Source organism: Roseinatronobacter domitianus (assembly GCF_023336755.1).
In the GTDB taxonomy this organism is placed as follows: Bacteria; Pseudomonadota; Alphaproteobacteria; order Rhodobacterales; family Rhodobacteraceae; genus Roseinatronobacter; species Roseinatronobacter domitianus.
Genome location: NZ_JALZWP010000009.1, coordinates 55,146 through 136,863, shown reverse-complemented (window position 1 = coordinate 136,863; position 81,718 = coordinate 55,146). Strand labels below are relative to the sequence as shown.

Here is an 81,718-nt window from a genome sequence, read left to right as displayed (position 1 = left end):
CCACCAGGTCTTGGCCTGTCGCGGGCGTTGCGGTTTGAGGGGGTGAGTTACAGCTACCCCAACACGACCGATCGCGGCTTACGCGATGTCAGTCTGACCATCCGCGCGGGCGAGCGGATCGGGATTGTGGGGTCCACCGGCGCGGGCAAAACGACGCTGGCTGATCTGACGCTGGGCCTGTTGCGGCCGCAAGCGGGCGTGTTGCGCGCCGATGACACTGTCATCACCGACGACAACCTGCGCGCCTGGCAGCAAAGTGTGGGCTATGTCCCGCAGGAAATTTTCCTGACGGATTCCAGTATCGCCAGCAATATCGCCCTTGGTATCGCGCCAGAGAAGGTGGATACCGCACGGGTCGAGGATTGCGCGAAGCGCGCGCAACTGCATGATTTCATTCTGTCAGACCTGCCCGAAGGCTATGCAACCCCCGTAGGCGAACGCGGCGCGCGCTTGTCGGGTGGGCAGCGCCAGCGTCTGGGCATCGCGCGCGCGCTTTATCACGATGCCGACCTGATCGTGTTCGACGAGGCGACCAGCGCGCTCGACAACGCCACCGAGCGCGATGTGATGTCGGCCATCGACGCGTTGCCCGGCGACAAGACCGTGCTGCTCATCGCCCACCGACTGAGCACCGTGCGCGGTTGCGACCGCATCATCGTGCTCGACAAAGGCCGGCTGGTGGGCTTCGCCCGATGGGACGACCTGATGGCTGAAAACGATGTGTTCCAGAATATCGCCAGCGTTCCCCCGGCAACCTGAGCGCATGGGGCGATAGACCCACCCTAGCTACCGCAGAATCACCACCTGCCCATTGACCAACCCGAATGTGGCGTCCATGCGCATGGTCCGGTCCATGGATTGAAACAACGCCCCACCATCGCGCATCACCCGCACCAGTGGCCCCAGTTGTTGGGCGCTCAGGTCGTAGTCCAGCCCGTCAGCAGTCAGGCCATCTGCAATTTCCAGAAACCCCTGTCTGATTTCGGCGCGGAGCGTTGAGGGAGGGTCGTTCCAGACACTGACAATATCCTCGATCAGCGGTGCCATCATTGTCAGGATATGGTCGATATTGCCAGCTTCAAGCGCGCGCAGCGCCGTGAGGGCCATCTCTTGCGCCAGCGCCGGGGACAGTGCCGCAGCCGGTTCCAGCCGTTGCGTGAAATCTGGCCCGAAGCTTTCAAATCGCAGTGCCGCCCGAATTGGGCTTGGCCCGGACAGAGTGAAACGACCATCCGGTTCTTGCAGGATGGAAGCCCCCGTCGCGTCGCGAATTTCAGCGCGTATTCCGATGCCGGTGTCCGGTGCCACGACAGTGCCGGGCGCATGGCGGCTTAAACGAAACATAGCGTCAACATGTTGGCCGGGCTGCGCCGCCATCTCTATTTCAAGGCTGTTGAGGCGCTTCATACGCAGATTCAGGATATCCATCCATTGCAGGTTCGCGCCGCGCGGGCCCTGCAGAATCGGAAGGCCGTTCAGCATGATCTGGCACTGTGCATCCTCTGATGCCATCATGGTAAGATACGCGAAATCATGCATGTCCGACTGTCCTTGCGCCATCACGCCCCAACACTGCTCTTGGCGCGCTTGATAGGGCAGGCAGCGGCGCTGATTGCTGCCTCCAAGTCACCCGATGACAGGGCATCAAAGACGACTTCAAGGTCAATTTTCTGGGTGTCGTCGTTCTGGGTAATACCATTATAGATGACCTGCACTATGCCCTCGATCGTGCGCGGCTTCATCTCCAACGTGGTCCGATTTTCGTATATTTTTTTGGTAATCAGCGTGTAGACGTCATCCGCGTCCACTTTCGATTGTTTTTCGACATACTCATAACGTCCGGTTGGCAAGAAAAACTTGTAGATCTCTTCACGTTCAACAGTGGTTTGATAGAATGAATAATTGAATTGATACCAACGCCTTGTGAAGGCGTCTTCAACTGCCGTCTTAATCTCTGCAAATCCAAGCGCCGGGTCTTCCGGCATTTTGGACGCGCGCAGAAAATCGTGCTTGCCCAGGTTTTTCGGTCCCAGAAGCGGTGTTGTGAAATCTTTGTTGAACACGCGCGCGGTTGTCACAGTGGCATAGAGGTCAACCCCGTCGAAACGGACCTCGGTTGCGATATAGAAATCTTGTCCGCGGTCCATATGCCCTGCGCCCGTCGCTTTCAGAAGATTGCCGCGCACGCCGCCGGTTGCCGAAACAATGTCGCCGGCACTGACATTGATATAGGCGGATACCGTAAAGGTGCCGGTCACTTCGCCGATCTTGTCAGACTGTGCGAATTCGGGACCGTCGCGGTCGATCTCGAACGACAGGCCCGGAATGGTCAGTTTGAAAGCACCGTCTGCCGACAGCATGGCCTGTGCACCTATACCATAGGCCATGATCCCGACACCAATTTTTCCGCCTGCCTTGACCAGCGTAATCTCGCCCGATGTGCTGAGATTATAGAACACATCGTGGCTTTTGGCATGTCCGGCGTCGCGTTCTTGCCAGCCCCAGTCAAGGCTGATCTCGCCATCGAGGAACGAATAGGAGAAATCCCAGCTCCAGCCGATTTCGGGAACGATGTTCCGGATCGTGTCCTTGATGTCCTGAAGGCTCTGCGCAAGACGGAAAACGACCGCGAGCATTTGTAGTGCGGGGAAGTCCTGTCGCCGGGTGTTGCAGGTCAGGGTAAATATGTCACTGCCGAGCCCGGACAGGTTCATGCCGTTTTCGGTCTCTTTCGTGGTGTGTTCTTCATAAGCGACACTTGTTTCGACATAGCCTTGTCCTTCGACATAAGCGATGTTCTTGAGCGCCAAGCCGCTCATTTCAAGCGTCTTGGTGGTTTTCCCGTCGGACTGGCTGGCGGACATAATCGTCTCGTTGCTGCGGCTGCGCCCGTCGGCGCTAAGACTTTCGCTTGTCCGGTCAGTTTCCGTCGCCGAGCGCCCGTCCCGCATGTTCAGCCGGGTCTCTGTTTCTTGGGTTGTCGTGGTCCCACCATCGGCCCGGACGGTTTGCGATATGCGCTCATCCTCGCTGACGCTGTCACCTTTACGATTTGTCCAGCTATCGGATGCCGTCTGCTCCTCGGTTTTGGCCCCGGATTGATCGCGGTAACTGCGGCTCTCTGTGCTGCGGGTTTCCGCCGTTCCGCTCAGGCTATGGGTCTTGATCGTATGCGTGTCAGATGTGCCGCTAGTGCCATCCTTGCCACGCCATTCCCGGTGGATCTTCTGGCTCTCGAAAAGCGGGGGAACCGTGGCCTTGAAGCTCCATTGGTCGGGGTTGTACACCAAGACCGTCGCGGTGAAGCCCGTCGCTCTGAATTCCCAGGTACTGACATCCGCCGCAAAGGTCAGCAAATCCTTGAAGGGCGCGGTCAAGGTTTTTACCGAGGCATAGGGCGCCTTGGGCGGGTGGTAGGTCACATTGTAAGACCATTGCGTTCCACCACCCAGTCTGGCCTTCAGGATACCGTTGCAATACACGTCCATCTCGGTCGGTGGTGTCGGCCCTGTGTATTGTATCTGGACGCCATCGGTCGCGGAAGTCTGCACGATATGCAAGGTCTGGGTCGCTTCGTCCCAGTAGCGTGGACCCCTGCTTTCGCTGTCCCAGACAGTCACGCTTTCCTCTATTTCGGGGTCGGGCGGCGGCGTGTCGTTGCACGGACATGTTGGGTCACCAAATTTCTGCGCCAGCAAGTCTCTTTTTTTGCGAGCGCGTGCATCGCGCTCGGCACGTTCCCTGTAATGCTCGACGATTTTGTCGTTCGGGGCAGATGCGTCAGACATACCAAGGCCCCGTTCCGGGTTTATGGCCAATCTCTATCAGCTTCACCAACATCACGCGGCGGTCTGGGTGAACGGTGTCGGCGGCTAGGGCTTTCCGCAGGTAGTCATATTCCGGTTGGTCCAGAATCGCCGGGCCGAAGCGCCACGCCCGCAGCGCGATGCGGGCAATGTCGCCTTCGCGGCGGATGCCATTGGGCAGGCATAGGCCGAACGCGGCATCAACTGCCTGCTCGGCCTGGTTTGGCGCAGGGGCGAGCAGGCCGAACTGGGGAGCGTTCGTGACCAGCCAGCGGCACAGGCGTATCCTTGCCCCTGTGGCTTGCGTGCGGGATAGTGTGTCCAGGCTTTCCGAAGAGATCACAAGCATCGCACCGCGCCTCCTGTTCAGACCGGTATCACGGACCGGGCAAGCCCGGTTTCGGTCAGGGTGAAATGCCAGGTCCCGTCGGGCAGGGGCAGCCACCAATCGCTGATATCGGTGAACCAGGGGGCCAGTTCTTGTGGTGTCAGGCTGCCCAGATAAGGCGCCATGACACGCGGGTCGAAGAACCGGAACATAACGACATTCCCATCTGGCATACGTGCCAGCAGGTGTTTGCGCAACGCGCGCCAGATCGTGCCCATATGTGGATGCGCGCGCAGCACGCAGCCAAAGGCTCCCGCGCGTCCCTCTGGGCTGGCCAGCAGGGTCAACAAAGGGGAATCAGAGGCAACTTGCACAAGATGGGGGGCCGCTTCGGCAAGATCCGGGTGCAACTCTCCGGCGAATAAAGCCGTCGCCCGACCCGCTTGCAGAACGGCACCATATAGCTGCGGGTCTGCGGCGCAGTCGATTACGCAATAGAGCGCCGTGTCAGTTGCCGCCTGCCGCGCCATGCTCATGAAGAGCACAATTCGCAAAAGGCCGACCCGCTGGCAGAGGCCCGCCGCAGACTACGTGCCTGGCGCGCCGGCGCACGCAGGGTCTTACCGGTCGCCAGCGCCTCTGGGGTGTCGTGCTGTGCGTTGGCATTGCTGCCACGCCCGGTGCCGCCGCGCGCCGCAGCGGAATGACCGCCATCGCCAATCAGCACGGTGGGACAGCCAGATACGATCTTGCCACCATGGGCGGTGGAATCGCCCAGCCGCGCGGCAGGCAGGCCAGAGATCATCACCGTTGCAGAGCCTGACACGATTGGGTCGGGAATGCCGACCGGTGTGCAGAGTGCCATGTCGGAAAGCCGCGCCGCGGGCATCGCGCCGATCAGAACAGTGGGGGCACCGCGCGTGACCGGCCCGCCCACATGCGGTATTGGTGGCGTGCCCGGAATGACCATCGGGCAAACATGCATGTCGCTCAATCGTGCTGCGGGGCGCATTGTTGAAATCCCAGGCTGAAATATGGTCTTACGCTAGCGTGGCTTGGCGTGTCACTCAAGGGGCTTTGCAGGTCTTCTGAAAGAGCCGCTGCAAAGCGGTCAGATATCGTTGCGCCCCTTGAGATAGCCAATGAACCGCGCCGAGACGAGGCCCCGGCTTAGCGCGAGAAAGGCCATCGTGTCGGCATTCGTGATCGCGTCATCCTGCTCTGGCAGGGCTTCGAGTTGACGGCGCAGGCGGGCGGTATCAATCCGGTCTGCCACATCGGGATCGCCCGCCAGCATGTCCAATTCGTCCAGCAACGCCGCGCGGGCCGGGCGTATGCGCGCCGCCCAGTCAGCGGCCTGTTGCCCGCGACGGGTTTCGTTCAGCACCATATCGGGGACTTTCCCGGCCAGCAGACGCTTGGCAAGCCAGCGTTTAACCCCGTCATTCAGGTATTGGCGCGGGGGGATTGCAAAGCAAAACTCCAGAAACGGGCGGTGGCGTGTCGGGTCGCGCATGGGCATGTCATGGACCTGCTCCATGGCGCCCTGAATGTCACCGGCTTCATTCACCGCATTGCCCAGCATCTTTGTGCGGTAGTCCCGCACCGAAGAGATGGGCCGGAAGAACGGATCGAACCCCTGTTCCGCCGCGCGTTTCAGAACGCCGCTTTCATGCGCGTAATCGGCGCGCAAGGGAGACCAGGTTTGCAGCGGGTCTTCGAATGGGCCGTCACGCCACGCCATAAGCGATTTTTGCAGCGCCGGGGGCAGGACCGGCAGGAGCGCTTGGCGAAAGGCCCGTTTGCCCGCCGCCCCGCGTGGCCCGCCCAACCACAATTCGCGCGCCAGTCGCAGCCAGTGGCCGCTACGGAACAGGTCCGGCAGGTAGCCCGTTCCGTCATAGCTGAAGGTCAGATTGCCCATCGCCCCGGTCAGGACCACATCGGCCCCTTCGCGTTGGGCCAACTGGCGGATATCATGCACCCAATGCATGTTGCCCACGTTGCGCGGTGGCGCCATCGCTTTGTCGAACATATCGCGCAGATGATGCGAAAAGTCGCGCCCCGCCCCGTCTACCCAATGTGGGCGCAGTTGCGGATACAGCTCTGCCAGCGCGTTGACATGCGGGCGTTCATCGACCCAGGCGCGGCTGCGCGCCGGGGGACGCCAGCCCGCTTGCGGCACCGACGTGGCCGACAAAAGTGGCGCATCGGGACGGCAGCGCATGGCATAGGCGGCAACAGCCTGCGAATCGTAACCGCCGGACAGGCTGACCAGCGGCGTGTCGAATCCGTCCAGCACCGCATGTGTTGCTTCTGCGAACAAGGCGTCAGCGGCCTCGACATACTCGGCGTCAGAGTTCAGGCGCAGGGGCGCAATCTCATCCAGCCGATACCACGTCTCTTCATCCATCCGGTCGCGCGTAATCCGGGCGCGTGTGCCGCGCGGCAGTCGGGTGACGCCCTTGAACCAGCCGCGCCGCTCGTCGCAATAATTCAGGAACAGCCCATCGGCGAGCTTGTCATCGTCCAACACGCGCGCGACCTCTCCTGTCGCGAAGATCGCATTGGGAGTGCTGGCGACAATGCAACGATCCGCATCTTGCCAGATATGCAGCATGGGCGCGATGATCGGGCTGCGCACAATATGCAGCGCGCCGCCATGTGGCGGGATCAGAATTGCAGCGTATTCACCCAAAACGCGGGTGTCGGCGCGATCCCCCCATGCTGTGCGCGCTGCCGCATAGAGCGCGGCATCCGACGCGGGCGCCGCGCCAAGCTCGGCCCGAAGCGCGGGGCGGTTGGCGATGAAGCCGGTGAACAGAACCGCCGTGCCATCTGCCAAACGGGGCAGGGTGGTTTGGGCGGGTGCCGCCCCGTCGCAGAGCAACGCGCCGTTCACGCTGTGGCAGGCCGGGGTTGTCAGACCAATGCGCAAGGCCGCGGCAAAGGCATGTGCCCGGTCCGGTCCGGGCTTGGGGCTGTCCCAAAGAAGATATGCGCCAATCATCCGCTGCTTGTGTGACAGTCATCCGGGCTTGGCAAGGGGCGCTGTTGCCTCTGCCCCGACCGCGTGGCATAGCATCACGAATAAATTGCCGGAGCGCATGGACATGAAATATCGCCCCGAGGTTGATGGCCTGCGCGCCGTTGCGGTTGTTCCGGTCATCCTGTTTCATGCCGGGATACCCGGCTTCTCCGGCGGGTTCGCGCTTGCATGAATCCAAAAATTAACTATTATTAACGAAGCTTGGCTGCCTTGCAGTCTTTGCGTCAGCCCGTGGGACCTTCAGCCCGTGGGACCTTCAGCCCGTGGGACTAGAATGTCAGTTCTTCAACCTTCAAGATCGACGATTTTCAATCGCTACCCGCATTTGTTCCTTTCGGCGCAGGCGTGGTCTAGGCAGCGAAGGCCGGATGCAAAAGCTAGTCTGAGGATTTTGTCTTTTGGCTGCTCGGATGGTTCGGAAATGGCGTCTTTGAGCTGTTATTTTCCGGACGCCATTATTCATGGTTGCGATATATTTCGAGAAGGATTTGAGGCTAACCCGACGGGTGGGCGCGCAGGGCTGTTTTTTGATAGCACCGAAGATGAAATCAAGCGGCACGGACCATACGACATCATTTTTGCTAATTCTGTCCTCTGCGCGTATCCTCTAAAGGCTCCGATCAATCAAAGCTTGTCATTTGAGACTTTTAACAAATGGGTGAGCGTGTTGTCGGGAGCACTCGAGCCATCTGGGCTTCTTGTGGTCTACAATAGCAGCTACTTCTTTCAAGACGCTGAAGTTTTTGGCCAGTTCAAGCCGATTCGAACGCCGATGACATATTCCTCCGGCTGGGTGCCGAAATGGAGTAGGAAAGAGACACTAGCCATTGATCTGGGGTCTGAAAGCCAGCCAATTTTCGTATCGGACAGAGTTGATTCTGGCAGGCAAATAGATTGTCTGTTTGAAAAGTCGGGCGCCGGCAACCCTGTCTATCTGCCCTATGGCGTGGAAGTTAGCGACCCATATGAGGTGTTGGAAACGACAAAAGTAAGTCGGGCTAACGCGATCTTAACAAGGGAGACCATCAGAACTGAAGATGAAAGATTTTTTCACAAATCTTCTTGGGCGATCAAAACTTGCGACGGTGGTATCCTTGATCTCAACCCTTGGTTTATTCCTGCGTCCAAAGAAGGTCAAAAATATCCTTTCCCTGCGATATTTGATACGCTGCCCCCAAAGCCCAAGCCCGCCTCGGAGAAACGTGAAAAATCTCGGGCTCACCGGCAAAGTTTCCGTGTTCGACTGTTGGACAAATTGCGCGCAACTTAAATTTAAGATGTAGTCATAAATTAACTGTATTGGTTGGTGCGCCGATGTTGTCATAATGGGCGACAGCCATTCCCATGCAATCGCCTTTGAAACCGCAAATATGTTGCGGGCAGGGGGGATCGGCACCTATTTTCTGTCCTATGGCGGATGTCCGACCCTGAGCGGCTTTGTGCGCGCCGACCGCCGGGAGGCGCAGCAATGCAACGCCTATATAGAAAGTATGCTCGCGTATATTCGGGATAAACAGATCCGAACCGTCATCCTTGCCGCGCGTTTTACTCAGCAGCTAGAAGGGACCGGGTTCGACAATGGGGAAGGCGGCATAGAGTATGTGTCGGGTGCTTATGTCGATTTGGCATCCCAGCCTGGTGGCCCTGCTGCGCAGGACGACCCAGCACGCCGAGCCCGCGTGCTGGAGCGCTGGAAGATAGAGCTACTTGCGCTTGCAGAGGAATTCAACGTCATCCTTGTTCATCCAATTCCCGAAGCTGGCTGGAACGTGCCGCGCGCTTTGGTTCACCGGACGCTATACGGTGACAGCATCGCAACCCCGCTCACGACGGACGCGGCGATCGTGCGGGCGCGCGACAAGCTTGTGAACGATCTTTTTGACTCCCTGAAGCATCCGAACCTGTATCAGGTGAAGCCGTATGACATTTTCTGCGACACCAAGGTCGCCGGACGATGTCTGAACGAATGGGAGGGCGATGTGCTCTATTTTGACGATGACCACCTTTCGAATGCGGGAGCGCGCTGGGTGGCCGACGCGATCCGACCTGTCATTCGTGACATCTTCCGCACGAACTGAGCTGGCTGGTCCGGAAAGGTGCTTTCGTGACATCGGCGGTTGTTGTGCTTATTTTTTGTGCACAGTATTGAGTGAGCTTGTGTTGCAGGTGGAACTTCGCTCATTTTGCAACGCAGCACGATTTGTGTTCTGTCAAAGGATACACAACTGTTGATAGTTCTGTTACGGGTGAGGGCACCGATGTGGTTTTCGGGTTCGGCGCAGTGTGGCGCAGCTAAATTTATCAAATAATCTGTTCTGTGAGATAAAAGGTAGGCCTGAATGCATGCCGAGATCTTTAACTTCGCGCTTGGAATGTTCGCGATCTCATTCGCCGTATGCGGGTTGATTGTCCTTGTAAGCCAACTGCGTGCGGACTGGGTCATTCGACCCTCTGACCTGAAAGCCAAGCAAGCCGCCCATCGTCGCCCGACATCGCGGCTTGGGGGCGTCGGAATCATGTGCGGGGCCTTGGCCGCCTTTGTTTTGTCGCTTCCGAAAGAGGTTGAGCCGGGGCTGAAGGTGATCTTCATTTCGGCATTGCCAATTTTCCTTGCCGGTCTTGCAGAGGATATCGGCCTGCGGCTTAGCCCGCGTGTGCGTCTTGGCGCTGCCGCGTTCGCCTCGCTTCTGGCGGCGGCTCTGGTCGGGCACTGGGTAACGCGCAGCGATATTCCGGGGCTGGACATGTTATTGGTCATCCCCGCCATCGGGCTTCTGGCCACTGCGATCTGGGGCGCGGGGGTTTGCCATGCCTTCAACCTGATCGATGGTGTGAATGGTCTGAGTTCGGGGACCGCAGCGCTGTCGGCTCTTGGTCTTGCGGCGATCGCCAACTCCGCCGGAGAGCCGGGGATCGCGCTCGCGGCGCTGCTTCTGGTGCCGGCCATTCTGGGGTTTCTGGTCTTTAACTGGCCCTTCGGTCGCCTGTTCCTGGGCGATGCGGGGGCCTATTCCTTGGGACATCTTCTGGTTTGGCTGGGCATCCTTCTGGTGGCGCGACAGCCCGAAGTGTCAATGCTGGCCATCGTGGGGCTGTTCTTCTGGCCGGTGACCGATACATTCTTCGCTATCTACCGCCGCCGCCGCGCAGGACGGCGCGCCGATCAGCCCGACCGTCTGCATTTCCACCAGTTGGTGATGCGCGGTCTGGAGATAATGCTTGTGGGGCGGGGCCGCCGCCACATCTCGAACCCGCTGGCAAGCGCGCTGCTGTTGCCGATTATCGGTCTTGGCATCCTGGGCCACGTTATGCTCTATGATAACCCGCTGGCCATTGCAGCCCTTTTGGGGGCCCAGGTATCGGGTTTCGTGGTGGCCTATCTGCTGGGAATGCGGCTCGCCAACAATAACCGCAGGACACCCGTGTTCGAACGTGAAGAACCATTAGAACTTGTGGCAGAGGCACCGCGCCGTTGATGCGGGCATTGCTCCCTCTGTTCCCAAGCATCCCGGATACCAGTGGCATTTCCGTTTCCAGATATGCTAGAGCGCCTGCAAACCCGGAGTGACGTGGGTGCAGTGAGCGCCTCGATTCTCCGACCGTGTTCGACCAAATGCAGGCGCTGCAATGACCCTAAGTTACCCCTATGTAAAATCGACCTTCACGCAGCACGAATTGGGGCTGGTGACAGAGTTGATGGAGCGCGAGAATATGACTCTTGGGTTCAGCCATAGTGCGCTGTGCACAGAGGAAATCGCGCGCAGGCTGGGGCTGACGCAACCGCCGCAACGCGTGTTCTTGACCCCGTCTTGCACCAGCGCGCTGGAAGTGGCCGCGCTTTTGTCGGGCGTTGGGCCGGGCGACGAGGTAATCCTGCCCTCCTATACCTTTTCCTCGACCGCGACCGCCTTCGCGCTGCGCGGCGCGACACTGGTGTTTGTCGACAGCCAACCCGGCAGCTTCAATATTGACCCGCAAGCTGTGCGCGACGCGGTCACGCCCGCCACCCGCGTCATCATTGCCATGCATTATTGCGGCGTTTCCTGCGATATGGACAGCCTGTCGGCCATCGCCCGCGACTGTGGCGCCATGCTGATAGAGGACGCCGCGCAAGCTTACGGCGCGACCGCGCAGGGGCAGGCCGTGGGCACGCGCGGCGATGTGGCGACCTTCAGCTTTCACCACACCAAGAACCTGTCCTGCGGGGAAGGCGGCGCGCTGGTCGTCAACAATCCCGACCTGTGCGACCGCGCCGCGATCCTGCTGGAAAAGGGCACCAATCGCAGCCAGTTCTTTCAGGGGCTGGTCGACAAGTATTCCTGGGTCGATCTTGGCACCTCTGGTGTCATTAGCGAAATCGCCGCCGCCGTGCTGCTGGGCCAGTTGCAGCGCGCCGATGAAATCAACGGAGCGCGCATTGCCGGCTGGAACGCCTATCATGCCGCCTTCGCACCGCTGGAGGCGGATGGCGTGATCGCGGCGCGTCCGCATGTGCCTGAAGGCTGCGCGCATAACGGGCATATCTACTTCATCCTGCTGCCCGACCCGGCGCTGCGTCCGGGGGTTATTGCGGAACTGTCGCGCCGGGGGATCAGCGCGCCGTTTCACTATGTGCCCCTGCATGACACGGTGGCGGGCCGCCGCTTCGGGCGTGTGTCGGGCCAGATGGTCGAGGCTAATCGCGCGGGCTCTTGCCTGCTGCGCCTGCCGCTCTGGCCCGGTGTCGCGGATCATGTGCCGGAGATCGTAGCCGAGGTGACTGCGGCAATCGAGATCACAAAGGCCGTTGCATGACCGGAACCGAACAGGCGCTCACCATCCTGTTGTTGAGTCGGGGAAATATTCATAACTCTACCCTGCTCTCGACCTTGGTGAATGAGTATTCCGTCGACCCTAAGAGTTTCGTCGTCGTTTTATTTGGCGGTGACACCAAAGCGCAAAAAGACGACCTGCCCGCAGGGGTTGAGGAAATGTCTTGGAACGACGCCCTGTCTTTGGATGATGCGGCTATTAAGGCGGTCATCCTTCAAAGCCTTTACCCGGCCAATGCGCGTGCGTTGCGCGAGTTTGCAGCACAAACCGCCGTATCTTATGCCAAGGTTGGAATCATCATTACAGATAACGAGGTTGATCTGTGGAAATCACATGTCGACAAGTTCGGATCGCTGGATAAGGGACACACCAAGACGATAACCGACGATATGAAACATGCGCTTGCGAAGATCGACAACTTTTGTTGCACGTATAACCCGTTCGGCCAAACGCTGGAGGAGATACTCGCACGCCCTTTGAATATTTCGGATACGTTCCCGATCCGCAAACTCCTGCCGGAGCCGACGGATTACGCAGTGTTCACAGGTCGCGTCAAAGACGAGATCGACTATCTGGAGCGACTCGCTAACCGGCGGACGATCATGGTTATGTCAAAGCCACTCCCCTATGAGCGCAAGCGGGTATATGTGCGCGACCTGCTTCGGTTCTGCTTATTTGGGCAGTCGCGGTATTCCGTGACCGTGCTATTCTGGGAGCGCCGCAAGCCTTGGAAAACATGGGATAAGGTGGAATATCGGCTAATCATGATCTTCGTGGCATGGCTATCACCAGTGCTGCGCCGCTTCGGGCGGCCAGATATCCGTATCCGGTTTCTGCCCTCACTCTCGCGCCATGAATACATGACCACTCTTTTGCGCTGTTATGCATTGATCGGGCAGCGGCGTAGCGGTGTCGGGGCCATGACCGAAGCTGTGCGTAATGGGGGTCAGCTTGTGTTGGAGCGCGGCTCCTATAACGAACAACTGTTTAGCGAATCTTGGAAAACCCCGATTGTCTATCGAAATAACAACATTTTCCAAGAACTCGTGGATACTGAGAATGATGAGGTAGATTTCGAGCGCGTGATGACAGAGTCTCGTGACAGGTTCTGGTTATTCTATGCGAGCATTTTCACCGTGAAACCATCGGACTGACCTTCAGTGACAAGACGCAAAGCCATATTACTTTGGGGCGCGGGAAGCCAAGCGCGATTGGTTGAGGCCATGTTAAGGGACATGGACGAACTCTCCGAAGATAGTATTGTGTTCGACCCGTTAGGCAGTTCTGATCTGATAACCAATCTTCAGATTATTCGTGATGTCGAGGCGCTAGCAGAGCGTCTTCCAACGCTAGAAGGCTTTGTAGTTTGCATCGGCAATCAGCATGGACTTGCACGCGTTCGAGTTGGTGAATTTCTTTCCGGACGGGGGCTTGTGCCAATTTCCGTTCTATCGCAGCAAGCAATGCTCGATTCAACCCTCCATATTGGTCGAGGATGCGTGGTCATGCCGGGTGTGATCGTGCAAAAATTCTGCACGATAGGGGATTATGCAATTCTAAACACCGGTGCCTGTATTGACCATGAATGTCACCTTGGGGACGGAGTTCATGTCATGGGGCAAGTGGCCTTGGCCGGACGTGTAAGCATAGGGAATTGTGCAACCATCGGGACAAACGCAACCATTCTGCCCGACCTTAGCGTTGGCGCTGGAGCCTATGTCGGGGCGGGCAGCGTTGTCATTCAGGATGTGGCAGAGGCATCTGTTGTTGTCGGCAATCCGGCGCGCTGGCTGCGCCAAACAAGTCAACAATTCGAGGCTTTTACGCTAACGGCACTCGCCACTGCGATTGCGCGGCGCGCCTAGCCTTCGGGCAGTTCGGTAACGCGGTCGGGGAATCAACAGGTTCTGACCGGCGGAGCCTTGTAATCCCCCACTGAAACGGGCTACCCGTCCACAATCCATTTGCCCGCGAGCAGGCACGCCCGCCCATGCATTACCGCCCAGAGATAGACGGCCTGCGCGCCGTTGCCGTTGTTCCGGTCATCCTGTTTCACGCAGGCGTCGGAGCCCTTGCCGGCGGGTTCGTGGGCGTTGACGTTTTCTTTGTCATTTCGGGGTATCTGATTACGTCCATCATCCTGCGCGAACGCGCCGAAGGGCGGTTTTCGATGTGGCGGTTCTGGGAGCGGCGGGCGCGGCGCATTCTGCCTGCGCTGTATGTCGTGATGCTGGCCTGCATTCCGGTGGCCTGGGCTCTGATGCTGCCCGACCAGTATCGCGATTTCGCGCGCTCGCTGGTGGCGGTGGGGCTGTTCGGTTCAAATATTCTGTTCTGGCGCGAATCGGGGTATTTCGCGGCTGCGGCGGAAGAAAAGCCGCTGCTGCACACTTGGTCGCTATCGGTGGAAGAGCAGTTCTATCTGCTCTTTCCGCTGCTGATGGTGCTGCTGTGGCGCTTCGGGCGGCGTGGCGTGGCGGGTATCCTGGCCGTGATTGCGCTGGTTAGCCTTGGCCTCAGCCATTACGCTGCCTACTCAATGCCCAGTGCAAATTTCTACCTGCTGCCAACGCGCGCGTGGGAGTTGCTGGTAGGCGCGCTCTGCGCTCTGTGGCTGGCCGAACGTCCGCGCGTAGGCCATGATGGGCTGGCCGGGCTTGGTTTGGCGGCGATCGTGCTGTCGGTGGTCTGGTTCGATGGCATGACGCCGTTCCCGTCCCTTTGGGCGCTTCTGCCGGTGCTGGGCGCGGCAGGGGTAATTCTGTTCGCGCGGCCCGAGGGTTGGACAGGACGGCTCTTGTCGCAGCGTTGGATGGTGGGGATCGGTTTGGTCAGCTACTCGGCCTATCTGTGGCACCAGCCGCTGATGGCGTTTGCGCGCATCGCCCATCTGTCTGCTCCCCCCTTATGGGTGATGCTGGCACTTGGCGCGCTGTCCTTCCCGCTGGCCTATGTCACATGGCGTTTTGTCGAACAGCCCTTCCGCCGCCGGCGCGGCACCTTCGCACGTCCGGCCCGGCTGGGCGCGGCCTTGGTTCCCACCTTCGCGGTGTTGCTGGCGGTGGGCGTGCATGGACATGTGACAGAGGGGCGGCGCGATATCTGGATGGCGCAAGCCCCGGAGGCGCAAGTGCATATGTATCGCTTGTTAGAAACGGCGCGGGCCGGTGGTGCGGGCTGGCGCCGTGATCCCGCTTTGCCCTGCGTTTTGCAACTGACGCGTCTTGCCGGACAAATGGACCGTTTGCGGGCTTGCCACGAAACGCATGGGCCTGGTTTACTTGTGGCGGGCGACAGCCATGCAAGGATGTTAATGCCTGTCCTGCAAGGGCTGACAAAACGTCCTTTTGTGGTGACGCTGGCACAAGGCGGATGTCAGAGCTTCTCGCGGCGGCCAGAATGCACGCATTCGCAAGAGCTTCGGACTTTGTTACGTGAGGAGCCTGCGCTGTTTTCTGACATAGTTTACCATGTTGTCGGTCAGTCTATGCTGACGGATGGTACAGCGCATGCTGGTACGCCATCCATGTTCGAGCGGATTGGTGCTGAAGACCCGGTGGTGGGGATTGCCGTGAATCAAGACCATATCGATCAGGTGGTTGCGTTTCTGTCGGAATTGTCGATGTTTGATGGGCCTCAGGTTTTATGGGTCGGGCCGGGCTTGGGACATTATTTGCCTATGGCGGGACTATTGCGCGCGGGCTGCGACGCGCTCCACAGCTTGCGCGCCGGTCAGGCCGAGTTGTTTTCTGAACTCGACGAATATGCTGCCCTTCGGGCCCTCGCGCGCGGGGTGCCGTATGTTTCGCTGCAAAAGATGATACAGATAAACCCGTCCCTTGATCTGACATCCTGCGCCGAGTTGTTCTGGATCGACGGTCATCATTGGTCAGTTGCGGGCATGCGACACTTCATGCCCCGTCTGATGCCATTGGCCGCACAATTGAAGGACACATCCGCATGAGTGCATCGCTGCCTGTCCGTCACTTCCTTATCACCCGATTCAATCTGAACTATGCTCAGACCTATGGCGATCTGTTTCGCTATTCGGATGCGTGGATGCGCCACCGGATGGACCTGTTCGAGCGATTTTGTCATCCTTCGGTCTTGCGCCAGACCTCGCAGAATTTCACTTGGCTGGTTTATTTTGATCGGACCCGGACCCAGCCTTATCTGGACAGACTCGCACCGCTCTTCGATGATCCAAGGTTTAACGCAATACACATCAACGATCCCGCAGAGATGCTGGCGGATATCTGTTCGCGGGTGGGGTCCGACATGGCCTTGTTGACGTCGAGGCTGGACAATGACGACATGCTGCATCCTGACTTCGTCGCGAGGATGCAAGCGTGCGCCTCTCAAAAGAAGCGAAACGATGCGCCCATAATCATCGATTTTCCGGAATTGACATGGTGGCGCGAGGGCAGCCCGCGGGCGCAACGGTTTCGTTCTGACGTGGTGTCGCCCTTTGCCTCGGTTCTGGAGGCGCCAAGTGCCGAAGGCTGGGCGGCTGGGCCGCGCACCGTTCTCGCGGGGCGACATGACAAGCTCGAAACACTTTTCGGGAAAGTCGAGAACTTGCCGGAACCCTACAGTATGACAATCCTGCATGGCAACAATGTCTCGAACGGGCAAAGCCGTTTCGGTATGGTGGGGCGGATGCTGCGTGTATGGCGGGACCGCCGCTCGACATTGTCGCGCGCAGAGACGACAAGGGTGCTGGCGGAGTTCGGGCTGGACGGGAAAGGCTGAGGCATGTGCGGGATCGCGGGGCTACTGGGACAAGGGTCCTCTGGCGCGGCGCTTGCGCCCGCGATCCTGCACTCCATGACCGATGCGATCCGCGCGCGCGGACCTGACGCCGAAGGGCATTGGCGTGATGATGCTGCCGCGGTTGCGCTGGGGCATCGCAGGCTTGCGATCATCGACCTGTCAGACGCCGGGGCGCAGCCGATGCAATCAGCCTGCGGGCGCTTTGTGATCGTGTTCAATGGCGAAATCTACAACCATCTGGACCTACGCAAGACGCTGGTGGCAGAGGGGCGTGCCCCAGAGTGGCACGGTCATTCCGATACCGAAACCCTGCTGGGCGCGATTGCCGCTTGGGGGCTGGTGCCCGCATTGCAGCGCGCCTTCGGCATGTTCGCGCTTGCCCTGTGGGACCGCAAGGACCAAACCCTGACCCTTGCCCGTGACCGTATGGGGGAAAAACCGCTCTATTGGGCAGAGTGGAACGGGCATTGGGCCTTTGCCTCGCAGCCTTCGGCGCTCCGAGCTTTGCCGGGGTTTGCGCCCGGTCTGTCGCGGGCTGGCGTGGCCGCTTATCTTGCGCGCGGCTATGTCGATGCGCAGGCCAGCCTGATGCAAGGGCTGATGCGTGTGGCACCCGGCGGCATGGTCAGTTTGCGGGCAGGGCGCGCGCCAGAGCAAGTCACATGGCAGGATTTCGGTGCGCTGGCCGGCGGGGCGGCGTTACAGACCCCGCCCCCCGACAGTGCGTCGGCGCGTCGCGGCTGGCTGGAAGACCTGCTGGCAGAGGTTGTCGCGCAACAGCAGATCAGCGATGTGCCCTTGGGCTGTTTTCTGTCGGGCGGTATCGATTCGTCGCTGGTGGCGGCCTTGATGCAGGCCGGGTCCGGGCAGCAGGTGCAAAGTTTCTCTATTGGGTTTTCCGGCAGCCGCTTCGATGAATCCCCCTATGCCGAGGCGGTAGCACGGCATCTGGGCTGCGCCCACCAGACTTTGCATGTCACCGAGGAAGATGCGCTGGCATTGGTCCCGGAGCTGCCGCGCATCTATGACGAACCCTTCGCGGACAGTTCGCAGATACCCACGACCTTGCTGTGCCGTCAGGCCCGCGCGCATGTTACCGTCGCGCTGACCGGCGACGGTGCCGACGAGGTGTTCGGTGGCTATAATCGGCATGTGCTTGGTCCGGGATTGTGGCGCAACCTGTCGCGCCTGCCGCGCCCGGTGCGCCGCGCGTTGGGCAAGGCTGTCATGTCGGTGGTGGCGCGGGGTGGCGCGTCCAGCGACCGGTTGCAAGCCTTGGCCCGCCGGTTTCGCCTGCCGGTAACACTGGTCGACAAGCTGGCGCGGCTGGGCCGGATGAGCGCAGAGGCTGGCACGCCGGACCAGTTCTATGCCTTTCTGACCCGTGGAATTGCGGACCCTGCGGCGCTGATGGTGCGTGACCCCGGCGCTGTGTTTGAGCCGTCATTGCCGGGACAATTGGCCGATCTGGCGCCGGGCAGTGCGGAATGGCTTATGGCGCGCGACAGTATCGGCTACCTGCCGGACGATATATTGGTAAAGGTTGACCGGGCTGCGATGGCCGTGTCTTTGGAAACGCGCACGCCCTATCTGGACGGGCGCGTGGTGTCGGCGGCATGGGCGCTGGACCAGAGTGACCGGATCGACCGGGCAGGGCGCGCGCGGCGCGGCAAGGTGATCCTGCGCGATATTCTTGCCCGCCATGTCCCGCCCGTCCTGACCGAACGCCCCAAGCAGGGCTTCGCCATTCCGCTGGATGACTGGTTGCGCGGTGGTTTGCGAAGCTGGGCGGAGCGGTTGTTGGCCCGCGATGACCTTATGGCCGAGGCGGGGCTGGACCCGACCGCCTGCCGCAGCCTTTGGTCGCGGCACATCGCCCAGCAGGGTAACGAGGGGCAAGCGCTCTGGGCCGTGCTGATGCTGCTGGCGTGGCTTGGCCATCTGCCTGCAGGAGAGGTCTAGCCCATGCTGCCCTATTGGCTTTTGTTCCTTGTGCCGGCCCTTCTGGCCATTTCCAGCCCGCCGTCGCGCAAAATGCGCCGTGACGGCACGCGGTTTGCGCGGTCCGACCCGATCTGGGTGTTGATGCTGCTGCTGCTGACCATCATGATCGGGTTTCGTTTCCGGGTGGGGGGCGATTGGGGCGCGTATTTCGAATATCTGATTGTTGCCGCAACATCAGACCTGCGCGAATCCCTGCTTCTGGATGACCCCGGCTTTCGGGTTCTCAACCTCTTTTCAATCTGGCTTGGCTTCGGGATCATCGGCGTCAACACGGTTTCGGGGTTGATCTTCAGCGCTGGGCTTTTGGCCTTTTGCCGAAGCCTGCCCAGACCTTGGTTGGCCTTGGCTGTGGCCGTGCCTTACCTGGTGATCGTGGTGGGCATGGGCTACACGCGGCAGGCTGTTGCAATCGGGCTGGTCATGCTTGGGCTTGTCGCCTTGGGACGGCAAAAATGGGTCTGGTTTATTTTATGGGTCCTGCTGGCCGCGACTTTCCACAAAACCGCGGTCATTCTGTTACCCATTGTCGCGCTGACAATGAGCCGCAATCGCTGGCTTATCATCCTGCTCGTCGGTGTGACCGGGGGGGTGGGCTACCAGGTTTTGCTCGGGGACAGCGCCGATACCCTGGTCCGAAACTACATCGACGCTGAATTGCAATCCGGCGGAGCGCTGATCCGGCTGGGTATGAATGCTCTACCGGCGCTTTTGTTCCTTTTTTATCGAAAGAAGATCATGATTGCGCCCTCTGAGTATCGAATATGGCGGCTTTTCGCCTTCATCTCGGTGGGCTTGTTTGTTGCGATGTTCGGCACCTCTGCGTCGACGGCGCTGGACCGGTTGGGTTTGTACATGCTGCCGCTGCAATTGTTCCTGTTCGCGCATCTGCCGGACCTGATGGGGCGTCAAGGGAAACAGAATTCCGGCATCGTCACCATGATCCTAGCCTATTACGCCGCAATCTTGTTCGTTTGGTTCAATTTTGGCTCCTTCTCTTTTGCGTGGGTGCCTTACCGAATGCATCTGGGGGGCTAGAGGGTGACCCGTAGCCTGCATATCGTCGTAACCGTGAATGCGGCGTGGAATTTGGTCAATTTCCGCACAGGGTTGCTGCGCGCGCTGCTTGCGGATGGGCATAGGGTGACAGTTCTGGCGCCGCGTGATGAAAGCGTGGCCAGCTTAGAGGCGTTGGGCTGCGCGTTCATGGACCTGCCGATGAACCGCAAAGGTCTGTCGCCATTGGCCAATTTGCATATCCTGCGCAGGATGGGCGCGGCGCTGGATTGCCTGCGCCCCGATGTGGTCCTAAGTTACACGATCAAGAACAACCTGTTCGGCGCGCTGGCCGCGCGTCGCCGTGGCATCCCGTTCATTCCGAATGTCACCGGGCTGGGAACCGCCTTTCTGTCGGGTGGTGGTCTACAGCGGGTTGCACAGATGATTTATCGCCATGCGTTTCGCGGTTTGCCCGTCATATTCTTCCAGAACCGCGATGATCTGGCGCTTTTCGCCGGGATGGGGCTGGTCCAACTGGATCAGGCGCGCGTTTTGCCCGGATCTGGTATTGATCTGACCCGCTTTGTGCCCGCGCCCCTGCCGCAACACCCGCCACAAGCGCCTGTCTTTCTGATGATCGCGCGGTTGCTGCGTGACAAGGGCGTGGTCGAGTTTGCCGAAGCCGCGGCTGCCGTGCGGCGGCACTATCCGCAAGCTCAGTTCCGTATAGTGGGTCCGTTTGGAGCAGAGAACCGCTCCGCCTTGCCGCCAGAGCAGATTACGCATTGGCAGGAGGCGGGACATATCCAGCATCTTGGTGCCATGCCCGATGTGCGCCCCGCGATTGCCGAGGCTGACTGCGTTGTGCTGCCCTCTTATCGAGAGGGCATGCCGCGGGTTCTGTTGGAAGCTGCGGCGATGGCGCGCCCTGTCATAACAACCGATGTGCCGGGCTGCCGCGATGCGCTGGAAGCGGGAGAAACCGGGTTGCTTTGCAAACTGCGCGATAGCGCAAGCCTCGCGCGTGCCTGCACCGATTTCATCGACCTGACGCCCGAAGCGCGGGCCGCAATGGGGCAGGCCGGACGCGCGCGCGTCGAGCGCCTGTTTGACGAGGCTCATGTGATTGCGGCCTATCGTCAGGCATTGGCCGACGCAGCAGGCTGACCCCAAGGGACCGCCGCGATCAATCGTCCTCTGGCGGGAAAAGTTCCGCAAGGATCGCCGAGAAGCTCTGGTTCAGATAACCGCGCGCACGTGTCATCAACAATGGCACTGGGCTGGATGGCTCGGTTGTGGTGAAATAGCGTTCAAGCGCGCTCATCATGCTGGCAGCTTCCGCACGCGTGGCCACCACCGGCAGGTCACTCTCATCTTCGGTGCTGTCGTTGCGGTCCAGCTCTGACAGGGCGCGCATCCGGTCCATGGTCAGCACAAAGCCCATGTCGCGGCTGAAATCTATTCGCGCAGATTCAAAGCGTTCCGGCACCAGCAGTTCCAGCGCCTCGACCAATGGGCGGCCAACCAGTTCGCGTGCCTGACGCACCAGAAGAAAGCTGGGCGAGGACGGTTCGTGCACGCTGAAATAGGCGTCCAGCGCATCTAACGCACGACGGGCCTGCATGAGCGAGCCAATCGAGCCTGCCGGTGCGGGCGCGGCCTCATGCGGTGTCGGACCGGCCCCTGAATGTGTCGGCATGTCCTGTGGGCTGCCTGCATCATCGGCCGTGTCCTCGACCACGCCCCCGGCAAGGTCCGGTCGGGCTTGCTCCAGCAGCCGCAGCATGTCGCCAACCTGCCCGCGCAGCGGGTCAAGATCGGGCCTGAAGGGCATGTCCTCATCTATCAGGCAGAGATTCTGAATGGTCTGGGCGGCAGTATCCAGACGTTTCAGCAGCGCATGGCTTGCGCTGACCTGCTCGCCATTCTCTGCCGACCGCAGAGCGGCCAGCAGGCTTTCGGCATCGACCGTCTGCCCGTCTTCGGCCATCGCGCGGCGCAGATCCATCGCAACCGCGTATTTGCGCCATGTCAGCGCGCGCAGCCGCCTGTCCTCTGCCATTGGCATAAATTCCAGCGGCATCACGAGTGTCGGCTTGTTTGCCAGCAATTCCAACGTGTTCTGACGCACAACAATCTCTCCGTCCATCTGTGGATGAACGTGTTTGCCATGTGTTTCGAGCAAAATTGCCGTCGCTTCGAACACATCGGTCAGAACCGACAGGTTGCGTGCAAGGGCGCAATACTGCGCCAGCGCGGCCAGCACCCGAAGATCATAGGCGCGCGATAGCAAATTGGCGGCTTTGGTCAGTTCGTCCTGAACCCGGATCGACGCCGGGTCCACAAGCGCCTTACCCTCGGCGTTGAAAAACTTGTCCGGCAAGCGTTCGGACGCATCCAGATCGTAATCATCGAAGGCGGTATCGCCATCCATCAGCAGGTCGGGGCCGCAAGGCGCATCGGCGCTCAGGGGCTGAGTGAAATCGGGAAGGGTCATCGACGGGCCGTCACCGGGGTAGGCCGGGACATTCAGCGCAGCACGGCATGAAGTTCGACACGCCGGTTCGCGGCATCGCGCGGGTCCGCCACGCGCGGCGTCGATTGGCCAAGCCCCACCGCGTCAAGACGCGCCTGCGGTAGACCCTGCTCCAGCAGGAAGTCATGCACGGCACGCGCACGCCGCTCTGACAAATCAAGGTTATAGATTTCGGAGCCGATCGCGTCGGTATGCCCTTCGACCTTGAAAACCGCCTGATCCAGTCGCGGGTCGCGCAACGCGGCGGCGAAAATCTTCAGAGCGTCTTGTGCGGAAGGGTCCAGCACGTCCGAATCGAAATCGAACCCAACCCGCATATCCAGACCCTGCGATGGCTCTGCGCAATCGGCTTTGGTTCCAATACACACGGCCCGTGCCGCGCCCAGATCCACAGAAGCGATCAGCGCCTGCACGATCTGTTCCTGCGAATAGGGTGTCCCTTCGGCCAACACGCCGAAAGGAGCAGAAACGAAGGCCGATAGTAGAACACCGCCTGCCATGGCCTTGAAACGATTGGCATACATAGAACTATCCCTTTATGCGTAGAATGACTTTTTCTCATCATACCAGCCTGCGCGCCATCGGACAAACCTTCTGTCACGCCCGCCATGCGCCGCGCTTTTGTGCAGCACCGGTGCCACAGTCGGCGAGCGGAGGCAGCATCCCCATCAAGTTGCACGAAAAGCTGGCGCAAGACTCGCCTGCGTGACGGTTTCGCGCTAGTATTTCCAACGATTTAATTTCGCATTCAAAGGTCTTTGAAGGATTATGGGTCTTATCGGGAAACTGGCGAACCTGCGGCTGGCCTTTTTGGCTGCGGCTCTGGCGTTTGTCGTGGCAGGCACGAGCGGGGCTGTCGCGCAAACGTCGGCGGACATGCCACGCCGCGTGGCACTTGTTGTCGGAAACTCAAGCTATGATGCGTTGGAAAACCTTCCCAATGCCGGGCGGGACGCTCGTGATATGGCCGACTCTTTGGAAGCGCAGGGGTTCGAAGTTACCTTGCTGTTGAACAGCGCACATACCGTTTTTGACACCACGATCCAGAATTTTGGCGAGCGCGCCGGCGAAAACGCGGAAGTGGTGTTCTACTACTCCGGGCACGGTTTTCAGCTTGGCGGGATCAACTACCTTGCGCCGGTCGATGCGGTTTTGTCCGGTGCCGGGGATATCGCGGCGCAAACGCTGCGTCTGGATACGATCATCTCTCAACTGTCTGCGCCGGGGCGGCAAACCGTCATTCTGCTGGATGCGTGCCGCAATAACCCGCTGCCGCCGAACCTGCGCGAGGACGGGTCGCTGGGGCTGGCGGCACCTGCCACCGGGCGCGATACATTCGTCGCCTTTTCGACCCAGCCCGGCAATCTTAGCTATGACGGGCGCGCAGGCGAAAACAGCCCTTTCACACGCGCGCTGCTCGACAATATCGCGACCGAAGGGCAGTCCATCTCGGAAATGATGATCGAAGTGCGCAACGCCGTCGAAACCGCAACGCTGGGTCGGCAAACCCCTTGGGACCAGTCATCGCTGACGGGCGCGTTCTTTTTCCGGCCTTTCACGCCCGGCCCCGAGGAAATCGCACAGGTGGCAGAAATGGCACCCGCCATGCAGGATTTCTTCCTAAGCACATGGGCACGGCAGGGCGCGCGCATCAGCCGCGATGATTTGCTGGCCATGGCTGCGCCGGAAGACGCAATGCCAGATCCCGCTGACGTGGCATCGCCGGTAGCCGCTTCAACGCCCGATGGGACAGATGCGGCTTCGGCCACTCGGATTGAAGCGCCGCAGTTTGATTTCATTCTGATCGAAGACGACCCGGTAGCAGCCGCCTCAGCGCCGGACGTGGCGCAGCAAAGCCCGGCCCCAGCCGAGAATATGGTTATCGCAGCATTGCCGAACGCAGGTGCAGCCAACCCGGACATGGGGCAAGCGCGGGCCTTGCCGCTGCGGCAACTCTCGGTCGGTGCCGCGCAAGGCGGGCGGGCGCCGTTCATCCCGGATGCGCCAATCGCGCGGCTGGCCGCACTGACCCCTGCTCCGGCCCCTCAGATACCTCTGCGCCGGTTAATTGGCACCGATGCCACCCCCGAAGATGCCCCGGAGGATCTGGCAACAGCTCTTCAGACAGAGCTGCAACGTGTGGGCTGTTACCGCATGAGGATTGACGGCGATTGGGGCGGCGGGTCTGCGAGCGCCTTGCGGGCCTTTCTGAACGAAACTGGCGACAGCGGCGAAGATACGGTCCCCACCGCCGAGATGTGGCGTCTTGTGCGCGCCGCCGAGGGCGAGATTTGTGCCGCCCCGGTGCGCACCAGTGCTCCCGCACCTGCGCCCAGCCCGCGCGTCACCACCCCGCGCCCGGCAGCCCCTGCACCTGCGCCACCACCACCCGCGCCAGCGCCCGCCCCGTCGGGGCGTTCGCTGTCGAATTCGTTCGGCGGCGGTTTCCGGTAGCATGGGGGTGGTGTTGTGAGCGCGGTCGATCCCCGCTTCAAGGAAGCGCGGCGCAGGGCACAGGGGCGCCGTCGTGGTGGAAAATGGCGCTGGATTGGGCTGATGCTGGCCCTGATCCTTGCGCTGGGCGGAGTGGGTGTTTGGCTGCTTTTGCCCAAACTCACGCCCGAGATCGCCTTGGCCCCAGAGCCAGAACCACCTGCACCAGACCTGCTCGAACCGGAAACTTTATCGCGGCCCGCCGATCCGGATATGACAGAGGATGAACCAGAGATAGAGGGCCCCCGCGCCAGTCTGGACCTGCCGGGTGATCCGATACTGCTGGTTCTTGGAAATGCCGTTGCGCCACAAGCGCAGTCTATGCCGCGTCCTGATGGGCTGGACCCCGGTCGCGGTCAGGGTGGGTTGCTATTTGTGCGTGGTCCGCTTTTGCCACCGGGCGAGCGGTTGGCGGTTGCGCTGCCATCCAGCCAAGAGGATTTCGCGATCTTTCAAGGCCAGCGCCAACGCGCCGCGCAAGCGCGGGCGCGACCGCTGTCGGGTCAGGCTTTGCAACGCCCGCCCCGGTCTGTCGCCGAAGCGCGCGCCTGGGTCGCTGCCCAGCAAGAGGCCGACAGCCTGCTTTACGGGTCCAACACACTGGACCTGCGCCCGGCTGACGGGCGTGTGGTCGCGTGGCGTGACATGGTGCTGCGGGTGGGTCATACATCCGACATGGCCGAATTGCTTCGGCTGGAAAACCTGCCGCAACAGCAGGCCGAAGCGGCGGCAGAGGCGGCGCGCAGCCACTTGGGCGGACGCGTCACCGCCGAGGGCAGCTTGCTGGCCCTGCGGCTGCGCGGCACGACGCCAGAGATCGTGCAGATGGCGCTCTACCACGGCGACCGCTATGTGGGTGCGGTGGCACGCTCTGATGCGCCCTCGCGTTTCGGGACAGAGGCTCCGGCGCAGGATGTGTTGCAACCGGCCTCTGACCCGTGGGTTCAGCAAGACCTGCCTGCGCGTCTTGGCGAGGCCGTGGACATGGCCCCACCGATGGTGACCGCCCCGCGCGTGATGGACGCGCTTTATGATGCCGGGTTGCGCCATGGCTTGTCTCCGGGACTGGTGGGACAGATCATCATGTTGCTGTCGCAAACCCACAAGCTGGACATGCAAGCGCGCCCGGTTGACCGCTTCGACCTGTTGCGCACGGCCAGCCCGGCGGCAGATGGACAGGGCACCGGGTCTGCGCTGGATCAGGTGTTGTTCATCGGGGTGCAGGCCGAGGGGCTTGATCTGAAATGCTATGTCTACCGCCCCAGCCCGGACCGCGCCCCGGCCTGCTATGGGCAGCGTCGGGGTGGCAGCATGGCGACGGTTTCAGCCAGCCTGGTTTCGGCACCTGCGGGCGGGGCGCAAACCATAACTGGCAGCGATGCCGTCGAGCAATTGGTGAACCGTATCATCCAGGTCGAATCCGCTGGGCGGGCCGATGCCAAGAACCCTTTGTCTACCGCAACGGGGTTGGGGCAGTTCATCTCTAGCACATGGTTGCGAATGATGCGCACCTATCGCCCTGATCTGACCGCCAGCCTGTCCCGCAGCGAATTGTTGGCGCTGCGCACCGACCCTGAGATTTCGCGCGCAATGGTTCTGAACCTGGCCCGCGAAGGCGAAAGCTACCTGCGTGCACGGGGGCATGATATTACCGCCGGGCGGCTATACCTTGCGCATTTTCTGGGCATGGATGGCGCCCATGTCGCACTGAGCGCCGATCCGTCTGCCGATCTGATGTCGCTGTTCGGGGCTGGCGTTATCAACGCCAACCCGTTCTTGCGCGGGCATGATGCCGCATATGTCGTTGACTGGGCAGAACGCAAGATGCGGGGGCGTTCGGGGCGCGCGGCCACGCGCATCTCCGAACCTGCGGGCCTTGCCGAGTTCCGCAATCTGGTAGATGCCGCTTTGCAAGGGTAGCCAAACTTAACGCCGCCGCGCGCTTTGCGCCATATCTGTCAGGCAGAACAACAACCCCGGCAGCAATGCCAGCACTTGGCCCACGCTGGTGGGGGCTGGTGGGTGTTTGCCTTGTAGCCGGGCATGCCACCAAAATCGCCCGTAATTGGCCAAGGCCCGCAGCTTCAGGGCCGGGCGCAAAGGGCAGTCAAGCGTCACCTGATAGCCGTGGCAGGCCCCCACCGGAGAGGCCATTCGCTTGCGCAGAATATGCGCCGACAGGCCATCGGGCTGGTATTCGGCTTCGACCAGAACATGGTTGGACAGCCAGACACGCCCTGTGCAACCAAGTTGGAACAACAGCGCGGCTTCTGCCAGAAAATCCTCTTCGGGGAATTCAGGAAAGCGCAACCCTTTCGTATCCCGGCGAAAGATCAGGGTGCTGTCGAAGGCGGGTTCCAAATTGGCGCGTTCTGCATAGGTCAGGGCGCGATCGGGTGTCCCAAAGCGGAATTGATGCGCGGCCTTGGGCACGATCAGTGGCAAAATGGCGGCAAAGATATCTTGCTGGTCAATGTCGTCAAGCAGGGTCAGCACCTCTGGCAACGCCTCTTCGCGGCACCAGTCGTCGCTGTCGATCACGGCAATCCAATCGCCCCGCGCCTCGGCAAAGCCGGTGTTCAATGCGCGATGCTTGCCACCATGGGGTTGGCATAGGGTGCGTAGCGCAATCGGGCCGGGCTGCGCGGCCATGCGCGCCAGTTCGGCTTGCGTCTCATCGGCAGAGCCATCATCGACCACAAGCCATTCCACCTGTCCTTGGGTGACAGGTTGGCGCATAAGCGAGCCGTGGAGCCGCCACAACAGGCCCGCGCGATTCCAGCTTGCCGTCAGGATCGTCAGTTGCGGTCGTCCGGTCATTTGCGCCCGGAGCGCAGGGCGCGCAGGTCCAGCAAATGCGCTTGCAATGTCGCGGGGAAGGGCGCGGCCTCGTTGTCGGACTTACCCTGCGCGGCGCGCATCTGGCGGCGGCGCGTGTTCAGAAACCAGACCCACAGCATGGGCGTTGCCGGGGCGGGGGTGTCTTGCCCGTTTTCGCGGTGCCAGCGGTCCAGCATTGTGTGCCGCGGCGCGAAAACGCGTGTCAGGATCAGCCGCAGACTGGAAAACGTGCCGCGCTCTGCCAGATCGGCGGCAAGTCGCAGGTCCGTGCGGTATCTGCCATCCTGAAACAGCAGGGCCGCGGCCATGTCCCGTGGCAAGCCGGGGCCGTCAGATCTAAGCCCCTGCGCGGCGACAAGATCGCTCGGCAGCAGCGACAGTGACAGCGACAGCCCGTCTGCAATGCCCAGATCGCGCGCGCGCTGTTTCAAGACTGGCGCTTGCAGCGCGTGCGCGCGTAGCAGGTGCAACAGGTCGATGACAAAGACCGGCCCGTTATTCAGCTCATGATCGTATAGCCCGTGCATCACCAGATGCAGGCACATGTCTTCGGGCGCAAGACAGGGCAAAGTCTGGCCACCGATCTGCACGCTGGTCGCGCGCTCCCATATCGTAAGCTCGAATTGGGCGAATGCTGTCAGATTCAGGCCAGGGAATGGTTCTGCCAGATGGCCATGCAATTCCACGGACACAACCTGTCGAGGGGACCAGACCGGAGTCGCATGTTTTGCACCCTCGACCGGCGCATGCGCGGGTTTATGCGCCATGCTGTGCAATTCGCCGCCTGCCTGTGCCAGTATCGCCCGTGCGCGCGCAAGATCACTGGGCCGCACCAACAGGTCCAGATCGCGCATTGGGCGCAGGGTTGGGCTTGGATAGGCCTGCGCCGCCAGCACGATCCCTTTCAGAAACAGATGCTCGATGCCCGCATCCTGCAACAGGGTATGAACGCGCATGGCTTCTGCTTGCAATGCAAGTGCGCGCATCTGCCATTTGCGGCGTATCGCGGGTGCAATCGCTTGTGCGGGCGGCAATGCAAGCCCGGCTTTGTGCAACGCTGATTCCAGGTAAGGCAAAACCCGCTGTTGCCGGGCGAGGGTGACAATTTGCTTCCAATGCGCGTCCGAAACTGCTGGACAGGGCTGGGCCAGACGTTCCGACAACAGATCCAGCAAGAATCGTTCCGGTACGAAATCGGCGTGTGTATCAAGCGGCATGGTCACGGCAGAGGATCTTGTCCTGCGGGATGGGGCCCGAAAAGCGTAGCCTGCCTGTGACAGGTGGGGCAAGTCAGGTCAACGCGGAACTCTGACCATGGATGCTGATGATGCATGCACAAACGGCACAGGCTTTGGGAAATCGGGTAAATTCGGCCTAAACTCCGGCTCGTAGCTTGCGATACGGCAGCGTTTTGATGTATCACGGTGCTTGAAACAGGCAAACACTCAAGAGTTGATTCTTGGGGGGCATTTATTGGAGGCAAAATTATGCAGCAGAGTCAGAAGGCTAACCCCGACCTGAAAACATGGGACAAGCCGGCACTGGTCGTGTTCGGTGATTCTTCGACGTTGACGATGGCAATCCCCGGCGCACCAGGAGCTGACACAATCGTTACCGGACCTGCCACAGGTTCCTGATCCTCTCAATTTGGTCATGGTTTTGGTTTTGTATTTGAACATGGAGCGCGCCATGGCAACGCCATTGCGTCTTTTGTTGAAGGAAACGCGGTGCAGATAATGAATGATAATAAGCGTGCTACGCAGCCGAAAGCAGCATGGGAACAGCCCTGCCTTGTTGTATTTGGATCAGCGGCAAAGCTGACGCAGGTTGGTGCTCTTGGCGCCTTATCTGATGGCACCAACGCTATTACTGCTTCGGTCGCTACTGGTAGCTAACTGCCGCTTGCAATGCTAAATCGCTACGGGTCACCTTGTGTGATACGTCAGAAGCGATTCATGCAATATGGTCCGACACGAAGGCTCTCACGACCGTGTAGCCTTCGAAGCCCCGACCACCGGTTACGGCCACCGGTCCTGCAGCCACCCAAGCATGCGCAGCCACTGCCCCATCTTTGCGCCGCAGTCCGAAGCAGACAAGATGCGGAACCCCGACCGCGACCAGCAGCGCACGGGCGCATAGGGCTTGCGGGTAGCAATTGACCGTCCACGGGCTGTAGGTCGCGGCGATGCCAATTGCGGCTTTCACAGATCGCGCACGCTGCTCTTGCCTATGGCTTATCAACGGCAGCACGCTGGAAATGCCGATATCGTACCCATAGGCGCGGTGCAGGTATTTCAGCGGCACCGCAATAATCAGCACACGGAACACGCCCAAGAAAACCCAAGCAGGTACCAACAGCGCCAGCGCAAGGCCAGGCTGGGACCACAGGCTGCGACCTTTGCGGCGCAGCACAGACACCAGGCGATAAACGCGTTCAGCCAACGCTGGTCACAAGCCCATTGGCCTGCATATCGTCCAGAATACCCACAACATCGGCGCGGCAGGTTTCGGGGGCGACATCATATTCCTGCGCCAGTGTCTCGACCAGCGCGGCCAAGCTGACAGGGGTTTCCAGCAATTCCCAGATCCGACCACCGCTGCCGGACAGGCCGAAATAGACGTTCTTTTCCAGGCTCATGATGACGGTCTCGCCATCCATTTCAGCAGAGACAACATTCGTTGCGCGTTGAAAAGCGGGGGAGTTTGTCATCGCGTAAACCTGTTATCTGCGTGTCATGTCAGAGCGTGCATGCTACCCGACAGCAGTTATCCGATGATGATTGCTTTTGCAATCTGCCCGCGTGGCGATGGGTCTGTTATTGCAACTGTTCGCGTGATGGGCCAGAAGGGCGGTATCCTTCATCAAATGTCGTATTTTCATGCCCGCCCACTACCAAGCCTATGGTTTGACCATTTCCTCGGAGATCGAACTGCCGGAATTGCCGCAGGTGTCGACCTTGGCACATCCCGCCGATTTGAGCATTACACGCGATCCCTCTTTGACTGCGGCGCCTACCGGTGAGGACTGGGTGCAACTGTCCCCCTTCGCCTGGACGGCCCCGACGGCGTTCATGCTGCTTGTGCCCGATGTTGCGTGGTTTCTGGTAGAGAATGGCCAGACCATCCGGGTCGCTCCCGTTGGTGATATCGACATGGCATCGGTGCGTGTGTTCCTGCTGGGGTCTGCTATCGGGGCGTTGCTGTTTCAGCGTGGCTACCTTGTGCTGCACGGAAATGCGGTCGATATGGGCGATGCCTGTATGTTATGCCTTGGCGTTTCGGGGGCTGGAAAATCCACGCTGGCAGCGGCCTTTGCTGCGCGTGGTTATAGCGTTCTGGCCGATGACGTGGTCGCCATCAACAACGTGGGGCAGGCGCTGCCCGGTATTCCTCGGATCAAGATATGGCGCGATGCGGCGGAACGCTTATGCGTGGACACCGGATCGCTGGACCGCATTCGGCCGCAGATGGAAAAGTTCAACCTGCCTTTGCCGCAAACGCTGGTCAGCACGCCGCGCCCGGTAAAATGGGTGTTCCTGCTGGGCAAGCATGAGAAGCCAGGGTTTGAGTTGACCCATCTGAATGGTATCGGGCGCTTTGGGCCGCTTATGGCGAATACCTATCGCCGCCGCTTCATGGAGGGGATGCGCCTGAACGCCGATCATCTGGCGCAATGCGGGCGCTTTGCAGGACTTGTCCAGATGGCGCAGGTCAGGCGTCCTGAAACCGGGTTCGACATTGATGGACTGGTCGACCTGCTGCTTGAAGACATGTCAAAAGTTCCCTCGGCATGACCAAGCGGGGGCTGTCCTGGTTGGCCTCTTACCCGAAGTCCGGCAACACATGGTTTCGGGTCGTGCTAAGCGCCTATCTGGGTTCGGATGAAACAGAGCTGGACCTGAACGCCTTGCAAACCGGCATGATTGGCAGCAGCCGCCTGTGGGTGGATGATGTGGCAGGGTTCGACACAGCCGACCTCACCGCACCCGAAATCGAGCGTCTGCGCCCCCATGCCTACCGCTGGAGCGCCTTGCATGATGGGGTCGCGGGCTATCACAAAATTCACGACGCCTATCTGTATAACGATGCGGGGGAGCCGATTGTTGACCCGGTTGCCACGTTAGGAGCGGTGTATCTGCTGCGTAATCCTCTGGATGTGGCCCCGTCTTTCGCGGCGCATCTTGCTGTGGATATCGAGCGTGCAATCACGCTTATGGCCAACCCGGATGCAAGCCTGTCCCGCGATGGCAAAGGGCTGAATATGCAACTGGTGCAACGTCTTGGAACGTGGTCTTCGCATGTTGAAAGCTGGGTGAACGCGGCAGAGATTTCCTGCCATGTGCTACGCTACGAGGATATGCATGCAACGCCACAGCAGAGCTTTGCCGCCGCTTTTGCCGCCTTGGGTCTGACCGTTGACCACGCGAAACTGGCACGCGCGATATCCATGGCCGAATTCGACAAACTTGCCCATTTAGAGCAGTCTGCCGGCTTTCGGGAGCGGCCGTCAAAAGCGAAAAAGTTTTTCCGCAGCGGGAAGGTGGGCGGGTGGCGCCACTCGCTGACCCCGGATCAGGTTGCGCGCATCATTGCCGAACATGGCGTGGTTATGCAGCGCATGGGCTACCTGGATGCACAGGGCCAACCAATTTAACCTGCAAGCCAAGTGATTGACACCGCCTGCTTCAACAAAAAAGCGGCCCCGTGATGGGACCGCATTATTGCAGAGCGCTGCGCGCCCTCTTTTAGCTCAAGCCTAGCGAAACTCGCCCGCGCTCCACCGGTCCAGCAGGCGTTTGCCCGATTGCGGCTCTGACGGTTGCTGCGCACTGGCAGTAGCAGACTGCGCAGTCGTGTAGCTTAGCGGAAGGCTTGGCGTCACCGCCATGACCGGATCTCTAGGCACGGCGCGCGGCTCTGGCCTGATGGCCGTGTCTTCAACTGCCGTGAAGGCTGGCATCGTCAATTCAACCTCGGCCAGCGCGGTCGGCGTTGTGGTCACCACGGGTGCCGTCACTTTGGCAGCCGAAAGTTGATCTTGGGTTTCTCCCACAAAGGCCGAGACCTTTGCCAAGTCGGTTTCGGGCGCAGTAATCATGGTGGAAGCTGGTGTCGTGACAATTGCCGATTTCACGACCGGCCATGCCATAGCGGCAGTGCCCATAGCTACCAGCCCAAGCGCCCCAACCGTCACCCCAAGCGCATAGTTGAATGACCCGTGTTCAGAACCGGCGCGGCGAATGCCCTGCTGTCCAATCTTTTGCATCAGATATGATCCCATCAAAGTCTGGCCGAAATGTTGCGCCGAAATTCAGGATTCGGGCGCTGCGTTCAAGACGTGTTAGCGCGTAATCTAGCACAACATGTGCAAGTTGCATAGCAGATCATCAAAGACAGTCTTTGGCGGATTGGAAACAACGCCGCTGACGAAAAGCCGCGGCGCAATGGTCAACCTTGTAGTCCGAACGCCATCAGGGCCACACCGGGGCGCAGGCCAATGCGCTGCATGGCGTTGCTCAGCGCCGAAAACAGGGGGCCGGCCGCCTGTGGGCCATCCAGCCCTCGCAGCAGGTCAATCCGTTCGGGAACGGACACGGCCATCAGCAATTGCCATGTCTGCACCTCGCCACCTTGCAACGTCATGGGAATTGCGAAACGGCCGTTGGCGTCCAGGAACCGGTCCAAAATCTGCACCCGTCCGGCATTGTCCACTAGCAGAAGGTGCAGCGCGCCTTGATCCGCGCTGCGCCCGGCCATGCGTCCCGAAAGCTGGCTTCCGCTGGCAATAACGCGCGAGTCGAGTTCGAAATACAGCCCGGTCGCAGGATAATCGGGTGTTGCGCGCACGAAATCGAGCGTATTGCATTGGCCTTCGGAGATCGGACGCAGCACCATCGCCGGGATCAAGCCGGTCTCGTCCTCTAGCCCGGCGCGAAAAGCATCGAGCCCGGTTGCGGCTGGGCCAAACACCTCGAACCGAAGCAGTCCATCGGCACCAAGCGCGGGCAGGGCCGCGAAACAGTCGATATCTGGCAAACTGCGCAGATAGGACAGAACCTGCGCGTAAAGGTCCTGGTCGGTGGCTTGGGCGTTTTCCGGGGCGGGGGCTTGCAGCCCGCCGCCGGGTGGGTCGGGAAGGCGCGGTGCCGCCCGACGGTCGCCCAAGGTGCGTTCGGGGCGCGCGCGCAGGGCCAGAAGCAAGCTGTCCTCGCGCGTGGCGCGTGGCGCGGTGGCTTGTGGCGCAGGCAGGGTAGACGGGCCCGACGGCCCGGTGCTTGCCGCCGAAACCTGGGCTGTAGGCGCAATCGCGCGCGGGCTTTGCGGGGCAGGGGAAAGGGCGCGGGCGGTGCTCTCTGGCGCAGTAACGGCGGCGTCTTGCGACGAGGCGCGCTCGGGCGGGGCCGATGGCGCGAGTGGACGTGCGGCGCTTTGTGCCGCCGCTACCGGGGCTGCTTGCGTAGGGGACAGGGCGCGTGGGGTCATTGGCCTCATTGGCTGCACAACGGATTCCGCCGGGTTGGGCATCGCTGGGCTGATCGGCGCAACGCGCGTCGCCGTGGTGGGCGCTGGTTGTTCCAACGCCGGATTGCTTGGTTGCACCTGCCTTGGCGTGACCGATTGCAGGGTTTCGGCAGCTTGCGCCGGTGGCGTGCTCGGTTCAGGTGTGAGGGCGGCAAGCGATGCTGCGCGCGCCGTTTCGGTCCCGGTAATAGAGCCGCTTTCGGGCTGCAATCGCGCGGCGTCGGTGGTTCCGGCCTGCCGTTGCTCTGGGGCCAAAGAACCAAGCCGGGGCGCGGTTTGTGGCCCGCCACCGGCCACAAGCGGGATGGATTGCACCACAATGTCAGTCTGTGACCCAGGAGGGGCGGCAGGTGGGGTATAGGCGATGGCCAAAACCCCGGTTGCCGCCAACAGAACATGTAAAGAGACCGAAAGGCCTGTTGCCAAGCCCCAGCCCATGGCACCCGGCGCAAGCGGTGGTGCGGCAAATGGTGCCGCGGCGGTCATTCTGTGCCCCTGCCGCCCGGATCGGACCGGACTGTCACAAGCTTTACCTGCGCGCCGGCTCCCCCAAGCTCGGCGCTAAGCGCAAGCACCGAACGCGCGTCATGATCGCGGGCGACCAACAGATGAACAACCTGCGGCCCATCACCCTGCCGGATAGCCGCGACAAGCGCGGCGCGCGCCACGATTTGTCCGTCCAGAACCAGCCCGTCACCAGAGGTCAGCCGCAACAGGGGGCGTGGCAGCGCCTCTATTGGCAGATCGCGCACTTCGGGCAGGCGCAGATCCCGTTCTGCGGGGTCGGCAGGCGCCCCCACCACGATAAAGAACAGCACCAGCAACAGCACGATATTGACCATTGCCAATGAGAAATCGGGCTTGCGGGTCTCGTGGCGGGGCAGGGCAAGGCGTTGCATCTTATGTGCCGACCAGTTGAACGCGTGCGATGCCAGAGTCCTGCACGTTCTCTATCAGCAGCGCCAGATCACGGGCCTCTGCGGTGCGGGTGACGAAAACAACAAGGTCCGACACCGCGTCACGGCGCAGCGCGGCGACCGCCTCTGGCAAGGCTGATAGCGGAATCCGCACTTGGCCTGCGCGGATTTCACCGCGCTCAAGATGCCAGATTACCTGAGCCTCGGCCGGAGGCGCGGGGCTTTGGGGGGGTGTCGGCGTGTCGCGCAGGGTCTGCCCAGCCGAAGGTCCCGCCGCACTCAGCGGCAAAAGCGCGTAGGGGGCAAGCGACGATGTCAGCATGAAGAACAAGAGCAGTTGAAACATGACATCGGCCAAGGGGGTCAAAGCAAAGCCGCGCCGCCGCGCGGCGGGCACTGGCAGCCGAAGTGGGGCAATGTCTGTCAGCGCCTCGGCCATGCCGATGACCTCCTTAACCGCCCGGTCCGGATTGCGGTGCGGGACTGCCAAGCGCGCCACGCGGGTCCGCCCCGGTAAAGGCCGAACCGCGCCACGGTGCCGTGGCCTTCTGCGTGGCGATGCGCGCTTTCTGCGTCAGGATAATATGCCCGATCGCTTGCTCCAGCAGATGCCGCTCGCGGGCAATGCGCCCATCCAGCCAAAGCGACGCAAGATAGAACAGCACCGCAATGGCAAGGCCCACGGCCGTGGTCAGCAAAGCTGTCCAGATCCCACCGGCAAGCTGCGCCGGGTCTGCCGCGCCCGAACTGGCGGCAAGTTTTCCAAACGCTTCGATCATGCCGACCACGGTGCCAAGCAGCCCCAGCATGGGCGCGGCCTGCACCACGCCTTCAAGTGTGCGCATGTTTCGGCCCAATTGCTCCAGCCCATCACTGGCCTGTTGCATGGCTCCGGCTTGTGTCGGCTCGACGGCATTCGGCGCGGTGGTCAGGCTTGCCAGCGCGCCGCGCACCACTTGCGCCCGCAGGCCGCGTGCCCGGTCTAGCGACTGGGCTGCCTCTGCGCTGTTGCCCTGCTGCCACGACGCCAGCGCAGTTTCTGCCGCACCCGCCCGGCCAACCCCGGCACGCGCGAATTGCACCAACTTGGCAAAAAACACCGTGGCGCCAAGAACCGACATCACCGCAAGAACACCCAAGATCACAAGCCCCGGTAGGCTGATCTGGGCCAAGGCACTGGCTTGCATGGCCTATCCTCTCGATTGCTGAAGGCAGCGCGTCAGGACCCGAAACCGACAGCCACACGGCTTGACGGTGCCAGAGCATCCATGCAGACACGGCTTGCAGCGCCGCTTTCGTCCGTGCATTCCTCGGCGCCGTTCAGCAAGAGGCGCGAGAGCGCTGTGCAACTGCGATTGAGCAGGAATTGCACAACCCGTGTCTTGCCACCGGGCAGCTCCCCGAATTCCAGGATCAACCGGTCCGACACCGCGCCGCCATCATCGAACACCGCCACGTCATAGGATGTGCGCGTCAGGTTTACCCCGGTGCCATTCTGCGCCACGAAGGTCAGACGACAGCCGCCATCCACCGCTTCCAGATTGTTGAGTTCGATCGTGAAACTGCTTTGCTGCGCATGGACCGGCGCGACCGCCAACAGACCGGCGGCGAGCATTGGCAGAAAACGGGCAAATAAATGCATGGAGATGTCCCTTGGCTAACCTCGGCAATATATCCACGCTACCACGGTGGGGCAATTTGGCAACCGGGAAGGTTTTGTCCCATTCGCCAAAAAGTCCTTTGGAAACACTTTCTGCTTTGCTACCGTTCTGAATGGTCCGGTTCTGAGCATGCAAAGTCAGGAGAATTTGCACGATGAATGATGTGGTGGAGCGCGCTGAGCGCGAATTCGTAGATTTGGCGCGCGACCTTATTTCCGAGCAGGGTCAGATCGCCTGCACTGTTGGAATGCTTGGCTTCGGTATTGCCTTCGGTGCAGGTGCAACCGCAGGAATCGGGGCTCCTGCTGGCGGGATAATAGGTGGTGCCGCTGGTTTGACCGTTTGCCCTGCTTTGAAAAAGGGCGCAAAGAAGTTGCTGAAGTGGAATGACCAGCGACAAAAAGAAGACGCTGAAAAACCAGGACCGTCGAAGCACACACCTAAAGGCAAACAGAAAACCGGTCCTGACGTGGCTGGTTCCGTGATGCCGCACGAAAAGCGATTTCTTCCGAAAGCGGAAGCCGACAAACTGTTTGGACAAATCCGTGACATGAGTGATCGGGAATTGTCCGACAAGGAAGTGCGACGGCTGGCTGCCATGCATCGTCAGGGGAGCCTTCCGCTGCAAAGCAAGGCGGTCAACGGGGTTGCAAGGCGGATGAAGGTATCAATGCACGCCTGACCCGGTTATTCAATCGGTCTGCAATTAACCACGCCCGCCTTCCTTGTCGTAGGCCTCTGCAAAGAGCGCCAGAAAGACATCCAGCATGCCGTTTTCGTGGCTGCGGGTCTTGGCGTCCCAGCGTTCGACATAGGTTTCCCAGGCGCGGGATTTGCGGTTCAGGCGCACGCCTTGCAGCCGTTTTTCGACAGCTTCCGGCGACAGGTCGTCCAATAGTTGCGCCAGCGCGGGCTGCAGCGCCGCGTGGGTGGCGTATTGATGCGCTTTGATATCTGCAAAGCCTGATCTCACCGCCTGCGGTCCGCGCTGAAACCCGGCGCGGGCAGGACCGAACATGATCGTCAGCGCCTGATCCGGCAGCGGCATGAATTTCAGCGGGTTGTTATCTTCGCGCCCGATCATCGTAACCTGAGCCGAGCGCACGGAGCGGCGCGCGATTGCGCGGGCCTGAAGCAGGCTGGCAAGCTCTTCGGTCAGGACGCGCAATGTCTCGCCGATTTCTTGCGCCGTGACCTGCGGATCATTGGTGCTGAGCGTGCCCGGCGCAAGACCGGCTGCGGTGCCGATCACCTCTAGCAGGGCGGTTGCATCGGGCGTGGGCGGCACATTTGCGGCCGGTGCCGGTGCCGGTGCCGGTGCCGGGGGCGGCGCTTGGGCAGGGCTTGGCGCAGGTTGCACAGCTGATTGAGGCTCTGTCTGCGGCACCTCAAAAGGTTCTGCGGTCTTGTCACCTGTCACTTGGCCCCAGATATCGAGCGGCGGGGTGCCGCCTGATGTGCCTTGCAGTCTGTCGCTGCCATGTGTGCCCTGCGGCGGGACGCCCGCCCAAGGGTCCGCTCCACCGGGCAGGCTGCGTGGGGTCGGGCGGTCGGGCACTGGCGAAAGCCCCGGTTCCCACGGTGTTGGCGGTGCGCCGATCGCGTCGGCGGACCCGGCCATCGGCTGCAAGCTGACCTCTATGCTGTATTGTCCGACCTGCAAGCGGTCGCCATGATTTAGCGGGCAAGGGCTTTTGACCCGCGCCGTGCCGCCGTTCAGGAAAGTGCCATTGGTGGACAGGTCATACAAAGCCCAACCCGAGCCATCATGGCGCACTTCGAAATGGCGACCCGAGATGAACCGACGCGGGTCGGGCAGGCACCATCCGCTGTCGCGCCCGGCTTCCAGTATGTTGCCCGGACGTGCAGACACACTGAGCGGACCGCCATCCGGCAGGCTCGACATGTTCACGATGGTCAGCGTCAGTTCTGTATTGGTCATTCTGTCGTCGTTTTCGCCTGTCGCGCCGGCGCACGCAAGCCTGTCTTTCGGGCCGTGCCCTTTGACGCGCTCCGGGCGTGAAATTCGCTGAAAGTTAGATCAGATCGTTCGCCATTTGGACGAAGGTTTCAAGGGTTGCCCGCCGTGCCCGATGTGGCCCGCGCGCCAGCACCGACAGCACTGCCGCATTTACCCCGCGCCCCGTCAAGAAGCGTGGCGGCGGCACCGGTTCGCCATCAGAAGGGGCCAGCGAACCGCCAGTCCAACCCGTGGCCATCGCAAGCCAGACACCGGGGCTGCGGGCGCTGGCCTGTGCGGCGGCCTCTTCGGTTGCGCTGCGATTAAGGTCATCGGGCGCGGCCACCCAATCGGCAACAAGCGCCATCATCTTGCGATCATGGGTCGTCAGGCAAGCGTCCATCTGCCGCAAGCATTCATGGCCCCACCATAGCGAGACGCGGCGTTTGAACATCTGCGACGTAAAGGTGATCGCCTCTTCCGGGGTGTCGCTTTGCAGCAAGCGTCCCGCAAAGGCTGCGACCGGTTCGTCGGTCTGAGGACGCATCGACATATCATGCGCCAGTTCGGGGATCATGGTGAAGATCTCTGTCGCCAATGGCGCGCGCAAACTTGCGCTTCGCGGGGGGTAGTCCTGTGTCATCCTGGCCATCCTGCCATGCCCATGATCCATGTTGCGCCCCAACTCTGGCCCGGCGCGGTTAACATGCATCGCCGTCCACCAACGAGGCGGTTGCGATTTTGCGTTCTGACTTTGCGTCTAACCTGTTCAAACTGCTCTCCTATTCTGTCGGCGCGCGCGCTTTGGCCGGTTGGTCCGGCTCTGGCGCGTGCTTTCAGCTATTGATTTTCACGACCGCGCCCTTGATGTCATAGACCGCGCCAGCTTTGTGTTGCGACATCATCCCGGCTTCGGACTTGAACTCCATTCCCGCCTTGACCTCCACTGTTGGCGATTTGAGCGTGATCGAAGACCCATCTATAACGATCGAACTCATACCGACTTTCAGGGTGATCTTCTCGGCAGCCGTAATGGTCAGTTCGCGCCCGACATCCAGTTTGTCATGGCCGCTTATGCTGCTGTCGCGGGTGCCTTTGACCTTCAGGCTGTCATTGTTGTCGATCTGGGTGGCGCGGTCATTTAGCACATGCCATGTCTGGTCGTGCAGCACTTTCGCGGTCAGATCGTATTGCGCGTGCAGACGCACGCCTTCCTTTCCGGCCGTGTCGTCGAAGACCAGTTCGTTATAGCCGTCGCCGCCCGGTGTGCTGTTGGATTTCATGCCCATGACCATATTCGCGCCCGGCAGGTCGAACGGGGGCATGTTCTCGGCATTGTAGACGCAGCCGGTGACAAGCGGGCAGGCCGGGTCGCCGCCAATGAACTCGACCACCACCTCCATGCCAACGCGCGGCACGATCATGCTGCCCCAGCCATTTCCGGCAGAGCTTTGTGCGACGCGGCAGCGCATGGATTTTGCATTGTCGCGGTCCCAGTGGAACAGCACAAGGATACGACCGTATTCGTCACAGTCTATTTCGCCCTCGCCGATCACAATGGCGGTTTGCGGGCCTTGAACCCGCGGAGCAGCAGGCGCAGCCTCTGGGACCATAGGGCGTTCGGTGTCCAGAAACTCGAACTCGCCTTGATAACTGTCGCGATCCGCGGTGCCGCCATCGCCGGTGCGATACCCTTCCGAGACATACCTGTGCTGTGCTTGGGTGATAAGGTAACTGCGCCCGTCAATGGCAGTGTCGGGATGATCGCGCAGCCCCATGCGCAACCCTGCCGACAGTCCAAGACTGTCGCCCTGTGCGCGATGTCGGCCATCAGCGGCGCGCGCCTGGTTCAGGCGCAGTTGCGCAAGGCTGCGTCCTGCGCCTTGGTCCGGGTAGCGCCCCGGAAACTGGTAGCTTTCAATGTCGTCGAAGGCATGTCCCGCGGCATCGGCCTGTTCCGTCAGCATTGCGCTGCGGGGGGCTTTGAAGTTGTAGTCCGTCAGAGCAACGCGCCCGGTCGTCACCTTGCGCCCGGCGCGCCATGAATGAAGATGTTCCAACTCGTCGCGATATTGCCGGTCGGTTGCCCGAATTGGACGGGTCGTGCCGGGAACCTCGGGCAGGCTGTCAACCTCGTCGAACAGAACCATCCTATGCGTGCCGCCCTCGTGCCGGAAACAATAGTTGATCCCGTAATGCGCCATCAACCGTGTGGCGAAAGCAAGGTCGGTTTCGTCATATTGGACAGTGTATTCCAGAACCGGATAGCTGCCTTGCAGCAGGCTGTCATGCGGAAAGCCATAGTCTGCGAAGATCGCCTCTAGAATCTGGAGCGGCGTCTGTTCATGGAAGATGCGCTGGTTTACCCGCAGCCCAAGCAGCCACAGCCACGGCTTGAGAACAAGTGTGTAACCCGCGCCACCCCAGACCGGCCCCATTTCGCGCAATTCGCATAGCACACCGTCGAACATTCGCGCCGGATGACCGGGATCGATGGTCTGCATTTCGACCCATATATTGCGCCCCAGCACCTCGTCGGCGTCAAGTTGCCCGGTTGGTAAAAGGCAATCGACCTCAAACCCGCCGATTGTGTTGATGCCTTCGTGGCCCGAAAACGCCATCAGCGCCAGATCGGTGCCGGGAGCATGAAGTTTGCCCAACCTGTTGTCTTGAGAAATCATTCATCCAAGCTCTTGGTTCGTAAGGCGTGGTGGCGCCCCATCAGAAATACAAAGCAAAGAATAGCGGGATGGGAAGAAATTGAAATCAAATTGTATTTCTACGCATGGTTCGTCCCAGAGTCGGGGCTGCAACCCGAATTCTTTGTTGTGTTTTCGCAACACAATCCAATCAGCAATCAGGGCGTGTGCGCTTGGCTCGCATCTGCAAAGGTGCAGTGTTACGATGCGGCAGGCGTTTTGGGGTGCCGATAGGTCGTCAAACTATAAGGCACGACCAAGGCAACCTCTAGAATTTTGAGCATTAAAAATAAGGAGGGGTTATGAAAACCACCTTGGTCGCTGCCGCTATTTCTGTGCTTGGCAGTCACGCATATGCCGATGGACATAATTTTGCATCGGCCCCACACGTCGGACAGATGCGCGATTGGAGCGGAGCTTACGCAGCGCTCGGCATCTCTTACAGCATGGGAAGTTACACAACCACAGCAGGCAGCGCATATAATGCACCTGACGCTGAAGGGGTCGGCCTGAGCGCGATCTTGGGCTACGCCATGCAGGATGGCGGCTTCGTGTATGGGGCAGAGTTGATGGGCAACATGGACCGCACCGATGGCTCTGGCGCAGATTGTGGCCTTGGCGCCGGGTTCACCTGCCGTTCAAGCATCCGCAATTATTTGGCAGCACGGGTGCGCGTGGCCTATGCGTTCAATGACACCTTGCTGTTTGCCACGCTGGGCTATGCGACCGACAAGCAGGACCACACGATCCGTAATGGCGGCGTCAAGGTGGGTGTTAACGCGCAGCGTCACTATGGGCCAACAGTCGGTCTGGGCGTTGCCCATGCTCTCAACGATGAGTTGAGCATTCGCGGCGATGTCGAGTATTATGACTTCGGTGATCGGACTTACAATTTAACCGTGCCGGGGGCGACGACGATCGACACCAATACGGTTTCTGCACGAATCAGCCTTATGCGCCGATTCTGATCTGCAAGGTTGGCGTCGAGCTTGCAAAAAGGGGGGCAACAGCCCTCTTTTTGAGTCGATGTATCAGATATTGTGCCAAGGCTGCGGGCTGCACCATAGGCGTTGTTGCCGTGTCGCAACATAAGGTCGCGACTTCGCGCCAAATCTCTGCGAATCCCGGTTAGTCGCAGTGCAGCAGTTGTGGTCGATTGCGAAATTGTTTACGGTCTGTCGAAAGAGTTCTGGTAGTTTTTGTAAATCCGTTTCGGCGTCTTGCATGCCGGTGCCGCCCACTTAGGACCGAGGTTGAATAACCGATGATACATCAAAAAATTGAAGCGCCCGCTCTGCGCAAGACCCTGAAAAGCACCACTGGCCTTGCTGTGGTGTTTCTGGCGGCCCTTCCCGGCTTCGCACAGGCGCAGACCGTTCTGACCGGAGGCGCCACGCAAACGGTCGCACCGGCCACAACCCTTTTAGGAGATGTTCTGATCAATGGCATCGGGTCGGCGCTGACCGTTGATGCCACCGGTCAGGTGACCGGTGATGTTGACTTGTTGACCGGGACTGTGACCCACAATGGCACCATTGCAGGCGGTATCGACACCACTGGTGCGGCTGGACAATCCACCACCACCGTGATTGTCGGCGCAACCGGCATCGTTGGTGGCGCTGTTACGTTGGAAACCGGCAACCTTACCTCGGCAGGTGCGCTGAATGATGGCCTCACGCTGGGCACGAACTCATCGGCAACCATCCAAGCTGGCGGGTCGATCAATGGTAGTGACACCGTGGTCAATCTTGGCACCCTGACAATCGAAGCTGGTGCCGCCGTGAACACCAACGTGACCCTGAACGGCACACAAGCTGCCAGTGTTGATGGCGGGCGGATCAACAACTCGGGCACGATCACCGGCAATATTGAACAGACCGGTGGTATCATCACCACCGACGGCACCATCATTGGCGATACCACAGTGAACAGCGGCGCTTTTAACGCCGAAGGGGCAATCACCGGCGATTTGACCATGATTAACGGTACGTTCACTACGACGGGCCTGCTGACCCATACCGGCAACGTGGACGTGCAGGGCGGGCGCATGAACGTCACCGGCGGTGACATGACCGTCACCGGGTCGTTCGGCAATGATGGAATATTGACGATTGGGGCCGGTCGAACGCTGACTGCCCCGATCGTCACCAATACTGGTCTTATTGTCGGCAACGACAATGGAACTATTGACGGCGACCTTGCCAGCACCGGTGGAGAGATCCAACTCAATGATGGTGTTGTAGGCGATACCTTTACAATAACCGGCGACCTGACCGGGTCCACCACGCTGGTTATGGACATTGATCTGTCGACTGCGAACGCTGCCGACACCGACCTGCTGGTTGTGGGTGGACTGGTCGATGGTACCGTCACCATCGAACTCGACCCGCAAGCAGGTGGCTTCACGCTTCAATCCGCTCCGGTCATTTTGGTCGATGGAACATCATTGGGCGGCAGCCTGACGGCAACCATGCGGGGTATTCCCCAGACGCGCGGTCCGATCGTCTACACGCTTGATACAGACCCAGCCAATGGCGATATTGTGCTGCTTTCCGGGGTCAACCCGGCTATTGGTGGCGTAGTTGGCGCATTCAGCTCGGTTCAGAACCTTGTTGGCACTGTCATCAACCGTCCAAGCGGCGCGTTCGTCAGCGGCATCGCTTTTGATACGCCTGACAATTGCAGCCGTGGCGGCTGGGCGCGGGCTGTCGGCGGGCGCGCGACATCCGATACAACGACAAACGGCAATCTCCTTTCTGCAACGGGCACTACGCGAACCGACTTTGCAGGGATCCAGGGCGGTTTCGACTTTGGGTGTTTTGAAGCGTTTGACGGCGGTTGGGATATTGTTGGTGGCGTGTTGTTTGGCCACAATCGCGGCTCGGTTTTGCACAATTCCTTCGGCCTGACGACAGATGCGGATTTCTCACAAAGCTATGGTGGCGTTTATGTGAATGCAGCGAAGGGCAACTTCTCTGCCGAATTGCAGCTTCGTCATGAGCGCAGCAGCTTCGACTTCATGAACGTGGCGCTGGGGCTGGATGACTCGGTGTCAACCAACACCACGCAGCTCAGCGGTTCGACCAGCTACCGTTTCGCGCTGGAAAACGGTATGTTCATTGTTCCGACTGCCGGTTTCGGCATTGGCCGCACCTCTAGCGGTTCGCTGACCTTCAACGGTGCCAACGGTCTCCCGGCCGGTGTTTTGCAGCCCGCAGATCACAATTCCAGCATTGGCTTCGCTGGGGCGACGATGGGGCGTACGATGGTGGACGAGGCCAGCAATTCTGCTCTGACCTCTTTTGTGACGGCGACTATCTATAACGATTTCAGCTCCGATCGCGTGGCGACGTTCACCGCTACGAATGGCGGTGTGACCGATACCCTGACCACTGAATCTATGGGTGCCTTCGGCGAACTCAGCGTGGGTCTCAGCTACGCCCGCGTCCTCAGCGCCGCGCCTTCCGGCATTCGTCAGATGAACGCGAACATTCGCGCTGATTATCGCTTCAACAAGGATCTGAAAGGCGCGAGCGTCACGGCTCAATTCCGCCTCCAGTTCTGATAGGTCTTGCGCCGTCACGGCGCGGACCAGATCAACAAAAACTCGGTCTCTGGTCAGAGGCCGGGTTTTTTTGCGTCCATCGCGTGACAGAATGATGTTCAGAGAGCGCGCTGAGCAAAGCTGCATTTCAGACTGTTACTCAGCGCCGGTTTCGCTGACAAAGGCCGTCCAGTCCGTTGCGCTGAGCGTGTCAATTTCGATGAAGCCGGCCTCTATATGTCCGCGCGCCCAGCAATCTTGTTCACCCTGTATGCTGAAGCCCGTTTCGGCCACACAGAACGGGATCGTGCCGTCCAGAACAGGTTGATTAAACACGTCAATCGCATGCAGATAGAGGTAGCGCGCGTCTATATCGCCTCTCAACAGCACGGCGCAACGGTTCGGTGCAACAGTCCACCAGCCTTCCGACCGGAACCCCCCACCGGGATCGCGGGCGACGGCTACGTTCAATACGTCGAAACTGTCGTTGCACAGCCTGAAATCTGCAAATGCCGGGCTTGTCGCCGCCATGATCGCGAGTGCCGACAATGTCAGGCGCAAGACTGCGCCATTCGGGATTGGCGGAACTGGGATCGGGTTTGTGTTCATGCTCTGTGTAATCTGGCAAATGCAGGCGTTCCTTGCAAGCGCGCCAATCTGTTAGGCTTGGGATGGGTCAATTTGGTCAAGGCCCAACCTGTTCAACACGTCGGCCACGGATAGCGCATGGAGCATCAGGATCTGGCCGTCGGGCAATTGGGGGTTTTCCGCGAAGCCGATCTGCCATTCCAGCAAACAATCCTGCGCACGCTGCGCACCTGCCATGTTTACCTTATAGGGGAGGCTGTCCCAAACCGGTCGAACCAGTTGTTTTACCAAGACATCCTGCCACCAATGTGCGGGTTCGAACCGGGCGAGCGCATAGCGCGCGCCTTGCGCAGTCTGCCACCGGGCCGTGCCAAATGTGTGTTCGTCCAGCGGTCCTTCGCCAAGCACCATTGCAAGGTTATTGGCATCGGCAATCCGGTTTTCGGGGCAGGCCAGTGTCATGCTTGTATCGGTCATGGTGTAATCCCGAATTTGGCGGTGAGGGCCGCGACAATATCGGCGCGGTTGGTATCGGCATCAGCGGTCGACAGGATCAGCACCTCGGCAATCTCGCAATTGGCAAGGTTCGAGTCGCTGCGCCATCCGGGAAATTGCACGCCTGAATTGAAGATCGCCTCGGAGAAATTGACGCCCGCGACTTCAACTATGACCCAGTCGTCGCGCACCCATGCGGTATATAGATCGCCTCGGGTTGTGCCGGTGATGAATGCCCCGTTGGCGTAGCGCGCATTGCCTTGGCCAAGCGCGGTGCTGGTGCTGCCGTTCTGATACAGCGCAACATAGGAGCCATCTACCCCCCCCGCGATCACGCGTGCTCCCGGGGAATTGGCCGCCTGCAAACGCACGACCATCATGATCGACATATCTGTGCCCCGCCAGGACGGGTCAGCGGCAAGCACCATGCGGTCATCCAGCCCATCGAATTCCAGCCAGGACAGCGCACCGGATTGCCGGGCGACGGGACGGGCCGCGACAATCGGCTGTGTCGCATGATTGCTTAGTCCCGACAGGTCCGCGACATGTGCCACGGAGTGTCCAACCGCGGCGGGTTGGGTCGCGGCGCTGTCGGAAAACAGAACCGCCGGGGCCGAGGCATCAACCCGCATGGCGAAATTGTCGAAACTGCCCGTCGGTGGTGGCGGTGGCGGTGCGGTTGTGGCCATCCGCGGCCGCATGGGCCGACTGAGCAAGGACAGGTCGGTGGTCACTCTCATGCCAGCACCAGCGCGTGCAACCCCGTCGCCGTGGTGCCCGTGGCGCGCACCCGGCGCACGGCAACGGGCAGGATTGCATAATCCGCAACCGCAAGCGTGCGGGTCTGCCCGCGCGCCGTGACAACAGAGATCGCGCCTCCGGTTTCGACATAAAGCGCCATTGCGATATCAGGCAGGTCATTGGCGTCATCGGGGGTGATCGGCGCGATATCGGTTGCCGGACCGCTGAGCGGCAGGGCGCGGTTTGACAAGGGGTTGGCCATCGGGGTCATCCTTTTGCAAAAAAGCGGTGCAGCAGAGGTCTGCAGCGCGGGCAAATCGGACCATACCCGGTCAAGGTGAAGGCAATGTGCGTGCAGCGTGCGCAACTATCGGCAGAGCATGTCAGATAGGAATGGAAGTTCTGCACGCCCCCGCGTAAGACCCTGTTACGGTTGCTGTCGCTTCGCGCTCATGGCAGGGCGGTAAGGCAACCAAGACGCCATGCCAAGGGGCACGCGGGCCCCACCCAAGTGGAGGGAATATGTCCAGCACACGCCACGCGTTCATCACAGGCACTGCCGGTTTCATCGGCTACCATCTGGCAGAATTGTTGCTGTCAGAAGGCTGGCAGGTCACCGGCTATGATGGCTTGACCGATTATTACGATGTCGCCCTGAAAGAGGCGCGCCATGCCCGGCTTGCGCGTTTTGACGGCTTCAAGGCGCATGTCGCCCAGCTGGAAGATATGGGCAGTGTTATGGCCGCCATGCAAGGCGGGCCAAAGCCCGATGCGGTCATCCACCTCGCGGCACAGGCCGGGGTGCGCTACAGCCTTGAAAACCCGCGCGCCTATATTGATTCCAACATCGTCGGCACGTTCAACATCATGGAAGCCTCTCGCGCTGTTGGCACCGGGCACCTTCTGATGGCGGCCACCAGTTCGGTCTATGGCGCGAATACCGAAATGCCCTTTGGCGAGGACCAGAAAACCGACACGCCGCTGACCATCTATGCCGCGACCAAGAAAGCCACCGAAAGCCTGTCGCATGCCTGGGCGCATGTGAATGGCCAGCCCACCACCATGTTCCGCTTCTTCACGGTTTATGGCCCGTGGGGGCGTCCCGATATGGCGCTGTTCAAATTCACCAAGGGCATCCTCGAAGGCAAGCCCATCGACATTTACAACCACGGCAACATGTTCCGCGATTTCACCTATGTGACCGACCTTGTGCGCGGCATTCGCGGGTTGATCGACGCGGTTCCGGGTGGTCCGGATACGGCGGTCGAAGGCGATAGCCTTAGCCCCGTCGCCCCATGGCGCGTGGTCAATATCGGCAATTCCGACAAGGTCCGGCTGGAGGACTTCATTGACGCGCTGGAGCGAGAGTTGGGTCAGAAGGCGATCCGCAACTACATGGACATGCAATTGGGGGATGTGCCCGCGACATGGGCCAATGCGGATCTGTTGCAGCGCCTGACCGGCTACAAACCGCAAACCGGCATCGACAAGGGCATCGCCGGTTTCGTCGACTGGTATAAGGATTATTTCCGTGTCTGATCTTGACGGCTTTGCGCAACGCCGGATCGCTGTGATCGGCCTTGGCTATGTCGGTCTGCCGCTGGCGGTGGAATTTGGGCGCGATCATTCCGTGCTGGGCTTTGACGTGAACCCGCATCGCGTGGCGGCGCTGCGTGCCGGCCATGATGCCACCGGAGAGATCAGCACCGAAGACCTGACCGCCACAACGGGGCTGGAGGTGACGGACGATCCTACGCATCTGGCAGACTGCGGCATCTTCATTGTCACCGTTCCCACCCCGATTGATGCACATAAACGCCCCGACCTGACGCCGCTGGTGCGTGCGTCCGAAACCGTGGGACGGGCGCTGAAACGCGGCGACATCGTGATCTACGAATCCACCGTCTATCCCGGCGCTACCGAAGAAGACTGCGTGCCGGTGCTGGAGCGTGTCTCGGGCCTGCGCTTTAACAAGGATTTCTTCTGCGGCTACAGCCCCGAACGCATCAATCCCGGCGACCGCGCGCATCGTTTGCCCGATATCGCCAAGGTCACGTCCGGCTCTACGCCAGAGGTCGCGCAGGCGGTGGACGCGCTTTATGCACGGATCATCACCGCAGGCACGCATCTGGCCCCGTCCATTCGCGTGGCAGAGGCTGCGAAAGTTATCGAGAACACGCAGCGCGACCTGAATATTGCGCTTATCAACGAGTTGGCGATCATCTTTGAACGTATGGGTCTTGATACCGATGCGGTGCTGAAAGCTGCTGGCACGAAATGGAATTTCCTGCCGTTCCGCCCCGGCCTGGTTGGCGGTCATTGCATCGGAGTGGACCCTTATTACCTGACCCATAAGGCAGAAGCCTTGGGCTACCATCCGCAGGTCATTCTGGCCGGACGGCGCATCAATGACGGGATGGGCGCGCATGTCGCAGGGCAGCTTGTCAAGGCGATGGCGCGGGCTGGGCGGCCTATCAGCGGCGCGCGCGTTCTGGTGCTGGGCCTGACCTTCAAGGAAGATTGCCCCGACCTGCGCAACACCCGCGTTATCGACGTGGTAGGTGAGCTGGAACAATACGGTGTTTCTGTCGATGTGCATGATCCGCATGCCGACCGGGCAGAGGCCGCGCGCGAATACGGGCTGACCCTGTCGGACTTGCCCCAGTCCCCGGACTATGACGGGGTGCTGATGGCGGTCGCGCATGGCGAATTCCGGGCGCAGGGGGCCGACTGGCTGCGCGGTCTGGCGCAGCCCGGTGGTGTGGTGTTCGACATGAAAGCTGTCTTTGACGTGTCGGAAGGGTTCCTGCGCCTGTAGCGGCGCAGGCATGTCCGCCACTATCAGGGCAGCAGAACGGTCTTAACCCCGATGCTCAGGGATTTATCCGGCTGGTCCAGCGCCTGCACAAGGAAGGTCCAGAAATCGCCAGCCTGCGCGCTTGGCAGGATTGCGTTTTCAGGTATCAAACGCCGGATGGAATCTGTCCCGGCCCCGTGCAGCGCCAGCACCATCAAGGCGGGTGCGCCTGTGCCATCGGGTGCCGCGCCAAGGCGGCGCAACCGGGTTTGGGAAATCTCGAAAGTTCCGGCTTCGGTCAGGGACGCGGCGATATTCTGAATTTGCCCAGAAGGGTCGATCATGAAAAAAGCCGCATCGCGCGCTGGGGCAAGCTGGCCTGACAGGGCTTGCGCATCGGCGGGCAGACTGTCGGGCAAGCCACGGATTTGCAGATCAGCACTACCATCCAGGCTGCGCCGTGCATCCAGCGCGGCAAGGGCATCCAATGTCGCGCATTGCTGCGCCGACACCGCAACCATTCGCAGGTCAAGTGTCTGGCCGAACCTGTCCGCAAAGGCGCTGCGCATCGCCTCTAGGTCGCGGGCGGTGCTGGCATAGGCGGTTAACCCGTCCACACCGTCGGCCTCGCGCAAGCGCGGCAACCAATGGCAGGCGCCAAGCGTGGGGCTCTGGCTGTTCAGCCAAGCGCGTGCTGCGGCCACATCCAGCGGGGCCGGGGGCTCTGGTGTCGGGGATGTGCTGATTGCCGCTTCCGATACAGGCGCGCCGGGTCCACCACCCAAAATGCCCGCATACCATGCGCCCCCGGCGCCAAGTGCAACTGCAATTGCGGCAACGATGCCGATCATCCCGCCTTTTCCCTTGGCCGGTGCGGGCGAGGGCGGGCGCGATGGCGCCGCATGTGTTGGGGCTGGGCCAAAAGGGCTGGAGCCCAGTTCGGCAGAGGTCGATTGCGCTACGCCCGAAGGCGCGGCCGAAGGCTCTGGCGTGGCGACGGGCGGCGCGCTTGCCGGTGGCATGCTGCGCGGCGGTTGGCTACCCGGCGGTTGGCTGCGCATGGGCGCAACAGGCGCAAGACTGTCCAGATAGTCGATGACATCGGCCATGCTTGCGGGCCGTTCTGCCGGATCGGGTTGCAGCATCCAGTTGAACAGAGGGCGCAAATCCTCTGGCAGGGCCGACAGGTCAGGCACCGTGGCACGCGCCAGAACGGCGGCGGCGGGGCTGTCGCCCATGTCGATGGGCCGACCCATCGCGGTGGCGGCGGCCATCAGGCCAAGGCTGTAAATATCTGCCTGACCGCTGACCACGCCATCATACAGGCCAAGTTGTTCGGGCGCGACATATCCCGGCTTGCCGGCGAACTGACCGCCGATCAGGGTGCGACCGCCCGGTGTGGTTGCCTTTGCGATCCCGAAATCGATGATCTTGGCACGCAGCACGCTGCGGTCGGGCAGGATTACGTTATCCGGCGACAGATCACGATGCACCACCCCTGCGCGATGCGCCACATCCAGCCCTTCGGCCAGGCGCCGCAACAGCCGCAACACGTCTGCCGTCGGCATGGGGCCAAGGTCCATCATGTCATTCAGGGATGGCCCGTCGACATATTCCATCACAAGGCACGGACGAGCAATGTCCGGGTCGATGGTGAACACCTCGTAGCGCACAATGGCATCATGCGAAATTCGGCGCAGAACGGTCGATTCCTTCTGGAACAGCGACAGGATCTTCTCGTCATGCGCCAGCGCGGGCAGGACGATCTTGATCGCCACCACCTCGTCATTGTGGATATTGACGCCGCGATAGACTTCACCCATCCCGCCGGTATTGATGTGCTCCTGCAATTCGTAGGTGCCGATCAGCAGGGTTCCGGCACTTAGCTGGATCGGGCTGCGCGTGACATAAGTGTTGCGCCTTGGGCTTTGCGGCGGGGTAGGGCCGGGCGTCTCTGGCGGGTCTTCCGGGGGCATTGAAGCCATCTTGTTACCCTTTCCACGCCATGCTGCCAGCGCCTTGTCCTGTTACCAGCGTTTTCAGCCCGCAGCGCACTGCAACCACCGTCACATTATCCGTAGCCCCACGATCCAGCGTCATTTGCACCAGAAGATCACAGGCTGATTGGGCCGAGCGGCCTTTAAGCGCGTCGGCAATCTCATGGTCCTCGATATGACCCGTCAGCCCATCCGAACACAACAGAAAGATGTCCCTGTCCTGCAATGCGCCGAATTCATGGTCCAGTTGGATGTCTTCTTGCACACCGATTGCGCGGGTGATGACATTCTTGCGCGGCCAGTTGGCGGCTTGCTCGGCCGTGATCGTGCCTTGGTCCAGCAATTCCTGGGCTTCGGTATGGTCGCGGGTCAACTGGTGCAGAGTGCCGTCGCGCAGCAGGTAGACACGGCTGTCGCCGCACCAGATTGCGGCAAAGCTGTCGTCATGCACCAGCACAGCAGCCAGAGTCGCCCCGATCATGGCATTGTCATTGCGTGCCGAATGGGCGCGGATTTCATCATTGGCGCGCAGGATGCGGTCTTCGAACCGGGCTTGCAGGTCGGGAGCTGTGATCGCGCGTTGCACGGTTGCGGACTGATCGACAACAATCTGCGCGGCGATATCGCCGCCGAAATGACCGCCCATACCATCCGCGACCACCCAAAGCCCCTGATCGGACGCCGCAAGAAAGCGGTCTTCGTTATGGTCACGGACACATCCGCTATGAGTGAGCGAGCCACTTTCGAAACGGTAGATCGGATTGGTCATCGAATATATTTCCTGTCTGGCAAATCTGGTGTCATGGGTGGGCCGAACCGTCGGCATCTGGCCCGGCTGTGGCCGGGGCCGGTTGTCCATGCGACAGCATGAAGGCGAATGTGTCGGCATCTGGCAGCCCGACAAGGCTAAGCACGCTGCCGCCATCTTGCCACCAATAGCTGCGGCTACCTGCGGCAAGCTGATGGTCAGCGCGCGCGATATCGTTCCAGACATCGCCCGACCCTTCGGCCCAAAGCGCGCGGCTTTCCAGTAGCGGTGCCATATCTTCGGCCCCAAGCGGCACCCGTGGCGCAGGCAGGGCGGCAAGCGCGGCTTCAAGCCGTGTCATGTCCTGATCCGCGCGCGCCCTGTGGACGAACTGCTGACACATCACATACCACTCTGTGTCTGGCGGGCTGACAACCGGGGGCGGCACAATTCGGCTTTGGCTATCGGCCAGCAGCAGCACGATCGGAAAATCGCGACCGTGCTTGTCGGCAGAGGGCTGCAAGACGCCCATCGACGCACCGGCAAAGCCGGAACCGCCCCGCATGTCCTTTTGCCAGCTACCCTGAAACACGTCGCCACCCAGCCAAAAATTCCAGGCTCCGGCGGAGTGCCAGATGCGCGACCAGTCAGCGCCCAGCGTGGCGCGCGTATCCTGAACCAGCGGGATCAGCCAATCCTCGAACGGGCGTGACAGGCTACTCGGCATTTGCCGGGTGATGAAATCGCCGCGCATGGGCAGTTTCCCGAACAAGCCCACCTGAGCCGAAGCACGCGGCGGAAGTGTTTCCGGGCTTGGGGTGTCGGATAGTGCGTCTGTGTCGGGGTCAGGCGTCGCGGGCGGTTCCGTGTCCAAAGGCGCGGCGGGGTCTTCATCCACCGTCTTTTCCAAAATGGGGGCAGAGCTGTCGCCCTCATCATCGCCTTCATCGTCCCCCGCGTCATCTTTTGCGCCCGAGGGTGGCGCCGTCTCTGGCCCATCCTCGGCGGAGGGCGTCTCGTCTGCACCTACCAGAGTGTCGTTTTGGTTGTTTAATGGCTCAACCTCAGACGCCGCATGCTCTGCCGTCTCGGTGGCTGTGGTCGCCGGACCGGTCTTCTTCGTGTCGTCCATCACAACCCCCTTGGGCAACGGAAATCCCACAATTCGCGCAGGAAAAACGGATTGCGCGCGCTGGATGCCGTGAATGAATAGGCGACATAACGACCGCCGATATCAAGGCGTGTTGCCACCGACGACCCGGATGGCCGCGGATTCCCCCGGTTGATAAGCCGCATCAGCGCCCAAGGGCCGGGCTGCACGCGCATTTCGTTTTCGCGTCCGATCAGTTCGGGGCCGATCTGCACAGAGGCAGAGCCATTCCCGCCGGAGGGCCAGAACAGCGTCTGCGGCAAAGACCCCTGCTGTTGGGTTCGGATGATCTGCCCGTTAATCTCCAGCAGCGCACTGTCCGCTTCGGGGAACAGCGCGGTCTGCCGCACCGTCAGATCGAAACCGGGAATGCCCGATCCGCTGGGGAAGAACGCATCGCGGATCGCGGCAGCGCGCTGGAACTGCGCCAAAGTGGCCGGTGACATCTGCGCGCCAAGGCGACTGTCGCGGCGCCATTGCCAGTCGTTGCTGCTAAGGTCGGTATGCTGGGCCAGAGCCTCGTTGAAGAAACGGTCGAACACACCGCCCGGAGCAAAAAGCCGCGCGAATTCCGCCAATGACAGGTCGCGGTTCGAATTGCCAGAGAATGGGTAGCTGTCCGGCACCAATGCTTCGCAAACCTGCGTCACCTCTCGGTTAAGCCGTTCGTTCAACGCCGCAAGCGTGGTGTCTGCCGCCCCGCCGGCGAATTCCTCGGCGGCTTGCAGGATCATACGCGATAGCGCCGGCGGCATCCGCGAAGCATGGCGCGTCAGCAGGGCCGCTTGCGTCCCCAATTCCTGTCCAAGCCGGTCGGGAATGCCCAATCCGGTCGTGGATTGCAGTAAAAGCCGGTAGATTTCCTGCAAATCCCGCAGCACCACGTCAATCGGGCGTCCGTCGCCGCCATCCTGCACAAGGTCATGCCAGCGGCTGAATTGCGCTTCGACATTGGCGCCGGGCAGGGCCGCTTCGGGCGCGCCGCCCCCGGCTCGACCTTGACTGCGCTGGGTTTGCAAAATGTCGAAGCCAATTTGGCCCAGCCCGGTTGCCCGTTCGCGCGCCCGGCGCAGCAGCGCCTCGCCCACGACCCCGGTTGCGGCATTGGCGCGCTCGCCCAACTCGCCCTCACCCAGCGCACCACCCAGCCCGGCCCCAAAACCGCCATCCTCATTGAACCCGGCCGTCAGGCGCGTGGTGTCGTTCACGGCCTGCACCAGCTTCAGGATGGGCGATTGACGCGGGTCGGATGCGGTGTTCAGCGCCAGATATTGCGGACTGTCGGCGGATAACGGGCGTAATTGCAGATTATCGAGCGTTTCGCTCCAGACGCGGCTGAATTCCAGAGCGTAACGGTTCATCAGTGGGGCGCCCAGACGGCGCAACTCTCCCGAAACATCGGCAGCTTCGGCGCGGGTTCCCATTACCCATTGTTCGGTTTCCAGCTTGGTTGCAACCTCTGCAAGGCGCGGCAGAAAATAATCGTGAAAGCCTTGGTAGGTATAGATCGGCGCGACAATCAACTCATTCAGAGCGCGCCCGTCGCGGGTCTCGAACACCAGATCGGCATCCGGCCCCGCGCGCAATCCGACATTGAACGGTTCCATATCCATCGGGCCGCCTGCGCCCATGACCAAAAGCCAGGCCTGATCTTCCAGATCCATCAGCGACAGGATCTGTTCGGCGCGCGATACCAGCGCCCCGTTCAAATCGACCCGCGCCTGTGATTGCGTGGCCGACAGATCCAGCATCGCCCAAAGGTGGTCTTCAAGCTCGTCGCGCGCCGCACGCAACGGGCCGGCACCGCGCAGCGCAGGGTCTTGCGCCCAATCGCTGGTGATCCAAGCGACAAGGAACGCATCATCGGGGGCGGGGGCGGCATGGCCCAGCAGTTTATAGACCTTGAGCGTTTCATACAGCGACAGGCGATTATTGGTCGAGATGTCCTCTGCGATCCGCTGCTCCATTCCCAGAATCAGCCGTGGCCGCAACATGCGCTCCAACCCGTCGCGATAGGCGGCGCGCGCACTTGCCGCGATTGCCGCGCGCTGGCTTAGCCCGAAGCGTTCCAGCAAGCCGACTTCGTCCGCCTCCGGGTCGGTATAGCCCAGCGGCAGGCTGCGCAGGTCCGACAAAAGCGGCAGAACGTCCAGCAACTCTGTATCGTTGATCTCGGTGCGCTCGAGTTCTCCGGCCGCGCGGGTTTCATATTGGGCGATTTCTGCGCGCGCATTCTGCACCAATTGGTAATTCTGGTAGAAGCTGTTGGTCCACATGCCCCCCAGCCACAGCGCCAGCCCCACAATAACCGCCATGGTGCCATAGCGCAGCACCGCCTCGCGCCGCACGGCGCGGCTGTCTTGCGTGACCCAGCCGGCTTCCTCGAAGATCACCCGGCGCAACAGGTCATGCAGGAAATAGCTTTTGCCGCGCCCCGAAGCGCCACCTGCTGCAATCGGACCGGTGCCAAAATTGCGTTCCATCGCGCCCAGAATTTGGTCGATGGGCGTGCCTTCCTGCGTGCCGGATGTAAAGTAAAACCCACGCAGCGTGGCATTCACCTTGTAACGCGTGGCGCTGAACACCCCATCCAGAACATGCGCGATCCGGTCCTTCAACATGGCCACCTGTGCCGGAAAGCCAAAAATTGCGATCCGGGACAACCCGTTGGGGTCTTCATTCATGCGGTCTGTCACCTCGTCCGACAGACGCGACACAAGCGCATCGAATTGCGGCGCGAACTGTGGCAAGACCGGCTCGCCGCGTGCGGCCCGGAATGTGGTGCCCCAGACTTTCTGCCGTCGCACGGCGCTGAAACTGCCGAAAAATTCTTCGAACCCCGCGATCAGATCGGCCTTGGTGAACAGCACATAGACGGGAACATCAATGCGGAACACATCGTGCAGTTCGACCAGCCGGGCGCGGATGGCAGCGATATGCTCGTCCAGCAACGCGTCGCTGCCAGTCAGGAAATCCTCCAGGCTGATGGCAACAATCACCCCGTTCACGGGCTGGCGCGGACGTTGCCGTTTCAGCAGGTCCAGAAAGGCAGCCCAGCTTTCGCGGTCGGCGGCCTCGTCGCTGTCTTGGGTCGTGTAGCGCCCGGCGGTGTCGATCATCACGGCTTCTTCGGCAAACCACCAGTCGCAATAGCGGGTGCCCCCGGCGCCGGGCATGGCCCCGCCGGTTTTCTCTGCCAGCGGAAAATTCACCCCGGAATTCAAAAGCGCGGTGGTTTTGCCCGCGCCGGGTGGGCCGATGATGACATACCACGGCAGGTCATACAGGTAGGATGAAGAGGTGGAGGACTGGCGCAGCACCGCCAGCGCCTCGTGCATCTTCTCGCCCAGAACCTCGCCATCTCCGGTTTGGCCCGCTGGTGCGATTGCCTCTTCTAGCGCGGCTTCGGCACGGCGCTTGCGCCACCATTTGAAGGTGTAGACCCCGGCGACGATGGACCAGACCACGGCAATGGTGATAATCCGTGCCCAAAGCCCTTCCAGCGGGTAATTGTCAGCGAACCCCAGAAGCGGTCCCCCAAACCAGACGGCAAGTGCAAAGGCCAAAAGCCCAAGGACAACCAAAGCGGCAAGCAAAATATTCTTCATGACATGGCTTCCCGTCAGGTGTCTTCGCGCTGGATCAGGATCTCGACCCGCCGGTTTTCCGCGCGCCCGTCGGCGCTTGCGTTATCCGCAATGGGGTCGTCCTCGCCGCGTCCGACCACCGTCAAACGCTCTGGGCTGGACAAGGCGGGCAGGATCATGTTGGCCACAGATTGCGCGCGGGCGACAGACAGTTCCTGATTGTTCTTGAACCGTCCACGCCCCGAAAGCGGCACCGAATCTGTGTGCCCTACCACCTGCACCGCACCCGGCTCGACTTCCAGCATGGCGGCGATGCGCTGCGCTATAGGCTGGAATTCAGCCCGTGCGTCTGCGCTGCCAGAATCGAACAGCACAAGATTATTGGCGGTCACGGCAATGAAGTTGCCACGGGTTTCGGCGCTGAGGCTGCCTGCGCCGATCTCGGAGGATAATGCCGTGCGGATGCGGTCAAGCTGTCCGGGTGTGTCAAACACAGGCGGCACATAGGGTTCGGGTTCTGGCGGCAGGTCGGGCAAGATGCTGACATGCAGCAGCGCCAGTTTTTCGCGCGGGTGCAGGCCGCGCATATCAGTGCTGAGACTGCCCGACACATCGGCCAGATACATTCTCATCCCGATATAGCCGCCGCTCAGCAGCGCCAGCACAAGGCTTGCGACCACCCAAAGCGGCACCTGACGCCGTTGGTAAAGCGGGCGCGCTTGCACGCCTTGCCATTGTGGCGAGATGTCATCATCAGGCCGAGCCCGGACATGGCGCAACGTCTCGTATATCTGGCGGCGTTTTTGTTGCAGGTCGACATCGCCGCCGGGCGCGCCACGAAACTTGCCTTCAAAGCCCTGATAAAGCGCCGTCAGCATCAACTCCAACAGGTGATACTTGCGATGGGCATCCATCAGCGCCTTGTCGATTTCCTCGAAAATCCCGACGCCAGAGGTGCGCCGGTTGAAGAACCGCGCTTCCATCGAGTATTGAATCCAGATGTCGCGATCCGTGCCGGGCAGGTTTTGAACGATGTCATCTGCTGTGCCGCTTAGCACATATTTCGCCACGAGCGCGTCTTGCGGGTCGGCGCCGGCCTCTACGGCGCGGCGATCAAACCCTTCCAGCACCTGCGCGACATGCGTCATGAGCGGGACGGCGTTCATTTCGACCACCTGGCTACGCAACCGACCCAGCAGGATCAGCAGGCCAGCGGCGGCAGAGGTCAGCGGGTTGCTACCCGCACTGTAGCCGGTGCTGTCGCCCGTCAAAGCCTTGTCGAGTGAGATCCGCGCCGTTTGTGGGGTCGGTGCCTGCTGCTCGGGGCGGCCCAGGCCGGGGAAGAACTGCGCATCCCGGCTGCTGCCGATCCAGGCGTGCTGCCCTTGATCTGCTTGCGGCGTGGGGGATGGGGCACCCCCAGCGTTCCAGGGGTCAGCGGCGGGAGGCTGCCCGCCGGGTGTGCCCGGCCAGCCCCCTGCGTTGCCCCCCGCGCCGCCCCCCGTCCAAGGTGCGGCTTGTGGGCCGGGTGGCGAGTGGGGCTGTGATCCTGCGCCGGGCAAGGGCCGCGCGCCCGATGCGGGCGGAGGGGCTGCCGCCCCAAACGCCGACCCGCCCGCATTTGTGGAGTTATCCCATGCGTTGCGCGGCTCTGCACCCGAGTCCCATGCGTTGCGCTGCGGTGGCGGGCTGGCTTGTGGAGGCGCTTTGCCACGTCCCGGCAAAGGCGCGATCATGGTGCGCTGCGGTCCGGGGCGCTTGCCGCCCGGTGGGTTGCCCGGCGTGTCGTCACTCATGCCGCGGTCTCCATGATGGCCCAGATTTCAAGCTCCAGTTCCGGCCAGTCACCGGCGAAATGCAGCCCGATCGCCGCTGCGGTCGAAAACTCGCGCCATAGCTCGGACCGTTTGTCGATCTTGAAATAAACATGGCTGGTGACGGCCCTGATCTGGCTGGGCGGTGTCGGCATATGCACCAGTTCCAGACCGGGCAGGTTGCTTTCGACGATCTGCTTCATGCGGGTGTTTGGGCCAACCTTGCACAGGCTTGGGAACTGGCTTTGAATTTGCCCCAATGGGCGGTCGGCGGACACCTCTATCACGAAGGCCGCATCGCGGAACAAGGCGCGGTCGGGCACCGTGGCGATGTAGGAATTCATCACCGGCTGTTGCAGGTCCAGACGCACGGCGCGGCTGATATCGCGGCTGAGCAGCCGTTGAATGTCACGCAACACTGGCGAGAAGCTGGGCTCCAGCGCATCATGGTCATAAGCCGGATATTCCGGGCACAGGCGCGAGGGGTCGAATGTCCATAACTCGCCCGACAGTTGGAGCAGCGCCAGATACAGCCGTTCCGGGTGAACATAGCGCGACCCGCGCAAATGCCGCAAATGCCCGATTTCGCGGTTCAACAAAAGCAGCATGGAATAGTCTTGCGCCTGCAGGCCGCCCCCCGAACCGGGGTCGGCGGCATAGCGCGCCAGCGTCGCAAGGCGGGTTTCGACCCAACCGATCACGCGGTCCAGCCACCCGGCCACAACCGGATGCGCGCCGCAGACCAGCACGGGCGGGGCAAAGCCGGGGTCCAGCAGGATGGTCTTGTCGCGCACCTCTACAATCCGGGCAATCGCCATGCAGGCGAATCCGGGTTTCGGGGTGGCGCGCACATCCAGCCCAAGCCGGGGATGCGCAATTTCCACGTCTTGCTCCAGCCGCATGCTGGCGGCGCTATCGGCAACGCTTTCCTTGTCCAGCCGGTAGCGCGTGGCGCGGCTGTCCTCGTCATCCAGACCAATTTCGCGCTTATTGGCCTCTGCATTTGGCAGCGTCAGCCAGACCAGTTTGCCTTCGGCATTCTCGGGCACGATGACCGGGGTCGGCAATTCTGACAAGGCGCAATCAAAGGGCAGCCCGTCGGGCATGATCCCCGCAGCACGGCGCAAGCCGAACAGGTTGCGCTCTGACAGGTCGCTGTCAATTTCGAGCGTCGAAAACCCCCACGGGTAAGGGGTTATGTGGCGGCTGCGTGTCTCTATCAGTTTTTCAAGATAGCGGTCCTGCTGTTGCAGGTGGTGCGGTTGCAGCAGCAACCCCTCTTTCCAGGCCAGCTTGCTATACCATGACATGCAGGACTACCTCTCGCCATAAAACACGGCATAAAATCATTGTTCTTCAATCTGAAACAGGGCGACGGCACCTGTTCACCACGAGCCACATATGTCATATCAATGGCATACCCATTCTGCATTTTCCACGGTAAATCGCCTCGGGCATCTGTTCGGCAACAAGAGGACATCGGATTTCATGACAGGTCGCCGAATTGTCATCCTGACCGGGGATGAATTGCGCCATCGGTATTTCACCCGCAGGCTTGCCCAAGACCCGCGCTTCACGGTTGTGTTGGCGGTCTGCGAAGGGGCCGAAAAGGGGCTGTCGGCGCGGCTTGCGCGCGACCCTGACGCGTCAGAGTTGCAACAGCGCCATGCCGCCGCCCGGCAGAGGGCAGAGGAGGATTTCTTCGCAGAGACCGTGCACTATCTGCCAGATGCCCCCAATGTGCTGCGCGTGCCAAAAGGCGATGTGAACACCGAAACGGTTGTGGCCCGTGTTCTCGACGCGCAACCCGATCTTCTGGTGTGCTATGGTGCCTCTTTGGTCCGGGGTGTGTTGCTTGATCGATTTGCCGGCCGCTTCCTGAACGTGCATCTTGGGCTGTCGCCCTGGTATCGCGGAAGCGGCACGAATATCTGGCCGCTGATCGAAGGACGTCCGCATATGGTCGGCGCGACTTTCATGCAAATTGATGCGGGCATCGACACCGGGCCGGTGCTGCACCAGATTCGCGCCGTGCTGGCGCTGGGTGACAGCCCGCACAGCATTGGCAATCGACTGATCCGGCAGATGACGCAGGTCTATGCCGATCTGATCGCGGCGTTCGACCGGGTCACGATACCCGATCCGGTGCAGGCTGAAGGGCGGCTCTTTCGGAACGCAGATTTCGATGCGCGCGCGTGTCGGGCGCTCTATGATCAATTCGGATCTGGCCTGGTCGAGCGCGCGCTGGACGATCCCGGCACCGACTGGCCGCAGCTTGTCAAGAACCCGGCTCTTGGGAAAGGGCAGGGCGCATGAAGGCCATAATGTATCATTATGTGCGCGATTTTGACCCGGCAATGCCGAATTTCCGGTTTCTGAACATTACCAATTTTCGAAAGCAACTGGATATATTCGCGCGCGAATTTGGGTTTGTCACCCGTGCCGAATGGGCAGCGTATGTGCGTTTGGGGCAAATGCCCGCCGACACTGGCAAGGTGATTCTGACGTTTGATGACGCAATGTCTTGCCATTATACGCATGTGTTCCCTGAATTGATGGCGCGGGGGCTATGGGGGATTTTCTACGTTCCGACCGGGCCTTACACCGGCGCCGGGTTGCTGAATGTGCACCGTATCCATCTGCTTTGCGGCGCGCATGACGGCGAAGACCTTTGGGCCCATGCGCAAGCATTGGTGACGGAGGACATGATCCCGCATGCCAAGCGGTCCGAGTTTCGCGACGCCACCTATGCCGCGCAGATCAACCGTCCCGGTGTGTCCGAATTCAAACGCCTGCTGAATTATTTCATCGATGAGCGCTACAGACGGGATGTGATCGACCAAGTCGCCCGCGATTTTGGGACAGTCTTTGCGCCCGACAGCTTTTATGTTCCGCCCGCCGCGCTGGCAGAGATGGGCAATGCGGGTATGATGATCGGCGCGCATACTGTATCGCACCCGGTCATGAGCAAGCTTTCTGTTGCAGAGCAGGCCAAGGAGATCGCTGGGTCGCTTGGCTGGATCGAGCAGACAGTCGGATCGCAGGATATGCGCAGCTATTGCCATCCCTATGGCGGGTTTCACTCGTTCGATGCGCACACGGTCATGCTTTTGCGCGAAAACAGCGTGGATTTTTCCTTCAATGTCGAACCGCGTGATATTGATGCCAAGGACATTGCACGCCAGCCGCATGCGCTGCCGCGGCATGATTGCAATCTCTTTGCGCATGGACAGGCCGACTAGGTTGCGACAGCGGTTTACACTTCATCATCAACAAGCCAGAACCATTTTGACCTATGCCCATATAATCAGACGGGAGATATTATCTATGCTGACCAATTCCGAGATTCACTCTAGGCTGGGACATGTGCCCTACATGACGATTGAGCAGGCGGATCGCATCACTGCGTTAATCGCTGAACACAAGCTGTCTTCTGTACTGGAGCTGGGATTTTACCACGGCATTTCGACTTGCTACATGGCCAACGCCGTCAGTGATTTTCCGAACGGGCATGTTACTGCCATTGACCGTGAGAAAATACGCGATATGCAGCCGTCGGCTGGCGATCTGCTGGCGAAAATTGGTTTGCGTGACAAGGTTAGCCTTAACTACGAGCACAGCAGCTACCTCTGGCGGCTGATGAAAATGCTCGAAGAAGATCCCACCCCGCGTTTCGACCTTTGCTACCTTGACGGGGCGCATAATTGGGATGTGGATGGTTTTGCTTTTTTTCTCGTGGACCGGCTGCTTAAACCGGGCGGCTGGATAATCCTCGACGATCTGGACTGGACCTATGGGACCAGCGAGTCGATGCGTAATTCCGAGCGAGTTCTGGCGATGCCGGATGAAGAACGGAACCTGCCGCAAATGCGCAAGGTATACGAACTGCTCATCAAGCGTCAGCCGGGTTACGGCAATTTCCGCACCGAGGACAACTGGGCCTATGCGCAGAAAATCTCTGATGGGTCCGATGCGGCAGCGCCGGTTATTCAAAAAGAGATCGTCATTCAGGAAAAGCGAATCGGTCTGGGCGCAGCACTTATTCGTTTTGGCAAGCGGCTGGGGATGTGACAGGGTCATTCCCTGCTAGGCGAAGATGAAAGGATAACAGATGCGACATAATTTGCTGCCGAGCCTGCTTGCTATGGGACTGGGCTTGACGGGTAGCGCGGCCTTGGCACAGCAAACTGGCCCGGACAGTCTGCGCGAGGTCTTCCGCGACTGGTCGGTGAATTGCGAAACGCTGCCAGAGGGGCCGCGGCTTTGCGAAATGGTGCAGCAAGTCAATCAGCAGGAAAGCGGGCAACGTGTTCTGGCATTTTCGGTTCGGCTTAGCGATGGCGGGCAACCTGTGGCCGTGCTTATCACACCGTTCGGCCTGAAACTGTCCGAAGGGCTGGGCATTGCCGTTGAAGATACAATTGTGGTCCGTGGGGAATACGAGACTTGCCTTTCTGAAGGCTGCCTGTCCCTGATCCCGCTGAGTGAGGATATCATCACGGCCATGCAGCGGGGCACCAACGGCGCCGTCGTGATGGTGTCGCGCAACAACGAACAGGTAAGCGTGCCGCTGTCGATGTTGGGCTTCACCAATGGTCTGGACCGTTTGCGCGCCTTGTCGGAAAACTGACGCAGCGCGTAAACGTGGCTTAATCGTAGCCGTATTTGTAGCCGCCGTAATAGCCATACTTATGGCCATAATGCCCATAGCGGCTTGCAGAGGCGTCGAACTGGTTCAGGATCGCCCCCGAAAGCTTAACCCCGCTTGTATCAAGGATCTTGACCGTCGAGAGGATTTCGGCGCGGGTGGTTTCCAGGTGCTTGACCACCAGTAGCGACATGCCAACCTTCTGTCCTATGATGCCGGGATCGGTCACGGCCAGCACTGGCGGCGTGTCGATGATGACCAGATCATAGGCATCTGACGCATCGCGCATCAATTGATCGAAGGCGGCAGAGGTCAGCAGATCAGCCGGGTTGGGCGGGTATTTCCCAGAGCCGATAAAGTCCAGCCCGGTGTCAGGGTCCGTCACCAGCACGTCTTCGATGGTGGCGCTGCGTGACAGCAATTCCGACAGCCCCTTACTTTTTTGGGATTGATTGAACTGGCGGCGCAGCTTGCCTTTGCGCATATCCGCGTCGATGAGCAATATACGCCCGCCCGCTTGCGCCGAGACGAGTGCGAGGTTGAAGGATACAAAGGATTTCCCCAGCGATGGCGCGGGGGAGGTAATCATCAGGCTCTTGCGTTCTGCCGAGGCCAGCGAAAACTGCAAACCCGTGCGCAGGCCACGAAGTGATTCCACCACGATGTCGCTCGGCATGGTGCGGGCCAGTGCATAGTTCGGGTCCGAATGCCCGCCTGTGCGCAACCCCGTCACGCGGTTGATGGTGGCAAAAAGCGACAGGCCCAATTCCTCGATTGTGCGGCTGTCATCAATGCCGCGACGCATGAAGTTCAGGCCCAGCACAAAGCCAATGCCCAAGACAAGCCCGAGCATCCCGCCAAGTTGCAATGGACGCGTCCGATTCGGCCCGATATGGGACGCCGCTTCTGCGGGTTCCAGCATATGCACGTTGCTGACGGTGCTGGCGCGCACCACGCCTAACTGCTCGGAGCGCGCGCTTAATTGGCGCTCAATTTCTATTGCGCGTTCCTGCGCCTGCGTCAGGCGCAGCAATTCTTGTTCCAGCGGTGGGAGCTGTGTCGCGGCGGTCCGCATTTCCTCCAGTCGGCTTTCCAGACGGACGCGTCGGTCGATCAGCGCACGGTAGTCGGGGTGATTTTCCGTCAGGCGCTGGGCAAGCTGCTCTTCGCGAAAACGCAGTTCCTCGATTTCGGCTTCGATCCCGACAATGCGGTCAAGCAGTTCCTGTGAATTGGTCGTTAATTGGGTGGTTTCGCGCTGGGACCGAAATTCGCTCAGTTCTTGCGCCGCCTGTGCGCTTTGCAAACGCACATCCTCAAGCTGATCCTGAATGAAATCCAGGCTTTGGTCAATTTCTGCTGACCTACGGTCGAGCGTCTGTGCGCGATAGGAATCGACGATGGCGTTCACGGCTTGCAGGGTCAGGTCCCGGTCGGTGCTGGTGAACCGGAAATCCACGATGCCGGAATTGATGGGTGGTGTGCGTTCGCGAACGCTTAGCCCGGCGCGCAGGCGCGCCGCCGCAACCCGCATCGGCACGCGTTGCACGGTAAAGATGCGTCCCGCAGGCAGCGCCATCTCTGATATGCGGAACCGAAATCCGGGAACCACTTGAACGATTTCGCCAACCTTGCCCTCGATCGGGGCCTGCTGTCCGAACCGCACCATGAAGGTTTCTGCGCCAGTCACTTCGAGCGTCGCGCGCCGGCCGATCAACGGCTCATCAACCTCAAGCAAGTCCATCTCTATTTCATCGCCATAACGGGTATAGCTCGGAGCGATGAAATTGGGGATGCTCGGCACGGCACGGCGTTCGGCGACATGCCCGATCACCGGAAACCGTTGTGGTGTGAGCCGCCAGTCCAGATTAAGGTCGCGAACCACCGGATCCAGAATAAACCGCGAATTGATGATATGTGCCTCTGCCGAAATCCGGGTCGTATCAGAACGCAAACCACCACCGATCAAAATCTCTGGTAATTCTATATTTTGTTGGCGCTTTTCGATATTTACAAGCGCACTTGCGCGATACTCATCCGGGGGCAACTGCCCTTGAAACAGCCCAATCAGCAAACCGACGAAGGTCGTGGCAAGGATGATCCATTTGCGCGCCATAAGCTGCGCAAAGATATCCGAGAGCTGGATTTCGGAGCCTTCGTCATCGCTCTCTGTCATGTTCTTGGCCATGCTATTCCGCTTTTCGCTGTCAGGGTGCGCGGACCTTGGTCCTGCGCATCAAAAGTCAGGTAATCATCTTTCGAAGTTGAATCGCCCATGACTCGCTACATTGCAAGATGATCTCGACCGCTTGGGCATGCATTCCCATCGCCTGGCGGTAAGGGTCGGGAACCTGCCGGGCATTGTCGAAATGTCCGATCAGAAAGGTTTTGCTCAAGAAATGTGGCCAACGCTGCGCAATTTCCTGTCGATGATGCGTTTCCATCACCAGAATGACATCGCATTGCTGCCCGATTTCAGTATCGAACTGACGGGCCGCATGGTTGTGCAGCGGAATCCCGCAGGCTTGCGCCGCAGCGGCGCTGTCGGCATCTATCCCGCGCCCGACAAGAGCATGAAGCCCGGCGGAAGACACCTCTGCCTGGCGCTTCGTCGTGCCGTCAAGCGCAGCACGAACGGCCGCTTCGGCAACCGGCGAGCGGCAGATATTTCCGGTGCAGACGGTTAGTATTCTGTGCACGAGACAAATTCCGTTTCGCGATAATATTCATTTTGGGGCCGTGCTGGGGGATGCTCCGGCCAAAAATGACAGAAAGCAGATAAAAGCGCCTTAAAAGACGCGACTTCCCACCACAGCTGACCACATGGCTTATTTTGCCTTATGCAACAGGGCGCAGGGGAAATCCAGAACCGTTTTCCGCTCCGGTTGCATGTAGCACCCGCACTGGGCCGCGGCGCCAAAATGACGGCACTTGCACGAAATGAATCCGAAAATTTACGTCAAACGGTTTGACAAGCGTGCGCGGCTCTGGCTTCATCCTAAGAAAGTATTCTAGTCAAAAGGATAGCGCATGTCTGATTCCGCGCAAAGCGCATTGCGTCGCAACCGTCCGCCTCGCGTCAGCATCTCTTATCAAGACCCGTATGATACCGACACGCAGGTCGAATTGCCCTTCGTAATGGGCGTGATGGCGGATCTGTCAGGCAATGCGTCGAACAAGGAAAAGCCGAAAGTCGGCGATCGCGCGTTCACACAGATTGACCCACAAAATTTTAATCAGTTCATGGAAAGCGTCGAGCCGGGCATTTCCCTTTCGGTGCCCAACAAGCTGGCCGAGGAAGATGGCGAGCAACTGGGTATGACCCTGCGGTTCAAGCACATGGACGATCTTGATCCCGGTCGCGTTGCCGAACAGGTGCCCGCGCTCAAGAAGTTGCTTGATGCCCGCCGCCAGCTTGCAAATTTACAACGATATATGAACGGCAAATCCGGCGCGCAGGACGTGCTGCGCAAATTGTTGTCGGACCCTGAGCTGATGAAACTTCTCGACGAAAAGGCCGCGACGTCCAAAGACGGCGACAGCGCAACCTGACAAGCCGCTGGCCATGGTGGGGCAGGGTGCTCCGCAGAATTTCGCGTAGCGATTACAGGGACGAAAAAATGGAACAAGAAAAGCAACAGCAGCTTGGCGAAACCGAAACGCTCTCTGCCGACGATTTTTCGCGGATGTTGAAGGAAAACTTCAACCCACGCAACGACTCGACACGGGAAAATGAGGTTGAGAACGCGGTCTCGGCCCTTGTGCGGGAAGCGTTGAGCGATCAGTCGGTCGTCAAGGAAGATGTGCTGGACACGGTGGACGAAATTATCGCCAAGCTGGATGCGAAACTGTCCGACCAGATGAACGAAATTCTGCACGCGCCGGAATTCCAGCAAATTGAAAGCGCTTGGCGTGGGTTGGAATACCTGACGAACAATGCCGAACCTGATGCAACCCTCAAGGTGCGCGTCATGAATATCTCGAAATCCGAGCTGGAGCGCGAATTGCGCTCTTGGGGCGGGGCGAAGTGGGATCAAAGCCCGTTCTTCAAAAAGATTTATGAAGAAGGTTTCGGCACGTCCGGGGGCGAACCCTATGGCTGCCTGATCGGCGATTATCAATTTGACCATTCCGCCGCAGATGTTCGTATCCTGCGGGGCGTGTCGCAGGTTGCAGCAGCAGCCCATGCGCCGTTTTTCACCGCTGCGGCACCCAGCCTGCTCGGCATGGAAAGCTGGAATGAAATGTCGAACCCCTATGACATCGGTTCGATATTTGAGACGCCGGATTACGCCGCATGGCGCGGGCTGCGCGAGAGCGAGAATTCGCGCTACCTTGGCGTCACCATGCCGCGCATGTTGGCCCGCTCGCCCTATGGGCAAGACAGCCTGCCGGTGGATGAGTTCAATTTCGAAGAACAAACCGACGGACATACCGGCGAGAAATATGCCTGGATGAACGCGGCCTATGCGATGGGTGCGAATGTGGCCCGCGCGCACAAGACCTATGGCTGGACCGTGCAAATTCGCGGTGTCCAGTCGGGGGGCGAGGTTATCAATCTGCCGACTCACACCTTCAAGACGGATGAGGGCGCGGTTGACATGAAATGCCCGACAGAAACCTCTATCACCGACCGGCGTGAGGCGGAATTGTCCAAAGCCGGGCTTATCAGCCTTGTGCACCGGTCAAACACCGACAAGGCGGCCTTTATCGGCGGGCAATCCCTTTACAAGCCCAAGAAGATGCAGACCGCCGAAGCGACCGCATCGGAGAATATGTCTTCGCGTATTCCCTACATGTTCGCGGTGTCGCGTTTTGCGCATTACCTCAAGCATATGGTGCGCGACAAGATCGGCTCGAACCGCGAGCGCGAGCAGCTTGAAAATGAGTTGCAGGACTGGATCAGCTCCTATGTCCACATTGCGCCCGCAAATGCGACCGATGACGAAAAGGCCCGCTTGCCTTTGGCCGGTGCCAAGGTCGATGTGGTCGAAGACCCTGAAAATCCGGGCTATTACGTCGGAAAGTTTCTGTTGCGCCCGCACTTTCAGATGGAAGGCATGGATATCGGCATGAGCCTTGTGTCCAAACTGCCATCAAACTGACACTACGTTTCATCTTTAATACAGCATTCACACATCGGAGGATATCATGGCTGTAGACATTTTGCTCAAGATTGACGGGATAAAAGGCGAGAGCGTCATCGACGGCTACGAAGGCGAGATCGATGTCATGGCTTGGTCCTGGGGCATGAGCCAGAGCGGCACCACCCACATGGCAACCGGCGGTGGCGGCGGTAAAGTGAATGTGTCTGATATCACGTTCACCAAACTGGTCGATATTGCCACAGCCGACCTGATCAAGGCTTGTACCTCCGGGCGTCACATCAAGAAGGCAGAGCTTATCGTGCGCAAGGCCGGTGGCTCGAAGCCGGTAGAATACCTTAAGCTCACGATGGAAGAAGTGCTTGTGTCCTCTTACAACACCGGCGGGTCGAATGATGACCTGGACCGCGTGCAAGAGACGCTCAGCTTCAACTTCGCCCGGTTCAATCTGGAATACACCCAGCAGGACGAGAAGGGCGGCAAGAAAGGCTCGACCAAGGCGGGCTGGGATATCGCCAAGAACAAGCCGATGTAAGAATGCTGCACCCCACGGTCCTGAAATTTGCAGGGCCGTGGGGTGCGCCCCGTCAGAACCGCGCATGGCGGTTCGGTTGATCGGCCGGTGCCGGAACCGCGCGTTTAACGTCGTTTGGTCGCCACCTGTCCTAACCCGCTCAAGGGGCGCACATGTCTGCTACCAACAGATCGTCCGGCAAATCTTCTCAGATGCAAAGCCTGCGCATGCCCTTGTTGCAGGCATTTCGGGATCATGCGCGCACGGGAGATGGGCGCAGACGTGGCCAGCCCGACAGTGACCGCCCCGTCGAAACGGTCGTTAAATCTGGCGTCTCTAATGAGGTGATGCTGCGGGAGAGCCTTGATTTGGACCTTGGGCATTTGCTTAATACTGTGAATCTGGGCTCGGTCATGGATTTGAGGGCGTATCCGCGGGTTACGAAATCCACACTCAATTTCGGTATGGATGATCTGGTTCATCTGACGACAGACCAAGCCCATTTGGGGCGCTTGAGCGAGGCGCTGCGCGAGGTGCTGCTGGCGCATGAGCCGCGCCTGGACAAACACAGCTTGAAGGTCGTGCGGCAAGACGAGGTTGACGAACTGAACCAGCGCGTGTCCTTCACCGTGCAGGCCGATCTGTTGTGTCATCCGGTGGATATTCCACTGGAATTTATCGCAGAGATGGATGTCGGGTCCGGCAAGATTGATCTGCGCAATCTGGGGCGGAACAAGGCTCCGCGCCGGGCGCGCGAACCCAAGGCCGCAGATGCGAGCGCTCCACGATCCGGCGATATGGGCACAGGTTAGGCTTCGCCCGTATGCAGCAGGAATTCCTCGATCATTATGAACGCGAACTCAACACGCTTTACGAGCGTGCCGAAGTATTCGCGGCGGAGTATCCGGGGCTTGCCGCGCGTCTGGGCGGATTGGTGCGCAACCGGATGGACCCTGGGCTTGCAGGCTTGCTGGAAGGCGCCGCGTTTCTGGCCGCGCGGGTTCAACTTAAAATAAGTAGTGAGTTTCCGACCTTTACAACCGCGCTGTTGGAACAGCTGATGCCTGGTTTTCTTGCGCCGGTGCCCTCGGCCATGCTGGTGCAGGCGCAACCCGATTTTCGCAAAGCCGACCTTGCCATGGGTCAACGGTTTGCGCCGGGAAGCTATCTGGACGCCTTGCTGACTGATGGCGATCGCCGCATGAGTTGTCGCTTTCGACTGTCGGCGCCGCTGGAGCTGTGGCCAATAGAGTTGGAGCGCGCCGAATATACCACGGGCGCCAGCACGTTGCAGGCGCTTGGGCTAGAGGTCATGGCAGGCACCGCCGCGGGCCTGCGCCTGCGTTTCGTGCGGCGCGGTGCGGTTGGTAAAGCTGACCCTGACGGCAAGGCGGATGGTGTGCTGCCTATGCAGGAGTTGGCCAGAGCGGGCTTGTCGCGGCTCAATCTGCATTTCGACGGCCCCACAGCCGAGATGAACGCGCTCTATGAGCAGGTGTTCGGGCGTTGCAAGCGCGTTACGCTGCGCTGGCTGGATGCGCAGGGCGATCTGCATTTCAGGGTCGCACCCACCGACCTGCTGGGGCAGGTGGGCTTTGACGCCGATGAAAGTTTCTTTCCCGAAGAGACCCGCTTTTTTGAAGGTTTCGAACGGCTGCGCGACTTTCATATCTTGCCAGAGAAATTCATGGGGTTCCGCCTGCTGGGGCTGCAAGAATTGCTGGCCCATGTGCCGTCAGCCAGTTTCGATTTGCTGTTCGAGTTTGACCAAGCGGATGGGCGCCTTGCGCCTTTGCTGGGGCCGCGCAATTTCAGGCTATACGCTGCGCCTGCGATCAATCTCTTTCAGGAACGCTGCGCAAGGGTGCGCGTAGACGAGGCGCATTCGGAATATCTGCTGGCTCCGCAACCTTCACCCTCCGAGAATTACGAATTGCATTCGCTGACACGGGTGCGCGCGCATTTCGGCGATGGCAAGACAACGCTGCCGGTTTGGCCGGTCCACGCTTTGCCGGGGCATCAGGCCCGCCCGGAAGATGCGCTGTATTTCAGCCTTCGGCGTCGTCCGCGGCGCGTGTCGCGTCAGGAAATGCGGCGCAATCCAAACCGGACCTATATCGGCTCTGAAACCCTGATCGCGCTGCACCAGCCGACCCGGATTGCCGACGAGGCCGCCCCGCCTGCGCGTGGTTTACAGGTCGATGCGCTTTGCACCAATCGGCACTTGCCGACCCATCTGCGCGGCGGCGCGCAGGGGGTGAAGTTCCGCATGGTGGATGACACCAAAATCGGTCTGACCTGCATTGCCGGTCCGACGGTGCCTCGGTTGCCGCTGGCGTTGCAGGATGTGCCACATGCCCAAAGCAGCACCGTCGGCGCCAGTAGCGGGGCGCGGCTGTGGCAACTTCTGAATTGTCTGAAATTCAACCAGCTTGGTTTGACCGATCGCAACCCAGATGAACCGGCGGGTGGCTTGCGCGATGTGCTTGGCCTGTTTTCCGACCTGTCCGATGCGATCAGCGCGCGCCATGTGCAAGGGCTGATCGGCTGCGAGGTGCAGCCGCGTGTGCGTTCTATGCGTCATGCCGATGGGTTTGCTCCGGTGCGCGGGTTGCAAGTAACCCTGACCTTCGAGGATCAGGCCTTCGAGGGCACGGGCTTTGCGATCCTTGGCGCGGTTCTGGATCGTTTTCTGGCCGATAATGTGCAGGTCAACAGTTTCACCCAGACGGTGATCCGGTCGCGGGCGCGCGGCGAGGTGCTGCGCTTTCCGCCGCGCAGCGGCACGGGGCCAGTTCTGTGAGTGTCGCGCAAGCCCCGGACCGGCTCTTGCGCCTGTCTGCGCCTTTGCGCCAGCGTATCGAAAGCGATTGTGCCAGCCTTGATGTGCTGGCCCTGATGCGCCAGTTCGAGCGCGCCTATCCCGATCTGCCGCGTATCGGGCAGGCCGCGACCTTGGCGCAGGAAATTGTGTTTCCACGGCAGGAACCCTTCATGGCGTTTCCCGGCTGCAACGTCACGCGGGTGGATCTGAACGCAAATGGCCCGCATGATGTGCATGTTCGGTTCATGGGGTATTTCGGACCGCAAGGCGCCTTGCCGCTGGCGCTGACGGCAGAGGCACAGCAATGGATGCAGCGCCATGACGACCCGTCCTTTGCGCGCTTTGCCGATATTTTCGCCATGCGTTTCGTGCAACTCTTCTATCGCGCGTGGGCCGATGCCCGCCCCGTGGTGCAGGCGGATCGGCCGGCGGATGACCGCTTTCGCCGGTGGTTGGGTGCGCTGACCGGCATTGGCACGCCTGCGCTGCAAGACCGTGACAGCCTGCCGGATTCGGTGCGTCTTGGCCTGACCGGGTTGTTGTCCGGGCGTGTCCGCAGCGCCACGCGCTTGCGCCAATGCCTTGGCCACATTGTCGAGATGCCGTTCGATTTGGAAGAACATGTCGGCACATGGCTGGAATTCGAGGACGAGGACCGCACCCGTCTTGGCTCTGCGGCCAGCCGGTTGGGGCAGGATACCTGCCTTGGCGCCCGCAGCTACAGCTTGTCCGATAAGTTGCGCCTGACATTGCACTGCGACTCGCTTCAGACCTATCGGGCGCATCTGCCCGGCCGCGCGGCCCATCGGCGTTTGGCGGATTTCCTGAAAAGCTGGCTGGGTGTCACGACAGAGGTCGAGATCGCGCTAAGCCTGCCCTTCGAGCTTGTGCCTCCCACGGTTCTGGGCCGTGCGGGCGATCTGGGATGGACCAGTTTTACACCCGCCGCCGCAACCGAGCCCGCGCCCGATAACCCCGTCCCGCGTCGCCGTGTCTGCGCCGCGTTTTCCGCCTTTTGACCCCCCTGACACATTTGCAAGAAGGTTCACATCATGACAGAGATCAGCATCGAAACCATTGCCGGAAAGCTGAACCGCCTTGGATACGACGCCTTCATTCAGGGCTTTCGCCATGCCAAGGGTGAGGGCAACCGCCATGTAGAACTGGCGCATTGGCTGTATCATGTGATCGCGAATGACCGGTCGGACGTGTCGATGTCGCTGCAACAGATGGGCATGGACCGTGGCATGGTCCTGTCTGATCTGGAAAAATGCATTGCCGGGTTCAAACGCAATGTCACGGAAATGCCCGGCCCGTCCTTGCATTTCAAAGAAGCGCTGGACCGGGGTTGGCATTACGCCACGCTTTTGTTCGGGGAAGCGCAGATCCGGTCGGGGCATGTGTTGCTTGCCATCCTGCGCACCCGCGAATTGTATCGCGCGCTTAGCCAGATGAGTGCGCTGCTCAGCACGCTGGATGACAAGCAACTGGCCGCCGATGCACGCACACTTTGGGCCGGGTCGGACGAAGACGACATGCGCCCGATGGACGGGACCGGGCTGGGCGCGGGCGGCTCGGAAGAGGCCGCACATACGCCGGGGGGGGGCAGCAGCGCCCTGGGGCGCTTTGCGGTGGACATGACCGCGCAGGCCGAAAGCGGCAAGATGGACCCGATCGTGGGCCGCGACGAGGAAATCCGCCAGATCATTGACGTGCTGATGCGCCGCCGCCAGAACAATCCGATCCTGACGGGCGAAGCGGGTGTTGGCAAAACCGCTGTGGTCGAGGGCTTTGCGCAGGCTTTGGTCGCCGGAAATGTGCCGCCCGCCTTGCAGGGCGTAAAGCTCTTTGCGCTCGATATCGGGCTGATGCAGGCCGGGGCCAGCATGAAGGGCGAGTTCGAGCAGCGTCTGCGCTCTGTCATTGACGAGGTTCAGGCCAGCCCGACACCGAGCATCCTGTTCATTGATGAAGCGCATACGCTGATCGGGGCCGGGGGGGCCGCCGGCACTGGCGATGCCGCCAACCTGCTGAAACCGGCCTTGGCGCGCGGCACCTTGCGGACTGTGGCTGCAACCACATGGGCCGAATACCGCACCCATTTCGAAAAAGACCCGGCGCTGACCCGGCGTTTCCAGCCCATCGACGTGCCTGAACCCAGCATCGCGAAAGCCTGCACCATGCTGCGCGGCATCCTGGCCCCGATGGAGGCGCATCATAAGGTGCGCATTGCAGACGAGGCTGTGGTGGCCGCGGTCACGTTGTCGGCCCGTTATCTGCCCGCGCGGCAACTTCCGGACAAGGCCGTCTCTTTGTTGGATACGGCCGCCGCCCGTGTGGCGATCAGCCAATCCGCAACACCGGCGCGCGTGGCCGATCTGCGCGCGAATATCGCCGCGCTGGAACGCGAGCAGGCCGCGCAAGAGGCGCAGGCCGATCTGGGCACGCAAGACGCGGTTCGTCTGGCCGAAATTGCCGAGGAACTTGACGACTTGGCCGCGAAGCTGGCCGAGGCGGATGGCGAATATAGCACAGAAAAAGAACTGGTCGACGACATCCTGTCCTTGCGCAACACCTTGGCCGAGGCGCGTGCAGGGCAGGGCGAGGCGGAAACCGACGCCCCGCTGCCTGACGAGGACACCTTGCGCGCCGATCTGGCCGCGCGCGTGGCCGATCTGGACGGCGGCGATGCCGACCGCCGCATGATTTACGCCCATGTCGATGAGCAGGCGGTGGCCAGCGTCATCTCCGACTGGACCGGCATTCCCGTGGGCCGCATGGTCACGGATGAATTGCGCGCCATTCTGGAACTGCCCGACCGCCTGCGCGAACGCGTCATCGGGCAGGACCACGGGCTGTTACAAATCGCCAAACGGATCGAGACCAACCGCGCCAAGCTGGACAACCCCGGCAAGCCCATCGGCGTGTTCATGCTGTGCGGCCCGTCGGGCGTGGGCAAGACCGAAACCGCACTGGCGTTGGCCGAAGCCATTTATGGCGGCGAGCAGAATGTCATCACCATCAACATGTCCGAATTTCAGGAAGCGCATACGGTGTCGGCGCTGAAAGGCGCGCCTCCGGGTTATGTGGGCTATGGCGAAGGGGGGCGGCTGACCGAAGCGGTGCGCCGCAAACCCTATTCGGTGGTGCTGCTGGACGAGGTCGAAAAAGCCCATCCGGATGTGCATGAACTATTCTTTCAGGTCTTCGACAAGGGCATCATGGAAGATGGCACGGGCCGCAAGATCGACTTCAAGAATTGCGTGATCCTGCTGACCTCGAATGTCGGGACAGAGGCGATCATGGACATGGCCGCACGCGGCGAAACCCGCCCCGAACCTGACGCGCTGTCAGAGGCGCTGCGCCCGCATCTGCAAGCCGTCTTCCCGCCCGCGCTTCTGGGCCGGATCGTGACCATCCCGTATTTTCCGCTGTCGGCCGAGGTGCTGTCGGGCATTGTCCGGCTGAAGCTGAACGCCATCGTGGGGCGGATGAAATCGGGGCATGGCGCAAAAATGGTCTATACGGATGCGGTTGTGGACCATATCGTAGAGCAATTCCGCGACCCCGACAGCGGGGGCCGGATGGTGGACAACATCATCACCAACACCATCCTGCCCGACCTGTCCCGCGCCGTCCTGACCCGCACGCTGGAAGGCGTGGAATTCACGGATGTGAAGGTGGGGATTGGGGATGGTGGGTTTGAGTATGAGATTGGGTGAAAACCAGATTGTTGACGATGGAGTATGGGGATGCCTAGAACCAAAATGTGTGTCAATCCTGAATTGCAGCAGACTTATTTTCGTTTCAACATTTACCAGCCCCAGACCTGCACAGGTGAGGCTGAGAAAGTTGCAAATATTCGTCGGGAAATCGGCGCGCTAAAAGAAGAACAGCAGGCATTTTTACGTCAGAATACAAAGCTGGGGCGGCTGAACAAGGGGCTTCTTGTAGCGCAGTTGATCAAGGAAACCTCCTATTCCTTTCTTGATCTGGCAGCAGCCTTTGCAGGTGATGTTCTCGACAAGTTGGATCCAACCGGGGTCAGCGGAAAGAATGTCGAGATTGTTGCCACAGCAGGCATGTCCTCCATCGATATGACAGAGTCGTTAACAAACTTGGCCTATGGTCAGGGAAGCTGGGGCAATGTCATCGAGACAAGCACGCGGAGCACCATCAATATCGGAGCGGCACTTGCGGATGGCCCAACACAACAGGCCTATGCCTACCTTGGGACCCAAGGCATGAACACGTACGATCTTGGCCGCGGAAGTTTGGGCGGACAGCCCGATCAGACGCGCCAAGCGCTTGAGAATATGGGCTTTGACAACGCCACTTATGTTCTAGGGACAGTAAGTGATAGCCTTTCTGGTAACGCTAAAACCGGGGTCAGCGGGCTGAACAATGCGCTAAAGACAGTCAAAGCGTCACGGCGCTACGGTCAGGCTCTTGAAACTGCTTTGGAAGAATATCGTGTCTCTCAGGAAGATTCGAACAGAAGCCGCGAGGTCATCTCGGAGAGCATTGCACATAGTATCGCAAAACTGGAGGCCGCATTGCAAGAAGCGCAGAATGCGTATCTTAGGTGCATGCAGCCTGATGGTCCGATTTCATAAGGCTGGCGCGTTTATTTTCTGACTTCTTGGGACGCACCATGCATACCACTGCCCCCGTCACCCTCCACCTCATCCCCTATGACGGCATCGGCGGGGTCGAGGTGGCGGCGCGGTCTTTGCCTGTGGGCGATCACGGTGAGCTGCGTTTCGGGCGGGTTTACTTGTCTGCGAAGGGCGGCGCGCATCCGGCGGACCCGGATATCTGGACCGGGCCGCGCGAGAGCGAATGGGCGCTCGCCAATTACGCAGGCGCGCTGCGCCATATCCTGCGGCGCAAGCCCGACCTTTTGATCGTCTCGCTCTGGCGGTCTGCCATCGTGGCGCTGCTGGCGAAGCTGTTGCGTCCGCGCCTGAAGCTGGTGGTGTTCCTGCATCTGGACCGCCCCGTGCATTTGCCCGACCGTCTGCTGCATGCGGCGCTGATCCCGCTCGCGCATGAGATATGGGCCGATAGCGCGGGCACTCTGGCGGCGCGCCTCCCCAAAGGCGGCAAGGGACGGGTCATTTCCTTTGTGACCGAACGGCTGGACCCGCTGCCCCCCGCTAAGCCTGCGCCCCGGTTCATCTTTTGGGGGCGGCTGCATGCGCAAAAGGGGCTTGACCGCGCGCTTGGTATTCTGGGGGCGTTGAAGCAGCACCATCCCAACGTATCTTTCACGCTGATCGGTCCCGATGGTGGGCAGGACGCGGCGTTGCGCGCGCAGGCCACGCGGCTGGGTCTGGAGGTGGATTTTACCGGTCCCCTACCGCGCGACCAGATTTTCGCGCGTGCCGAAGGGCACAGCTTTTTCCTGATGCCCAGCCATAGCGAGGGCATGGCCATGTCAGTGGTCGAAGCCATGCAGCTGGGGCTTGTGCCGGTCGTTACGCCAGTGGGTGAAATTGGACGTTACGCGCAGAATGAGCAGAATGCGCTCTTGTTAGGGGATGCCACGCCGCAGGCCGATGCCGACCGTATCGCAGCTTTGCTGGCCGAACCGGAGCAGGTTGAGCGTATGGCCCGTGCCGCCGTGGACCGCTTTGCTCAGGCCGGGCTATACCAAGAAGATGTGCTGGCCGCCTGCCGCGCGCTTCTGGGGCGGTGACGCGTATCTAGTTGGCACCGAACAGGTCGCGGGTAAACACCTTGTCGCTGACATCGCGAATATCATCGGTCAGACGGTTGGCAATGATGACCTCGGCCTCGGCCTTGAAGGCGTCCAGATCGCGCACCACGCGAGAGCCGAAGAAGCTGTCTTCCTGCATCACCGGCTCATAGACGATCACCTCGATCCCCTTGGCCTTGACGCGCTTCATGATGCCCTGAATGGAGCTTTGCCGGAAATTATCGCTGCCCGCTTTCATCACCAGTCGGTAGACGCCGACGGTTCGGGGTTTGCGCGCGACGATCTGATCGGCCAGAAAATCCTTGCGGGTGCGGTTCGCGTCGACAATGGCTGCGATCAGGTTTTGCGGCACGGCGGCGTAATTGGCCAGCAACTGGCGCGTGTCTTTGGGAAGGCAGTATCCCCCATAGCCAAAAGACGGGTTGTTGTAATGCGGTCCAATTCTTGGGTCCAGCCCGACCCCGGTGATGATCTGGCGGGTATCCATGCCACCGGCCATCGCATAGCTGTCCAATTCGTTGAAGAACGCAACGCGCATGGCAAGATAGGTATTGGCAAACAGTTTGATCGCCTCGGCCTCATCCGGGTCTGTCAAAAGCACGGGAATGTCCGCTGCAATAGCGCCCTCTATCAGCAGTTGCGCAAAGGCCCGCGCCCGGTCGGACCGTTCGCCCACGACGATGCGGCTGGGATAGAGGTTGTCATGCAACGCCTGTCCTTCGCGCAGAAATTCGGGGCTGAATACGATCCTGTCGCTGCCAAATTCGGCGCGCATTTTACGGATATACCCGACCGGAATGGTTGATTTAATGACGATCAGCGCATGGTCGTTTTCCGCCAGCACCGTGCGGATAACGCTATCGACAGAGGAGGTGTCGAAGAAATTGTGCTGCGGGTCGTAATCTGTGGGCGTGGCCACCACGACGAAATCGGCATCTGGAAGCGCGCTTGACAGGTCTGTCGTCGCGCGCAGGTTCAGCGGTTTGTTCGCAAGGTAGTCCGACAGGTCCGGATCTTCGATCGGGGATTGCGCCGCGTTTACCGCCGACACGCGATGCGCGTCGATATCGACAGCGGTCACATGGTTTTTCTGCGCCAGCAAAACCGCATTGGACAGCCCGACATAGCCAAGACCCACGACAGTAATTTTCATTTTCAAAACCTTCCCGACCCCAAAAATTGTCGCATACGGTGGCGGCAGCTAACCCGGTTCGCGCCGGGTTTGCAACCATTCGGGGCTACCGCATTGGCGCGCGGCGCAACACCAGAACGGCCAGTGTTTCGCTGATTTCCAAAGCCTTGATCCGCAGGATCAGCGCCGCGGCTTTCAGTTTTGCAGTGCCGCCGGGGCTTTGCTTTTTCAACAGAATGCGGAACCTCACCACCGGGGGTGCTAGTGTGATCGGCAGAGCGCGCCAGCCGTCACGGGCTGCGCGCCCTCCCGCGACGCGCCGCGCCTTTATCAGAAGGGCTGCAAGGTCGCTACGCAGCGGATGGCGCAATATGGCCTGTGGGCAATAGACCAATGCAGGACCGGGGCCGGAATACTGCCGTGCGGCGCGTTTGCAAAACTCCACATCACCGCCGGATTTCAGGCTGGCATCGAACCCGCGCGTGTCTTCAAATAGCGCGCGCGGCATGAACAGGCTGGCGGTGGCGGCTACGCCGTCGCGGACATAGATATCCTGATTGATCCCGAAGAAGAAATCATAACTTTCTGCCCAGTTAAGATCGGTCATGTCGTGGGCGGTGCTGAACATTTGCACAGCGCCCGAAATCAGCCCGTCATGAGATTCTGCGCAGTGCAGGAAAGCGGCCAGCCAATCGGGGTTCGGCAGACAATCGCTATCGGTAAAGGCCAGAAAGCGCCCGCGCGCCGACGCCGCCCCACGGTTGCGCGCGGCGTAGGACCCGGGGCGCGCTTCGGTCAGGATTTGCAGGCGCGGGTCTTGGGGGAAATCTGCTGGGGGCGGATCGTCGGGGGCATTGTTGACCAGCAGGATCTCGAAATCCGTCACGCTTTGCGCCAACAGCGCCGCCACAAGCATCCGCGCGCGGGGCCAGTCATGATAGCTGGGCGCGATCACCGATATGAGCGGCGTGCCCGTCATCCGAAGAACGCAGGCAAGCGCGGGTGCAAGGCCGATGAGGCATGGCCGCAGAACAGCTCTACCCCGGTGGGTGCCAGCCATTGATCGCGCACTATCATCAAGACCCGGTCCACCGTTACGCCGGCCAGTGTCGGGTCCATGGTGCGGTGGATGGTGCCGGGTTGTGCGGTGCTGAACCACGACAGTTGCGGGTCTTCGTCCCAGAAATAGCGCGTGTCATTCAGGTCTACGCCGGCCAGCACAATGCGTTTGTAACCCATCTCGGCCCCGAAGGTTGCCGCTTGCACAATAGAGGCACGCGCGAAGAGCAGCAGACCCGTCGCCCGTGTCAGCCCAATGCTGCGCACAAGCGCAAGGGCGCGTTCCAAGCGTGGCTCTGTCGTGACTGGCAAGTTGACCTTGTTCAGAACCCGCAGGCTTTGCACCGTAGTGTCGGGCAGGCGTGACAGGTCCAGTTGATTGCGCTCCATGTCTTTGTAGATCATCATCACATGGGCCATGCGCGCCGCGCGTTCGGTCAGGAAATCTTCTAACTGGCGGGTGCGGTCGTCGGTTGGCCCGGCTTCGAACTGGTAGAAGCGCGGGGTAAAGGGATGCAGCATCCAGAAATTCAGGCCAAGCGTGTCGTAATCGCGGTCCAGCCGTTGCCAGTCGGCATCGGTCAGGCGGTTGATGGATCGCCCCGACCCCAGCACAACCAATGTGTCGGACTGCTTCCGCGACCGCGCTTCGGTCAATGCAAACGGGGCAAGCCCTGCGGCACGGCGCAAGCGCGCAACCTTGCGCACGCGCCGCGTTTCCGAGCGTATCCAGCGCAGATCATCCACCAGTGTCATCGCTGCACGTCCCTCAATATGGCTTCGGCCCGCGCGCCTGCACGTCTGGCCGACCAGGAATTCGCGATGTGACGCGCGAAGGACGGGCGCAGATACCGCATGCTTCCAGTCAGCCAGTCGCTGACCAACGCGGGATGATGTTTGCGCAAGGCCCGCATGAAGCGGCGATACAGGTCTTGGCGGTGCACCAGACGCAGCGCGCCCAACCGTTCGGTTGCGGTGGCGGGCAGGAACTCTGCCATCGCTTCAAACGCGTTATCGAAAGCCTCGGTTTCCAGCAGGCGCGCGGCGGGGCTATCATAGCCTTGCCCATTCGGACCTTGCAAAGCGGGCGGATGCGCGCGGCCTTCGCGCACCGGCGCGACCGGCAGCCACAGGCAACGGCCACCCGACAAGGCAATGTAAGCAACCACCAGAACTTGCGGATAGGTGCGCGCGGCATAGCAGCCTGCATCCAGCCGGGATTGCAGGAATGGCAGCGCCGCGCGTGCGGCCTCGGCGCGGTAGACCAGCCCCGGTGCGTGACCGCTCGCATCGCGCAGATCGGCCAGCGACAGGGTCTCAGGATGGTCACGCCCGCGCTTGCGCGTGCCCGCGGCATCCATGAACCATGTGGCCGCGAAATCGGGCGCGTGCTCGCGCAGCATGGCTTGCGTGGCGCGCAGAGCTTCGGGGTCGCACAGGTCGTCATCCGCGCTCAGCAGGATATGGGTCGTGGCGCACTGCGCGATCAATTCGGCGAAGGTTGCCGCATAGCCCAGATTGGTTGCATGGCGGTGCAGCGTTATACGCCCTGAAAACGGCGCCAGTGCCTGCGCCACGGCCTCGTCCGGGCCGTCATCAATGACGGTCACGGGCAGATCGGGCAGAGCGTCCAGCACGCCCGCAACCTGCAACGCCACGTCCTCGGCGCGGCGGTAGCTGGGAATACCGATGCTCAGCGTAAAAGTCATGGAACCGCGCGCTTTGCTTGAACCGCGTCCGTCAGGATCGCCTCTATCTGGTTGTGGCAGGCTTCCATTGTGAAACGTTCGGTCACGACGGCCTGCGCGCGGGCCGACAGCCGGTCCCGCAAGGCCGGGTCCGACACAAGCCGCGCC

Annotated in this window: 72 protein-coding genes (1 of these 72 running past the window's edge); 34 read left to right on the top strand and 38 right to left on the bottom strand. The window is 60.6% G+C overall.

Going from position 1 to position 81,718, the window contains the following annotated elements; genetic code table 11:
* Positions 1–759, top strand: a 759-nt coding sequence (locus M3N55_RS10800) for an ABC transporter ATP-binding protein (protein WP_249058695.1), incomplete at its 5' end; no start/stop codon positions are given.
* A 27-nt stretch (positions 760–786) separates the two neighbouring features.
* On the opposite strand, the gene M3N55_RS10795 is transcribed toward M3N55_RS10800, so the two are convergent.
* The 6 genes from M3N55_RS10795 to M3N55_RS10770 all read right to left on the bottom strand — a co-directional run bounded on the left by M3N55_RS10795 (position 787) and on the right by M3N55_RS10770 (position 7,144).
* Complete coding sequence (locus M3N55_RS10795; RefSeq protein WP_249058694.1) at positions 787–1,539, bottom strand: hypothetical protein; 753 nt, start codon at positions 1,537–1,539, stop codon at positions 787–789.
* Between the two features lie 20 nt (positions 1,540–1,559).
* Positions 1,560–3,788, bottom strand: a complete 2,229-nt coding sequence (locus tag M3N55_RS10790) for a hypothetical protein (protein ID WP_249058693.1) — start codon at positions 3,786–3,788, stop codon at positions 1,560–1,562.
* Complete coding sequence (locus M3N55_RS10785; RefSeq protein ID WP_249058692.1) at positions 3,781–4,155, bottom strand: hypothetical protein; 375 nt, start codon at positions 4,153–4,155, stop codon at positions 3,781–3,783. The genes M3N55_RS10790 and M3N55_RS10785 overlap by 8 nt, the downstream gene beginning before the upstream one ends.
* A gap of 17 nt (positions 4,156–4,172) precedes the next feature.
* Positions 4,173–4,670: a DUF4123 domain-containing protein gene (locus M3N55_RS10780; RefSeq protein WP_249058691.1), complete on the bottom strand. Its 498-nt coding sequence runs from the start codon at positions 4,668–4,670 to the stop codon at positions 4,173–4,175.
* Positions 4,667–5,146 (bottom strand): PAAR domain-containing protein, encoded by a 480-nt coding sequence (locus M3N55_RS10775; RefSeq protein WP_249058690.1) that lies wholly within the window; start codon positions 5,144–5,146, stop codon positions 4,667–4,669. Before M3N55_RS10775 ends, M3N55_RS10780 begins: the two co-directional genes overlap by 4 nt.
* Positions 5,147–5,245: 99 nt before the next feature.
* The gene (locus M3N55_RS10770) at positions 5,246–7,144 is read right to left on the bottom strand and encodes an asparagine synthase-related protein (RefSeq protein ID WP_249058689.1); all 1,899 of its coding nucleotides are present in this window, start codon (positions 7,142–7,144) and stop codon (positions 5,246–5,248) included.
* A 313-nt stretch (positions 7,145–7,457) separates the two neighbouring features.
* Here M3N55_RS10770 and M3N55_RS10765 point away from each other — a divergent pair, with 313 nt between their 5' ends.
* The 11 genes from M3N55_RS10765 to M3N55_RS10715 all read left to right on the top strand — a co-directional run bounded on the left by M3N55_RS10765 (position 7,458) and on the right by M3N55_RS10715 (position 20,935).
* The gene (locus M3N55_RS10765) at positions 7,458–8,453 is read left to right on the top strand and encodes a class I SAM-dependent methyltransferase (protein ID WP_249058688.1); all 996 of its coding nucleotides are present in this window, start codon (positions 7,458–7,460) and stop codon (positions 8,451–8,453) included.
* A gap of 55 nt (positions 8,454–8,508) precedes the next feature.
* The gene (locus M3N55_RS10760; protein WP_283163946.1) at positions 8,509–9,261 is read left to right on the top strand and encodes an SGNH hydrolase domain-containing protein; all 753 of its coding nucleotides are present in this window, start codon (positions 8,509–8,511) and stop codon (positions 9,259–9,261) included.
* A gap of 261 nt (positions 9,262–9,522) precedes the next feature.
* Positions 9,523–10,659 (top strand): MraY family glycosyltransferase, encoded by a 1,137-nt coding sequence (locus tag M3N55_RS10755; protein ID WP_249058687.1) that lies wholly within the window; start codon positions 9,523–9,525, stop codon positions 10,657–10,659.
* A gap of 151 nt (positions 10,660–10,810) precedes the next feature.
* Positions 10,811–11,977: a dTDP-4-amino-4,6-dideoxygalactose transaminase gene (gene rffA / locus M3N55_RS10750; RefSeq protein ID WP_249058686.1), complete on the top strand. Its 1,167-nt coding sequence runs from the start codon at positions 10,811–10,813 to the stop codon at positions 11,975–11,977.
* Positions 11,974–13,149 carry a hypothetical protein gene (locus M3N55_RS10745; RefSeq protein WP_249058685.1) on the top strand — a complete coding sequence of 392 codons (1,176 nt, stop codon included), beginning with the start codon at positions 11,974–11,976 and terminating at the stop codon, positions 13,147–13,149. The genes rffA and M3N55_RS10745 overlap by 4 nt, the downstream gene beginning before the upstream one ends.
* Positions 13,150–13,155: 6 nt before the next feature.
* Entirely contained in the window at positions 13,156–13,860 is a 705-nt protein-coding gene (locus M3N55_RS10740) for a NeuD/PglB/VioB family sugar acetyltransferase (protein ID WP_346429266.1), read from the top strand.
* A 125-nt stretch (positions 13,861–13,985) separates the two neighbouring features.
* The gene (locus M3N55_RS10735; RefSeq protein WP_249058683.1) at positions 13,986–15,959 is read left to right on the top strand and encodes an acyltransferase family protein; all 1,974 of its coding nucleotides are present in this window, start codon (positions 13,986–13,988) and stop codon (positions 15,957–15,959) included.
* Entirely contained in the window at positions 15,956–16,747 is a 792-nt protein-coding gene (locus M3N55_RS10730; RefSeq protein ID WP_249058682.1) for a glycosyltransferase, read from the top strand. The genes M3N55_RS10735 and M3N55_RS10730 overlap by 4 nt, the downstream gene beginning before the upstream one ends.
* Before the next feature lie 3 nt (positions 16,748–16,750).
* Positions 16,751–18,730, top strand: coding sequence for an asparagine synthase (glutamine-hydrolyzing) (gene asnB / locus M3N55_RS10725; RefSeq protein ID WP_249058681.1), 1,980 nt, complete (start codon positions 16,751–16,753; stop codon positions 18,728–18,730).
* Positions 18,731–18,733: 3 nt separating this feature from the next.
* Positions 18,734–19,807: an EpsG family protein gene (locus M3N55_RS10720; protein WP_249058680.1), complete on the top strand. Its 1,074-nt coding sequence runs from the start codon at positions 18,734–18,736 to the stop codon at positions 19,805–19,807.
* A 3-nt stretch (positions 19,808–19,810) separates the two neighbouring features.
* Entirely contained in the window at positions 19,811–20,935 is a 1,125-nt protein-coding gene (locus M3N55_RS10715; RefSeq protein ID WP_249058673.1) for a glycosyltransferase family 4 protein, read from the top strand.
* Positions 20,936–20,954: 19 nt separating this feature from the next.
* Here the strand turns inward: M3N55_RS10715 and M3N55_RS10710 are convergent, their stop codons facing one another.
* Together M3N55_RS10710 and M3N55_RS10705 are read right to left on the bottom strand one after the other, a co-directional pair.
* The gene (locus M3N55_RS10710) at positions 20,955–22,265 is read right to left on the bottom strand and encodes a type VI secretion system protein TssA (protein ID WP_249058672.1); all 1,311 of its coding nucleotides are present in this window, start codon (positions 22,263–22,265) and stop codon (positions 20,955–20,957) included.
* Positions 22,266–22,297: 32 nt separating this feature from the next.
* Positions 22,298–22,828: an OmpA family protein gene (locus M3N55_RS10705; protein WP_249058671.1), complete on the bottom strand. Its 531-nt coding sequence runs from the start codon at positions 22,826–22,828 to the stop codon at positions 22,298–22,300.
* Between the two features lie 244 nt (positions 22,829–23,072).
* Here M3N55_RS10705 and M3N55_RS10700 point away from each other — a divergent pair, with 244 nt between their 5' ends.
* Together M3N55_RS10700 and M3N55_RS10695 are read left to right on the top strand one after the other, a co-directional pair.
* Positions 23,073–24,758, top strand: a complete 1,686-nt coding sequence (locus M3N55_RS10700; protein WP_249058670.1) for a caspase family protein — start codon at positions 23,073–23,075, stop codon at positions 24,756–24,758.
* Positions 24,759–24,773: 15 nt separating this feature from the next.
* Positions 24,774–26,717: a lytic transglycosylase domain-containing protein gene (locus M3N55_RS10695; RefSeq protein ID WP_249058669.1), complete on the top strand. Its 1,944-nt coding sequence runs from the start codon at positions 24,774–24,776 to the stop codon at positions 26,715–26,717.
* Positions 26,718–26,723: 6 nt separating this feature from the next.
* Here the strand turns inward: M3N55_RS10695 and M3N55_RS10690 are convergent, their stop codons facing one another.
* From M3N55_RS10690 to M3N55_RS10675, 4 genes are all read right to left on the bottom strand, one after another.
* Entirely contained in the window at positions 26,724–27,617 is an 894-nt protein-coding gene (locus M3N55_RS10690; protein ID WP_249058668.1) for a glycosyltransferase family 2 protein, read from the bottom strand.
* Positions 27,614–28,855: a nucleotidyltransferase domain-containing protein gene (locus M3N55_RS10685; RefSeq protein ID WP_249058705.1), complete on the bottom strand. Its 1,242-nt coding sequence runs from the start codon at positions 28,853–28,855 to the stop codon at positions 27,614–27,616. The genes M3N55_RS10690 and M3N55_RS10685 overlap by 4 nt, the downstream gene beginning before the upstream one ends.
* 736 nt (positions 28,856–29,591) lie before the next feature.
* Positions 29,592–30,080, bottom strand: coding sequence for a lasso peptide biosynthesis B2 protein (locus M3N55_RS10680; RefSeq protein ID WP_249058666.1), 489 nt, complete (start codon positions 30,078–30,080; stop codon positions 29,592–29,594).
* A complete protein-coding gene (locus M3N55_RS10675; RefSeq protein WP_249058664.1) occupies positions 30,073–30,348 on the bottom strand; it encodes a PqqD family peptide modification chaperone in 276 nt (91 codons plus the stop codon). Before M3N55_RS10675 ends, M3N55_RS10680 begins: the two co-directional genes overlap by 8 nt.
* A gap of 169 nt (positions 30,349–30,517) precedes the next feature.
* Between M3N55_RS10675 and M3N55_RS10670 the strand changes: the two genes are divergently transcribed.
* Entirely contained in the window at positions 30,518–31,432 is a 915-nt protein-coding gene (locus tag M3N55_RS10670; RefSeq protein WP_249058662.1) for a phosphoenolpyruvate carboxykinase (ATP), read from the top strand.
* Entirely contained in the window at positions 31,429–32,292 is an 864-nt protein-coding gene (locus tag M3N55_RS10665) for a sulfotransferase domain-containing protein (RefSeq protein ID WP_249058660.1), read from the top strand. The genes M3N55_RS10670 and M3N55_RS10665 overlap by 4 nt, the downstream gene beginning before the upstream one ends.
* A gap of 102 nt (positions 32,293–32,394) precedes the next feature.
* Here M3N55_RS10665 and M3N55_RS10660 read toward each other — a convergent pair whose 3' ends face one another.
* The 6 genes from M3N55_RS10660 to M3N55_RS10635 form a co-directional block, all read right to left on the bottom strand.
* On the bottom strand, positions 32,395–32,904 hold the full coding sequence (locus M3N55_RS10660; protein WP_249058659.1) for a hypothetical protein: 510 nt from the start codon (positions 32,902–32,904) through the stop codon (positions 32,395–32,397).
* A 182-nt stretch (positions 32,905–33,086) separates the two neighbouring features.
* A complete protein-coding gene (locus M3N55_RS10655) occupies positions 33,087–34,646 on the bottom strand; it encodes a hypothetical protein (protein ID WP_249058653.1) in 1,560 nt (519 codons plus the stop codon).
* Positions 34,643–35,059 (bottom strand): ExbD/TolR family protein, encoded by a 417-nt coding sequence (locus M3N55_RS10650; RefSeq protein WP_249058651.1) that lies wholly within the window; start codon positions 35,057–35,059, stop codon positions 34,643–34,645. The genes M3N55_RS10655 and M3N55_RS10650 overlap by 4 nt, the downstream gene beginning before the upstream one ends.
* Before the next feature lies 1 nt (position 35,060).
* A complete protein-coding gene (locus M3N55_RS10645; protein WP_249058650.1) occupies positions 35,061–35,516 on the bottom strand; it encodes an ExbD/TolR family protein in 456 nt (151 codons plus the stop codon).
* Between the two features lie 13 nt (positions 35,517–35,529).
* On the bottom strand, positions 35,530–36,264 hold the full coding sequence (locus tag M3N55_RS10640) for a MotA/TolQ/ExbB proton channel family protein (RefSeq protein WP_249058649.1): 735 nt from the start codon (positions 36,262–36,264) through the stop codon (positions 35,530–35,532).
* Between the two features lie 32 nt (positions 36,265–36,296).
* The gene (locus tag M3N55_RS10635) at positions 36,297–36,719 is read right to left on the bottom strand and encodes a hypothetical protein (protein ID WP_249058648.1); all 423 of its coding nucleotides are present in this window, start codon (positions 36,717–36,719) and stop codon (positions 36,297–36,299) included.
* A gap of 173 nt (positions 36,720–36,892) precedes the next feature.
* Between M3N55_RS10635 and M3N55_RS10630 the strand changes: the two genes are divergently transcribed.
* Positions 36,893–37,420 carry a hypothetical protein gene (locus tag M3N55_RS10630; protein ID WP_249058647.1) on the top strand — a complete coding sequence of 176 codons (528 nt, stop codon included), beginning with the start codon at positions 36,893–36,895 and terminating at the stop codon, positions 37,418–37,420.
* 24 nt (positions 37,421–37,444) lie between these two features.
* Here M3N55_RS10630 and tagH read toward each other — a convergent pair whose 3' ends face one another.
* From tagH to M3N55_RS10615, 3 genes are all read right to left on the bottom strand, one after another.
* Positions 37,445–38,680: a type VI secretion system-associated FHA domain protein TagH gene (gene tagH / locus M3N55_RS10625; RefSeq protein WP_249058646.1), complete on the bottom strand. Its 1,236-nt coding sequence runs from the start codon at positions 38,678–38,680 to the stop codon at positions 37,445–37,447.
* A 94-nt stretch (positions 38,681–38,774) separates the two neighbouring features.
* On the bottom strand, positions 38,775–39,341 hold the full coding sequence (locus M3N55_RS10620; protein ID WP_249058644.1) for a DUF6931 family protein: 567 nt from the start codon (positions 39,339–39,341) through the stop codon (positions 38,775–38,777).
* A gap of 193 nt (positions 39,342–39,534) precedes the next feature.
* On the bottom strand, positions 39,535–41,379 hold the full coding sequence (locus tag M3N55_RS10615; protein ID WP_249058643.1) for a type VI secretion system Vgr family protein: 1,845 nt from the start codon (positions 41,377–41,379) through the stop codon (positions 39,535–39,537).
* Between the two features lie 320 nt (positions 41,380–41,699).
* Here M3N55_RS10615 and M3N55_RS10610 point away from each other — a divergent pair, with 320 nt between their 5' ends.
* Both M3N55_RS10610 and M3N55_RS10605 read left to right on the top strand, forming a co-directional pair.
* Positions 41,700–42,365, top strand: coding sequence for an outer membrane protein (locus M3N55_RS10610; protein WP_249058642.1), 666 nt, complete (start codon positions 41,700–41,702; stop codon positions 42,363–42,365).
* A gap of 362 nt (positions 42,366–42,727) precedes the next feature.
* Complete coding sequence (locus M3N55_RS10605) at positions 42,728–44,962, top strand: beta strand repeat-containing protein (protein WP_249058641.1); 2,235 nt, start codon at positions 42,728–42,730, stop codon at positions 44,960–44,962.
* 135 nt (positions 44,963–45,097) lie between these two features.
* On the opposite strand, the gene M3N55_RS10600 is transcribed toward M3N55_RS10605, so the two are convergent.
* From M3N55_RS10600 to M3N55_RS10585, 4 genes are read right to left on the bottom strand one after another with little or no spacing between them, the layout of a single operon-like run.
* Positions 45,098–45,550, bottom strand: coding sequence for a DUF1036 domain-containing protein (locus M3N55_RS10600; RefSeq protein WP_249058640.1), 453 nt, complete (start codon positions 45,548–45,550; stop codon positions 45,098–45,100).
* A gap of 51 nt (positions 45,551–45,601) precedes the next feature.
* Positions 45,602–46,006: a hypothetical protein gene (locus tag M3N55_RS10595; protein ID WP_249058639.1), complete on the bottom strand. Its 405-nt coding sequence runs from the start codon at positions 46,004–46,006 to the stop codon at positions 45,602–45,604.
* A complete protein-coding gene (locus M3N55_RS10590) occupies positions 46,003–46,764 on the bottom strand; it encodes a hypothetical protein (RefSeq protein WP_249058638.1) in 762 nt (253 codons plus the stop codon). The genes M3N55_RS10595 and M3N55_RS10590 overlap by 4 nt, the downstream gene beginning before the upstream one ends.
* A complete protein-coding gene (locus tag M3N55_RS10585; RefSeq protein WP_249058637.1) occupies positions 46,761–47,027 on the bottom strand; it encodes a spike base protein, RCAP_Rcc01079 family in 267 nt (88 codons plus the stop codon). The genes M3N55_RS10590 and M3N55_RS10585 overlap by 4 nt, the downstream gene beginning before the upstream one ends.
* Positions 47,028–47,287: 260 nt before the next feature.
* Here M3N55_RS10585 and M3N55_RS10580 point away from each other — a divergent pair, with 260 nt between their 5' ends.
* Both M3N55_RS10580 and M3N55_RS10575 read left to right on the top strand, forming a co-directional pair.
* Positions 47,288–48,304 carry an SDR family NAD(P)-dependent oxidoreductase gene (locus M3N55_RS10580; protein WP_249058636.1) on the top strand — a complete coding sequence of 339 codons (1,017 nt, stop codon included), beginning with the start codon at positions 47,288–47,290 and terminating at the stop codon, positions 48,302–48,304.
* Positions 48,297–49,583: a nucleotide sugar dehydrogenase gene (locus tag M3N55_RS10575; protein ID WP_249058635.1), complete on the top strand. Its 1,287-nt coding sequence runs from the start codon at positions 48,297–48,299 to the stop codon at positions 49,581–49,583. Before M3N55_RS10580 ends, M3N55_RS10575 begins: the two co-directional genes overlap by 8 nt.
* A gap of 23 nt (positions 49,584–49,606) precedes the next feature.
* On the opposite strand, the gene M3N55_RS10570 is transcribed toward M3N55_RS10575, so the two are convergent.
* The 6 genes from M3N55_RS10570 to tssK are packed head-to-tail and all read right to left on the bottom strand — an operon-like array spanning position 49,607 to position 60,168.
* A complete protein-coding gene (locus M3N55_RS10570; RefSeq protein ID WP_249058634.1) occupies positions 49,607–51,547 on the bottom strand; it encodes a serine/threonine-protein kinase in 1,941 nt (646 codons plus the stop codon).
* A 4-nt stretch (positions 51,548–51,551) separates the two neighbouring features.
* The gene (locus M3N55_RS10565; protein WP_249058633.1) at positions 51,552–52,328 is read right to left on the bottom strand and encodes a PP2C family protein-serine/threonine phosphatase; all 777 of its coding nucleotides are present in this window, start codon (positions 52,326–52,328) and stop codon (positions 51,552–51,554) included.
* Between the two features lie 31 nt (positions 52,329–52,359).
* Complete coding sequence (tagF, locus tag M3N55_RS10560; protein ID WP_249058628.1) at positions 52,360–53,439, bottom strand: type VI secretion system-associated protein TagF; 1,080 nt, start codon at positions 53,437–53,439, stop codon at positions 52,360–52,362.
* The gene (tssM, locus tag M3N55_RS10555; protein ID WP_249058627.1) at positions 53,439–57,065 is read right to left on the bottom strand and encodes a type VI secretion system membrane subunit TssM; all 3,627 of its coding nucleotides are present in this window, start codon (positions 57,063–57,065) and stop codon (positions 53,439–53,441) included. The genes tagF and tssM overlap by 1 nt, the downstream gene beginning before the upstream one ends.
* Before the next feature lie 14 nt (positions 57,066–57,079).
* On the bottom strand, positions 57,080–58,840 hold the full coding sequence (gene tssL, locus M3N55_RS10550) for a type VI secretion system protein TssL, long form (protein WP_249058626.1): 1,761 nt from the start codon (positions 58,838–58,840) through the stop codon (positions 57,080–57,082).
* Complete coding sequence (gene tssK, locus M3N55_RS10545; RefSeq protein ID WP_249058625.1) at positions 58,837–60,168, bottom strand: type VI secretion system baseplate subunit TssK; 1,332 nt, start codon at positions 60,166–60,168, stop codon at positions 58,837–58,839. The genes tssL and tssK overlap by 4 nt, the downstream gene beginning before the upstream one ends.
* Before the next feature lie 178 nt (positions 60,169–60,346).
* On the opposite strand from tssK, the gene M3N55_RS10540 reads away from it, so the two are divergent.
* The 4 genes from M3N55_RS10540 to M3N55_RS10525 all read left to right on the top strand — a co-directional run bounded on the left by M3N55_RS10540 (position 60,347) and on the right by M3N55_RS10525 (position 63,488).
* Positions 60,347–61,174, top strand: a complete 828-nt coding sequence (locus M3N55_RS10540; RefSeq protein ID WP_249058624.1) for a formyltransferase family protein — start codon at positions 60,347–60,349, stop codon at positions 61,172–61,174.
* On the top strand, positions 61,171–62,100 hold the full coding sequence (locus M3N55_RS10535) for a polysaccharide deacetylase family protein (RefSeq protein WP_249058623.1): 930 nt from the start codon (positions 61,171–61,173) through the stop codon (positions 62,098–62,100). The genes M3N55_RS10540 and M3N55_RS10535 overlap by 4 nt, the downstream gene beginning before the upstream one ends.
* Positions 62,101–62,185: 85 nt before the next feature.
* A complete protein-coding gene (locus M3N55_RS10530) occupies positions 62,186–62,929 on the top strand; it encodes a class I SAM-dependent methyltransferase (protein ID WP_249058622.1) in 744 nt (247 codons plus the stop codon).
* A gap of 40 nt (positions 62,930–62,969) precedes the next feature.
* On the top strand, positions 62,970–63,488 hold the full coding sequence (locus M3N55_RS10525; protein WP_249058621.1) for an invasion associated locus B family protein: 519 nt from the start codon (positions 62,970–62,972) through the stop codon (positions 63,486–63,488).
* Positions 63,489–63,507: 19 nt separating this feature from the next.
* Here M3N55_RS10525 and M3N55_RS10520 read toward each other — a convergent pair whose 3' ends face one another.
* Together M3N55_RS10520 and M3N55_RS16855 are read right to left on the bottom strand one after the other, a co-directional pair.
* Positions 63,508–65,682, bottom strand: a complete 2,175-nt coding sequence (locus M3N55_RS10520) for a polysaccharide biosynthesis tyrosine autokinase (RefSeq protein ID WP_249058620.1) — start codon at positions 65,680–65,682, stop codon at positions 63,508–63,510.
* Between the two features lie 67 nt (positions 65,683–65,749).
* Complete coding sequence (locus tag M3N55_RS16855; protein ID WP_428982641.1) at positions 65,750–66,205, bottom strand: arsenate reductase/protein-tyrosine-phosphatase family protein; 456 nt, start codon at positions 66,203–66,205, stop codon at positions 65,750–65,752.
* 331 nt (positions 66,206–66,536) lie between these two features.
* Here M3N55_RS16855 and tssB point away from each other — a divergent pair, with 331 nt between their 5' ends.
* From tssB to M3N55_RS10470, 9 genes are all read left to right on the top strand, one after another.
* Positions 66,537–67,058, top strand: coding sequence for a type VI secretion system contractile sheath small subunit (gene tssB / locus M3N55_RS10510; RefSeq protein ID WP_249058617.1), 522 nt, complete (start codon positions 66,537–66,539; stop codon positions 67,056–67,058).
* A gap of 68 nt (positions 67,059–67,126) precedes the next feature.
* Positions 67,127–68,611, top strand: a complete 1,485-nt coding sequence (gene tssC / locus M3N55_RS10505; RefSeq protein WP_249058615.1) for a type VI secretion system contractile sheath large subunit — start codon at positions 67,127–67,129, stop codon at positions 68,609–68,611.
* Positions 68,612–68,657: 46 nt separating this feature from the next.
* Positions 68,658–69,146, top strand: coding sequence for an Hcp family type VI secretion system effector (locus M3N55_RS10500; RefSeq protein ID WP_249058613.1), 489 nt, complete (start codon positions 68,658–68,660; stop codon positions 69,144–69,146).
* Between the two features lie 152 nt (positions 69,147–69,298).
* Positions 69,299–69,937 carry a type VI secretion system baseplate subunit TssE gene (locus tag M3N55_RS10495; RefSeq protein ID WP_249058611.1) on the top strand — a complete coding sequence of 213 codons (639 nt, stop codon included), beginning with the start codon at positions 69,299–69,301 and terminating at the stop codon, positions 69,935–69,937.
* Between the two features lie 11 nt (positions 69,938–69,948).
* Positions 69,949–71,928, top strand: coding sequence for a type VI secretion system baseplate subunit TssF (tssF, locus tag M3N55_RS10490; protein ID WP_249058609.1), 1,980 nt, complete (start codon positions 69,949–69,951; stop codon positions 71,926–71,928).
* The gene (gene tssG / locus M3N55_RS10485) at positions 71,925–72,968 is read left to right on the top strand and encodes a type VI secretion system baseplate subunit TssG (RefSeq protein ID WP_249058606.1); all 1,044 of its coding nucleotides are present in this window, start codon (positions 71,925–71,927) and stop codon (positions 72,966–72,968) included. The genes tssF and tssG overlap by 4 nt, the downstream gene beginning before the upstream one ends.
* Before the next feature lie 33 nt (positions 72,969–73,001).
* Positions 73,002–75,671 (top strand): type VI secretion system ATPase TssH, encoded by a 2,670-nt coding sequence (tssH, locus tag M3N55_RS10480; protein WP_249058605.1) that lies wholly within the window; start codon positions 73,002–73,004, stop codon positions 75,669–75,671.
* Positions 75,672–75,701: 30 nt separating this feature from the next.
* Positions 75,702–76,565 (top strand): hypothetical protein, encoded by an 864-nt coding sequence (locus tag M3N55_RS10475; protein WP_249058604.1) that lies wholly within the window; start codon positions 75,702–75,704, stop codon positions 76,563–76,565.
* A gap of 38 nt (positions 76,566–76,603) precedes the next feature.
* Positions 76,604–77,650, top strand: coding sequence for a glycosyltransferase family 4 protein (locus M3N55_RS10470; protein ID WP_249058603.1), 1,047 nt, complete (start codon positions 76,604–76,606; stop codon positions 77,648–77,650).
* A gap of 7 nt (positions 77,651–77,657) precedes the next feature.
* On the opposite strand, the gene M3N55_RS10465 is transcribed toward M3N55_RS10470, so the two are convergent.
* The 5 genes from M3N55_RS10465 to M3N55_RS10445 all read right to left on the bottom strand — a co-directional run.
* Complete coding sequence (locus M3N55_RS10465) at positions 77,658–78,824, bottom strand: nucleotide sugar dehydrogenase (protein ID WP_249058602.1); 1,167 nt, start codon at positions 78,822–78,824, stop codon at positions 77,658–77,660.
* 85 nt (positions 78,825–78,909) lie between these two features.
* Positions 78,910–79,782 carry a glycosyltransferase family 2 protein gene (locus tag M3N55_RS10460; protein ID WP_249058601.1) on the bottom strand — a complete coding sequence of 291 codons (873 nt, stop codon included), beginning with the start codon at positions 79,780–79,782 and terminating at the stop codon, positions 78,910–78,912.
* Positions 79,779–80,618 carry a hypothetical protein gene (locus tag M3N55_RS10455; RefSeq protein ID WP_249058600.1) on the bottom strand — a complete coding sequence of 280 codons (840 nt, stop codon included), beginning with the start codon at positions 80,616–80,618 and terminating at the stop codon, positions 79,779–79,781. Before M3N55_RS10455 ends, M3N55_RS10460 begins: the two co-directional genes overlap by 4 nt.
* A complete protein-coding gene (locus tag M3N55_RS10450) occupies positions 80,615–81,571 on the bottom strand; it encodes a glycosyltransferase family 2 protein (protein WP_249058599.1) in 957 nt (318 codons plus the stop codon). Before M3N55_RS10450 ends, M3N55_RS10455 begins: the two co-directional genes overlap by 4 nt.
* Positions 81,568–81,718: the end of a glycosyltransferase family 4 protein gene (locus M3N55_RS10445; protein ID WP_249058598.1), read on the bottom strand. The gene runs 1,049 nt beyond the window's last position; the window shows 151 of its 1,200 coding nt (coding positions 1,050–1,200); its start codon lies beyond the right edge, outside the window — the gene reads right to left on this strand; the stop codon is at positions 81,568–81,570. The genes M3N55_RS10450 and M3N55_RS10445 overlap by 4 nt, the downstream gene beginning before the upstream one ends.

Bases quoted from the DNA above. Each gene is read 5' to 3' on its own strand.
- M3N55_RS10795 (WP_249058694.1), bottom strand. From the start codon at position 1,539: ATGCATGATTTCGCGTATCTTACCATGATGGCATCAGAGGATGCACAG.
- M3N55_RS10790 (WP_249058693.1), bottom strand. From the start codon at position 3,788: ATGTCTGACGCATCTGCCCCGAACGACAAAATCGTCGAGCATTACAGG.
- M3N55_RS10785 (WP_249058692.1), bottom strand. From the start codon at position 4,155: ATGCTTGTGATCTCTTCGGAAAGCCTGGACACACTATCCCGCACGCAA.
- M3N55_RS10780 (WP_249058691.1), bottom strand. From the start codon at position 4,670: ATGAGCATGGCGCGGCAGGCGGCAACTGACACGGCGCTCTATTGCGTA.
- M3N55_RS10775 (WP_249058690.1), bottom strand. From the start codon at position 5,146: ATGCGCCCCGCAGCACGATTGAGCGACATGCATGTTTGCCCGATGGTC.
- M3N55_RS10770 (WP_249058689.1), bottom strand. From the start codon at position 7,144: ATGATTGGCGCATATCTTCTTTGGGACAGCCCCAAGCCCGGACCGGAC.
- M3N55_RS10765 (WP_249058688.1), top strand. From the start codon at position 7,458: ATGTCAGTTCTTCAACCTTCAAGATCGACGATTTTCAATCGCTACCCG.
- M3N55_RS10760 (WP_283163946.1), top strand. From the start codon at position 8,509: ATGGGCGACAGCCATTCCCATGCAATCGCCTTTGAAACCGCAAATATG.
- M3N55_RS10755 (WP_249058687.1), top strand. From the start codon at position 9,523: ATGCATGCCGAGATCTTTAACTTCGCGCTTGGAATGTTCGCGATCTCA.
- rffA (WP_249058686.1), top strand. From the start codon at position 10,811: ATGACCCTAAGTTACCCCTATGTAAAATCGACCTTCACGCAGCACGAA.
- M3N55_RS10745 (WP_249058685.1), top strand. From the start codon at position 11,974: ATGACCGGAACCGAACAGGCGCTCACCATCCTGTTGTTGAGTCGGGGA.
- M3N55_RS10735 (WP_249058683.1), top strand. From the start codon at position 13,986: ATGCATTACCGCCCAGAGATAGACGGCCTGCGCGCCGTTGCCGTTGTT.
- M3N55_RS10730 (WP_249058682.1), top strand. From the start codon at position 15,956: ATGAGTGCATCGCTGCCTGTCCGTCACTTCCTTATCACCCGATTCAAT.
- asnB (WP_249058681.1), top strand. From the start codon at position 16,751: ATGTGCGGGATCGCGGGGCTACTGGGACAAGGGTCCTCTGGCGCGGCG.
- M3N55_RS10720 (WP_249058680.1), top strand. From the start codon at position 18,734: ATGCTGCCCTATTGGCTTTTGTTCCTTGTGCCGGCCCTTCTGGCCATT.
- M3N55_RS10710 (WP_249058672.1), bottom strand. From the start codon at position 22,265: ATGACCCTTCCCGATTTCACTCAGCCCCTGAGCGCCGATGCGCCTTGC.
- M3N55_RS10705 (WP_249058671.1), bottom strand. From the start codon at position 22,828: ATGTATGCCAATCGTTTCAAGGCCATGGCAGGCGGTGTTCTACTATCG.
- M3N55_RS10700 (WP_249058670.1), top strand. From the start codon at position 23,073: ATGGGTCTTATCGGGAAACTGGCGAACCTGCGGCTGGCCTTTTTGGCT.
- M3N55_RS10690 (WP_249058668.1), bottom strand. From the start codon at position 27,617: ATGACCGGACGACCGCAACTGACGATCCTGACGGCAAGCTGGAATCGC.
- M3N55_RS10685 (WP_249058705.1), bottom strand. From the start codon at position 28,855: ATGCCGCTTGATACACACGCCGATTTCGTACCGGAACGATTCTTGCTG.
- M3N55_RS10675 (WP_249058664.1), bottom strand. From the start codon at position 30,348: ATGACAAACTCCCCCGCTTTTCAACGCGCAACGAATGTTGTCTCTGCT.
- M3N55_RS10670 (WP_249058662.1), top strand. From the start codon at position 30,518: ATGCCCGCCCACTACCAAGCCTATGGTTTGACCATTTCCTCGGAGATC.
- M3N55_RS10665 (WP_249058660.1), top strand. From the start codon at position 31,429: ATGACCAAGCGGGGGCTGTCCTGGTTGGCCTCTTACCCGAAGTCCGGC.
- M3N55_RS10660 (WP_249058659.1), bottom strand. From the start codon at position 32,904: ATGCAAAAGATTGGACAGCAGGGCATTCGCCGCGCCGGTTCTGAACAC.
- M3N55_RS10655 (WP_249058653.1), bottom strand. From the start codon at position 34,646: ATGACCGCCGCGGCACCATTTGCCGCACCACCGCTTGCGCCGGGTGCC.
- M3N55_RS10650 (WP_249058651.1), bottom strand. From the start codon at position 35,059: ATGCAACGCCTTGCCCTGCCCCGCCACGAGACCCGCAAGCCCGATTTC.
- M3N55_RS10645 (WP_249058650.1), bottom strand. From the start codon at position 35,516: ATGGCCGAGGCGCTGACAGACATTGCCCCACTTCGGCTGCCAGTGCCC.
- M3N55_RS10640 (WP_249058649.1), bottom strand. From the start codon at position 36,264: ATGCAAGCCAGTGCCTTGGCCCAGATCAGCCTACCGGGGCTTGTGATC.
- M3N55_RS10635 (WP_249058648.1), bottom strand. From the start codon at position 36,719: ATGCATTTATTTGCCCGTTTTCTGCCAATGCTCGCCGCCGGTCTGTTG.
- M3N55_RS10630 (WP_249058647.1), top strand. From the start codon at position 36,893: ATGAATGATGTGGTGGAGCGCGCTGAGCGCGAATTCGTAGATTTGGCG.
- tagH (WP_249058646.1), bottom strand. From the start codon at position 38,680: ATGACCAATACAGAACTGACGCTGACCATCGTGAACATGTCGAGCCTG.
- M3N55_RS10620 (WP_249058644.1), bottom strand. From the start codon at position 39,341: ATGACACAGGACTACCCCCCGCGAAGCGCAAGTTTGCGCGCGCCATTG.
- M3N55_RS10615 (WP_249058643.1), bottom strand. From the start codon at position 41,379: ATGATTTCTCAAGACAACAGGTTGGGCAAACTTCATGCTCCCGGCACC.
- M3N55_RS10610 (WP_249058642.1), top strand. From the start codon at position 41,700: ATGAAAACCACCTTGGTCGCTGCCGCTATTTCTGTGCTTGGCAGTCAC.
- M3N55_RS10600 (WP_249058640.1), bottom strand. From the start codon at position 45,550: ATGAACACAAACCCGATCCCAGTTCCGCCAATCCCGAATGGCGCAGTC.
- M3N55_RS10595 (WP_249058639.1), bottom strand. From the start codon at position 46,006: ATGACCGATACAAGCATGACACTGGCCTGCCCCGAAAACCGGATTGCC.
- M3N55_RS10590 (WP_249058638.1), bottom strand. From the start codon at position 46,764: ATGAGAGTGACCACCGACCTGTCCTTGCTCAGTCGGCCCATGCGGCCG.
- M3N55_RS10585 (WP_249058637.1), bottom strand. From the start codon at position 47,027: ATGGCCAACCCCTTGTCAAACCGCGCCCTGCCGCTCAGCGGTCCGGCA.
- M3N55_RS10580 (WP_249058636.1), top strand. From the start codon at position 47,288: ATGTCCAGCACACGCCACGCGTTCATCACAGGCACTGCCGGTTTCATC.
- M3N55_RS10570 (WP_249058634.1), bottom strand. From the start codon at position 51,547: ATGGCTTCAATGCCCCCGGAAGACCCGCCAGAGACGCCCGGCCCTACC.
- M3N55_RS10565 (WP_249058633.1), bottom strand. From the start codon at position 52,328: ATGACCAATCCGATCTACCGTTTCGAAAGTGGCTCGCTCACTCATAGC.
- tagF (WP_249058628.1), bottom strand. From the start codon at position 53,439: ATGGACGACACGAAGAAGACCGGTCCGGCGACCACAGCCACCGAGACG.
- tssM (WP_249058627.1), bottom strand. From the start codon at position 57,065: ATGAAGAATATTTTGCTTGCCGCTTTGGTTGTCCTTGGGCTTTTGGCC.
- tssL (WP_249058626.1), bottom strand. From the start codon at position 58,840: ATGAGTGACGACACGCCGGGCAACCCACCGGGCGGCAAGCGCCCCGGA.
- tssK (WP_249058625.1), bottom strand. From the start codon at position 60,168: ATGTCATGGTATAGCAAGCTGGCCTGGAAAGAGGGGTTGCTGCTGCAA.
- M3N55_RS10540 (WP_249058624.1), top strand. From the start codon at position 60,347: ATGACAGGTCGCCGAATTGTCATCCTGACCGGGGATGAATTGCGCCAT.
- M3N55_RS10535 (WP_249058623.1), top strand. From the start codon at position 61,171: ATGAAGGCCATAATGTATCATTATGTGCGCGATTTTGACCCGGCAATG.
- M3N55_RS10530 (WP_249058622.1), top strand. From the start codon at position 62,186: ATGCTGACCAATTCCGAGATTCACTCTAGGCTGGGACATGTGCCCTAC.
- M3N55_RS10525 (WP_249058621.1), top strand. From the start codon at position 62,970: ATGCGACATAATTTGCTGCCGAGCCTGCTTGCTATGGGACTGGGCTTG.
- M3N55_RS10520 (WP_249058620.1), bottom strand. From the start codon at position 65,682: ATGACAGAGAGCGATGACGAAGGCTCCGAAATCCAGCTCTCGGATATC.
- tssB (WP_249058617.1), top strand. From the start codon at position 66,537: ATGTCTGATTCCGCGCAAAGCGCATTGCGTCGCAACCGTCCGCCTCGC.
- tssC (WP_249058615.1), top strand. From the start codon at position 67,127: ATGGAACAAGAAAAGCAACAGCAGCTTGGCGAAACCGAAACGCTCTCT.
- M3N55_RS10500 (WP_249058613.1), top strand. From the start codon at position 68,658: ATGGCTGTAGACATTTTGCTCAAGATTGACGGGATAAAAGGCGAGAGC.
- M3N55_RS10495 (WP_249058611.1), top strand. From the start codon at position 69,299: ATGTCTGCTACCAACAGATCGTCCGGCAAATCTTCTCAGATGCAAAGC.
- tssF (WP_249058609.1), top strand. From the start codon at position 69,949: ATGCAGCAGGAATTCCTCGATCATTATGAACGCGAACTCAACACGCTT.
- tssH (WP_249058605.1), top strand. From the start codon at position 73,002: ATGACAGAGATCAGCATCGAAACCATTGCCGGAAAGCTGAACCGCCTT.
- M3N55_RS10475 (WP_249058604.1), top strand. From the start codon at position 75,702: ATGCCTAGAACCAAAATGTGTGTCAATCCTGAATTGCAGCAGACTTAT.
- M3N55_RS10470 (WP_249058603.1), top strand. From the start codon at position 76,604: ATGCATACCACTGCCCCCGTCACCCTCCACCTCATCCCCTATGACGGC.
- M3N55_RS10465 (WP_249058602.1), bottom strand. From the start codon at position 78,824: ATGAAAATTACTGTCGTGGGTCTTGGCTATGTCGGGCTGTCCAATGCG.
- M3N55_RS10460 (WP_249058601.1), bottom strand. From the start codon at position 79,782: ATGACGGGCACGCCGCTCATATCGGTGATCGCGCCCAGCTATCATGAC.
- M3N55_RS10455 (WP_249058600.1), bottom strand. From the start codon at position 80,618: ATGACACTGGTGGATGATCTGCGCTGGATACGCTCGGAAACGCGGCGC.
- M3N55_RS10450 (WP_249058599.1), bottom strand. From the start codon at position 81,571: ATGACTTTTACGCTGAGCATCGGTATTCCCAGCTACCGCCGCGCCGAG.